Annotated in this window: 110 protein-coding genes and 1 pseudogene (1 of these 111 cut by a window edge); 83 read left to right on the plus strand and 28 right to left on the minus strand. The window is 39.0% G+C overall.

The window, feature by feature from the left end; all coding sequences use genetic code 11:
* Positions 1 to 3,607 precede the first annotated feature (3,607 nt).
* Positions 3,608 to 4,204: a hypothetical protein gene (locus NLF99_RS14980; protein ID WP_254529251.1), complete on the minus strand. Its 597-nt coding sequence runs from the start codon at positions 4,202 to 4,204 to the stop codon at positions 3,608 to 3,610.
* A 453-nt stretch (positions 4,205 to 4,657) separates the two neighbouring features.
* Positions 4,658 to 5,722: an NAD(P)/FAD-dependent oxidoreductase gene (locus tag NLF99_RS14985; RefSeq protein ID WP_254529254.1), complete on the minus strand. Its 1,065-nt coding sequence runs from the start codon at positions 5,720 to 5,722 to the stop codon at positions 4,658 to 4,660.
* Between the two features lie 212 nt (positions 5,723 to 5,934).
* On the opposite strand from NLF99_RS14985, the gene NLF99_RS14990 reads away from it, so the two are divergent.
* From NLF99_RS14990 to NLF99_RS15040, 11 genes are all read left to right on the plus strand, one after another.
* Positions 5,935 to 6,804: an AraC family transcriptional regulator gene (locus tag NLF99_RS14990; protein ID WP_197700994.1), complete on the plus strand. Its 870-nt coding sequence runs from the start codon at positions 5,935 to 5,937 to the stop codon at positions 6,802 to 6,804.
* Between the two features lie 79 nt (positions 6,805 to 6,883).
* Positions 6,884 to 7,171, plus strand: coding sequence for a hypothetical protein (locus tag NLF99_RS14995; RefSeq protein ID WP_093095676.1), 288 nt, complete (start codon positions 6,884 to 6,886; stop codon positions 7,169 to 7,171).
* A 1,886-nt stretch (positions 7,172 to 9,057) separates the two neighbouring features.
* On the plus strand, positions 9,058 to 10,206 hold the full coding sequence (locus NLF99_RS15000; RefSeq protein ID WP_254529257.1) for an Sb-PDE family phosphodiesterase: 1,149 nt from the start codon (positions 9,058 to 9,060) through the stop codon (positions 10,204 to 10,206).
* Between the two features lie 18 nt (positions 10,207 to 10,224).
* Positions 10,225 to 13,485, plus strand: a complete 3,261-nt coding sequence (locus NLF99_RS15005) for a TonB-dependent receptor (protein WP_254529258.1) — start codon at positions 10,225 to 10,227, stop codon at positions 13,483 to 13,485.
* A 10-nt stretch (positions 13,486 to 13,495) separates the two neighbouring features.
* Complete coding sequence (locus tag NLF99_RS15010; RefSeq protein WP_254529260.1) at positions 13,496 to 15,253, plus strand: RagB/SusD family nutrient uptake outer membrane protein; 1,758 nt, start codon at positions 13,496 to 13,498, stop codon at positions 15,251 to 15,253.
* A 984-nt stretch (positions 15,254 to 16,237) separates the two neighbouring features.
* A complete protein-coding gene (locus tag NLF99_RS15015; RefSeq protein WP_157739439.1) occupies positions 16,238 to 16,393 on the plus strand; it encodes a hypothetical protein in 156 nt (51 codons plus the stop codon).
* 518 nt (positions 16,394 to 16,911) lie between these two features.
* Entirely contained in the window at positions 16,912 to 17,451 is a 540-nt protein-coding gene (locus tag NLF99_RS15020; protein ID WP_093095687.1) for a ferritin-like domain-containing protein, read from the plus strand.
* A 1,368-nt stretch (positions 17,452 to 18,819) separates the two neighbouring features.
* Positions 18,820 to 18,975: a hypothetical protein gene (locus tag NLF99_RS15025; RefSeq protein WP_157739441.1), complete on the plus strand. Its 156-nt coding sequence runs from the start codon at positions 18,820 to 18,822 to the stop codon at positions 18,973 to 18,975.
* Between the two features lie 299 nt (positions 18,976 to 19,274).
* The gene (locus tag NLF99_RS15030) at positions 19,275 to 20,264 is read left to right on the plus strand and encodes an NAD(P)H-dependent glycerol-3-phosphate dehydrogenase (RefSeq protein ID WP_254529261.1); all 990 of its coding nucleotides are present in this window, start codon (positions 19,275 to 19,277) and stop codon (positions 20,262 to 20,264) included.
* Positions 20,261 to 22,537: a glucosylglycerol-phosphate synthase gene (gene ggpS, locus NLF99_RS15035; protein ID WP_254529262.1), complete on the plus strand. Its 2,277-nt coding sequence runs from the start codon at positions 20,261 to 20,263 to the stop codon at positions 22,535 to 22,537. The genes NLF99_RS15030 and ggpS overlap by 4 nt, the downstream gene beginning before the upstream one ends.
* 234 nt (positions 22,538 to 22,771) lie before the next feature.
* Positions 22,772 to 24,787, plus strand: coding sequence for a BCCT family transporter (locus NLF99_RS15040; protein WP_254529264.1), 2,016 nt, complete (start codon positions 22,772 to 22,774; stop codon positions 24,785 to 24,787).
* Between the two features lie 42 nt (positions 24,788 to 24,829).
* Here the strand turns inward: NLF99_RS15040 and NLF99_RS15045 are convergent, their stop codons facing one another.
* Positions 24,830 to 25,123 carry a hypothetical protein gene (locus NLF99_RS15045; RefSeq protein WP_185216963.1) on the minus strand — a complete coding sequence of 98 codons (294 nt, stop codon included), beginning with the start codon at positions 25,121 to 25,123 and terminating at the stop codon, positions 24,830 to 24,832.
* Between the two features lie 456 nt (positions 25,124 to 25,579).
* A complete protein-coding gene (locus tag NLF99_RS15050) occupies positions 25,580 to 25,777 on the minus strand; it encodes a CsbD family protein (RefSeq protein WP_093095696.1) in 198 nt (65 codons plus the stop codon).
* 425 nt (positions 25,778 to 26,202) lie between these two features.
* On the opposite strand from NLF99_RS15050, the gene NLF99_RS15055 reads away from it, so the two are divergent.
* Genes NLF99_RS15055 through NLF99_RS15090 form a run of 8 tightly spaced genes read left to right on the plus strand, consistent with a single transcriptional unit; the run spans position 26,203 to position 31,806 of the window.
* Positions 26,203 to 26,865 (plus strand): MarR family winged helix-turn-helix transcriptional regulator, encoded by a 663-nt coding sequence (locus tag NLF99_RS15055; protein ID WP_185216961.1) that lies wholly within the window; start codon positions 26,203 to 26,205, stop codon positions 26,863 to 26,865.
* Positions 26,862 to 28,334: an NAD(P)/FAD-dependent oxidoreductase gene (locus NLF99_RS15060; RefSeq protein WP_254529267.1), complete on the plus strand. Its 1,473-nt coding sequence runs from the start codon at positions 26,862 to 26,864 to the stop codon at positions 28,332 to 28,334. The genes NLF99_RS15055 and NLF99_RS15060 overlap by 4 nt, the downstream gene beginning before the upstream one ends.
* A 4-nt stretch (positions 28,335 to 28,338) precedes the next feature.
* Positions 28,339 to 29,175 (plus strand): phytoene/squalene synthase family protein, encoded by an 837-nt coding sequence (locus NLF99_RS15065; protein ID WP_093095702.1) that lies wholly within the window; start codon positions 28,339 to 28,341, stop codon positions 29,173 to 29,175.
* Positions 29,172 to 29,630 (plus strand): hypothetical protein, encoded by a 459-nt coding sequence (locus NLF99_RS15070; RefSeq protein WP_093095703.1) that lies wholly within the window; start codon positions 29,172 to 29,174, stop codon positions 29,628 to 29,630. Before NLF99_RS15065 ends, NLF99_RS15070 begins: the two co-directional genes overlap by 4 nt.
* A gap of 3 nt (positions 29,631 to 29,633) precedes the next feature.
* On the plus strand, positions 29,634 to 30,101 hold the full coding sequence (locus NLF99_RS15075; RefSeq protein ID WP_093095705.1) for an SRPBCC family protein: 468 nt from the start codon (positions 29,634 to 29,636) through the stop codon (positions 30,099 to 30,101).
* 1 nt (position 30,102) lies between these two features.
* Complete coding sequence (locus tag NLF99_RS15080) at positions 30,103 to 30,561, plus strand: sterol desaturase family protein (protein ID WP_185211797.1); 459 nt, start codon at positions 30,103 to 30,105, stop codon at positions 30,559 to 30,561.
* Positions 30,558 to 31,259 (plus strand): lycopene cyclase domain-containing protein, encoded by a 702-nt coding sequence (locus tag NLF99_RS15085; protein WP_093095708.1) that lies wholly within the window; start codon positions 30,558 to 30,560, stop codon positions 31,257 to 31,259. The genes NLF99_RS15080 and NLF99_RS15085 overlap by 4 nt, the downstream gene beginning before the upstream one ends.
* A complete protein-coding gene (locus NLF99_RS15090) occupies positions 31,243 to 31,806 on the plus strand; it encodes a lipocalin family protein (RefSeq protein WP_093097718.1) in 564 nt (187 codons plus the stop codon). The genes NLF99_RS15085 and NLF99_RS15090 overlap by 17 nt, the downstream gene beginning before the upstream one ends.
* Positions 31,807 to 32,162: 356 nt before the next feature.
* Here NLF99_RS15090 and NLF99_RS15095 read toward each other — a convergent pair whose 3' ends face one another.
* The 3 genes from NLF99_RS15095 to NLF99_RS15105 all read right to left on the minus strand — a co-directional run bounded on the left by NLF99_RS15095 (position 32,163) and on the right by NLF99_RS15105 (position 35,829).
* Positions 32,163 to 32,384 carry a hypothetical protein gene (locus NLF99_RS15095; protein ID WP_139185420.1) on the minus strand — a complete coding sequence of 74 codons (222 nt, stop codon included), beginning with the start codon at positions 32,382 to 32,384 and terminating at the stop codon, positions 32,163 to 32,165.
* A 188-nt stretch (positions 32,385 to 32,572) separates the two neighbouring features.
* On the minus strand, positions 32,573 to 34,765 hold the full coding sequence (locus tag NLF99_RS15100) for an ATP-binding protein (protein ID WP_093095709.1): 2,193 nt from the start codon (positions 34,763 to 34,765) through the stop codon (positions 32,573 to 32,575).
* A gap of 557 nt (positions 34,766 to 35,322) precedes the next feature.
* Positions 35,323 to 35,829, minus strand: a complete 507-nt coding sequence (locus NLF99_RS15105; RefSeq protein ID WP_185216949.1) for a pyridoxamine 5'-phosphate oxidase family protein — start codon at positions 35,827 to 35,829, stop codon at positions 35,323 to 35,325.
* Between the two features lie 130 nt (positions 35,830 to 35,959).
* Between NLF99_RS15105 and NLF99_RS19730 the strand changes: the two are divergent.
* The 5 genes and pseudogenes from NLF99_RS19730 to NLF99_RS15130 all read left to right on the plus strand — a co-directional run.
* Positions 35,960 to 36,169 (plus strand): annotated as a pseudogene (locus NLF99_RS19730) (catalase); the annotation flags it as partial.
* A 16-nt stretch (positions 36,170 to 36,185) separates the two neighbouring features.
* Positions 36,186 to 36,485, plus strand: coding sequence for a catalase-related domain-containing protein (locus NLF99_RS15115; RefSeq protein WP_236736444.1), 300 nt, complete (start codon positions 36,186 to 36,188; stop codon positions 36,483 to 36,485).
* 284 nt (positions 36,486 to 36,769) lie between these two features.
* Positions 36,770 to 37,072 carry a hypothetical protein gene (locus NLF99_RS15120; protein WP_254529447.1) on the plus strand — a complete coding sequence of 101 codons (303 nt, stop codon included), beginning with the start codon at positions 36,770 to 36,772 and terminating at the stop codon, positions 37,070 to 37,072.
* Positions 37,073 to 37,611: 539 nt separating this feature from the next.
* Positions 37,612 to 38,865, plus strand: a complete 1,254-nt coding sequence (locus NLF99_RS15125; RefSeq protein WP_093095713.1) for a putative DNA modification/repair radical SAM protein — start codon at positions 37,612 to 37,614, stop codon at positions 38,863 to 38,865.
* Entirely contained in the window at positions 38,865 to 39,623 is a 759-nt protein-coding gene (locus NLF99_RS15130; protein WP_254529270.1) for a TIGR03915 family putative DNA repair protein, read from the plus strand. The genes NLF99_RS15125 and NLF99_RS15130 overlap by 1 nt, the downstream gene beginning before the upstream one ends.
* 215 nt (positions 39,624 to 39,838) lie before the next feature.
* On the opposite strand, the gene NLF99_RS15135 is transcribed toward NLF99_RS15130, so the two are convergent.
* The gene (locus NLF99_RS15135) at positions 39,839 to 41,260 is read right to left on the minus strand and encodes a PLP-dependent aminotransferase family protein (protein ID WP_254529273.1); all 1,422 of its coding nucleotides are present in this window, start codon (positions 41,258 to 41,260) and stop codon (positions 39,839 to 39,841) included.
* Positions 41,261 to 41,359: 99 nt separating this feature from the next.
* On the opposite strand from NLF99_RS15135, the gene NLF99_RS15140 reads away from it, so the two are divergent.
* The 7 genes from NLF99_RS15140 (at position 41,360) to NLF99_RS15165 (ending at position 46,343) form a co-directional block, all read left to right on the plus strand.
* The gene (locus NLF99_RS15140; protein ID WP_254529275.1) at positions 41,360 to 41,860 is read left to right on the plus strand and encodes a cupin domain-containing protein; all 501 of its coding nucleotides are present in this window, start codon (positions 41,360 to 41,362) and stop codon (positions 41,858 to 41,860) included.
* Between the two features lie 19 nt (positions 41,861 to 41,879).
* Entirely contained in the window at positions 41,880 to 42,779 is a 900-nt protein-coding gene (locus NLF99_RS15145) for a dihydrodipicolinate synthase family protein (RefSeq protein ID WP_254529278.1), read from the plus strand.
* A 129-nt stretch (positions 42,780 to 42,908) separates the two neighbouring features.
* Positions 42,909 to 43,031 (plus strand): hypothetical protein, encoded by a 123-nt coding sequence (locus tag NLF99_RS19735; RefSeq protein ID WP_302328367.1) that lies wholly within the window; start codon positions 42,909 to 42,911, stop codon positions 43,029 to 43,031.
* A 73-nt stretch (positions 43,032 to 43,104) separates the two neighbouring features.
* Positions 43,105 to 43,431: a 2Fe-2S iron-sulfur cluster binding domain-containing protein gene (locus NLF99_RS15150; RefSeq protein ID WP_254529280.1), complete on the plus strand. Its 327-nt coding sequence runs from the start codon at positions 43,105 to 43,107 to the stop codon at positions 43,429 to 43,431.
* A 71-nt stretch (positions 43,432 to 43,502) separates the two neighbouring features.
* The gene (locus NLF99_RS15155; RefSeq protein WP_254529283.1) at positions 43,503 to 44,000 is read left to right on the plus strand and encodes a GNAT family N-acetyltransferase; all 498 of its coding nucleotides are present in this window, start codon (positions 43,503 to 43,505) and stop codon (positions 43,998 to 44,000) included.
* Between the two features lie 774 nt (positions 44,001 to 44,774).
* Positions 44,775 to 45,494: a ferritin-like domain-containing protein gene (locus NLF99_RS15160; RefSeq protein WP_254529286.1), complete on the plus strand. Its 720-nt coding sequence runs from the start codon at positions 44,775 to 44,777 to the stop codon at positions 45,492 to 45,494.
* A gap of 132 nt (positions 45,495 to 45,626) precedes the next feature.
* On the plus strand, positions 45,627 to 46,343 hold the full coding sequence (locus tag NLF99_RS15165; RefSeq protein ID WP_308214540.1) for a ferritin-like domain-containing protein: 717 nt from the start codon (positions 45,627 to 45,629) through the stop codon (positions 46,341 to 46,343).
* 548 nt (positions 46,344 to 46,891) lie between these two features.
* Here NLF99_RS15165 and NLF99_RS15170 read toward each other — a convergent pair.
* Together NLF99_RS15170 and NLF99_RS15175 are read right to left on the minus strand one after the other, a co-directional pair.
* The gene (locus tag NLF99_RS15170; protein ID WP_157739445.1) at positions 46,892 to 47,722 is read right to left on the minus strand and encodes an anti-sigma factor; all 831 of its coding nucleotides are present in this window, start codon (positions 47,720 to 47,722) and stop codon (positions 46,892 to 46,894) included.
* Positions 47,723 to 47,727: 5 nt separating this feature from the next.
* A complete protein-coding gene (locus NLF99_RS15175) occupies positions 47,728 to 48,291 on the minus strand; it encodes an RNA polymerase sigma factor (protein WP_093097722.1) in 564 nt (187 codons plus the stop codon).
* Between the two features lie 539 nt (positions 48,292 to 48,830).
* On the opposite strand from NLF99_RS15175, the gene NLF99_RS15180 reads away from it, so the two are divergent.
* The gene (locus tag NLF99_RS15180) at positions 48,831 to 49,046 is read left to right on the plus strand and encodes a hypothetical protein (protein WP_093095729.1); all 216 of its coding nucleotides are present in this window, start codon (positions 48,831 to 48,833) and stop codon (positions 49,044 to 49,046) included.
* A 24-nt stretch (positions 49,047 to 49,070) separates the two neighbouring features.
* Here the strand turns inward: NLF99_RS15180 and NLF99_RS15185 are convergent, their stop codons facing one another.
* Both NLF99_RS15185 and NLF99_RS15190 read right to left on the minus strand, forming a co-directional pair.
* On the minus strand, positions 49,071 to 49,730 hold the full coding sequence (locus NLF99_RS15185; protein WP_254529291.1) for a DUF6766 family protein: 660 nt from the start codon (positions 49,728 to 49,730) through the stop codon (positions 49,071 to 49,073).
* 144 nt (positions 49,731 to 49,874) lie between these two features.
* The gene (locus tag NLF99_RS15190; protein ID WP_254529294.1) at positions 49,875 to 50,501 is read right to left on the minus strand and encodes a hypothetical protein; all 627 of its coding nucleotides are present in this window, start codon (positions 50,499 to 50,501) and stop codon (positions 49,875 to 49,877) included.
* 480 nt (positions 50,502 to 50,981) lie between these two features.
* Between NLF99_RS15190 and NLF99_RS15195 the strand changes: the two genes are divergently transcribed.
* Both NLF99_RS15195 and NLF99_RS15200 read left to right on the plus strand, forming a co-directional pair.
* Positions 50,982 to 51,152, plus strand: coding sequence for a hypothetical protein (locus tag NLF99_RS15195; RefSeq protein WP_254529296.1), 171 nt, complete (start codon positions 50,982 to 50,984; stop codon positions 51,150 to 51,152).
* A 2,369-nt stretch (positions 51,153 to 53,521) separates the two neighbouring features.
* Positions 53,522 to 53,929 (plus strand): hypothetical protein, encoded by a 408-nt coding sequence (locus tag NLF99_RS15200; RefSeq protein ID WP_185211806.1) that lies wholly within the window; start codon positions 53,522 to 53,524, stop codon positions 53,927 to 53,929.
* Positions 53,930 to 54,678: 749 nt separating this feature from the next.
* Here the strand turns inward: NLF99_RS15200 and NLF99_RS15205 are convergent.
* On the minus strand, positions 54,679 to 54,975 hold the full coding sequence (locus NLF99_RS15205) for a hypothetical protein (protein WP_254529299.1): 297 nt from the start codon (positions 54,973 to 54,975) through the stop codon (positions 54,679 to 54,681).
* A 508-nt stretch (positions 54,976 to 55,483) separates the two neighbouring features.
* Here NLF99_RS15205 and NLF99_RS15210 point away from each other — a divergent pair.
* Both NLF99_RS15210 and NLF99_RS19740 read left to right on the plus strand, forming a co-directional pair.
* Entirely contained in the window at positions 55,484 to 55,798 is a 315-nt protein-coding gene (locus NLF99_RS15210; RefSeq protein WP_254529301.1) for a helix-hairpin-helix domain-containing protein, read from the plus strand.
* Between the two features lie 13 nt (positions 55,799 to 55,811).
* Entirely contained in the window at positions 55,812 to 55,943 is a 132-nt protein-coding gene (locus tag NLF99_RS19740) for a hypothetical protein (RefSeq protein ID WP_261771997.1), read from the plus strand.
* Positions 55,944 to 55,960: 17 nt separating this feature from the next.
* Here the strand turns inward: NLF99_RS19740 and mobC (NLF99_RS15215) are convergent, their stop codons facing one another.
* The 3 genes from mobC (NLF99_RS15215) to NLF99_RS15225 form a co-directional block, all read right to left on the minus strand.
* Complete coding sequence (mobC, locus tag NLF99_RS15215; protein WP_254529304.1) at positions 55,961 to 57,949, minus strand: conjugal transfer protein MobC; 1,989 nt, start codon at positions 57,947 to 57,949, stop codon at positions 55,961 to 55,963.
* 67 nt (positions 57,950 to 58,016) lie between these two features.
* Entirely contained in the window at positions 58,017 to 59,306 is a 1,290-nt protein-coding gene (locus tag NLF99_RS15220; RefSeq protein ID WP_254529306.1) for a relaxase/mobilization nuclease domain-containing protein, read from the minus strand.
* Positions 59,294 to 59,683 carry a plasmid mobilization relaxosome protein MobC gene (locus NLF99_RS15225; RefSeq protein WP_254529308.1) on the minus strand — a complete coding sequence of 130 codons (390 nt, stop codon included), beginning with the start codon at positions 59,681 to 59,683 and terminating at the stop codon, positions 59,294 to 59,296. The genes NLF99_RS15220 and NLF99_RS15225 overlap by 13 nt, the downstream gene beginning before the upstream one ends.
* A 608-nt stretch (positions 59,684 to 60,291) precedes the next feature.
* On the opposite strand from NLF99_RS15225, the gene NLF99_RS15230 reads away from it, so the two are divergent.
* The 13 genes from NLF99_RS15230 to NLF99_RS15285 all read left to right on the plus strand — a co-directional run bounded on the left by NLF99_RS15230 (position 60,292) and on the right by NLF99_RS15285 (position 74,469).
* A complete protein-coding gene (locus NLF99_RS15230) occupies positions 60,292 to 60,702 on the plus strand; it encodes a hypothetical protein (protein WP_254529310.1) in 411 nt (136 codons plus the stop codon).
* A 599-nt stretch (positions 60,703 to 61,301) separates the two neighbouring features.
* Positions 61,302 to 61,949 (plus strand): hypothetical protein, encoded by a 648-nt coding sequence (locus tag NLF99_RS15235; protein WP_185217788.1) that lies wholly within the window; start codon positions 61,302 to 61,304, stop codon positions 61,947 to 61,949.
* Positions 61,950 to 61,966: 17 nt separating this feature from the next.
* The gene (locus tag NLF99_RS19830) at positions 61,967 to 62,197 is read left to right on the plus strand and encodes an HNH endonuclease (protein ID WP_368041474.1); all 231 of its coding nucleotides are present in this window, start codon (positions 61,967 to 61,969) and stop codon (positions 62,195 to 62,197) included.
* A gap of 82 nt (positions 62,198 to 62,279) precedes the next feature.
* Positions 62,280 to 62,498: a hypothetical protein gene (locus NLF99_RS15240; protein WP_254529311.1), complete on the plus strand. Its 219-nt coding sequence runs from the start codon at positions 62,280 to 62,282 to the stop codon at positions 62,496 to 62,498.
* A 1,431-nt stretch (positions 62,499 to 63,929) separates the two neighbouring features.
* Positions 63,930 to 65,402 (plus strand): ATP-binding protein, encoded by a 1,473-nt coding sequence (locus NLF99_RS15245; protein ID WP_254529312.1) that lies wholly within the window; start codon positions 63,930 to 63,932, stop codon positions 65,400 to 65,402.
* Positions 65,402 to 68,977, plus strand: a complete 3,576-nt coding sequence (locus tag NLF99_RS15250) for a response regulator (RefSeq protein ID WP_254529314.1) — start codon at positions 65,402 to 65,404, stop codon at positions 68,975 to 68,977. Before NLF99_RS15245 ends, NLF99_RS15250 begins: the two co-directional genes overlap by 1 nt.
* A gap of 13 nt (positions 68,978 to 68,990) precedes the next feature.
* A complete protein-coding gene (locus NLF99_RS15255) occupies positions 68,991 to 69,356 on the plus strand; it encodes a response regulator (protein WP_254529315.1) in 366 nt (121 codons plus the stop codon).
* A gap of 27 nt (positions 69,357 to 69,383) precedes the next feature.
* Positions 69,384 to 70,169: a protein-glutamate O-methyltransferase CheR gene (locus tag NLF99_RS15260; RefSeq protein ID WP_368041477.1), complete on the plus strand. Its 786-nt coding sequence runs from the start codon at positions 69,384 to 69,386 to the stop codon at positions 70,167 to 70,169.
* 42 nt (positions 70,170 to 70,211) lie between these two features.
* Positions 70,212 to 70,577 carry a response regulator gene (locus tag NLF99_RS15265; protein ID WP_254529318.1) on the plus strand — a complete coding sequence of 122 codons (366 nt, stop codon included), beginning with the start codon at positions 70,212 to 70,214 and terminating at the stop codon, positions 70,575 to 70,577.
* 596 nt (positions 70,578 to 71,173) lie between these two features.
* Entirely contained in the window at positions 71,174 to 72,472 is a 1,299-nt protein-coding gene (locus NLF99_RS15270) for an FAD/NAD(P)-binding protein (RefSeq protein ID WP_254529320.1), read from the plus strand.
* Positions 72,473 to 72,539: 67 nt separating this feature from the next.
* Positions 72,540 to 72,899, plus strand: a complete 360-nt coding sequence (locus tag NLF99_RS15275) for a hypothetical protein (RefSeq protein ID WP_254529323.1) — start codon at positions 72,540 to 72,542, stop codon at positions 72,897 to 72,899.
* A gap of 231 nt (positions 72,900 to 73,130) precedes the next feature.
* Complete coding sequence (locus tag NLF99_RS15280; RefSeq protein WP_254529325.1) at positions 73,131 to 73,823, plus strand: hypothetical protein; 693 nt, start codon at positions 73,131 to 73,133, stop codon at positions 73,821 to 73,823.
* A 52-nt stretch (positions 73,824 to 73,875) separates the two neighbouring features.
* Positions 73,876 to 74,469: a DUF892 family protein gene (locus tag NLF99_RS15285; protein ID WP_254529328.1), complete on the plus strand. Its 594-nt coding sequence runs from the start codon at positions 73,876 to 73,878 to the stop codon at positions 74,467 to 74,469.
* Between the two features lie 172 nt (positions 74,470 to 74,641).
* Here the strand turns inward: NLF99_RS15285 and NLF99_RS19745 are convergent, their stop codons facing one another.
* Entirely contained in the window at positions 74,642 to 74,776 is a 135-nt protein-coding gene (locus tag NLF99_RS19745) for a hypothetical protein (RefSeq protein ID WP_302328338.1), read from the minus strand.
* Between the two features lie 286 nt (positions 74,777 to 75,062).
* Here NLF99_RS19745 and NLF99_RS15290 point away from each other — a divergent pair, with 286 nt between their 5' ends.
* On the plus strand, positions 75,063 to 75,341 hold the full coding sequence (locus tag NLF99_RS15290; protein WP_214648473.1) for a hypothetical protein: 279 nt from the start codon (positions 75,063 to 75,065) through the stop codon (positions 75,339 to 75,341).
* Positions 75,342 to 75,414: 73 nt separating this feature from the next.
* Here the strand turns inward: NLF99_RS15290 and NLF99_RS15295 are convergent, their stop codons facing one another.
* The 4 genes from NLF99_RS15295 to NLF99_RS15310 form a co-directional block, all read right to left on the minus strand.
* Entirely contained in the window at positions 75,415 to 76,422 is a 1,008-nt protein-coding gene (locus tag NLF99_RS15295) for a DNA topoisomerase IB (protein WP_254529330.1), read from the minus strand.
* A gap of 110 nt (positions 76,423 to 76,532) precedes the next feature.
* Entirely contained in the window at positions 76,533 to 76,712 is a 180-nt protein-coding gene (locus tag NLF99_RS15300) for a hypothetical protein (RefSeq protein WP_254529333.1), read from the minus strand.
* Positions 76,713 to 76,913: 201 nt separating this feature from the next.
* A complete protein-coding gene (locus NLF99_RS15305; protein WP_254529336.1) occupies positions 76,914 to 77,456 on the minus strand; it encodes a ferritin-like domain-containing protein in 543 nt (180 codons plus the stop codon).
* Positions 77,457 to 77,944: 488 nt separating this feature from the next.
* The gene (locus NLF99_RS15310; protein WP_254529338.1) at positions 77,945 to 78,448 is read right to left on the minus strand and encodes an RNA polymerase sigma factor; all 504 of its coding nucleotides are present in this window, start codon (positions 78,446 to 78,448) and stop codon (positions 77,945 to 77,947) included.
* Between the two features lie 433 nt (positions 78,449 to 78,881).
* On the opposite strand from NLF99_RS15310, the gene NLF99_RS15315 reads away from it, so the two are divergent.
* Positions 78,882 to 79,112, plus strand: a complete 231-nt coding sequence (locus NLF99_RS15315; RefSeq protein ID WP_254529339.1) for a hypothetical protein — start codon at positions 78,882 to 78,884, stop codon at positions 79,110 to 79,112.
* A 675-nt stretch (positions 79,113 to 79,787) separates the two neighbouring features.
* Here NLF99_RS15315 and NLF99_RS15320 read toward each other — a convergent pair.
* Positions 79,788 to 80,291, minus strand: a complete 504-nt coding sequence (locus NLF99_RS15320; RefSeq protein ID WP_254529340.1) for an RNA polymerase sigma factor — start codon at positions 80,289 to 80,291, stop codon at positions 79,788 to 79,790.
* Between the two features lie 317 nt (positions 80,292 to 80,608).
* Between NLF99_RS15320 and NLF99_RS19835 the strand changes: the two genes are divergently transcribed.
* Positions 80,609 to 80,875, plus strand: a complete 267-nt coding sequence (locus NLF99_RS19835) for a 3'-5' exonuclease (RefSeq protein ID WP_368041475.1) — start codon at positions 80,609 to 80,611, stop codon at positions 80,873 to 80,875.
* Between the two features lie 130 nt (positions 80,876 to 81,005).
* Here the strand turns inward: NLF99_RS19835 and NLF99_RS19840 are convergent, their stop codons facing one another.
* Positions 81,006 to 81,233 (minus strand): helix-turn-helix domain-containing protein, encoded by a 228-nt coding sequence (locus NLF99_RS19840; protein WP_368041476.1) that lies wholly within the window; start codon positions 81,231 to 81,233, stop codon positions 81,006 to 81,008.
* 475 nt (positions 81,234 to 81,708) lie between these two features.
* On the opposite strand from NLF99_RS19840, the gene NLF99_RS15325 reads away from it, so the two are divergent.
* Genes NLF99_RS15325 through NLF99_RS15335 form a run of 3 tightly spaced genes read left to right on the plus strand, consistent with a single transcriptional unit; the run spans position 81,709 to position 86,932 of the window.
* A complete protein-coding gene (locus NLF99_RS15325; RefSeq protein ID WP_254529341.1) occupies positions 81,709 to 82,374 on the plus strand; it encodes a TlpA disulfide reductase family protein in 666 nt (221 codons plus the stop codon).
* The gene (locus tag NLF99_RS15330; RefSeq protein WP_254529343.1) at positions 82,371 to 85,559 is read left to right on the plus strand and encodes a SusC/RagA family TonB-linked outer membrane protein; all 3,189 of its coding nucleotides are present in this window, start codon (positions 82,371 to 82,373) and stop codon (positions 85,557 to 85,559) included. The genes NLF99_RS15325 and NLF99_RS15330 overlap by 4 nt, the downstream gene beginning before the upstream one ends.
* Positions 85,556 to 86,932, plus strand: a complete 1,377-nt coding sequence (locus tag NLF99_RS15335; protein WP_254529344.1) for a RagB/SusD family nutrient uptake outer membrane protein — start codon at positions 85,556 to 85,558, stop codon at positions 86,930 to 86,932. The genes NLF99_RS15330 and NLF99_RS15335 overlap by 4 nt, the downstream gene beginning before the upstream one ends.
* A 57-nt stretch (positions 86,933 to 86,989) precedes the next feature.
* On the opposite strand, the gene NLF99_RS15340 is transcribed toward NLF99_RS15335, so the two are convergent.
* From NLF99_RS15340 to NLF99_RS15355, 4 genes are all read right to left on the minus strand, one after another.
* On the minus strand, positions 86,990 to 87,322 hold the full coding sequence (locus tag NLF99_RS15340) for a hypothetical protein (protein WP_254529346.1): 333 nt from the start codon (positions 87,320 to 87,322) through the stop codon (positions 86,990 to 86,992).
* 267 nt (positions 87,323 to 87,589) lie between these two features.
* Complete coding sequence (locus NLF99_RS15345; protein ID WP_254529347.1) at positions 87,590 to 88,594, minus strand: helix-turn-helix transcriptional regulator; 1,005 nt, start codon at positions 88,592 to 88,594, stop codon at positions 87,590 to 87,592.
* Positions 88,595 to 88,646: 52 nt separating this feature from the next.
* Positions 88,647 to 89,390 (minus strand): ATP-binding protein, encoded by a 744-nt coding sequence (locus tag NLF99_RS15350; protein ID WP_254534397.1) that lies wholly within the window; start codon positions 89,388 to 89,390, stop codon positions 88,647 to 88,649.
* Complete coding sequence (locus tag NLF99_RS15355) at positions 89,356 to 90,297, minus strand: AvrD family protein (protein ID WP_254529349.1); 942 nt, start codon at positions 90,295 to 90,297, stop codon at positions 89,356 to 89,358. Before NLF99_RS15355 ends, NLF99_RS15350 begins: the two co-directional genes overlap by 35 nt.
* Before the next feature lie 188 nt (positions 90,298 to 90,485).
* Here NLF99_RS15355 and NLF99_RS15360 point away from each other — a divergent pair, with 188 nt between their 5' ends.
* Positions 90,486 to 91,484, plus strand: coding sequence for a helix-turn-helix transcriptional regulator (locus NLF99_RS15360; protein ID WP_254529351.1), 999 nt, complete (start codon positions 90,486 to 90,488; stop codon positions 91,482 to 91,484).
* Positions 91,485 to 91,535: 51 nt separating this feature from the next.
* Positions 91,536 to 92,657, plus strand: a complete 1,122-nt coding sequence (locus tag NLF99_RS15365) for a hypothetical protein (RefSeq protein WP_254529353.1) — start codon at positions 91,536 to 91,538, stop codon at positions 92,655 to 92,657.
* Between the two features lie 344 nt (positions 92,658 to 93,001).
* Here NLF99_RS15365 and NLF99_RS15370 read toward each other — a convergent pair whose 3' ends face one another.
* Positions 93,002 to 93,472 carry a RadC family protein gene (locus NLF99_RS15370; RefSeq protein ID WP_254529355.1) on the minus strand — a complete coding sequence of 157 codons (471 nt, stop codon included), beginning with the start codon at positions 93,470 to 93,472 and terminating at the stop codon, positions 93,002 to 93,004.
* A gap of 349 nt (positions 93,473 to 93,821) precedes the next feature.
* On the opposite strand from NLF99_RS15370, the gene NLF99_RS15375 reads away from it, so the two are divergent.
* The 26 genes from NLF99_RS15375 to NLF99_RS15500 all read left to right on the plus strand — a co-directional run.
* Positions 93,822 to 94,262: a hypothetical protein gene (locus tag NLF99_RS15375; protein WP_254529358.1), complete on the plus strand. Its 441-nt coding sequence runs from the start codon at positions 93,822 to 93,824 to the stop codon at positions 94,260 to 94,262.
* A 124-nt stretch (positions 94,263 to 94,386) separates the two neighbouring features.
* Positions 94,387 to 94,719, plus strand: coding sequence for a DUF4134 domain-containing protein (locus tag NLF99_RS15380; protein WP_254529362.1), 333 nt, complete (start codon positions 94,387 to 94,389; stop codon positions 94,717 to 94,719).
* 4 nt (positions 94,720 to 94,723) lie between these two features.
* Entirely contained in the window at positions 94,724 to 95,053 is a 330-nt protein-coding gene (locus NLF99_RS15385) for a DUF4133 domain-containing protein (protein WP_254529365.1), read from the plus strand.
* A gap of 44 nt (positions 95,054 to 95,097) precedes the next feature.
* Positions 95,098 to 97,566, plus strand: coding sequence for a TraG family conjugative transposon ATPase (locus tag NLF99_RS15390; protein ID WP_254529367.1), 2,469 nt, complete (start codon positions 95,098 to 95,100; stop codon positions 97,564 to 97,566).
* 45 nt (positions 97,567 to 97,611) lie between these two features.
* Positions 97,612 to 98,313, plus strand: coding sequence for a conjugal transfer protein TraI (locus NLF99_RS15395; RefSeq protein ID WP_254529369.1), 702 nt, complete (start codon positions 97,612 to 97,614; stop codon positions 98,311 to 98,313).
* Positions 98,310 to 98,945, plus strand: coding sequence for a hypothetical protein (locus NLF99_RS15400; protein ID WP_254529371.1), 636 nt, complete (start codon positions 98,310 to 98,312; stop codon positions 98,943 to 98,945). Before NLF99_RS15395 ends, NLF99_RS15400 begins: the two co-directional genes overlap by 4 nt.
* Before the next feature lie 8 nt (positions 98,946 to 98,953).
* Positions 98,954 to 99,589: a TerB family tellurite resistance protein gene (locus NLF99_RS15405; RefSeq protein WP_254529374.1), complete on the plus strand. Its 636-nt coding sequence runs from the start codon at positions 98,954 to 98,956 to the stop codon at positions 99,587 to 99,589.
* A gap of 8 nt (positions 99,590 to 99,597) precedes the next feature.
* Positions 99,598 to 100,800: a conjugative transposon protein TraJ gene (gene traJ, locus NLF99_RS15410; protein WP_254529377.1), complete on the plus strand. Its 1,203-nt coding sequence runs from the start codon at positions 99,598 to 99,600 to the stop codon at positions 100,798 to 100,800.
* Between the two features lie 68 nt (positions 100,801 to 100,868).
* A complete protein-coding gene (traK, locus tag NLF99_RS15415; protein ID WP_254529379.1) occupies positions 100,869 to 101,492 on the plus strand; it encodes a conjugative transposon protein TraK in 624 nt (207 codons plus the stop codon).
* Between the two features lie 382 nt (positions 101,493 to 101,874).
* The gene (gene traM / locus NLF99_RS15420; RefSeq protein WP_254529381.1) at positions 101,875 to 103,107 is read left to right on the plus strand and encodes a conjugative transposon protein TraM; all 1,233 of its coding nucleotides are present in this window, start codon (positions 101,875 to 101,877) and stop codon (positions 103,105 to 103,107) included.
* A gap of 35 nt (positions 103,108 to 103,142) precedes the next feature.
* Entirely contained in the window at positions 103,143 to 103,949 is an 807-nt protein-coding gene (traN, locus tag NLF99_RS15425; RefSeq protein WP_254529384.1) for a conjugative transposon protein TraN, read from the plus strand.
* A gap of 11 nt (positions 103,950 to 103,960) precedes the next feature.
* Positions 103,961 to 104,488: a hypothetical protein gene (locus NLF99_RS15430; protein ID WP_254529387.1), complete on the plus strand. Its 528-nt coding sequence runs from the start codon at positions 103,961 to 103,963 to the stop codon at positions 104,486 to 104,488.
* A 26-nt stretch (positions 104,489 to 104,514) separates the two neighbouring features.
* Positions 104,515 to 104,748 (plus strand): hypothetical protein, encoded by a 234-nt coding sequence (locus NLF99_RS15435; RefSeq protein WP_254529390.1) that lies wholly within the window; start codon positions 104,515 to 104,517, stop codon positions 104,746 to 104,748.
* Positions 104,749 to 104,752: 4 nt separating this feature from the next.
* Positions 104,753 to 105,061, plus strand: a complete 309-nt coding sequence (locus tag NLF99_RS15440) for a hypothetical protein (RefSeq protein WP_254529392.1) — start codon at positions 104,753 to 104,755, stop codon at positions 105,059 to 105,061.
* Between the two features lie 74 nt (positions 105,062 to 105,135).
* The gene (locus tag NLF99_RS15445; RefSeq protein WP_254529395.1) at positions 105,136 to 105,324 is read left to right on the plus strand and encodes a hypothetical protein; all 189 of its coding nucleotides are present in this window, start codon (positions 105,136 to 105,138) and stop codon (positions 105,322 to 105,324) included.
* A gap of 57 nt (positions 105,325 to 105,381) precedes the next feature.
* Positions 105,382 to 106,020, plus strand: a complete 639-nt coding sequence (locus tag NLF99_RS15450; RefSeq protein ID WP_254529398.1) for a hypothetical protein — start codon at positions 105,382 to 105,384, stop codon at positions 106,018 to 106,020.
* A gap of 5 nt (positions 106,021 to 106,025) precedes the next feature.
* Positions 106,026 to 106,877 carry a nucleotidyl transferase AbiEii/AbiGii toxin family protein gene (locus tag NLF99_RS15455; protein ID WP_254529400.1) on the plus strand — a complete coding sequence of 284 codons (852 nt, stop codon included), beginning with the start codon at positions 106,026 to 106,028 and terminating at the stop codon, positions 106,875 to 106,877.
* Positions 106,878 to 106,973: 96 nt separating this feature from the next.
* Positions 106,974 to 108,530, plus strand: a complete 1,557-nt coding sequence (locus tag NLF99_RS15460) for a recombinase family protein (protein WP_254529403.1) — start codon at positions 106,974 to 106,976, stop codon at positions 108,528 to 108,530.
* A 138-nt stretch (positions 108,531 to 108,668) separates the two neighbouring features.
* On the plus strand, positions 108,669 to 109,955 hold the full coding sequence (locus NLF99_RS15465; RefSeq protein WP_254529406.1) for a site-specific integrase: 1,287 nt from the start codon (positions 108,669 to 108,671) through the stop codon (positions 109,953 to 109,955).
* 5 nt (positions 109,956 to 109,960) lie between these two features.
* Complete coding sequence (locus NLF99_RS15470; protein ID WP_254529409.1) at positions 109,961 to 110,947, plus strand: hypothetical protein; 987 nt, start codon at positions 109,961 to 109,963, stop codon at positions 110,945 to 110,947.
* A 226-nt stretch (positions 110,948 to 111,173) separates the two neighbouring features.
* Complete coding sequence (locus tag NLF99_RS15475; protein ID WP_254529412.1) at positions 111,174 to 111,485, plus strand: DUF3853 family protein; 312 nt, start codon at positions 111,174 to 111,176, stop codon at positions 111,483 to 111,485.
* Entirely contained in the window at positions 111,482 to 112,528 is a 1,047-nt protein-coding gene (locus NLF99_RS15480) for an AAA family ATPase (RefSeq protein ID WP_254529414.1), read from the plus strand. The genes NLF99_RS15475 and NLF99_RS15480 overlap by 4 nt, the downstream gene beginning before the upstream one ends.
* A 70-nt stretch (positions 112,529 to 112,598) precedes the next feature.
* Positions 112,599 to 113,552, plus strand: coding sequence for a toprim domain-containing protein (locus NLF99_RS15485; protein WP_254529417.1), 954 nt, complete (start codon positions 112,599 to 112,601; stop codon positions 113,550 to 113,552).
* A gap of 70 nt (positions 113,553 to 113,622) precedes the next feature.
* A complete protein-coding gene (mobC, locus tag NLF99_RS15490) occupies positions 113,623 to 113,985 on the plus strand; it encodes a plasmid mobilization relaxosome protein MobC (RefSeq protein ID WP_254529419.1) in 363 nt (120 codons plus the stop codon).
* Positions 113,966 to 114,880 carry a relaxase/mobilization nuclease domain-containing protein gene (locus NLF99_RS15495; protein WP_254529423.1) on the plus strand — a complete coding sequence of 305 codons (915 nt, stop codon included), beginning with the start codon at positions 113,966 to 113,968 and terminating at the stop codon, positions 114,878 to 114,880. The genes mobC (NLF99_RS15490) and NLF99_RS15495 overlap by 20 nt, the downstream gene beginning before the upstream one ends.
* 3 nt (positions 114,881 to 114,883) lie before the next feature.
* Positions 114,884 to 115,343 carry the 5' portion of a hypothetical protein gene (locus tag NLF99_RS15500; protein ID WP_254529425.1) on the plus strand. Its footprint extends 215 nt past the window's final position, so 460 of the gene's 675 nt are visible here — the first part of the coding sequence; it begins with the start codon at positions 114,884 to 114,886; its stop codon lies beyond the right edge, outside the window.

Genomic DNA, 115,343 nt, shown 5'->3' on the forward strand with positions numbered 1-115,343 from the left:
TATCCCATGCAATAACGTTTGTTCTAGTCAGGATTGTAAATAAACCGATATGTAATATAATAATTAGGCTTGATAAAGAGATTTTAATAATTCGGCTTTGCAGAAGTTGAATATTACGTAAGAATGGTCCGTATAGGTAATTATTCAGCTGGTTGAAATATAATAATAGACTAAAAGAAAGTAAATACCGATTGTCCAATCTGGAAAATAAAAAAGACAGCCTGTTTAAATCTAATTAACCTTTATCTAAATTAAAATGTGATGAATGGCATATAGAAATGTGAATTAATATTTGGACGAATACTTTGTTGTCATTATCGAATAGTATATAGAATACGAATTTTTCTCTTTCATTCCTTCTTGAAATTTTCGACGGAAATATTAAGAACAAAATGATAGAAGAGATTTGGAGTAAATAGAATTAAAAATAAAAAGTTACCGGAAATAATCATCCAATGAAAAAAACAACCGTATCCACGGCATTGAGCTTTTAGAATATAGTAGAGGGGTCTGTTGTAAGATTAAAAATAAAAGGGATCCCTGATCAGATGTACACATAAAAATCCCAATGGATTCATCCAATTCATTGGGAATGATTATCAACAAGCTATTTTTTGGAAGACAATTTAAGAGAAGCAAAAACAATAGAGATCAAAGAGTCCAATAATATATATTGTAAATTGTGGAGGCTTCTGGACAAAACCTTAATAGAGATCAAATTAGGCAATGAAACTAAAAAAGCCCATTGAAATTTTCCCAATGGGCCAAACTAAAAAACATACTACATTTTATGATACATTAAAAGTGCATAAATTATGGAATAAATTTAAAACCAGAACATTGCGGCGGAAGATCTGGACCTAATTTATTTTAATATTCGCTTTTTAAAGCATTTTTATAAATGTATCAAATAATATGGGAAATAAATCACGGTAATGTGAATGTTGCAAATAGAAAAATCTCAACAATTGAGGTCCATTGGGTGAATTATTCAGAAATTGACCTTGAAAAGAAAAAATAATAGAGATCCATTAAATTTTAGGAAAAGAATTTCGAAGGTAAAATTGAAATAAACTGATAGAATCCAAACGGAGCAGTTATTTATGGACGCTTTGGAAAGACCCGAAACTAACAGACGGTATACACACCTTCTATGCAATGTGACGAGGTTAATTTCTAAATTTTTATCAATTTTTACCAAGTTCTGTCCATTTGTCGACAGGTTTTATAAATTACAAGAAAATTGGTCACAAATTATGAGGATTAACATAGGATTTGATTTTAATGTCCATTGGGAAATTCCTTGAATGTCATTTTTTGGCTTTTAGTCGTTATGATTATTGTTAAATCCAATATTTCTTTTCTCACGTATTTCATCTTCGAGTGAAAATTTTTCTTTAAAATTTAGGGGATACTTATTATGGATTTAATCTTACAATTAAGCAAATATTAAGCGCGTAATTATCGTTTTTATTATTTAAAATTGAATTAAATTTCATCCAAATGTTTGTCAATGGAACAAAAAAAGATAAAATAGAATTCCTTACAGAATTCTACGAGAAGAGATATGCAGAAAGAAATTTCAGGTTCAGGTCAAATGAAATAAATAGCATTTTGGATCCTAATGTTCTTGAAAATATGATCATTGAAATTTCACGGCATACAGAATTCCGAGCAATGAAATTTCGTGATAAGGAAGGCGTTTATTTTGTTATCTGTAAATTATAAAGTTAGCAAATGTGGGAAAATCCTTCCTGAACAATTTTTCCAAATTACTGAATGAATTAGAATGACGTTTGTTTCCATATCCATTTAAACTTAATAAATTGTGGTAAAGTGGAGTCACCACCATTAGCCTTGAAAATAATTATTGTTTTTTCTAGCTTCTGTTGAAAAAATTTAATTCTTATGAGGACATGGAAAGGGAAGTTTTAACTTTTGTCTTTGATCAAGAAAGCCTATGTCGATAACTATTTTGGACAAGTAGTGAAAAAATATTAATTTGGTGGCATATTAGGATGAAACAAAACCTCATTTTTGCTGCCTTTGCACTATTACTCTTTCTACTGATTTCCATTGGACTAAATGTATTTTTGATAAAAAAAACAGATCAATTGAGAAAGGAAATTGATATGAGAGACTCTCTGATGGATCAAGCATTTGAAAAATCAAAAATAATATTAGAAAACCTTAATAATACCAATCCAATATATTGAACAAGCTGAATACTAGGATAAGTTGTTTTTAAAGGATAATTTCTCTCAGGTAAATATATCTCAAATACAATTCTGTGATTTTTGATAACTAATAGGAATAATCACAGGATTCTTATTGTATATGACTTGTGTTTTGGGATATTATGGTTTATTCATAATTAATGATTGTATAAAATCCTGCAATTCAATTCAAGAAAATTACGAGCGAACATCTATTGGATAACCTATTCCCAAAAAGGTATTGGGAATATTCAAAATTTCAATTTTGAGATTAAAAAAACAGGAAAATCGGGAATATTTTATATTTGATACGAAAAAAATCATTTTCAAATTACCCTAAAAAGGAAATAAAATTAAAACAATCTGAAGAGTAAGGAATAGAATTATTTGTGCATATCAAAAATTCGCTTTCAGCAAATCAATTCAAGAGGTAAATGATGATATTTTAGGAATTTTATTAGGATTACAATTCAAAACCAATATTTAATAATACAGTGTATAGATCGCGGTCGGATAAGCAAATCCTTGAAAAATACAAAACCATTTATTCCCACATCCGTTTAATATAAGTTTTAAAATGAAACAGTGGAATCATTTTTGGTAATTTAGATCGGAAAATAAAAAAACCTAACATGAGGCTAATCCGTTAGGTTTTTTTTGATTTTCCTTTAATGGTTGTACAAAGAGAACTTAAATATAAGTAAAAACCCTGAAAATTCAAATCAGGGCTTTTAATATTTGAACAATGTTACTTTATGAACATTTAAATATAAATAAGTTTTTTCTTATTTTTTTATCAAAGTGAAACTATTATAATATGTGAATATTATTAAGTTTTTGAAATCTGGAATCATCCACGGCCATGATCCATCAATAACTTTATTCATATTCGAATGTATTAATTGTATTAAAGAAATTTAAAGACTAAAGTTTCTGTACTATGTATGAAAAAAGTTCAAATTTTATTTTGTTTGGCATACTATTTTCCTTTGATTGATCTTTCTACAATCGCTTATCATTGGTTAAGGTCTAATAGATCAATCATTTGAAGGAGATTGGAAATGAATAGGGATTAGGACCATTCTTTGCGTGTCCATCAGGTTTAAAAGAGAAAAGTATTGATTGAAGCGATTTGTAAAATTACCACTGCCACCACGGTCTAAATAGAGTTCAAAATCGAACTGAAAAGGTTTACTCATAAAATCTAAGCATATGAACAGGAAAACAAGACCTTGGGTTGAGGAGATGTTTTATATCGTTAAATTTCACATGTTATTCCTTATGTAAGTAAGAATTCAGTTCAGTGGTAATACTGATAAATTGCGAAATAAACATTATTGAATTCTGTAGCTTGCTAGATCTTGCTAATGAGGTTATACTTTTTAGAAATTTTAATCAAATTTAATCTCAAAGATTATATAATGCTTAATACCAAATTTTGCTCCCCATGAGTTTATATCTTTTCCGTGTTTATCCACTTCACAGTACATCTTTTGGCCATTTCTTTCATAGGGTAAAATATATGCAAAAGCAGGGAATGGATCACCTACTTTTATTTTCCAATCCACGCCAATGTCACGCATAGAATAATCATCAGACTGAATAGCCTCAAAATACCTTTCATTTCCTTGGCCTTGGAATTTAAAAAATACCTTAAGCCTTCCCTCCATCTTCTTTCCGGTAACTGAAAAACTGAGACTATCAGAGGCGATCCTCGGATCTCTGGTCTGCTTAGAGTTCACGATCGTATCTATATTTGTGTTAACACCATCCAAATATGTTTTTGAAATCAAGGAAAAATTTCTTCCCTTTAGCTCCTTCCCAGAGAAAACCACATTATAATGGTCAATATTTTCAAAACGCAAGAGTTCTCTCAATTCTTTATTCTTTGAACCGTACTCCGTTTTCATAATAATGTTTGAGGTTTCGGATTGGCCCAAAACCACAAAGGGATATAGAATAAATAAATGAACTAATAGATGTTTCATATAATGATTTAAGTATGGTTCGAAAATATATAGTAATTTGGTTAAAGGCAAGTATGACTGTATAATTCTTTGGTTATATTTTTGTTTAATTGCTACTTAAAGCAAAAAATAGCAGAATGTTTTTTGGCTGGCGAACAACATTTCTGCTGTAACATTATTCATCCCTAGGATAAATTCTTTCAATACATAAAACATTTAGGAGTTTTTTTCTTTCATGACCAGATTTCTTCAAATAAAAATAAAACGATATGATTTTCGGACGACGATACTTGAAATAACCACCAATTAATTAACCAAGACATTTTTTGATAAGGATATTATTTTCTATAAAACTTTGCTGTGCGGATTCACATTAAATTTAATGGTGTAATTTGGTTGGTTACTGAAAAGAGTTCCCTATCAAACGTTCCACTGAAACTTTGAATAGATATTTTAATTAATGATCAAAAATCGCTAGGTTATAAATTCAATCAGTTTTTCGGATACTGATCGAGCCGCAATAACCGCCCCCTCCATATAACCAGGATATTGGGTTGCCATTTCACTTGCTGCGAGGTACAAATTACCCTTCATATAACTGTGATGTAACAGCGGATGCCCGTTATCTTGATGCGGACGTTGGATTGTCAGATTACCAGTCAATATAAATTCATCTGACCAGACCTTATCAAAATAAGCAGTTGGGGTGAGAGCCTTTTTCCCAATCAATTCGCCTAATTGTTGTAAAACAAGCCCTTTTCTCACTTTGGGCATGTAAGCTGAAGCCCCTGTGTTTAGAAAACCCGTAAAGCCAAATCTATCCTCTTCAAAATTGGTATGGTCGTACATTTCAGTAATGATACCTGCATGGCTGTACAGCATTCCTGAATATCCCTGGTTCCGCCAAAAAGGTTGGTCATATTCCAATGTGAACTTTATTGATCCTGCCATCCAGGTTTGTACGTTGGGAAGAAGGGCCGTGAGTTCTTCAGGTAACAATGGTGAAAACATTATATTAGATACTAACTGTGGAGGAATGCACAGGATGACTTTGTCAGCCTCTATTTCTTTGCCCATATCATTTTCAAGCATCATACCTTCTCCTGTTTGTTTTATCGATCTGATCTTACAATTCAAAAAAATACGGTCTTGGGGTAGCTTAGCTTCCAAAGTATCGATCAACATTTGCGTGCCCCCGGTTAAACGGTAAGATGGTTTTTCAGCCTCGGGGATATAGAATTTCTGTGGTTGTTCAAACGATTTGGTCTGAAACAATGTTAAACCTTTTGAGAACTGTGGGTATTTTCGGAGTCCCAATTCATTTATTAAAAACAGAAGATTCGAATGCAGGTCGGAGAACCAGGTTGCGCCCAATTCCAAAGGAGTCTGTAAGGTTCCTGTGACGGTCTGTATCCTTCCGCCAAGTCTGGAAGATGCTTCCAAAATAATGAAATCTATATTCCTTTTTGTTAGCAGGTAAGCCAAAGTTAACCCACTCAATCCACCTTCTATGATAACAATACGTTGCTTTTCATTCATCTTATGGAACCGTTTTTGATTTTAACCTTCAAATTTCCATTTTTATCCCTTTGATATCAGTGGACAAATCGGAAAAATAATGGAACATATAGGAAAAAAAAGCGAATCTATATACTGGTGGATTTGGAGTATACACCAAATTTGTAAATTAGCAAAAAGGTACAGTGTTCTCAGTTGAGTGTCTATGGCAAAAGAAAAGTCGAACATAATCAATGAATATCATCTATAGGCACAAGCCTGAATGTCCACAGTTTGCTTTATATGATCTGAAGGCACATTTAATGGAAAATCAATGCCAAGTAGTAAGACCGCACATTCACAGCTTTTATCAGGTCATATGGTTTAAAAAAGGAAAAGGGAAACATTCTGTCGATTTCAAGACCTACGATGTTTTTGATAATTCGATTTTTTTCGTTGGACCCAATCAGGTGCATCACTTTGATGAAAATTACGATTATGAAGGTGTGCTATTTCATTTTAACCGGTTATTCCTGTTACAGGAACAAAGCCCATTAGATTTTTTCCTGCATTTCAATTTATTTAATAATTCCCTCCATCAATCCTCTTTAAACGTCAGTACGGGGATCGTCGATACCTTGGATAGGTATGTTTCACAGATAAAGGATGAATTGAACAATGAAGAAACATTTGGCAAGGAATTGATTTTGGGCAGCTACCTCAAATCATTCCTTATTCAGGTACAGCGCAAGAAGAACATTTTTGAACAGGGCTCTGAGGTCTGGTCTCCAACTTTCAACGACAAAAGATTGGTGCTTATGAGGTTCATCAATCTGATAGACGAAAACTATAAAAAAGGATATACCATTGCCGAGTATGCCAGTTCATTGCATATCTCTTCGAGGAGTCTGTCCGACCTCACCCACCAACAGCTCCATAAAACTCCTTCCCAAATGGTTCAGGAGCGAATTATTTTGGAAGCTCAGCGTCTATTATTGTATTCCAACTCCAATGTCAATCAGGTGGCTTACCGTTTAGGCTTTGAAGATGCCTCTTATTTTGTAAAATATTTTAAAAAATATACAGGTGTTTCACCGAAAGATTTTAGAAAGTCCATTTCTTAAAATTACCATTTGTTTTTCTATTTGCTCATTGTTTAAAAGTAGTAAATCAAAGACTTTTGTTAACCAAAATTTTACACCTATGGCAACGGCATATTTAGTGATTACACTTACGATTGTCGGTATGGATTTAGCGGGTGCAGCGGCAGTTTATTGCCTGTATAAACATCCCTTTCTAGAGACAATAAAAGGTGCTCTGTCGAAAGAACTATTATACCATATCGACGATGTGCTGCTGTTGCACGGTTTTGAGTGTGTAGAAGACGCTCAGGAATACCTGATGAGCAACCTTTTTAAAAAAAATGTGGTTACCTCCCTGAAACCATACATAAAGGGCAAGCCGAACATTAAGATTTATAGTGTATCTTAATATTTAGTACTGGAAGGAATGGTCCTTCAGGCCCTTTCGATTGTTGATTATTCATAAAGTATATAATGATGAAGACAATTAAAATGAAATGTTGATTTTTGAGTTCGGCACACAAGGCTGAATTGCTGGGAAATTTTCCATTTCAAAAAAACTATATGTGTTATCTTCACGGAGCTAGGCATTAATCCAAGTAGGCGAGGAGAAGATAAAAATGTTTCTGGGCGGCGCATGACCAGGGACCAACCGTTATTTTTTACTATCGGATTTTTAATCTTGAATAAAGGTTGTCACTTTTTTATGTTAACCAATTCACTTTTTCCAATAAGCCTGAAGACTTTGTGTTTTTATCTTGAAGTTAAATTTGAATATCTTCTTTAAAACGTAAAAGGAACTATCATTGTATGCAGTAAGTTTTAGAGAAAGGTACCAAGTATTTGGCGTTAACTGGTGGAATCAAACAGTGATTTTTAGCATTTCATTAATGGGGGATTTTATTTGCAATCAAATGTGCTTTAAATTGTTAGCAATTTTAGGATTTCCAATTACTCATTGATAAAATATCATATTTATGATAATCAATCATATTCAGCTCTAAATACTACATTTAAATAGAAGAAAAAAGCAAGAAAACATCGCAAAAATGGTAACTATTTCAAAAAGGTAAAGTAATCTTCTAATAAACCTACTTTCTGGCTCTAAATTAGCTCCCTCTTTTAACAGTGTTTCCTTAATCTTTTTTAACATTTCCTTAACCCTGGTTAAGAAATCAATAGTTGGTTTGGTACTCATGCTTTATTCCTTCCTATGACAATAAAAATGCTAGAATCATCAACATAACCGTAAAGGATATTTTGAAAAAATCAAATATGATTGATGTGAGCGGATCTTTATAATCCCCCTCTTCAATTTCATCAATATAAACCCTTTCAAATTTCTTGTAGGAAGTTTTTAATTCCTCAATTATCTTTTTCCAGTAAGATGGTTCCACAATCTATATTTAACGCAAAATTTAATTATTTTTCAAACCAAGTTACTTTAACGTCATTAATACATCCCTTTATATAAGTATTATAGCTATTACAGTATCAATTAATCGATGTTGGTTAAATTACTGTATATCTTAAAGTTATTCGGTTTAACAAATCCTGAACAATATCGGATAAAATACTCTTTTTTTTAGAATAAATTTTTAAAAATATCCCCTCGTTGTGAAATAATATTTGCTTTAGCTCAGTTAAATAATTATTTAAAGTATTTTTTAAAGCTAATAAATTTGAAAATTTGAATGTACTGCATAAATCCGTTAGGAAAATCACCACTCCAGACTATATTGAAGATACCAATGAACTCTTGAACATAACTCTCGGAAATATGTTTAGTATTTTTCTTGAATATGACACAATGGTAGTTGTGGATTCAACCTATTTTGAACTATCTCAATACTACAAAAAAAAATAGCATAATTAAATAGATATTTTCAAGGAGTTGGCTTGCATTTACCAAGCTATATTGATATAAAATATTGGAAAGAGTATCTTTCTTTTATTTGGGTTAATAAATCCCTATGGATTGGTATTTATTAAAAACCATATTTAACTCCTCCTAAAATTCTAACAGATATAATTTATCTGTACGGAAAAATGTCCTAATTCTTTTTCTTCCTTAATGCTGATTATTTCGATTTATCGGTAATAGTTAAATTCAATTTATGATTGTAAATAAAAAACAATTAAGTTTTATTTTTATTTATTGATTAAATGCTTTAAAAATTCACTTTTTTGTTTAAAAAATCTTTTTTTATTAATCAATCGTAAACATGTTCTTAATATTGTATTAATAAACCGTAATTACTTTTGCCGTTATAAATCAACCTAATAGTGTGTACTATGAAAATGAAATTATCCTTAATTGGAATCTTCTTTTTTTCGGTTAGCTTATTACAAGCACAGACTGATGATGGCATTATGCGTTTAACAGAATTCGCATATCCAGTAAAACGGGAAAATCTAACTATTCCCGATGTCAATGGCTATCAAGTATTGAAATGTGATTTTCACATGCATACGGTATTTACCGATGGTCATGTATGGCCAAATGTGAGAATTCAAGAAGCCTGGCGTGAAGGGTTGGATGCTATTTCATATACCGAGCATATGGAATATAACCCCCACAGTGCGGATGTAAAGGTAGACCACAATCGTTCGCATGACTTAGCTGTTGAACTGGCTAAGGAGAATAATATTGTTTTGGTCAAAGGAACGGAAGTGACAAGACAAACGCCTCCAGGACATTTTAACGCTTTGTTTATTCAAGATGCAAACGAATTAGTATCAGATAACAATTCCAATTTAGATCAGGAAGCAATCTACAAGGCTTACGCCCAAAAAGCATTTATTTTCTGGAATCACCCTGGATGGAAAGCTACAGCAATTCCTGGATCCTATGAATGGATTGATTTTGTAGAAAAGATGTATCAGGAGAAAAAGCTGCATGGAATTGAGGTGGTGAATGGCTTAGGTTTTCATAAGAAAGCATTGGATTGGGCTTTGGACCGTAATTTAACCATTATTGGAAATACGGATATCCATAACCTGATTGCTCATGATTATAACATCGAGAAACAGGGGGTGCATAGAACGATGACACTGGTCATGGCGAAAGATCGTACAGCTGCCGGAATCCGCGAAGCATTGGAAGCTGGTAGGACGGTAGTCTGGTCAAGTAATTACCTGTTTGGAAAGGAAGAAAATGTTAGAGATCTAGTAAAAGCATCGATTTCAGTTTCTCCAGCCTACCATGAGAAAACCAATGTAAAAACCAAGGTAAGAACCAAATATTACGAAGTTAAGAACAATAGTGATCTATATTTTGAGTTGGAATTAAAAGGAGGGACTGGCACCAAGAGATTGGTTTTATATCCAGAATCCACTCAAATCTTGACTGCCGAAGCAGGGCAATCGAATTTAACCTATGAAATAATATCAACATTTATTCGGAGCGATAAGCATTTACAATTTGACATCAATTTAAAGTAAAAAGCGAATTCTAATTTTATGAAATCTTACATACCAATATTTCTATTGGCGGGGACTGTTTTGTCCTTACCAATCCAAAGCTCGGCTTCAAAATTGAGGAATGAGTTAATGAATTCAGTTGATTTTCAGCAAACTATTTCGGGGAGGGTAGTTGATGGGAGTGGAAATCCAATTGAAAGCGCGACGGTTGCTATTCAAGGCAGCAATCGTGCTACAGCGACGGATAAGAATGGTCAATTTACCTTGGAAAGTAGTAAATCCAATGTGACTTTGGTTGTCTCATTTGTCGGGTTTACCACCAAAACCCAACAGGTTTCTGGTGATTTGAACAATGTGGTTATACAGCTGGACAACAAGAACGATCTTGAAGAGATCGTAGTTGTCGGGTACGGAACCCAAAAGAAGATCAATTTGACCGGGGCCGTTTCACAGGTAACCTCAGAGGTCCTTGAAAACCGTCCTGCGGCAAGTTTAAGTAGGATGTTGCAAGGAGCACTTCCCAACTTAAACCTAAAGATGGTGGATGGAAGTCCGACGCGCGGAGCAACTTTCAATGTGCGTGGATCAACCTCGATTGGTGCTGGGGGAAGTGCATTGGTGTTGATTGATGGAGTAGAAGGAGACCCCAATATGATCAACCCGAATGATATCGAAAGTGTAACGGTATTGAAAGATGCCTCATCGGCAGCAATTTACGGATCTAGAGCCGCATTTGGGGTGGTATTGATTACCACGAAAAACCCGAAAGCCGGAAAAGCAACCGTAACCTTAAACTCTAACTTCTCCATGAATAACCGGGTGGTAGAACCAAAATTGGTGACCAATGGTTATGAATGGGCAAAGAATTTTAATGAAGCCTTCAATGCCTGGTATGATTATAAATCAACTCCAATTTCCGTAAATAACATATATCCATTTTCATTGGAATATTTGGAAGCTTTGAAAAAGCATTCCGAGAATCCAGGAGGCGAGGAAGTTGTTTTCAATAAGGCGACCAATCGTTATGAGTATTTTGGAAATACCGATTGGTACAATATGGTGTACAGGGAAAATATGCCGAGTACCGAACAGGCGCTGAGCGTATCCGGAGGGGGAGAGAAAGCTTCTTATTTTCTTTCAGGCCGATACTTTCATCAAGGAGGTTTGTTCAATTTTAATCCAGATAAGTTCAACAAGTACAATATTCGTGGAAAAGGAGATATCAAAGTTACCGATTGGTTGACTTTCCAGAACAATACAGAAATCAGCAGTTATGATTATCACTATCCTATGTTTGCTGATGGCGATGGCAATATCTGGAGGCAGTTTGAGCACCAAGGATATCCCATGGCGGTAATTTATAATCCAGATGGCACCTTTACGCATTCTGCTGCTTATACCGGAATAGCATCCTTTATTGAAGGGAACAATGCTTCAGACCTGAATAATACTGTATTGAGAAATACTGCAGGAGTGATAATCAAACCAGTTAACGGATTGACTCTTAAGGGCGATTTCACCTATTCCAGAACGTGGGAAGATGAGCAAAGAACCAATAATTATATCAACTATAGTAATTCACCGGGGGTAATAGATCGTTTTGGACGTAGCTTATTGAGACAATTGAGCGAGCGTAAAAAATATCTAGGTGGAAACTTAACGGCAAATTATACCAAGAAATTTGCAGATAAGCATGATATCAATGCCTTATTAGGTTACAACGTAGAAACTCAAACTTTAAAAAGCTTGAATTCACAACGTGATGGTATAATTTTATCGAACAAACCGGATTTCAATTTAATGGATGGCTTGAATTTTAATATTACAGGAGGTGGAAATGAATGGGCATATTTGGGTGTATTCTACCGTTTCAATTATGCCTACGATAGCAAATACCTGATTGAGTTGAACGGTCGTTATGATGGATCCTCGAAGTTCCCTGAAGACCAACGATTTGGTTTCTTCCCTTCGGTATCAGCGGGATGGGTTGTTTCCAATGAATCGTTTTTCCAAGATGCAAAACCATTGGTTAGTAATTTGAAGTTCAGAGCTTCCTATGGTTCATTAGGAAATGGAAACGTAGCACCATACCGTTATCTTGAACAGATGTCGGTGGCCAAAACCGGAGTAATCCTAGGGGGTGTTCAACCAAGTTATACTTCCATTCCAGGAGTTATTCCATCTGGATTAACCTGGGAGAGATCCACAACGTTTAATGTGGGTGCAGATTTAGGGTTCTTCGATAATGCCTTGAACTTTACTTTCGATTGGTATAACCGGATGACCTACGATATGTTTACCGTGGGTGAGCCATTGCCAAATGTTTTTGGTGCCGCTGTTCCTTATGGAAACTTTGCGGACTTATCGACAAAAGGATGGGAATTGACGGTGAATTACAATAATCAATTTGAATTGGCCGGAAAACCATTTAACTGGGGAATCAATGGATCTTTATGGGATAGCAGATCCCATATTACTCGCTTCAACAATCCAAAAAAATTATTGAACAACTACTATGTAGGTCAGGAGATTGGTGAGATTTGGGGTTATGAAACCTTAGGTTTCTTTACATCTGAGGAAGATGTTGCCAACCATGCGGATCAAAGTTTTATCCGTAACTCGAACAACAATGTTTGGTTACCTGGAGATTTGAAATTTGCAGATTTACCAAATCCGAACGGAGATGTGGATGGTGTCATAAACTCAGGCGATAATACAGTAGATAATCCAGGAGACCGTCGAATTATTGGTAATAATTCTCCGCGCTACCAATTTGGATTTACCTTATCAGGAAAATGGAATGGGATTGGATTATCGGCATTTTTCCAAGGGATTGCAAAGCGTGATTATTATTTCTCACCAGAAGCAGGATTGTTCTGGGGTCCTTACAATAGACCCTATGGATACCAGCCAACCAAAATGATGGAGGATATGTGGTCAGAAGAAAATCCAGATGCTTATTTCCCTAGATATAGAGGTTATACCGCTTTGGGTACTGACCGTTCATTGGGTGCACCTCAAACTCGTTATTTACAAGATGCTTCTTATTTACGATTAAAATCATTGACCATTGATTATAATGTGCCACAAAAATGGTTACAGAAAACTAAGTTAGCCAATGTACAAGTCTTTGCAAGTGCGCAAAACTTATTCACTTTCTCAGGATTGTTTAAACATACCGAGAATTTTGACCCAGAAGTTATAGAGAAGCCAATTGGTGAATTAACCAATGGTTCAGGGGAGGGATACGCCTATCCACAATTAAAAACAACAACTTTTGGTCTTAACTTAACATTCTAATTCTACCATCATGAACTCAAAAATTAAATATAGTATATTAGGATTGGCTGCGCTGGCATTTACTTCATGTAGCAAGGATTTCTTGGACCGTGAGCCATTTGATAAATTAGTTCCAAACACTTATTTCACAACAGAGGCTGATTTACAGCTTTATGCAAATTCCTTCTATCAACAATTTATCCCATCTGGTTTATCCATTGTACAGGCGGATGAAATGGGTGAATATACCTCCAAGAATAATTCTCCGAAATTTATCTCGGGAAATTTCTCAGCTGTTGATCAAGGGGCATGGAGTTGGACGAAACTTCGGAATATCAATTATTTCTTAAGTAAATACGATAACCCATCCATTCCAGAAGAAGCAAGGAAGCATTATTCAGGGGTTGCCCGGTTGTTCAGAGCCATGTTTTATTTTGATATGGTCAAAGACTATGGGGATGTGCCTTGGTATTCAAAGCCATTGGCAACAGAAGATAAAGAGTTATTATATAAGGGTCGCGATCCCAGACATGCGGTAATGGATTCTGTTCTTGCGGATTTGAATTATGCGGTAGCCAATATTCGTGATAAGAAAGACAATACCTCTTCCATGATGACAAAATGGGTAGCCTTGGGGATGAAATCCAGAATTTGTCTATTCGAAGGGACCTATCGCAAATATCATCCAGAGATCAAGTTGACCAATACGGCAGAAAAATGGTTGACAGAGTCCTTGAATGCTTCCAAGGAGCTTGTGGATTCAAAGCAATATACCTTATACAGTACCGGCAATCCAAGCAAGGATTACCGAACCCTATTTACGAGTGAGAATCCCGTTTCAGGAGAGGTCATGTGGTCCAATGTTTATAACAATGCTTTAAAGAGATGGCATGAAATTACCTGGAAATTTAATTCAGCGACATTTGGTGCGAGATGGGGATTGAACAAACAATTTGTCAACACCTATTTGAATGTGGATGGAAGCCGTTTTACAGATCAAGTAGGATATGACGAGCTATTATTCGTAGATGAGATGATGAATCGCGATCCACGATTATCACAGACGGTTCGCGGATTGGGTTATAAACGTTCAGATGGATCTGCAGCACCGGCGAATTTTGGGTATACCTTTACGGGTTACCATATTATGAAATTCAGTTTGGATGACAAGCGATTAGATGGTGTAACGGAGGGGTACAATTCCATTACGATGATGCGATATGCGGAGATCTTACTGAATTATGCGGAAGCATCAGCAGAATTGGGTAAATTATCGGGTGATGCTGCCCTGTGGAATGAGACCATTGGAGCGTTGCGGGTGCGTGCGGGAATCAGTTCAAAACCACCTGCTGATGTTGATCGTTATTTGCAACAGGTTTATTTTCCGGAAATTTCTGATAAATACTTGTTGGAGGTCCGTAGAGAAAGAGGGATTGAATTGGTTTATGAGGGTTTACGTTATGATGACCTGATGCGTTGGAAAAAAGGAACCTTATTAGAAATGCCATGGAAAGGTATTTATGTGCCGGGAATGGATCAAGAAATGGATCTAGATGGCAATGGAACGCCTGATGTATCCTTTGTGACCAAAACACCATCAAGTCCAAAACAAGGAGTGTCCTATTTTGTTGTTGATGGAAAAGCGGCGAAATTGACTGAAGGAACCAAAGGGCATATTATCTGGCGAGCAGACGAGAATCGGAGGTTTGATGATAAAAAATATTTGAAGCCAATATCAAATGCGGATTTAGTTGTAAATCCGGATCTTGGCCAAAATCCCGGATGGTAATCCACCTAACTGTACAATTGAAATTAAATCGTCCTTAGATTTTCTAAGGACGATTTAATTTAATAAGGCCATGGTAATCCATAGAAGTGCATTTTTGATATCGTTAATATACATTAGGATAAAGTGAGTTTTAACTTTCACGCATTACAACTTGAAATCTTTGTCAAACATAAGACCTTTTATGTGATTTAATGGTAGCATTGGTAATAATTGGGATGAAACTTGCTTTGGACAAAGCCCTAAAAAAACTATTATGAGATAAGGGAAAGGATCAGTGTTTCCCTAATTGTCCAAGTTTTGTTAAAGGATTTCAATCTACTATTTTCCTTGTAATATTTGATGAATAAATTTTATAAATTCATTCTACAGTAATTTCTCAAAAAAAAGCCTTTATGATGAGTTGTTGATGAATCTCATACAAATATGCATTAACTTTCTACTAAAGGGATTCCATGGCACTATGGGAAAGTTTCCTTAACAAAATCAAAAATTCAAGAATCATGTGGTGAAGATAAATTAATTTAGTCCTTAAACCCTTCCAATCAGGTGTTTTTTCGGAAAAAAAAGCCCCAATCGAATGCTGAAATACAATTGAGGCTCTAAACGATAATCATCATGCTAAAAGATGATTATCCAATATACAAAAAAATCCCCAAAACCTTGACGATCTGGGGAGCCTAATTAAACAAAAACATAATTTTCATATGTTTATATCTCTCTGTCAGTAACAAATGTCTTTAATAATGGTTTTAAAAAAGACCAGGAATTATAATTATATAGATTATGAATTAAAAAATCAAATATACCTTAAGACCTTTATCCGTCAATTATTTGGTTTTCCATTAATTTTAATAAAAGGGCTCCTTAGTACAGATTAAAAATTTCCTAGAATTCCAATTGGGAGGACTGCAGCTTGATAAGGTTTTTTGAAATTAGACAGAACCTATTCATCCTACCATTTGTCCAGTAAAAAAAGCAAATTTTATGGAAAAGCTCTTGAAATTGGACATTGAAAAATTCGTGCTGACACACGCTGAATGGATAAGAGATCATAAGTCATTGGAATTGGCCATTAAATATGTTGAAGAAGTCCTAAAGGATAACGATAGCCAATTAAAGAATGTAATAAAGAAACTATAGATAACTTCCGTGACGTTCAAAAATATAATCTTATAACTCAATTTTGGTTTCAGCCAAGTTTTTTTCTGTTATTTATTAATTCCTGGGGAAAATAGAAAACAGAGGTGTATCTAAATTGCCCAGTTAACAGCTAATGTTGGAGTTGGGAACAGTTGGTATCAAATGTTTATTTTTCTAAGGCTTTAAACTAATGAATGTTGCTATTGCCATTATCAAACGCGAAATTGAAAAAATGAATGAAAGGATTAAAATGGAAACAAAAATACAAGCGGGCAAAAGGCCAGAAATTGATAGTGAATAGGAGAACTTCGAAAGCGTTTCCCAAATTTAATAAACTGAACCAAGTCATAAAATATCTTAAAAATTTTAGAGTACGTGAACAACCATCACGCCAATTTCATCCTAAGATTAAGGTATTCGATTAGGGCTCGGATTTCTATTTGGAATGAAGATAAAAAAATATAGAACTATTATAAATAAGGGTTGTTCTTATTTAAAACAATCTAAAAATTTTCATTATGGCAACAACAAAATCAGCAAGTACAGAAACTAAAATTAAAGCAAAAAGTAATGCTGCTAAAGATTTAAAGGATCTATTTGAAGACGGTCTAAAAGATATTTACTGGGCCGAAAAGGAATTGGTAAAGGCGTTACCTAAAATGGAGAAAAATGCAACCTCGCAAAAACTAAAAACTGCCATTTCTTCACATTTGGAAGAAACCAAGGAACATGTTAGTAGGCTTGAAGAAGTATTTAAGTCAATCGGGGTTAAAGCTAAAGCAGAGAAATGTGATGCGATGGCAGGATTGTTAGAAGAAGGAAAAGGCATAATGGAAGAAACTGAGCCTGGTGCTGTCCGTGATGCAGGAATAATTGCCGCTTCGCAGAAGGTTGAGCATTACGAAATCGCTACTTACGGAACATTGGCAGCTTTCGCAAAGGTCCTTCAGCATAAGGATGCGTTAAAACTGCTTTTGGCAACCCTAAAGGAGGAAAAATCCTGTGATGAAAAATTAACCTCTATTGCCGATACCAACTTAAATTCCAAAGCCGAATAAAGAATATAGTATTAGAGTGCTTAACAAAATGCCAATCAAGAAAGATTGGCATTTTTTATTTATCATCCCTGCTTAAAAAATTAGATTCACTAAGAAGTGATTGCTTTTTCCTATTCTTTATATAAACTTTAGTTAATTTCAATAACTGATAAACCTTCTTTCAAATTATCTAATGGTAAAAACATCTCCAGAACCTAAAATTCTCCAAATATGAATTATCACAGGAATATTTGGCTAAAACCATCATTAACCCTACATCCTTTAAGATTCTTTAAAATTGCATTTCAAATTTTTCCATAGATATTATGGAGAATGATAAGGACAACTGTGACTAAAACAAAGACTTCTTGCTAGAAAAGCAAATTGGAGCAATTACTATAGAATTAAATCTAAGGATTTAAATAAAAACCCAATGGATTCACCCTATCCATTGGGAATTATTGAATAAACTCTCTATGATTGACTAGTAAAGTTAATGAAAAGATTCTTCACAAAAAAACCCAATAGCTACTATCCATTAGGCCCGTTAGTTAGAGTTCAAACGCTTTAGGGTCAAATATAGGAACGAGTGAGAAAAGATTGAAATTTCCCAAATGTTTTTTGCATTGATCCGGAAATTCCAGAAATAACATAACCGAATAATCTACTCTACGGGCAATGGAGTAAGTTGGCGAGAAAATGAACTATCGGATTTGTTTCTCTAACCTATGCTATATATGGTTATGATCGAAAAGATTCAAACCGTGGGCTTTTTTTGGTAATCTTTCCTTCTTACCCAGTTTCGATTTGGTTTTTAATATTCTTTCTCTGATCGAGAAATTCAACCCTAAGAATTGTGAAGATATCCGAAGGCGGTTCATTCCCTTGTTCGGGTAAAGATTAAAAGGGGAGGTCCATGCTGATGGTACCATATCAGTGAGGAGTTGGGAGTGTTGATAAAATCCCAATAAACTGATATTTATATAAATAATTTAATTCTGAGCAGAACTGGTCAATATGAACAGATATCTATATTGCAAACGGAATCTTTAGTTCCCTGAATTTTGTTCAGTGGGTTATCCTCGTGGATGGAGAAGATGAAGTCATTTGAAAACCCTGGATGTAAGAAATGTTCGATTGATTGAATTAAGACGTATCTACATTGTGAGGTCAATTGGCAAAAAAAACGCCTCGAGTGGCTGGAAGAGCTTGTTTTTTTATATATTTAGGAACTCCAAAATACTATAGTGGCAACCTCACGGCCAATAAATTTGTTAAGCGTATCCGGAGTAAGTCTACTCCGGATTTTTTTTATCATATCTATAATAGCAGCACTTGTTCTATCTTTATGGAATAATGGAAATCCAATATAAAATAATAGAATTCCTCATGCAAAGTATGAATCAGGGGGAAATCTCAACTGAACTCAAAGGTCAGGGCATCAGACCGAATAGCTTGAGTTTCATTGAAAAGTCCATCAATTCCATGAAGGCGAAGCATAATGCCAGAAGGATGTTCCAATTGGGGGTGATCTTATCCAGGTAAGAACGGTCAAGGAAAAAGCTTGTCCAAACTAGAAAGGTATCCAGCGGAAGTTATGAGGAAGTTTAAGCAATTCAGTTGGGATTGAATTTTAAACGCTTATTTTGAAGCCTCAACTAATTAGGGCAGTAAGTATCATTTTTAACTCCTCCAATTAACTTAAATTGGGTATAAATAACTATGTAATCCCAGTATTTTGCCAAAAAAATTGCTTATTAGTTTATTATTTCATACATTTGTTGCTCATTAATTATTTAACTGCAGAATTCTAAGCCAATATTCTGCAAATTAATCCCCAAAGTTTGATTGAAATAAGTGTTGTTGGTGGTGGAAGTTGGGCTACTGCTTTAGTAAAAATATTAACCGAAAACAAGATCCCAACATATTGGCACCTGCGAAGGAAAGAACAGGTAAACCATGTCAAGGAAAATGGAAACAATCCTAGTTACCTTCCGCAAGTTCAACTCAATCCTATATTTGTTTTTCCCAGTGGAAACCTGCGGCATGTGGTTGCTCAATCAAGGATTATCAATTTTGCCGTTCCAAGTGCCACCCTTAAGCAGGTCTGTTATGACCTAGATTGTTCACTTTTTGAAAACAAGATTGTACTAGCCGCAATGAAAGGTACTGTTGGAGCTAATTGTGAAGTCCCCAGCAGTTTTCTGAGCCAAACTTTGAAATTACCAGAGTCCCATATCGTGACCATTGCGGGACCTTGCCATTCAGAAGAAATTGCAGAAAACAAACAAACTTACCTGACCTTATCCTGCTCAAACCCAGATACGGCTGATAAGTTAGCTGTTTTGTTTAAAAGACCTTATGTTAAAGTGCGCAGCAACATTGATCCAATTGGAGTTGGTTATGGTTCTATCTATAAAAACGTATTAGGTATAGCTAGCGGTATGGCCAAAGGTTTAGGTTATGGCGATAATTTCCTGGCTGTTCTCGTTAGCAATGCTCTTTTCGAAATGCAATGTATCCTAGGGACTGAAAGGGATGCGCAAAGAGAGATCTTGAATTCTTCCTATGCTGGAGATTTGCTGGTGACGGCATACTCGAACAACAGCCGAAATCGTCGTTTTGGAGAATTTGTTGCCCAAGGGCATTCGGCAGAAGGAGCAATGGATAAATTAGGGATGGTAGCTGAGGGCTACTGGGCAACTAAAGGGCTTTTTTGCTATGCGAAAGAACAGGGATTGGGTTTACCCATCCTTGAATCTATTTATGAAATATTATACGGAAACCATTCCGTAAGATCAAAATTTAAGGAATTGGAAGGGAAATTAAAATGATGCTATTAGCGACTGACTTGGATGGAACATTTTTAGGGGGGTCAATGGAAGATCGCCTAAAACTCTATCAGATTATCAAGGGAAATAGGGATATTCAATTGGTCTTCGTTACGGGGCGAGGATTGGAATCTGTTATCCCTTTGTTGAACGATCCAACGATCCCAACACCACATTTTATAATTGCCGATGTGGGGGCTACTATTTGCGAGGGTGCTACACTCACTACGATAGACTCCATTCAACATGAAATCGAAAGTAATTGGCCTTCGGTATATGAACTTCAGGGGGATTTTTCAGAGATTCCCGGTTTGGTATATCAAAGAGTCCCCCAGCAGCGACGCTGCTCATATTATTACGATGCAAGTACGGATTTAGTTAAGGTTCGCGCTATTGCTGAAGGGAGAAATTGTGATGTGGTCACATCCTTGGGAAAATATTTGGATATTCTTCCTAAAGGCGTCAATAAAGGGAGTTCACTGAAAAAATTGGTGGCTCATTTGGGTGTGCCAGAAAACAAGGTTTTGGTTGCGGGTGATACATTGAACGACCTCTCCATGTTCCATACTGGATTTTTAGGTGTTGCTGTTGGGGAGTCTGAAACCGCACTTCTTGATGCTACTGAAGATCTGTTGAATGTATATCAGGCACGTCTTCCGGGAGCTGGGGGGATTCTTGAATGTATGGAAAAAATCGAATCTTTTGCCCCCTTCGTTGATAATTTCATTGAAGAACCCCTGCTTCGGCAATCTTCCAAAGATCGCCAGTTGGTAATGGTTTACCATCGACTGCCTTTCGAAAGGATCATGGTTGAAGGGAGCATGAAAAATGTTCCGCCGCAAAGCCCCAATGGAATAATTCCTTCTTTATTAGGACTCTTTGAAAAGGGAAGACCCGGCATTTGGATTGGTGAGGAAGTGGATCTTGGGGAAGGAAATCAGGATGTAAGGCAAAAGGTTGATATCGATAAATACCCTAACCTTGATGTCTCAGCTATCTCACTTTCCCAGAAAGACATTGATAAATTCTATAGGGTGTTTTCCAAGGAAGCATTTTGGCCAACAATTTTTTCTTTTGTCGATAAGGCTAAATTTAATCACCTGGACTGGGCTCATTATTTAAAAATAAATAAGCTTTTCGCCCAGCGGATAGCGAAAGAAGCCGAACCTGAAGCATTGGTATGGATTCACGAGTATAATCTTTGGATGGTCCCTTCATTCCTAAAAATGATGCGTCCAGATCTTAAAATTGGTTTTTTTCACCACACTGCTTTCCCCGCAGCAGATATTTTCAATACGATTCCATGGCGAAGGGAGATCATTGGGAGCTTGTTAATGTGTGATTTTATCAGTTTCCATATCCCCAGGTATGTGGAGAATTTTATTGATGTCCTGCGCAGTCACACTCCTTTTAAGCGGATGAGATCGGTGAATGTTTCCAAGCAGTTTCTTACCTATAGTATGGCGTTGGGTGTTGAAGAGATGACCAAAATAATCTCTGTTGATGGACGAACTATTCGATTAGGTGCACAACCGGTTGGAGTTAATTATGAGTTGATTGAGAGCTTGATAACTAAGGAAGGGATTGCGCAGCGGATCGAAAAATACAGAGCGGAGGCAGAAAATAAAGATATGAAACGAATTGTGTCAATTGAGCGGATGGATTATGTGAAGGGACCTTTGGAAAAGATATTGGCATTCGGGGAGTTTCTGAAGGAATATCCCGAAATTCGGGGAAAGGTCGAACTGATAAACGTCTGTACCCCACCATCGAAAGGCATGCGCATCTATGACAAGATCAGGGATCAGGTCAATCAGGCTGTGGGAGAAATCAATGGTAGGTACGCTACTCTGGACTGGACTCCAATTCAATATTTCTTCCAAGCGCTTCCATTCGAAGAAGTCCTTGTCCAATATGCTCTGGCAGATGTGGCTTGGATAACACCTTTGCGAGATGGTCTAAACCTTGTTTCCAAGGAATTTGTCGCAACGCAGGGGATCTTGAACCAATCGGGAGTTCTGGTACTTTCTGAATTTGCTGGTGCGTCTGTCGAACTCCCATATTGTGTCCCAACAAATCCCTATGATCGCCGAAGCATGATCGAGTCCTTACACCAAGCCCTTACCATGCCGGAAGAGGAAGCCCTTTTGCGGATCAAGAGGTCCTTACAACAAATTAAACATTATGATGTTCATTACTGGGGAGAGGATTTTGTCAGGGAACTTGAAACGAGCAATTACACTAACCAAGTAAAGGATCAAAACAAAAGAATGTAGATCAATTTGAAAATGTAATAAGGGAAATCGAGCAATTAATGATGGTGCAATTGCGAATGCTCCTATTGTTAACTTTTCATTGGTGTCAGAAGAATAGGTACTGTTTTTTGAAAAATGGTTGATTTGCATGTTTCAAAACCTTGTCAAAATACCAATGGTGTGATCTAGAAAAAAAACAGATAATATTGCCTGAAAAGGCATAAATTTAATTTGATTAAAAAATAGAACCAGTCTATGTCAAAAACGAAAAATTTCAGATCATCCCTCAGCATGGGAGTCACCATTCCAAGCTTGATATTTATTGTAGGGGTATGTTTGGCATCAGCTATTTTCCCTGAGGCAGTGAACAAGATCCTAAATGATATTAAGGCCTTTATTTTTGTAAACCTGAATTGGGTATACGTCTGGTCGGTAACCATTTTTGTACTTTTCCTTTTATTTTTGATGGTCAGTAAATTTGGCGACATCAAACTGGGCAGGAACGACAGCTCTCCGGATTATTCATTTTTTTCATGGATATCTATGCTCTTTGCTGCAGGCATGGGAATAGGCTTGATGTATTTTAGTGTTTCAGAACCCATGCAACATTATACCAATGAGATTTTTGCCAAGAAGAGTTATGTCAATGCGGCTAAAAATGCCCAACTTTATACATTTTTCCATTGGGGTATCCACGCCTGGGCAATATATGGGCTTGTCGGTCTAGCACTGTCCTATTTTGCCTATAGGTATAAACTCCCCCTATCGCTAAGAAGTTGTCTGTATCCATTATTGAAGGATAGGATCCAGGGTAATTGGGGCAATGCAATCGATGTTTTTGCCCTATGCAGTACTTTCTTTGGCATAACGACAACCCTAGGCTTTGGGGTGGTCCAGGTAAATTCAGGATTGGAGATCCTTGGTATCGTTCCTAGTACCGATTTCATCTACCAGGTTTTCATTGTCGTTATCCTGGTATCGATTTCAGTTTTTTCAGCTACTACAGGAGTTGATAAAGGGGTAAGGATCTTGAGTAACATCAATATAGGGGTGGTTATTTTGCTGATGGTTTTCGTGCTCTTTCTTGGTCCGACCGTCTATCTGATAGGGAGCTTCACGGAAGGGATTGGAAATTACATCAATAATTTCTTCAGCCTAACGTTCAATACCCATGTTTATGAAGAAGAATCCTTGCCATGGTTCTACAATTGGACAATCCTGTACTGGGCTTGGTGGATCTCATGGTCCCCTTTTGTCGGCCTATTCATCGCCAAGATATCAAAAGGAAGAACCATTCGCGAATTTATCGCTGCGGTGCTTATCCTTCCTTCTATCTTCAATTTTATGTGGATGTCAGTGTTCGGCAATAGTGCCATATGGCTGGACAGCCATGTTGCGGAAGGTGCATTGAGCGCACTGGCAACTGATCCAGATTCCCTTATGTTCAGGTTTTTGGAATACCTGCCATTAACCAAATTGATCAGCTTTATGGTGATAGGGATCATCATGATTTTTTTTGTAACCTCGGCAGATTCAGGAATGTTCGTGATGAACAGCATCGCAACCAAGAATGCAAAGATTTCCCCTAAATGGCAGATTGCAGGATGGGGCGGGCTGTTGGCCGTTTTGGCACTATTTTTATTGAATGCCGGAGGGTTGGAGGCACTGCAGAGCATGACCCTGATCACAGCACTTCCCTTTTCGTTAATCATACTGATGATGATAGTTTGCCTTGTTAAGGCCCTATCGATCGATAAGAAGTATTACGAACAAGAGTTCTCGGTATCGACTGTTCCGTGGTCGGGGAAATTCTGGAAAGAACGGCTAAAACAAATCGTAAATGCTGACGCCCGGAGCGATGTAGATGAATTTATCAACCAAATAGCTGCTGAAGCTATCCATGAGCTACAGCAAGAATTCATGAAGAATGGTGTCGAAGCTAAGGTTACCCAGGGTTCAGAACCAAAGTTCGTAGAGATCGAGATTCAGTATGACCTTGTCAACAATTTCCTCTACGGCATCAGGCGTGAATCCAGGGAAGTCCCTGAATATTTCCAGAGTGAAGAAAACCTTACGGATAGTGGGGAAGGGGAGGCCTACTTTCCTTTGGCATATTTTGGGGACGCCCGGCAGGGATATGATGTGAGATTTTTCACAAGGGAAGAACTGATCGCTGATATCCTTAAGCATTATGAAAGATTTGTGGCCATAATCTCTGAGGGAAAAAATGAAATGTTCATCAGCAGCAATGCCAATAGAAGGATCAGGTAGGAATTTCCTTTTCTTTGACCGGAAAAGGCAAACTTTTCCCAATTATCCTTGGGAGAGTTGATTATTTGACTTAGATATTTCTGTTTTCAATCGAACAGCTAGTTTTTCAATCTGCAATTTGATCATGTTTTCGGTTGCTTCTCTGACAATGTAGAGTCTTTGAACATAGATCTGCGAGGCATAAATTCCGCAAAGTACATAAACATCAGTTCCTATTGGCCAGCTCTCTTCAGCATGGAGTCTAGTATCTACTTTAGTTAGGCTGATGTCATAATAGTCAAAAATACCATCCAGCATTGACTTTAGGCAAACTAAGATAAATTGATTTCTCATCATAAACTGAATTGGTTCACTGGGCATTTTAAAAAACAAACCCAAAGCTAAAGCACTGGGCCTGATTGAAAAATGATCTTGATCAGGATAATTGATGAAATTTTACATCAAATTTCTATAATTAACAAGGGTGCCAGTAATTATTCTATTAGATGTACAATTATATCCTGTCACTAATACCACAAAATATTTTAATCGAAAAAATACGTTAGGAATGCTCTCAAATAATTTTCCATGATGTAGTTACCCTTTGCGTTTGACGATAGAATCTATTTTACTCTTGAAATTTTCAAGAAATCCAATTCTATGGAAAAAATGTATCCCTCGAGCATCTGTCATTAGTGGCAGGATATCGATTTAAGAAATCTAGGAATATTATTAAATCTTGAACCAAATCAAGTAGTGTTAATGAAGAGAGCCTAACTGATAAGGTTAGGCTCCCAGATTCTAAACTGTTATCTATGCTTCCTTATCCAAATCGTTTAACCATGATCTTACCTCTTCACGGGTCTTGCCCGTTTTTTCCTGCAGCCTTCCATAGAGTTCATCTTCTTTTCCTTCAACATAAAGAAGATCGTCATCCGTTAAATCTGCATACTTCTGTTTAACCTTACCTTTGAGGATGTTCCATTTTCCTTTTAAATCTAAAGAATCCATATATATTTAATTTAGTATAAACTAAATAACACATCCAATTAAATAAGGTTTTCGAAAATATTAAATTAGATAAAAAATAATGTTTATTCCACTTTGGATTACGAATAATAATAATTTTTTCAGTTTACGTTTATTCCATTTTGAAAGATGAGGGCCCTTATCATAATTTTTATAAGCACTGCAAAATCAAGAATATTATTTAAGGACAAAAAACGACGCCTGATTCGGTAACAGTGCCCAATTTTAAGGTGCAAAGCCGTATTTGGATGTGAAAGGCGAAGAGGTTTGATTGGGATGGGATTAATTAAGTTTGGTGAACAAGGATATGCAATATTGTTATTATCAAATTTAAAATCAAAATTTAAAAAAGTATAAAAAAATACTATTGTAAATAAAAATTAGTATAATTGTATAACAAAACAAAAATGAAGTACGATATTTTAAAAAGTGTTATCGATCTAGTTGAAGAATTTGAGATAGAAAATTCGTTAGAAAACATATATCCTGATGATATCGAAGGTTTTAAAAGATGGATAAACGTCAAATATAACAGCCAGGAGATGGAGACCGAGCCTTATTGGGAAGGAAAAGAAAGTGGGCGCAGTGCAGAAAGTGTAATTAGTACCTTAATTGTCCATATGAACAGATATGCTAAAAGTTATTCCAAATCAGCCATATACGGTTCTGATTTCTCTTCGCAGGAAGACTTTATTTACCTGATTAACCTAAAGGCATTTGGTGAAATGACCAAAATGGATTTGATAAAAAAGAACGTTCACGAGAAACCTGCTGGAATGCAAATTATCAATCGTCTGATTTCTCAAGGTTGGGTCAATCAAACTGATTCTGAAATTGACAAAAGAAGTAAAGTTTTAAAAATCAGCTTCAAAGGATTGAATGTTTTAGAAAACCAAATGGACAGAATCAGGAAAGCGACCGAAATAGTTACAGGAGACTTAAACCATCCCGAAAAAATGGAGCTGATCAAATTGCTCAATAAACTCAATAAGTTCCATCAACGGATATATTACAAGAATATTGAAACAGAATATTTATTGAATGAAGCTTTAAAGGATAAAAGGCGATGAAGAAGAAAATAGCCATTATAGGGTCAGGATTCTCGGGACTATCTGCAAGTGCCTACCTGGCAAAGGCAGGTAATGATGTTCACGTGTTTGAAAAACATGATCGGCCGGGAGGTAGAGCGCGGCAGTTTTCAACCAATGATGGATATGTTTTCGATATGGGTCCCAGCTGGTACTGGATGCCGGATATTATGGATAGTTTTTTTGCTGATTTCGGTTGTCAAACTTCTGATTTCTTTGAGTTGATATCGTTAAACCCACAGTTTGAAGTGGTTTTTTCAGAAGGAAAAATTAGTATTCCCGAATGTCTGGAAGAGCTTAAAGTCCTGTTTGAAGGAATCGAAAAAGGAGCTGGAATGCAAGTGGATAAATTCATGCAAGCGGCAAAGTTTAAGTATGAAGTAGGAATGCAGGATTTTATTAATAAACCTTGTCACAATTGGAGTGAATTCCTCTCTCTCAAGATAGTCAAAAGTGCGATTAAATTGGATTTGTTGACGGGTTTCAGGCCTTACGTTGCTAAATATTTTAAAAGTGAAAAGCTAAGGACCTTGATGGAATTTCCCGTAATTTTCCTGGGTGCTTCTCCAAAGGATATCCCTGCATTGTATAGTTTGATGAATTACGGTGGTTATGCTTTGGGGACCTATTATCCGATGGGCGGGTTTTATCAATTGGTTTTGGCGATGAAAAAAGTAGCCGAAAGTCAAGGTGCTAATTTCCATTTCAACAAAACCGTTGAAAGTATAAACACATGTAGCGGAAAGGTTACCTCGTTAACCATAAATGGCAAGATCCATGAATTTGATGCTGTCATTGCTTCTTCGGATTATCATCATACAGAAACCCTATTAAGTAAAGAGAACAGAAATTATTCAGAAGAATTCTGGCAAAACAGAACCTTTGCACCCTCCAGTCTGATTTATTATTTAGGGATCGATCAAAGCATTCCCAACCTCGAACATCATACGCTTTTTTTTGAGAATGATCTTGATGAACATGTCGATTCTATATATGAAGAAAAAAAATGGCCACAGAGGCCTCTCTTTTATTCCTGTTGCCCTTCCAAAACAGACAGTACTTTAGCTCCCCCGGGCAAAGAGAACTTATTCCTTCTAATGCCGTTGGCAATCGGGATTGACGATGCAGAAACTACACGTGAACTATATTTGAACAACATGCTTTCAAGGATAGAAAGGCATACAGGGATACAAGATCTACGGTCAAAGATCGAATACAAAAGAAGCTACTGTGTCAGCGATTTTATTTCGGATTATAATGCCTATGGTGGGAATGCCTATGGATTGGCTAATACGCTAGGTCAGACTGCAGTCCTAAAGCCCAAAATAAGAAACAAAAGATTGAAAAATTTATTCTACACAGGTCAATTGACGGTTCCCGGACCTGGGATCCCTCCATCCATAATTTCAGGTAGAATTGTTGCAAACGAAATAATCAAACTAAAAAAATAAAACCATGAAACAGCTGTTTGACGAACTTTCATACTCGGTTAGCAAGATAACAACCCAGAAATATAGCACTAGTTTTTCCTTGGGAATCCTGTCGCTGAAACCCTCAATTCGATCTGCAATATATGCCATATATGGGTACGTGAGATTAGCCGATGAAATCGTGGATAGTTTTCATGGATATGATAAAGAGAAGCTCTTGAGCCGGTTAAAAACAGAAACCTATGTTGCACTTCACGAGGGGATATCCCTTAATCCAATCCTTCAATCCTTTCAAGAAACGGTAAATCTTTTTAAAATAGACATAATACTAATTGAAAAGTTTTTGCATAGTATGGAAATGGATCTGCGGAAAATAGACTACAATTCAGCGCTATATGAAGAATATATTTTTGGTTCCGCGGAAGTAGTCGGGTTGATGTGCCTGCAAGTTTTTACGGATGGCGACGCCGAAAGGTATAAAGAACTGGAACCTTATGCAATGAAATTAGGCTCCGCTTTTCAAAAAGTTAATTTTTTAAGGGATTTGAGGGATGATTATCAGGTTTTGGGAAGGACCTATTTTCCAGATATCGATATGCGCATATTTGATAATTGCGTGAAATGTCGGATTGAAAAGGAAATAGAAGAAGAGTTTAGAATTGCTTTTGTTGGAATTAAGAAACTGCCCAGCTCCGCTAGGTTCGGTGTATATTTAGCTTATAGGTACTATTTGTCATTGTTCCAAAAAATAAAAAGAAGATCCTCCAAAGAGATATTGAATAATAGGATTCGGGTTCCCAATGCCGAAAAGGCATACGTGGCGTTCAAAAGTTATGTACGATATAAAACGGCTTTTTTATGATGAATATAACTGGTTTGCTCATTAGTTCAGTATTCTTTTTAAGGATTTTTAGTCCAATTGCTGTAGAAGATGTGAGGTCTAATTACAGCAAGTTGGTATCAAACCGGGCATTGTGCGAAAGAATGATTGGAGAATTGATGGAATCTAAAAACAATTCGGCTACTCATCTGGGATATTTAGGTGGATTGCAAACTATTTGGGCCAATCATGTTTTTAGTCCGATTAGCAAACTCAAAACATTCAGAGAAGGAAAGAAAAACATCGAGAAAGCGATCAAAAAAGAACCTGAGAATGTTGAATTGAGGTTTATCAGGCTTTCTGTCCAAAAAAATGCTCCATCCTTTTTAGGGTACAAATCAAACATAAATGAGGATTCCGCTTTTATTAAGGAAAACAGTCTCCAAATTAGGTCGGAGATTCTTCTTAAGATGATAGGGACACTTTTAAAAGATTAATTTATGAGAAATCGGCTATACAGAGAGCAACAATTGAATTGTGACGTCGAAGAAGCCTGGCGTTTTTTCTCTTCTCCCAAGAACCTTTCCAAGATTACGCCTAAAGGTATTGGTTTTACAGTGCTGTCGGAATATGTCGCTGAGGAGATTGCTGAGGGTACGATCATCGATTATATCGTTTCTCCGTTACTTACAATCCCTTTGAAGTGGAGGACAAGAATCACCCATGTTGAACACAATAAATGTTTTATTGATTTACAGGAGAAAGGACCTTATAAGTACTGGAGGCATCTTCATGAATTCTTCCCCAATAAAGATGGGGTCTTGATGAAGGATACGGTAGATTACGAACTGCCTTTCGGCCTGGTAGGACAGATTGCACATTTGCTGTTAGTGAAAAGGAAATTGACGGATATTTTCGATTTCCGGCGCGACACCATAGAAAAACTCTTTAACCCAATTAACAACTGATATGGCTTTTTTAATCGTAATGATCACATTTACATTGATGGAAGGGGCAACCTGGATTATCCACAAATATGTCATGCACGGTTTCCTTTGGTTCCTGCACAGAGACCATCACGACCACAGCAGTGAGGGCGCTTTTGAAAAGAACGACTACTTTTTCGTAATATTTTCCATACCAACGATTGCTTTGATGTATTTCGGGTCGGTAGAAAATTTCAATTACCTGTTCCATATCGGTTTAGGCATTTTGCTGTACGGAATGGCTTATTTTTTTGTGCACGATATTTTTATCCATCAAAGGGTAAAATTTCTGTCCCAGACCCAAAATCCCTATTTTTTGGCACTCCGCAGGGCACACAAGCAACATCACAGGCATATCGGGAAAGAAGACGGTGAATGTTTTGGATTTCTTTTCGTTCCATTCAAATATTTTAAAATGTACTTTAACTCTGGAAAAAAATGATGGCTTATACCTATTCCGCAATATTGTTCTTTACGGTCATCATATGTTTCATTGCCTCATACGATAAACGAATTTATTTTAATCGTCATTTTGGGGAGTTTTTAAAATCTGCAATTATTGTTGCCATTCCTTTCATCGCTTGGGATATATGGTTTACGGCAAAAGGTGTTTGGTGGTTCAATACCGATTATACGCTCGGAATAGTACTGGCTGGGTTACCGATCGAGGAATGGCTTTTTTTTATCTGTATTCCGTTTTCATGTATATTTACCTATTTCTGTTTCGAGAAGTTCTTTAGGTTGGGATGGCTATCTGGGTTTAATAACCTGATTGTTTTTATCAGTGTGGTAATCTGTTCGGTTATGGCATTGTTGCATTATGATAAAATATACACACTTATCACGGCAATCGCTACCCTAACAACCTTAATCTACCTGCATTTTATTGTTCGGGCAGAATGGATTGGAAAAGCATCGCTAGTATTTACGGTTTTGATGTTGGGTTTCCTTCCAGTAAACGGCGTACTGACAGGAACCGGATTGGAATCGCCCATAGTGAACTACAACCCCCGGGACTTTCTTGGGGTACGCATATTAACTATACCAATTGAGGATGCCGTCTATGGATATACGCAATTCCTTTTGGTTCTCTATTTTTTTAAATTATTTAAAAAAAGAAATGATGGTCATAAAAAATAGGATTTTGGTAATCGCATTTTCTGTGGTTCTGTTTACGTTTCTAAATTCGTGTTCATCCATTCCCAAAGGTGCTGAAGCGGTAAAAAACTTTGAAATGGGTCGATACCTGGGAACTTGGTATGAAATTGCCCGGTTTGATTTCAGTTTTGAAAAGGATCTGGACAATGTTTCCGCTCAATACAGCTTGAACGATGATGGCTCTGTTAAGGTATTGAACAGCGGTTACAACTACAAGAAGGGGAAATGGAAAAAAGCCATTGGTTTAGCAAAATTTAGCGATAATATGCATATTGCTGAATTAAAAGTAAGTTTCTTCGGCCCTTTTTATTCGGGATACAACGTCATTGCATTGGACGAAAATTATCGATATGCGCTGGTTGCTGGAAAAAGTCTGAAATATTTATGGATTTTATCAAGGACAAAAGATATACCCGATGGGATTAAAAAAAGCTTTCTAGACAGTGCGCAAAGGATTGGTTATGACACCTCTAAACTGATTTGGGTAAAGCACGATAGGACCGATAACCCATTCCTAAATGAGAAATAAATTTTATAGGGATGGCTATATTTCTGTAGGTCTAAATCTTTTGAACCTTAAGGACTTCATTTTTTAAAAAAAATGTTTCAATTGCAAAAATTATATAAAAATAATAGTTCTTGTACAAAGATCTAAAGTTTAATCATTTTCAAGTAATTAATAGTTACCATGATTTTTAGTTGTTCCTAAATAAGTCTATCAAAAATTTAAACGTCAAATTTGTCCAGTAAATAGCTTCATCGCTATTTGTTATTGGGATATTGGAATCTAATATTGATTTAAATCGGTCCCAATCCTTTGGGGCAATATCTGATGTCTCGTTAAAATAATGATCGGTTGAAACGAAATCAAGTTTGTTAAGGATTTTAGCAATATATGGTCTTCCCAATGATGATCCTTGGAGAACATAATGCCTGTTGTTCAGAATGTAGATTCGTGAGGATTTTCATTTCCTTCAACTCAGGTAAATCTAATTTTAAGGCGACAAAATCATTCTCAATTTGTTTTAAGCCTAAGAAGAAAGGATAGTGCTCCGTAAATTGTTGTACATGTGAATTCGTAAAGTGATGTATCTCTTTGTTAAACACATAGAACTTTTTTTATAGATCCGTGTAATCTTTTTCAGAATTCATATTTCGGATATAATTAATAACCAATGCTTCGGAAATTTGATGGAATTTTTTAGTTTCTTGCTTTAAATAATCGGTGATTTTCATTAAATAAATTTAATAATATATGACTTGTCTTTAATCAAAATAAGGTTGGAATTCAATAGTTATTTGGGAGGGAACATCAGTTTTACACAAGTTCCGGTTCCAATTTTACTTTTAATGGTGATATCAATTCCCAATTTATCAGCTATTCTTTTTACAATGGACATTCCAATTCCTGAGCCTTCATAGCCTGAAGAGTTAGACATGCGCTTAAACATTTCATAAATAGATGTTAGTTCTTCTTCTTCAATACCTATTCCATTGTCTGAAACAGTATAGATTATGCCATTATCGGTAGTAAAAGAATCTACAGTGACCAATGAAGAATCCACTTTCGATGAATATTTTATAGCATTGCCAATAATGTTCAAAAACAATTGATAAAGCAAAGTTTTCTCACCGAGTACAGGGTGTAAGTTATTAACGACCACATGAACATTATTGGACCCGAATCTATTTTTGCTCATATTGATAATTTCATACACAAAGTTTTCAGGTTCTACCACTTCTTTTTCAAAATTAAATGAGCTTGCTTTTGAGAATTGATGGATCTTATCAAGCATATTCATAATGATGTGTACGGAATCCAGAATATTTGAGGTCATTTTCTTTAAGAGCTGAGGATTGACATCCTGCCGATATTGAAGAAATTCAGTTGAAACTTTTATTGCAGAAAGAGGATTCTTTAAATCATGGCTAATGGTATAGGCATAGGTATCCAGTGCATTGTTCATTTCAATCAGCTGGGTATTCAGCGAATCAATTTCAGCGGCTTTATTTAACATCGAGTCTCTTAGGATTTCTCTGATACGTAAGATAAAATGAAGGTGTTTGGAACTCCATTTTCTGGAGGTTCCGTTCACTTGTTCGCGCCAAACATTGAAAGAGGAACGCGGTGAAGGTTTGAGGGTTCCCGTCAGCATATCCTCTTCATAAAATTTTTCAGGTTTTCCTGCCCATTCTCTATTTAACAGGATTTCTTTTCTAAACCAAATGATAAAGAAGTCTTTTTTATGGTCAATATTGGCAAAAGTTAGACCGGCAATTGTTTTTCCAAAGGCTTCATATATTTGATTCTGAGAATCTAGAGCGTGAGTTGTAAAGATGTGATCTTGGGCTAATTCTTTTAGTTGGGGGACTTGAGATCTCAACGTTTCCTTTTCCGGATGTAAACCTTCCAGGAAAACAGAGTCTTCAAATCCAATGGCGATTCCATCCGCTTCCAAGATATGTATAAGGGTTTTTGAGAATTCCCTTAATTCAGGGAAAATATTGGTCTTTAGTAAAACCTTTTCTTTCAGCTGAAGTTCAAGTTCCTGAACTTCTTTCAGATAAATAATTCTTTCTCTATCTTCCGACTGTTGAAATTTATTCGCTGCAAAATTAGTGGCCATTAAAGAGAAATTGCGAATACTAAGATCAATATGTTTGGGTGTTTCATGTTGGCAACATACAAGTCCCCAAAGTTCTCCCTTGATTATTATGGAAAAACTAATGCTGGATCGAAACCCCGCATTTTTTAGATATTGTAAATGCACAGGCGACAATCTCCTGATAGAAATATTTCGAAGGTCGATATCCCTATTATCAAGAGAACTGATCACTGACCCCTCTTCCTCCGTATCGACTATAAATCTGCAGTGTTTTGTTTTATAAAGTTCCCGTGCCTGTCTTGGAATATCAAATTCTGGATAATTCAACCCCAAATAAGAATGTAATTCTGGTCTATTTAAAGTTTCAGCGATGACGATTCCACTACTATCTTCATTGAATTGATAGACCATCACCCTATCTACCATTAGATTTTGTGAAAGTACTTCTGTTAAACCATCCCAGATGTCCTGCCCTTCATTTTGCAAGGCTATCAATTTATTGTTGATAATATTGCTAATGTTATTATTTTGAATGGTTGAGATCTCAAATTCCAAGTTTATAGCATCCAAGGAATTTGAGATGCTTAAATAGAATGGATTACCATCAATCGCTATTAAATTTGTGCATCTTTTGTGATCAGGGCGATTTTCAATTTCTTTAATGGTTTTGAGTATGAAATCCTTCTCTGCAATATTTAAAACAAATGCATCGGATAGGGATTTGCCTATAAGATCCTTTGAAGATATTTTTGGCAGGTACTTTTGGATATTTTCGCTAACTGCTTCAATATTTAAGGATTGATTAACAATTATTACAAATCCTAAATCTTGAATCTTACCTAGAAATTGGATCTTTTCATCCTCACAATTTATCTTTTCCATTTATGTTAATCTATTAGTTTGTAGAAATTCTTAAAAAGCAAATTAAGAAAATCAGTTCCTAACAAAGTAAGCAGAAAAATTTTAAAAATATGTTAAAACATATTGACAAATAATATAATATCAATCCCTGATCTTTCCTTTAACGTTTATGATATACGAAACGTGGTTTTATGGAGTGTATATATTTCTCAAATTAAAAAATATTATTGGTTTTAAGACGGGCAATTAATTTAATTTTTGCCCTAATAATTCTTATTGCCTTCGTTTGTGGGATTTCAGGAAAAAATAGTTGTTTCCATATTTTGTTATCAAATCTTATGTTAGGAATGGAACTAAAATTGAAAATATCATTTTCTAGCATTAATAAAACCGGTTTAGAAACTGCATTATTTATTTAAAATGGATATGTTGTGGGTACCATTTCAAAAATTTGTTATTCTCGTTAATCGGAAGGGAGAAGATGAAGATTAGTGAAATTTACTGGATGCGGTGCTAATAGGGAATAAAAGATTAATATTGAAAGCCAGAAAAATTGTCTTTCCTGGCTTTTTGGTTATTTAGAGTTTTAATTCTCCTTCTTCACCAATACCTTCCTTACTTCCTGTAATCGCATTTTTCAACATACCAAATAAAGTTGCGATTTTATTGGAGCCAGAATCCCAATAGTGCGCTTCATCGGGTGTAACCTTAATTAATCTAATATTTGGATCTTCCTTTCCTTTTTCAAACCAGCCTTGCATCATCTTATTCCAATATCTGTCAATTCTTGCTTGATCTCTACTTAGTGTTGCAGTGCCATTAATACTTAAAAAGCTATAATTTTTAGGATCGGCATAAAACACTGAAATTTTATCATTCTTTTCTAAATTTTTATGCGTTTCACTTTCTGCAGAACAGATATACCATATATTTCCATCTTCATCCACTTCTTGTCTGCTCATAGGGACACCATGAGGATAGGGTGAATTTGGAGTAAATGTACAAATTGTACCGATGTCAATTTGATCAACAATTGATTTTAATTTTTTATGAGCTTCTTGATCTCTAATAATTTTCTCTGCCATAGTATGTTCTTTTGGGTTCAACACTTAATAGTTCACAATTGTTTAGATAAAAATTACCAGAACTTTTATTCAATTTTTTGTTAATGATTTTAAGCATTCTTCATGCTATTTAAAATAACAGGCTGCCTTTGACCTTGGAAGAGTAGTTACAGAAATTGATTTCTCTGATGATCCGCTCTTGCAAGGAAGGAATTTTTCATATATAGATCCTCAGAACTATAGACTGGGTGGTCCAAATTTCCATGAATTGCCCATCAATAGGCCGATAAATGGCACACACAACAATCAAAAGGATGTGTTTGCAAGAATGGATATCTTAAAGGGTAATACAAATTATTTTCCAAATAGCCAAGGAAATGGATGTCCATACCAAGCTATGCTTAAAGGGGAAAAAGCTTACCAAACAGGAAAACGACAGGTTGATGGTAAAGAAAGTAAGAGCAAAGTCGAGTTCATTTGCAGAACACTTTACTCAAGCTAGATTATTTTTTAATTATTTAAGTCCTGAGGAGCAAAACCATGTTATCAATGCTTTTAGTTTTGAGCTCTCGACAGTAAATAATGAAGATATCAGAAAGCGTGAATTGGCCAATTTAAATCATGTTCATCCAACATTGGCAAAAGCTATTGGGAAAAACTTAGGATTGACACCATAGAATCCCTTGATCCGCTTACTTTACAATTTGCAAGGCAAAATCACCCAAATTATCCATTAAAGCTTAATAAACCTGAGATTGAAAAGTCTGAATTCTTAAGTATGAAGATTAAAGGTGAAGAGGGTAATATCCGTAGCCGGAAAATTGTATTTTAGTTGATGATAGTGTAAGTAAAGTATCGGTAGATTAAATGAAAAAATGACTTGAGAAAGATGGAGCTATTGCTGTGCTGATTTCTTCGCATGTTGGAAATTTGAAATATAAGGAAGGGGGGGGAAGAACCCATACAGCATAGTTATTTAACCGATGTATCAGTTTGTTTTGATGGTTTTTATACACCTAATGGCGACTCTGTATCCAAGTTCGCTCAAAATCCAGATTATCTTCAATTTATTAATAAAGGTTACCGTCACAGTAAAGTAATTGCATTTGCCAAAGGAACAGAGCAATTAGCAGCAAAATCTTTGATAGAAAAAGATCAAGGTGTAATATTTGAGTCAGATCCAAATTGGACAGATGCATTTGTTAATGCACTCAAAAAACATAGGGTATGGGAAAGAGAAAACCCTAGAAAAGTCCCTTCATAATAGATTACAATTATCTTTCCGCCATCTTAAAATCCGTTGAACTCTCAAAGCTTCTCCAGATTTGTGTCTGTTACTCAATATAATTACTTTAAAAGAAATTTCGAAAACCAATTCTGATTTTAAGGTTTGCAAAGATTCAATTTGTTTTTTTCTGGGCAATTGTTCTAACATCTCACTGATTTCCGTAATAGTAACATTACTGGTATCGGAATAAACTATTTTCAATAGTTGCCAATTCTTTATCAACTAAAACAACAAAACAATAGAAGGTAAATTGACCATTGCATCTCCCGGAACTAGATAGGTCATAAATCTAAATATGGATGATTTGTTACTTTTTTTCTACAGTTAACTAAGTTCTGATTTTAAATTATCCCTGTTGAAAGTAAAATTATTTTCTTGTAAATAATAATGTATAGTTTGTTCATTTGCTACCCAGAGAACATGAATATCTTGAAATTGAACAAAAATTTAAATTACCTTTAATTAACGCTAATAAAATTAGTAATTTTGTTTCAACTTACTAATATATATAGCGAATGTTTGGGTTTGATGATAAATTGGAAATATTAGCTGATGCGGCAAAATATGATGTTAGTTGCAGTTCCAGTGGAGGAAAGCGAAAAAATAATGGTGGGATCGGAGATGCCTCTACCAGTGGAATTTGCCATACCTATACTGAAGATGGAAGATGCGTTTCATTACTTAAGATTTTAATGACCAATTATTGTATTTATGATTGTTCATTTTGCGTTAGCCGTAGGAGCAATGATGTTCAAAGGGCAGCATTTTCGGTAAAAGAGGTTGTGGATCTTACCATGAACTTCTATAGGAGAAACTATATTGAGGGATTGTTTTTAAGTTCAGGAATTTTTAAATCTGCAGACTATACAATGGAACGAATGATGTTGGTGGTGAGGAAACTTCGAAGCGAAGAAAGGTTCAACGGCTATATCCATTTGAAAGCAATTCCCGGAGCAAGTGAGGCTCTATTAAAAGAAGCAGGGTTATATGTGGATCGTATGAGCGTAAACCTAGAGATACCCACGGAAAAAGGCCTGAAATTGGTCGCTCCTGAGAAAGACCATCAAACTGTAATCGAGCCATTATCCATCGTTCAGAATGAAATCGAAACCATTGAGCGAGATAAAAGGAAGTTCAAAAAGGTTCCTCATTTCGTTCCAGCAGGACAAAGTACACAAATGGTAATTGGCGCCACTCCAGAAAATGACCTTCAGGTCATGGAAACCGCCAGCAGGTTCTATAAAGAATTCAATCTCAAACGGGTTTATTACTCAGGATATATCCCAATAAATTCTAATGATAGCCTATTGCCTAAAATTGGCACAGCTCCGCCATTGGTGCGGGAAAATAGACTTTACCAAGCTGATTGGTTATTGAGGTTTTATGGATTTTCTCTTCATGAAATCTTAAACAATAGCCATCAACATCTGGAATTGGAAATTGACCCCAAACTTTCATGGGCATTGAGGAATCCACAATTCTTCCCAATTGATGTCAATACTGCGGAATATAAATGGATAATTAGAATTCCTGGGATTGGAAGGCAATCAGCCCATAAAATCGTTCAGGCCAGGAAATATGGAAAACTTCGGGAATATCAATTAAAGAAAATGGGAATAGCCTTTAACAGGGCCAAATATTTTATGGTTTGCCAAGATATGATTGTCAATACGGGATTTATTTATCCAGATGCTATTAAGAAGGCTTTATTGGATCACCATCCGGAGCCTAGGGTCTCGAATTCCGAATCACAGTTAAGCCTGTTCTGATGGATTACGTTTTTGATGGTAGTTTCAACGGTTACCTATGCTGTGTATTCGAGGCATTTGAGAGAAAAGAGTTTTATGTTACTCCTAAAGTGCTGGACATGATAGAACCAAATATTTTCAATCAACAGAGACAAGTTATGACCGTCCCTGAAAAATCTTCCCGTATTTTGAAAGGAATCGAAAAGATAATAGGAAAGAAGGACCTGAATATTTTCTATCATAATTTTCTTGCAGATCAAAAAGGAGCATGGGAAATAGGTTTTAGGACTATCATTCGTTTATTTAAGTATGGTAAAATTGACATTCGGGACTACGGAAACCCTGAAATTTTGCAGATACACAAAACCATTAAGCAAGTAAGTCGAGAAAGGCATAGGATGAAGGCATTTGTGAGATTCGTCAAATCTTCAGATGGTCTCTACACAGCGCTCATTGAGCCAGATTTCAATGTTTTACCTTTGGTAATCCCATTTTTTAAGAATCGGTTTTCTGATCAGGATTGGTTGATTTATGATATCCGAAGAAATTACGGATATCATTATGATGGACGGGAGATTCACGAAGTCCTTACCTCTGAAAACCAGGAAATCGAAAATCCATATGCCTTAGAATTGGATCTTGACTCAAGAGAAACGGAATTTCAACATTTATGGAAAACCTACTTTAAGAGTACGAATATTGAAGAAAGGAAAAACATCAAATTACACCTGAGACATGTACCCAAAAGATATTGGAAATATTTAGTGGAAAAGCAATAATTGCGCAATTCCATGCCTAGGTATTTCAACTTCTTTTCAGGTTACTTATCGAAAATTTGCCACCAAAAGCTTGTAATGAACAAAACCTAGATTTGTGGCTTGTATTGGTTCATTTTTCAAATATGTAAAGGTTAAAATATTTTTTGAAAACAAGCCTGGGCGTATATCAAGAAGTACCGTGAATTGGAGTTTTTTATGTCGACATCTTCCACTTGTTATAGGATTTCTTGTAGGGCAATTATGCCCTCTTCCAGCTCTTTTTCAGAAAGTGAACCATAGCCTAACCTGATACCATATATGGTCTCATTGAAGCTATAGGTATCGGGACTGATGATCTTGATTCCCTTGCTATTAAGTTTTTTGGGAATTTGGGACCAATCCATGGACTTATTGGGTACAATCCAGAAAGCCAAACCACCTTCGGGAACTGAATAAGTTGCTCTGTCCTCCATGTATTTTTTGAGCAAACCGGCCATAAAATCCCTTTTGGCTTTGTAGTGGTGAGACGCCTTTTTGATATGGCGTTTTATGGTGCCATCCTTGATAAGTTGCAGAACTGCCTGTTCCATAATACTGTCTCCTTGAACATCAATAATCTTTCGCAAACTACTTACCCTCTCCATCAGGGCTTCGTCATGGGTTACTAAATAACCTATGCGAAGGGCAGGCGCAACCACCTTGCTCATGCTGCCTATATATACATAATTTTTCAGTTCGCCGAAACTTGACAAAGGCAATACAGGGCGGTAACCAAAATGGAACTCGTTATCATAATCATCCTCGATAATCGTAAAACCGTATTCGTTGGAAAGCTGTATCAATTCCAACCTTCTCTTCAGACTCAATGTCACAGTGGTGGGATATTGATGGTGTGGGGTAACGTAAATTGCCCTTACCTTTTTACCCGATTTCAGATAGGCAATAACCTCCTCGATCAGCAAGCCGTCCTTGTCTACGCCTACCGGCAACAATGTTGCCCCTGCATTCTCAAAGGCGGACCAAGCAGGCTTATATCCTGGGTTTTCAACGATTACATAATCATTTTCTGTAAACAGATATTGAGCTGTCAGATACATCGCCATTTGACTGCCTCGGGTGATACAGATATTATGATGATTGACCTGCATGCCTCTCTGGTGATTGAGCATTTGCACTATGGATTTTCGAAATTCCAGATCACCTAATTCGTTGCCATATCCCATCATTTGCCAACGTGCTTTTTGGTTGAAGATCTGGCGGTAAGCCCTTGCCAATTCTGTGATGGGAGCAATTTTACTGTCTGGGCTTCCATCATCAAACTGCAAATGATAATGTTTGTTTATGGCATTTTTTGCATTAAGAGTGCCACGTTTGGTTTTTTTGCCTCCCATAAAATCGGGCAAGGTATCGGACACAAAGGTACCCTGTCTCTCTTTGGGAGTTAACCAGCCTTCCATGATCAGTACGTCCAATGCTTCTACAACGGTATTCCTATTGACCTTCAAGAGCTGTGCAAGTTTTCTGCTTCCGGGCAGCGCCTCGCTTGGCATTAACCTGCCGGATTGGATATCATTTATAATGGCATCGGCTATCTGCAGATAGATGGCTTTATCTGATTTTCCATCTAATAGTATTTCAAATTTCCAACCTCTCAGCATCTGGACTATCTAATTATATAAAAACTGTATCATTTTAATGGTCCAAATGTACGATACTTTTGTATAGCAATATTGCAATAAACAATAAATAATTTAATTATGTCAAAATTAGAAACTGCCACAGAAGTAAAAAAATCGATCCACGCAGAACAGAAACAGTTCAGCTCAAAGGATTTCCATCAGACCTTTGCAAGACCATCCTTTGTTAGAACCTCACACCTCATCCACAAAAATGTTGAAAATGCAGGTATCCACAATCAGTTTTCGGAAGAAAGAAAGCACCCAGTTTTCTTTGTGGACCTGCCAAGCAAAAACGTAAGCATGACCATAGGTGGCCTGTTGCCAGGACAAAAAACTCACAAACACCGCCATACATACGAAACCATTTTGTATGTGCTTGAGGGAAAAGGATCAACGCTTGTAGAAGATGAAATCGTAGAATGGCAAGCCGGGGATGCAGTTTACATTCCATCTTGGGCTTGGCACCAGCACCACAACCTAAGCGAAGTCGAGGCTGCAAAATACATCGCCTGTGAGAATGCCCCGCAACTTCAAAACCTAGGTGTGGCATTACGTGAAGAAGAGGGAAGAGATTTTTAACCTTAAATCGAGATAAGAAATGAATGAAGTACCATTTAAAGGTGTGATTGCATATCCGGTTACACCATTCGACAACAACGAGAATATTGATATCCCACTATTCAGAAAACAAGTGGAACGCTTGATTAGGGTAGGTTCTCACGGCATTGCGCCATTGGGAAGTACGGGTGTCATGCCTTACCTCAGCGATGATGAAAAAGAGTCTTTGACCGAAACCTGCTTACGACAGGTAGCCGGCAGAGTACCAACATTGGTCGGTGTTTCAAACCTTACCACGGAGAAAACTGTTTACCATGCGCAATTTGCCGAAAAAGCCGGTGCCACGGCCGTAATGGTTATCCCTATGAGTTATTGGAAATTGAGCGATGATGAAATTGCAAAACACTATGACACTGTTGCGTCTAAGATTTCCATTCCGATTATGGCCTATAATAACCCTGCCACCAGTGGCGTGGATATGTCCCCAGCACTTTTGAAGCGTTTGTTAGAAATCCCAAATGTTACGATGATTAAGGAAAGTTCGGGTGATATTCTACGTATGCATTCTTTAAGAAAAGAATTAGGCGATGGAGTGGCTTTTTTCAACGGTTCCAATCCCTTGGCATTATCCGCTTTTGCAGCAGGTGCAAGAGGATGGTGTACGGCTGCGCCGAATCTGATACCAGAACTCAATCTAGCTCTTTATGATGCCATACAGGAAAATGATCTTGAAAAAGGACAGCAGGTATTCTACAAACAGGTTGACCTGTTGAAATTCATTGTTGCCAAAGGTTTGCCCCGTTCCATCCAGGCAGGTCTAGATCTATTGGGAGTTGGCGGAGGGGGATTCAAAAGCCCATTGCAACCCCTTGATACAGATGAAGTAGCAGAACTCGACAGGATACTTTCAAAAATAGACAATGAAGTATACCAATATTAAATGTCATATAATCAAAGTAAAATGGAAAAAGCAATTTTTTATCACGCAGGTTGCCCTGTATGCATAAGCGCGGAACAGGACATTTTGACCCTCATACCCGAAGGTCAGATTATGGTAATCCATTTGGGTATGGAAAGATCTAAAGTAGACGAAGCGGCGGCATCAGGTGTAAAATCTGTTCCAGCCTTAGTTCTCCCCAATGGGAATGTATTACATATTAACTTTGGGGCTTTCATAGAAGAGCTAAGGTAATAACTATCTATAGCCCGAAGATGTGAATTTTTCGGGCCTATAGATCATTGTCCACAGCTAAATGATATACCATATGAATCCACATTCAAAAAACAATCATCCAGATGCTAAGGCATCGGACAAGGTTAAAGTAACCGTGACCATCAATGGCACCACATACCAAATCCCATGGAATAAGCAGATGCCTTTGCTGTCTGCCATGCTGCATGCTGGGATTGACGCACCGTATTCTTGTGGCAGTGGAAGATGTGGCAGCTGTACTTGTAAATTGGAGAAAGGGGAGGTACGTTTAAGGAGAAATTCTGTCCTGTCTGAAACCCACATACAGCAAGGCCTGATCTTGGCCTGTGTAGCAATGCCCATAAGTACGAGGATAAAGATAAATTATGACGAGTTCTAATCGTACTAAAACAACTGTACGGTTACCACTTTTTGGCCTGGACTACCTAATTATCCATAAACTGTACCGCCATGATAAAACGGATATCGGATACTTTTGAGCAAATATTTAATCTTAACAAAATGGAGATCAACATCAGGAAAGTAGGTCTGGAAGATTTGGACGCTACAGCAGAGTTATTCAATCGCTATCGGGTCTTCTACCGACAGCAAGACGATTATGAAAAGTGCAAAAAGTTCATTCAAGACCGGATGGAAAACGATCAATCCCACATTTTTGTGGTTTATGCCGATGGCACTGCAGTTGGGTTTGTCCAGTTGTACAAACTTTACCATTACATCAAATTGGCCAAGCAATGGCTATTGAGCGATTTGTTTGTTCATCCCGACTACAGAGGCAAGGGCTTTTCGGTAGCGCTGATAGATAAAGCTAAGCAATGGTGCGATGAAACCGGTGCTTGCGGATTGATGCTTGAAACCGAAAAGACAAATGATATAGGCAACAGATTATATCCACGTTGCGGATTTGAATATGATGCCAACCACAACTATTACTATTGGTGGAAATAAGAAAAGGGGCAAACTTGAGCGGTTTGCCCTATACAAAAAATGCTATTGCGGTTCGTGCAGCAAAATTCCAAAAAATACAAAAATTGAAATGGAAACAACGGATCAACATCAGAGAACTAGAACCTCAAGCAACCAGATCTTATTTGAAATGGAAAAATACCTTTCAAATTTCGATCTGAATATAACAAGCAAAGGGGTTGAAAAAATTCGTGCATCCCAAATAAATAAATGTCCCTAGTGCATTAAAGTCCATACCCAAGAGGCACGAATAACAAGGGAAACGGAACAGCCAATCTATGCACTGTCAGCATGGCAAGTGAGTTAACTTTTTACCGTAGCAGAGAAAGCCGTATTGGTGATGGTGGAAGAAGTTAACCATATCGCTGTCCATGGTTGGAGAGATAAAACCTTTCATAATTTGAATGGGTTTGATTCAGAAATCAGGTAGTACACCTCATCATCGCGATCAATCAGATCAACTTTTTAAACAGGATTGAAATACGTACCCGAAGGTTTACGTTCAACAGTATGCCCCATTCTGTAAAATGATTTAGAGGGAAAGAGAATGCTTGCCTTTTTTACATTATACCTTTTATTTATGATGATATTATCCACATTCAATGTAGTAACATAAACTTAGCAATTATTGAGTTACAAACAGAAGATTTAGTCATGATACAAGGGGGGTGATTAAAAATAGAAAAAATAAATCCGAAACCTAGGAGTTCTCGTATATAACCTAACGATACATTATAAACAAAAAACAAATAGGTTATGAAAGAAACAACCACTAAACAAGAGGGCTTTATTGAAGAGAATGATCGACAAATAAGCGAGCGATTAGGCAGAAGGAATTTTCTGAAGATTGCCGGAGCCGGTGCTGTTGGGATAGCAGCATTTGGATTGGTCGGGTGCCAGAAAGACGACCACGGACCGGATATGAGCGGTAATGGATTGTATTTCGGTAGCGGCGATATTGCTATATTGAACTATGCATATGCCCTGGAGCAATTAGAGGCAGCATTTTATATAGAGGTCATGAATAAACCCTATAGCGGAATCAGCGATTGGGAGACGATGTTATTTAGTGACATCCGTGACCATGAAATTGCCCATCGGGAGTTTTTCAAAACCGCATTAGGAAAGAGCGCTATTGCGAATTTGGAATTCAATTTTTCGGGCATCAATTTCTCCAATCGTGCAAACGTGTTGGCTACGGCCAAGGCTTTTGAAGATTTGGGCGTGTCGGCATATAACGGAGCAGGATGGTTAATCAAGAATGAAGCCTATCTGGTTTTGGCAGGCAAAATTGTCTCGGTGGAAGCTAGGCATGCAGCTTTAGTTCGCGATTTAATTGACAACGGTACTTTTGCCAACAGCGAGGTAATTGATAATCAGGGTTTGGACCTTGCCTATAGTCCGACGAAAGTATTGGAAATCGCAGCCCCATTTATTAAATCTAAGATAGATGTAAGAGATTTACCAACCTATTAATCCACTTTAAAATTTATTAAAATGAATTTATTTAACATCTTTGACCAGATTATGCAAGTCGATCCAGAGTTCGACGAGCGAGTGAGCCCTCGTCGCCGGGCGATCCGAAATATGATGTCCTTTGGCAAAAAGGTGAGCATTGCCGCGATGCCCTTTGTACTTAGCGATCTTTTTAAACGTGGCTATGGCCAGGCACCTACCGATGTGAACGGTGTTCTGAACTATGCGCTAACGCTTGAATACCTTGAAGCGGAGTATTATACAAAAGGTGCAGCAGCATCAAATTTAGTGCCCTCAGGCAAACCCGCGGGGGCTATTGCAACCATTCGCAACCATGAAGTTGCCCATGTGGCATTTTTAAAACAGGTACTTGGAGAGAAAGCGGTTTCCAAACCAATATTCGATTTTACAGCTGGAGGTGCTTTTCCCAATGTTTTCAGTAATTATGACACCTTTCTTGCGCTTGCCCAAGCCTTTGAGGACACCGGTGTACGTGCATACAAAGGACAGGCCGGCCTATTAAAGGGTAATCAAGTTGTGTTAACGGCAGCATTGCAGATCCATTCGGCAGAGGCTAGGCATGCCTCCCATATCCGACAGATGCGCAAGGCCAGAGGAGGAGCTGCAGCCGATCAGAAACCGTGGATAACAGGAGCAAACGATTCAGGCATAGGCGCTGCCGTAGATCCAGTTTATGCGGGGGAAGATAACAAAGTTCAGGCTGATGTGGATATAACAATGTTGCCAGGAATAGGTGGTAAAATTTCCACTGCCGCTGCGACACAATCGTTTGACGAACCGTTGTCTGCTTCAGCTGTTCTAGATATCGCGAAACTTTTCATAAAATAGTAGGGTTGATTTGATGTAACGGTAAGCCCGTATCGGAAGGTGCGGGCTTTAATTGGTAACATAATAGATTGTGTTATTCTTTGGGATTAAATACGTAATAACATGTACTAAAACATTCAATATGCTAATTTTCTATCATTTTAGCTACCATGGAAAAGTTGATGGGGATCTGCATAATATTTTTGCACTTTAATTTGTTAGTTGCAATAGCATAAAGAAAATATAACTCACCGCTTATTCCTATGATAATAAACTTTTTGGATTATCAATAGTTTGTGGTAAACTTAAACTTTATAATTTCCTCTCAAATAGAATTGGTTTTCTTTTTATCTACCATTAGTAAGTAGATGTCCTTCAGTTCTGTTGAGTTTTTCGAGAATATTCCATAAACATCAATATCTTCTAGGGCCAAATAAATCCTGATAAATTAAAAAAGCTTATGAATTTTTCTATAGACCTAAACGTTTTACAATTTTCTAAATTAACCATAATGTTTAAATTAATTTTCTCTGTGAACTGGTTATCATTTACCCGGTAATTTTTGCTGACTAAATATTTCCCATCACATACATTTCTGTAAGGGTCGGTACTAAACTGCCTCCTTCATTTTCCAATGTTATTGCAAAAGCCTCTGCCTTGTCAATATGGTGCATTTTCACCATGGAATGATCATTGGAAAGAGGGAGTAGTCCTGCATCAACTGGCTGACCATCAACAATAGCCCAAAGTTGGTACTGTTTTCCTGAAGGTACCAGGGGTAGGTTTGATACAGATAAAAAAACATCGGAAGTTTTAGTGTCCCAAAAGAGAACCGCTTTGGCCTCAGGATACTTTTCAATACCATGCAAGGTGATGGTCTCAACCGAAGGACGTTGTATTATTTGCCAACGTTCGTTTACATCTTTCAACTTGTCTAGGGATTCTTGATTTGAAGAAATTGCTTGTTGCATTTTTTCTAGATCTCTTTCCCTATAGTTCAAGAGTAGAATGTTCGAGGCTAAACTTAGGATTAATAGGACTGAAGCTGCTATGGTCAATGGCATCCATCTTTTTGTTCCCAAATTCGGAAGAGTATTTCTCTTTTCCATTTCTTTGCCTTCAATCTGAGTATTGCCGTTGACGGTAGCAGAGAGAGTGGCTTGCTCCTCCACTGTTAATGTGGACAATCGATCCCATATCGATGGTTTAATATCTTCATGGGGAGCAATGGCTTCATTGCTAGCCAGATCTTCCAGGAGTAATTGCACATCAAGAATCGCCTGTTGGACTTCTGGTGAATTTTTACGTATGCATTCCAGGATGCCCACTTCCTCCTCGGTGGCGAGCCCCAAAACGTATGATTCAATAATCCCAGACGATATGTATTCCTTAATGTTCAAATCTATTATTGTTCTTTCAAAATCTCACGTAACTGAATTAAAGCCGACCTTACCCTTGTTTTCACCGTACCTAGCGGGATATGAAGTTGGTCGGCGATTTCTTGCTGCGAATAACCGTGATAATATGCCATTTCAATGAGCTTTCTCCACTCAGGTTTTAATTTATCCAGCACGGTACCAAAACCAATATAATCAGACTTATCAGCTTGGTCAGTACTCGCAAAAATATGACTTTCTTTATTATTTACGATATCTGGAAATGATTGGTTTTTTTGTTCGTTCTGAACACCCTTTGATCTAAGGTAGTCCAGGGAAGCATTGCGTGCAATGTTTATCATCCAGGTGTACAGCCTGCCTTTGTCCTGATTAAATAAGTCGACGTGCTTCCATATTTTGACAAACACATCCTGTATTACCTCCTCTGCATATTCTTTATGTATTACAATGCGGATTATGATACCGTATAATGCGCCTGCATAATTATCGTATAGATAATTAAACGCACGCCGATCTCTTTTCTTCAATAAATCGATTAGTGTATCTTCAGATAAGTGCTGTATTGGACTCAAGTGGTATATTCTATACGCGAAATCGAATATACAAAAATATAATTGAATGTGATCCTTTTTCCAATAGAGTTTAATAATGGATTGTTCAATGGGCACAGGATTTGAGCCCCGGAGAAAAAAAAACACTACCCCGGCAGCAGTGAATAGATTGTGTTTAATTTAAAATGAACCTCAATAAAATTATTGCATAAAACAAGCTTTACTTCAGGAATGTCGAATATGGTTGCTCATTATCCACCAATGAAGTGGATTTGTAACTTGAGTTAACTAATTTCTACAATATATTTTTCCATAACTAAACCTTTGAAAAATCCCATAAATCCACAGGCAGAAAAGGAAGATTAAAGAGCCTAAAAGCACAACAATTGGTTCATTTTTCACGCTATACGTAAATATCCATTCATGCGAATGGATGTTTACCTTATATTAATATTTTGATTTATTAATTTTCTAAAAACAATTTCTCAACATAGTGGGTTAGGTTTATGACATTTTTATATTAATATAGATTCTTGTTGTTTTGTCAGATTCAATAATATATGATGGAAACTCCATTGCCTATAAAGGATTTAATATTATTCAGGTTATATACTGGTAAACCAATCTTTGAATTGGAAATTTTTGAAAATTTTACAGAGGATCTAACATTTCTTCTGGAGGAGAAAATGATCGTTCCATTAAATAAATATATACAATTTGATTATCCTTATGACTTTGAGCTTACCGAAAGGGGTTTAAAGCATCTTTTTAGGTAATCTATGTTTGAAACAGCATAAAGTCTATTTTCCTGTTTTCCAATGTGGACTGTCAACTGGTTTGGATTCTGGTGAGCCTTTTTGACGAAGAAAAATTGTTAATATAACTATTGAAGCAACCGATAGAAATTCGCTTTGCCAATTCTGAAAAGTTTCGAACCAAAAAGTGGGTTCAGTCAAATAATCACTTATCGATATGGAGGGCTTACCTTCAAGTGCATTCTCCTCCATTTTCCCCTTATAACTGCCGAATAAATGTAATCCCCAAGATGCTATAAAAAGAATCAAAAACGCAATAGAAAGTGAGTGTTTGTATATTAAGAGTCTCCATCCGCCACTTTTCACTGGCGCTGGAGCGCCTGGTCTGTAAATGGGTTCCCGATCTACCTCTTCTTTTTTGTCTATTTCCTTTGATTCAGCTGATCCAACTTGGCGAAGGAAAATAGTAAGTATAACATAAAGCGCCATCTGAAGGAATTCGCTTTGAAAATTTTCAAATGTCGCTGATATAAAATGGCCAGAAAATAAATAATCACCAAATAAAAGTTCCTTCCCATGTTTTTGATATTCACTAACACTTTCCTTCCAACCAAAGTAAATCTGACCAATCAGGGCCAACAAGAACAAAGAAATAAAAACGATTAATAATGAATTCCTGTAAAAAAAACTTCTATTTGCTTTCATTTACATTATTAGATATATATAAGGAACATTTAGATCAATAATTGGTTTAGGCAACTTTTATTTTTTGATAAGCTGGCTGGTTAATGGTATAAAAAAATCCCCTCGGATAGGGAGGGGATTAAAACTCAACAAATATATTCAACATTAGATTTTATTAAGATAAAGCTTGAATTTCCCTTTTACTACATCAAATCCCTCGTCTTCCGCAAACGATGGAATCGTGAATTCAAAAGTGCCTTCAATATCCTCAGCTCCATTTTCTTTCTTTGTTATTTTGGTAAAATAGACCTTACCATCACCAAAAATGTATTGAGAATAATCTAAGTATGGATTATATCTAATAAATGAAAGGTTCTCCCTTTCATTAATTGATATATAATCGTCCATTTTATTAATTATCTGTTTCCCTGGGAGTGATCTGATAACATACTCATGGTTCAGAAGGATCTCCTTACCGACAGGAATCTTTACAAAGATAGTATGTATGGGAGATTCTTTTGAACCTTTCTTTTTCAAGGAAGCATGTAATGTAATATACCTAACTCCATTTGCATATTGGGGCAGGTTATGATAATTATAATCAAATTTTGGCCCACTGCGATAGTTCAAGTCAAATGCCCTTCCTTGTTGAATAAAGGTTTCTCCATTATAAGCTATTTCGACATACCTATCATCTGGCAGGGGATTTCCTTCTTTGTCGCAGCTATTGAAAAAAATGGTTGATAGTAATAATAGAAAAAGTGTAAAGGTGGTGAATGCTTTATTTTTCATTTTAGATCTGGTTTCTGGATGAAACGAAACCTTTATCTTGAATGCTACATAGTAAAACTGTTTTTTTTTTAAATTACAATAAAAAAAAACTCTATTCCCATTAAAGAAAGGTGAGAAACAAAAAAAATTCGGCGTAGAGGGTTATATTGTAGAGGGTTATATTTCTGTATTGTCTTTGATTCAATGATTTTTTGTCATCCACTTTATCAACATAGACCGGAAGGCTAATTTTCTTAATTGATATTAGGAATCAATTTTATCTAAAGATTCAAACTGTAGGAAATAAAAACAGGCCCACCATGTCGAAGAAACGAAGGCTCCGGATAAAGGTGCGTTATTCGTCAACAAAATAGGTTGGCCTTTGGGATAGTCCTGATCGCTTGGTGGTCCCTTGGTATCGGAATGAAGGGGTCAAGGTCAGGGGGAAATGGTCTAAAGTGACGTTATCCACACACATGTTCATCAGAAGTCTCCAATCAGGTGGGCGCGACCGTCAAGGGAAGATTGGCAGAAAAGAGCTCTATGCGCCACGATTATGAGGATGAGATCTACACCGACCGAATATCGCAGATCTTACAACAGCTTGGACAGGTTGGATTAAATCTGGAAGAAATTGACCTATCAGTGGGAATACGGATTCTTGAACAATAATATCATACTTACAACACAAGGCTGATCAAAGGCATAAACGATGCATTTGTTTCCTAGGGATGGTTCAACGATTTTGTGCATTGGCACAGGTAGCTGACAGCTACGGCAGGCATCCAGATATTAGAGCATCTCTAGCCGCTAATTTTCGGTACTGTAGGAGGCAGCAAGGCTCGGTCTGCCGGATTATGGGTAGCTCTGGAATATGATTGGATCAGGAAGATTACCAGAACGGTGAGGGAGGGTGTCATAGATGGCAAATTATATCTAATGGCTTATTATGGCGATGTTTTCATAAATATTAGATTAGCTGGTGTTGGCAAAAATTCCTTTACTGCACGATCAAGCAACCATTGCCCTTAATATTGACCTGAGAGGTATTCCAGTGTATAAATTGCTCTGAATGAGGCCGATTTGATCCATCTAAGTAACAGTCAATTTATTGTTGACATGTCTTTCTTGGTAGGGTAAAATGGCTACAATCCCGTTGTCCTTTCTCTAGCCACATCTCCGGTTATAAAAATTTCAGCACGCCTGGCAAAGTCTCAAATGTTTTCCGGGTGGTCCCTTCAAACTTACCAACTAAAGCTTTCCTGTTCACCTGGTATTTTTCCGACAAATGACCGTGTATAAAGCGACCCATATTTTAAGGACGTCATTTGACTTCATCGGATTGATCGGGAAAAGAATTGGTTTGGTCATTAAATGGGGAGCAACTATTTTGATAAGGGTATAAAAAAGCCCCTCAACTATGAGTGGTTGAGGGGTGCACTTATTAACCGAGAAACGACATGCGTGGTGCCGTTAAAGCAATAAAGGTAATAAATTAAAATTACCAAGCACCTATTTTGGAAGGGGCTGATATAAAAATATGATGGTGCGGGAACATGAAACAAAAAGCCCAGCATCATAAGTCACTGGGCATATCGCTAATTGTTTAGATTCTTAAAAATCCGCCCCAAAATAATAAAATATTATAAAAAGTCCAACATATAGACTGCTGGGCTCGGAATACGAAATCCTTCTAATTGGGATAGATTGGTGTAATGAAGTTACAAATTAAAAACAAAAGTCCAGTAACAGGAATTACTGGGCTACCTAAATTAAACCTTATGAAGGGTTTGCATGCCTGAAGATTAAAGATAGGGATTAAATATAAGAAACCCAACGGCATCCTGCCGCTGGGTTAAAAATCACGCCCCGGGAAGTACCCTGAATGGGCAAAAATAACAAAAATAAATATGGTTCAGAGTATAGATAAAGACAAAAAACCCAATGGATTTCCCCTATCCATTGGGCATGTCTTATCAATAAACTATCTATGATTGATTTAAAGTTAAGCAAAAGATCTTAAAAATAATAAACCCAATAACGAATTCGTCATTGGGTATACTATCTATGAAAACATCCTACTTTGGGGAAGTAGAATATAAGTTCTTAAATATAGAGAATAAAAAATAAAAAGCCCAATAGCTACTATCTATTGGGCCAAATAGTTATAATTTATAAAGCTGAGGAAATAAATATAAAATTAATTAGTGGAAAAATGAAATCAGGTGAAAAGGAAATAAAATGGAAGGAGAGAATTAATGATCTGCTACGAATAATGGGAGCCAATCCAGATCTGATAGAAACATAAGAGTTCTATTTTCCAACTGCATTGAAAGACTTCAAAGTTCGCGGTTTCTGTGGATTGGCAAAGATTATTCACTAACCTTCCTCTTAGCAGTGAGGAAGCGTGTTAAATGCGGAACGAACGTACTACGGGACAGGTTCAATAAAACAGCTAATTACACAAGAATGGTGAATTAACGTTGCGAAATGACAATTGCCCAAATGGAGAAGGTCCGATTATGAATGGCAATAATTTAGGGTAAAATGTTTTACAAGTTTAACTACTAAAAATATATAGCAATTATAAACCATGATAGGAACAGCATGGATAAATAGAAGGGATAAAATCACTAGAAAAGTTTTTCTCACGAGGAACCAGTAATTTTAACCAGCTTTTTTTTAAGAAAATACCAATTGTAAAAAAAAGCAGCGAATGTTAGAAAACTACTGCAGCATTGAACGAGAATTACCACCCTAACCCTAATACATGAAATTCCAATACACACAAAATATCCCCGGACAAATGACCGGTCCGGGGAAAGATACTATCCCAATTAAAAACCGATTATTGGGATTATTTAGCTATTTATGCATTTTACTTAACAACCAATATAAGAAAAGGTTTTTAAATAGTTTACTTTTATGGTGGTTCTCTGGACTTAGGTGGAGGCCATGTAAATCTCAGGCATATAAAATACCTAAGATTGGGTATATCCCGATTTAGGAACTTTTTCTAAATTCGTCCCAAAACCAATTTTATGAAATTAATTAGAATCACCTGCATGGTTGTTTTTACAGTATTGATAGCCATGTTTTTCTCCTGTGAACCAGAGGACAATGAATCCGATATCGAGCCAGCTGCAAGAGCAAATGGAAGATATATCCATACCCAAACGGGACTTATTATAGATATGCATTATGATATTGGTTTAAAATGGGGCTATGTGGAAATAGACGAGGTCGGCACTGCATTTCCTCCTGGCGCAAAGGGATTTCATGTTGTAGCAGACGTCAAATATATGGGGGAGAATCTATGGCAAGGTGAAAACTTCATGTATGTTCCGGGAAGGAATCCCGAATGGAGTTCCAATGGATTTGTTAGAATTTGGAGAGAAAAAGGAAATGGTTTGAGGATCGGTACTCAATTTTATGATAAATTGGAATAAAAATTAGAAAGACGTGGTAAGCTATATCCTACAATAAAAAGTAGATTTTTTATTTTAATTAGTTGCAATAATATGAATGATTTTGAAAAATCGTAGTTATAGCATGCTTCAAAGGGCATAGAATACTCCCAGTGGAGTGTTCTCTAATTAAGACGGCTAAGTTCAATGTGTGCGGTATATGTTAAGGGATGCGGTACGGCTCTGTGCTAAATGGTTGGATATAGGCAATAAATGAAGCCAGTAAATACTTGCTTAGCTGAAAGGATACCAAGGGAACTCAAAACAAAAACCTAATATTAGATTAGGATACAAGAAATCTTTTATTAGATGCCTTAATTGAAAAGTCAATAAGAGACCAAATATGTAATTTTTCATTTTCTCTAATTCTGGGATCTCCAAATCTCTGCTGGATATTCTTTAGGGCTTAACACAAATTCCTGTTTGATTTTCTTTCGTTATTTCCTGTACGACAGGGCTTAATCTGTACTTAATCCAAATTAACTTGTTTTTTGCAAAAATATATTCTCCCCCACATTTAAGATCATCTAGATCAACATTGTATTTTAAATCTCCTTTATATTCCTGGATCAGTAAAGAAGGTTCATTTTCTTAACCTCCTCTACTATCATTCCCTATGAAGTTTTGCATAATTGAGAAAATAAGGAAAGGGAAAAGAGAAGTATCACAATATTGAAATCGATTTTCATTACTTCGAAAATTTGGTTTTACAAATCATTAAATAAAAAAGCCTAAGGATATGATTGACTTTTTGGTACCTTAACATTCTTAATCGACTCAATAATTGGTTCGATATATATAAGATCCTGATCATTACGGGTGTCCAATTTAAATGCAACCTTCTCCGGTATATAAGTTAATCTGTTCTCATCAATATCCAAAATAACTGCAAGCCTCATTCTAGTTTCACTTACACTAAATGTTTCACCATTGATGACAAATGTTTCCATTTCGTTAAATGTTTCATCTTTCTTACATGAACTTAAGCCTAGCAAAAGCAACATGAGTAAATACATGAGTTTTTTCATAAATTAAAACCAGTTAAGACCTTAAAATTAGAAATAAATACAACAGATTTAATTTAAACCTATTTTTTTTTTTTTTTTTCAAATGATACCAATATCGTAGGTGGTTGTCGTGTAATTTTTTAATGTAATTTTGTCCATTCACCTTGAAATGTTTGAATATTAGTCATGCAATTGCCCCAAAGCTTTCACAATTTCTTTAGATAGGCATTCTGGTGAATTTTAATATACCCAAAAGGGTTGCCAAGATCTAAACCGGAACCATGAACTAGGCATGATTTCGATATGCCATAATCCAAAACCTTCAAAAATCAGGTTTAAGTATTATGGAAGTAACAATTCTGATCAGGTTTTTCCCATCCTTTATTTTAAGTTTCTTTAAACCAAAAACATGGAAAACGTTTTCAGCGATTTTCAGCTCTTTGTCTCGCTTAATAATTATACTTCCATAAAAATATTCTATTTCTAAATAGATTCCTTAAATTTAAGTTCTCTACCTAAAGAATTGATTATGAATCCCTCAGAAATCATATCCAAATTGAAAGAACTTCAAGCAAGGGGAGAACACATGGTCTCCATATCGGAATTGTTGGACTTTATTCAGCGGCGAAATGAAGAGCTGCTGTATGGAGTAGACCTTTTTAATGAACAGTTTTCCTTAGACCCACAATTAGTAACCCTTTTAAATGACCATGGAATAAATACGGTAGGTGATTTATGCAGTAAATCCATAACCGATCTATTGAGAATAAAATCTTTTGGTAAAAGGAGGGGCTACCAAATCTATGATTTTCTGAGGCAGTTTAATCTAAAATTGGCTCCCTGAAAAAATCTTCATTATGGAAAAGAAATTAACATCATTATGTTCAAAAAAAGATCACGATTCAGGCGAGGATAAACAATTGAGAAGCTCATCTCAAATCCCGGTTTCCTATATCGCATTAAAATGGACTTTCTTCGGTCAATATTGACACATCTTTACATCCAATTATTTCTTAACCAATAAATAGGCCAGGGAAGGGCTATCGGAAATGCGCCTCATTTCATGGAATGCCAAATCTTCGATATCCTTCTTTATCTGATTGAAGTTTGTGATTACCTGCTCAGTGGTTAGCTGGCGAACGATTGGTATCTTTTTATAATCTTTAATCTCCTTTTCCAATAAATGATGATCATTGATTATGGAACAATGAAATGCTTTGAGCATTATCTTGCTTTTTGGATTGTCGGCAACCATGCCCACAAACTCACCGGAACTCAGCGAAGAGATTTTAGATGCCGGAATAGCATATTCGAGCTGCTTGGAACGACTGATCGAAGTGTCGGCACTGTTCAGCGAATAGCTTTCCCTGTCCTGCAATATCTTTCCGAAACGCTCGGAAAGCTGTTTTGCCGTATCTCCATTTACCTGCCCGGACAACACGTTTCCAGATATGTTCATGATCACGTCGGACTGCTCACGGCCATAATCCTTGCGCAGTTGACTTAGATCCTGAATGGCGATGCTGGTGGAGACTAAATTGTCGCGGGCCGTTGCGATCAGACTATCGATATTATTGAGGTATATTGTTGGAAACTCATCAAAGATCAAGCTTGACTTGATCTTTCCTTTCTGATTGACCAATTTGACCAATCGGTTGATGTACAGGGAAAGCACGGCTCCATAGATCTGAATTTTCTGGGGATTGTTACCCATGGTCACTAATTTAGGCTCCTGCGGGTTATTGATGTCCAAAGTAAAGTCATTTCCCGAAAGGATGTAATATAATTGGGGGGAGGAGAGCCTTGCCAAAGCAATCTTGGCCGATGCAATCTGTCCTTCGAGTTGTTCCATGGCATCATTAAGGTAAGCGTTGATGAAGGGATTGACGAGTACCTCGATTTCCCTATCGGCGCGCAGAAGTGAAAATAAGGAGTCGTAATCTAACTGCAACAGTTCAATGGCATGGGGAAGCGTACAAAATTCCCCCTGTCGATACCGCCGTAAATACCAAATGATGGCCGTCAGGAAATTGATGGGCGACTCGACAAAAAAATCTCCCTGGCGCTTTATCCATTCCCGGTTCAGTCCCAAAAGAATTGTCCGAGCACTTTCCGCTGCATCAGTAATGTCGATCATGGAGCTAGGATCAAGGGGATTGCAACGACTCGACCGGCTCAGGTCATCGAAATTGATGCTGTAAAATTTTAAGGGACTTGCGTTAGTTCTGCAATACTTCAAGTAATGATTATAGGCAATGGTCGTCAAATCATCAAACTTGAAATCATAAATGAACATCGAAAATCCTTTTTGAATATGCTGGCTGATAATATGCCGAATGATGAAATAGGACTTACCTGAACCTGGACTTCCCAGAACCAATATCCCTCGGAATGGATTAATGATGTTGACCCAACTTTTGCGCACCTTATTCTTTAATAGGTAGGTCGCCGGCAGGTTAATGGAATATTCATTTTCCAGGAGTTCTTCATGCTGTGGAAAGGTTTCATTTTCCCTGTTAAAAATGTCGGATTGGACTATTTTAGCAGAAATTACCCTAGTCATCCAAGTACCGCCCATTAGAAAGGTCAAAAAGCCGCAGCTTGCCAGCAACATATATCCATATAACCGAAGCTCATAAGTAAGCGGTATTTGGAAAGCTACATCGCTAAAGAAATATAATAATAACCCGATTAATATATAGGCAATGGGTTTTTGATATGTGATTTTTTCATCTTTTTTTCCTTTTGCACCCATCAAGGAAATCAATAAAAATCCCAGTGCGAGCATCTTCGAGGTCAGCATGCTGCTGAAAAGACCGGTCCTATGCAGCATCAGCATGATGCTATCGGTGAACGCATGTTGCCAACCTAACTCCCTAAACCAATTGTATCCTTTCGCATAGAAGTGAATCAGGAGCAGTCCGATTGCTATCCAACGTGTGAGGTCGACTATCTTTCGAAGTGCCTGTTCATTTTCTCCGGTCTGTAGTGCCATGCTCGGTCATTTAATTTATCTATTGCTCATTTATTATACAACTATTAAATCATCCCTTCTCAAACCATCAATACTGGATTTTTCGCTTCTTCTTTTTCCTACGTTTCTTAAAGGTATGGGGAATGTAATCTGCGGAATCTGGGAAATTGAAAAGTGTTTCAAAAGGGTTCTTAGCTATCGAAACAACCTTCATCGTAATTCCAGGCCTACCATTAACCTTATTTGGATCGGATCGAGCTGGGGCAATATTCAACCTAACGAAAGGACGGTCCTGGTGCTTTATGGAATTCTTCTCAAGGGCTGGATCAGCCAATCGTGCTAATATAGCCTTGGCACTGTATTGCTTGCCAAGCTCGCTTCCATTGAATACGCACTTGTTCTTGTGATCTACATAGGTAATGCCATAAACAACCCCACTGGCGTTTTCTCGGAGCACCACATGAATGGCCTGTCGTTTAAGTCTTTCCTTAAATTCCTCGATATCCTTAAATTGCCCCAGCATGGCCTTATCGATGGAGTATATTATCCGTTCCTTGTGCTGCTTTCGATATGATTGCTTTTGCTCAAAGCGACCCTGTAAATTCTTTAATGTGGGTCTGCTGAATAAATCACTAGCCTTGATTGGGACGCCAACCTTATTACCATGCTCATCCATTAGACGATACAGCAAACCCTTGTTGGTAAAGATCCTAGACCGTTCGCTTCCTCGGTCTGCTAGCACATTGAACTGTCGAAGAATGGCATTCAACTGATGGAGATTACTAAAGCTGTAGGAATTCAGTACCTCCTCCAATACATGCTGAATGGCTGCTCGGGTCTCACTCCGTCCATATTGCACCTTGGCGAGATCAATACCTTTGGGAATATGCGACAACTTCTGCGTACTTTGACCTGCTTTGACCAAATTGAATTCCCGCTCAATCAAAGACCTGATCTTTTCGGATTGGTTGCGGCCCATGTTGTGCATGTCGATGCGACTTCCATCTGAGCGTACCTTGATACTTACTATATGAATATGAGGATGTGCAGCATCAAAGTGCCGGTAAATGAGAAAGGGCTGATCCGAAAAACCGATCCCTTCCATATAACGTTTAGCGATCTCGATCAACCTATCATCAGATAGATCCTTTTCGGTCGGATCAAAGTTCAAGGAAATGTGAACGCTATTGCGCATAACCTTACTGTTTAAAGCAGCTTGTTGCAAGAGCCTATTCAACCGCATGGAGGCATTCATCTGGTGCGCCTCCATCGGATAATTTATAGCGGAGAGGCACCTTGCCACTCCAAGCTCAATTTTGTTTTCATTGTACAAAAATATCCGGCGGATGGAACTTCCAGTCTTGATCACTGCAACCATGTTTCCCCCATCTTTTGAATGAGCAATTTAATCTCCGCTAGTTTATTGGAAAGTAACCTAGCCTGGAGCTGATGATTCAGGATCCAAGGCTTCATATCTGATTGAGGAGAGAAGGTATGCAGCTTCTTTACCGACTGATTGAGATTGATTCCAATGGCATTGAGTTCATTACGAAGCTGAATGAGCAGGGTCATGCTCTCGTCCAAGGACTTATTGCGATAAGACCTTATAATTGGCTTGCCTAACAAAACCGAACGAGCATATTCACTCAGTTTTCTACAGGTTGAACCTCGCCACTGCTGCTCCAATTTATGGAATTCAGAAACTGTTAACCGAACACCAACGATTCTGCTTCTATTTTGATTTTTTCTATCCATTACATTCCCTTTCTGCACAATTCCATCAAAACACCTAAATCCACAAAACCACGAGTTTCGAGTCAAGTTTATTATTGCGGTTGTTTAACAACCGGACATCTTGCCGATTGCAAAAGATACAGCAATCTCTTTGAGTAAATCTAAAACATATATTTTAGAAAAGAATTACCTCAATAAAATTTGAAGATGATTATTCTGAAAAAATACCCTGACAGAGAATAGAAAAAAGTTAATATGATTATTTAATTCAGATTTTAGTTCGTAGGGGAATAGTACCTAATAGACAATAATCTCTTTATCAGTTTTTTACCAACATTCGCTTTCCAGACTCACCGAATCACTCACTGGTTTGATATATGTTTTAGCTGCAATTAATATTACATAAATATAGGAATTTTTCTTAATTCATTGATCCCATTTTCCGCAATAAAATCGGAATTGACATTTTTAAGAACGAATTACAGAAAAATCTACTATCTAAGCCAACACACTTTGTTTCAGCTATTATCCATCGAGCGATTAAATTAAATAAAGGTTTCGTAAATTTATCGAATGATAAAAATTGGATAACGGCTATCAATCTGATAAGAATTCAAGCAGATAACTGTATGAGACTAACTGCACTTAGTTTAGTTACCGATAGACTAGATCTATATAACCGAATTATTAATGGCGAATCTTCAAGAAATATAAAGGATAGCCACGGGAATAAAATGACAGACTACTACCTATCAACTGTTCTGGACAAAAGGTATCCAGGATTTAGATTAAAATATGAAAATTCAAGTGGGTTTATTCATTTTTCAAATGAACATATTGATTTCAATACAGATTTCACAAGATCTGATAATGAATTTGTTATGTCAGTTAGGTTTGCTGAGACTACAGAATTTTCAATTCAGAATAGGGTTGACTATGCTTATAACATGTTTTATTTAGGGAAAAATTTGTATTCAATTTTAAATGGTTATAAGCTTCACATGATCGAATTTATGTGCAATATCAAACACGATATATAAATTTTTAGTGTTAGCATTTGCGTTATAGGGCAATTATTTCCTTAATAATCATTGGAATTCTGCAGATTTAAAGCAGAAAATAGCTCAAAGTGAATAGTAAAGGCAATCTTTCTTAAAATATTGTAATCAGTGATCTAACTAGTATAGAATCTAAAAAAAAGATTTTTTTATTTTGCTGCTGAAAACCATTTTTTAAGTAGTTGTGAGGGATTTTTTAAATTGTATTCGTGAATAAGAGAATCGTAAAGTCCCATGTCCTCTTGCCACCCTTTTTTCAAAAGGTATTCAAAGTTTTCATTATAATCCACTGTGGATACGTTTAAATCAGCATTCCCATTATACCGATTAATCATGTTTACATTGTACGCAATAAGGTCCACGTTATCGTCATTCAGATCACGCATACAAACAAACCTTTTGTCGCTGATACGCTTAATTAAATTTGAGTACATTTTAATAGTTTCTTAAAAAAAATAAAAGCCATTGATAATAAAGTAGTTAAAAACATTCTTTATCACCATCTACTACAGGGTTTAAGATAATTAAAAATTACTTTCCCGTATTCCTTAATATAGATATATTTAACATAAAATGTTTTTATGAACTTTATAGCAGACGATCTAAAATGGACTAAGAACGTTACTAGAGATAAAGGAAAAGCACTAGCATATTCTGAATTTCAAGTTGGTGATACTTTCTACCTCAATTATCCTATTGAAAAAAATAGAATGGGCATATCAAGTGCTAAAAAACCAGTGGTTAATGATTTAATTCTATTAGTTCAAAGTATCAATAGTACGAGCATTGGTATGCCTGGAACATATCTTTCACATATTGTCGCACCTATTGACGACATTGTTATATTTGATGAAACAGATGGGCACCCTGTAAAAAGATTAGTAACCGTTGTTGCTTGTGATACACCATGGGTTTCGAAGCCGAAATACCTGAATTTCCAAGAACCAAATCGAGGATGGACCTGCGATATTGACCTTATCAAACCGAATAAAGGTACAGATATGGTATTACCAGTCAGAGAAAAACAAGAGTTATTATTAGGTTTATTTAAAGAGAAAGATTTAGGTTTAAAAAACATTACAACCATCATAGAACATCCTGGCTGGGATACTGAAAATACTGCGATAGAAGGTGAAGAAAGATATCTTTTAAAAAAACATAAGTACTACGAAAGGGATCAAAGAATAATCAGAAAGAAAAGGAAGAAGCAGAATCATTTGGAAAGCTAACATGTGATGTTTGTTCTGTGAATTTTAGCGATTTATACGGAATTCATGGAAAGGGTTTTATAGAGTGTCATCATATATTTCCAATCGCTAAACATGGAAAAAGAACAACTACCCTTGATGATTTGGCTTTAGTTTGTTCGAACTGTCATCGGATGTTGCATCGAAAAAATATAGATAGCGGATTTTACACAATAGAAGAATTGAAGTCATTGGTGGCTATTCGTCGTAACAATGTTGAAAATCTTTGAACAATCAATGAAATGATATTTATATAATCTTTCTCACAAAACAAAGAAAAACATTAACAATCTAACTGAAATTTACAGTTTTATGTACAAAAATACAGTCAAAAAGAATTACAAATTAGTAAGTGAGCTATCTGAAAGTCAAATTGAATCAGATGTTTCTAATTACCTTGGCTATATAACACCTCTCTGGTCAAAAAGATATCGTTTGAAAGCAGTTAGTGAGCAACAAACAGGTGCAGATAAATTATTTGATAGATTCGTTCCAATATATTTACAATTTAAAGTTTCAGAAGGTCTTTAACCATTAACTAAATCATTTTCATTACTTTCTCCAAACAGAGGCTTACAAAAAATATGAACGTTTCGAAAAAAGAACAATATAAATTCCGACCCGATCCTATATTTTAAGCTACGAAGAAAAGCAAAGGGTGCTACCGATTTTCAGCATAATATTCTGAGGAAATTACATAGCCCACCTATACAATACGCATTTTATGTAGCGCTGCTTACACTTTCTAATAAAGAATACAACGATTTATTAGATGTCAATATTTTGCATCGACTTTTCAATTTTTACCCATTTCATTATAACGATTTGGACATTAGGTCTGGTAATTTTAAGCATGAACTAGGTTTAATACCATATCTTAGATCTCATGTTTCTATACCTTCCCATGAAGAAGTGACAAGCTCGGATCACTATTACTCTTTTACCAAAGGAGGAACAAATATAGCGTGGCATAGTGGTACTATTATTCTAGATGACTATCGTTTATCCACTCAACTTGGTAACATTTTTGAACAAGCTTACAACGAGCGTTACATGGTAAGTCAATACCAATATGTAAATATGATTGACTCAATTAGTCAAGAAGTCCTTTTTAAGGATTTTGATAGACAAGATTCACAAAACAGAATAATACGATTCGCTAGATATTTAAAAGATGAATACAATGTATCTCTATTCTTTTTAGGTAATGTATAGATTAAATCAATTTTAATTATGTGCTACAATTGACAACTAGCAAGTAAATAGAGATTTTAGCATAATCGTCGAATCTGTCTCACAAAACGAACCTAATTTTTTAAAAATTTAAATTTTAAATGGCGTAGAATTATAGAAGTATTTTAGGAATAGTTCCTTTTTAAAATTTAACGAGTTTCATCCTCTTAAATCGATAGCACATCCTTTTTTATTTTCTCAACTAATTCTCCAATTTTATAATCAGTTGATAATTTACAATCTTCCCTTAAAATGTATAAATTGTAAATTTTTATCTCTAGTTTATTTATAAAACAAATGACAAAAATATCTGTATTTAAAGGTATGCCCATTTCCATTTGAATAGTATGATCGGATTTACGATGATGTATATTATATAAATTTGTCAAGTCTTTTAACGAATCCTCGAGTTTGCATTGTATATTAGATTTTATTGACATTGAAGAAAAGCTGATATGTGTTAACTGTGATTTAAAGCATAATTAATTTTTATATTTAAGATTAATTAAAGAAATCATGTCGTAATATTATTATAAATTTTTATCAAATATAATATTCCTGACCAAGTTTAAAATTATCGATTTATCTTACAAACACTAAATATTAAAGTTAAATAATCTGATTATTGAAATTGATGTTTTATCAAGTAAAATTTTGATAATTTCTTTTCTTGACCTATTTTCGGCAATGGTCCTGAGATAATGGGAACCATCGAAAAAAGATTAACAAATGATCCTAATAGTTGACGATAAACCCGAAAATATCTTTTCGCTGGAAAAAACCCTTCAAGCAAAAGGTTTTCGGACCGATTCTGCCCTTGCGGGAGAAGAGGCCCTGAAAAAATGCCTCAAGAACGAATATGCCCTGATCATCCTTGACGTACAGATGCCCGAAATGGACGGATATGAAGTTGCGGAGTTTCTTTCTTCGACAAAAAAAACCAAGGATATCCCGATAATTTTCCTGTCCGCTGTCAACCGTGAAAAGAAGTATATCACAAAGGGCTACGATTCCGGAGGCATCGATTACATTACCAAGCCGGTGGACCCGGACATCCTTTTGTTAAAGGTGAAGACCTTCTATCGGCTCTACGAACAGACGGCAGCCCTGCATAAAATTCAGAATGAGCTACAACGGGAGGTCGAATGGCGCAAATCAGCGCAAAAAGATCTCTCCTCAAAATTTGAGGAGCTGAAGGCCACCCTTGAGTCATTGCCCCAGGTCGCCTTCACCACTGATTCCAGGGGGAATGTTGATTTCGTTAATGAGCAGTGGCTACGGTATTCTCATGATAAGACGACATGGCCAGAGCTACATCCCGAAGACGGACACATATTTGAGAAATGGAGGCTTCAATTGGGTGACCTGTTGCCATTGGAGGCTGAAGTGAGGCTTCGCGAAAAACATTCTGAGAATTACCGGTACCATATCCTAAAGATTGTGCCCGTAGCTCAGGGGTCAGGTGGGCACAGATGGGTGGGTACCATGACCGATATAGATGAGCGAAAACAGTTAGAAAATAAAAAAGATGAATTCTTGAGTGTTGCGAGCCACGAACTCAAGACCCCTTTGACCAGTATCAAGGCCTTTGCAGAAATATCTTTGCGTTCAATGAAGGATATTCAAGAGCACCGTGCATACAGCTATCTATCCAAGGTTAAGAAACAGGCCGAAAAGCTCCATACTTTGGTTGAGGACCTACTGGACATATCCCGGTTGGAAAACGGGGGGATGAAACTCACACTCCAGGAAATTGATATCGAGACTGTCATCCAACAGGCTGTTGATTCGGCATTGGTAGAACATCAAGCGGCGGAAATGAGAATAGAGCGAACAGGTACAAAGATAGATAGGCGGATTTTGGCGGATCCCCTAAGATTGGAGCAGGTCCTTTCAAACTACCTCAGCAATGCCATAAAATATGCTCCCGGTTCCCAAGCGGTCCGCATCCACACCTATGTTGAGAAAAATTTCCTGTCCGTAGAGGTCTCCGATAATGGGATAGGGATCCCAGAACACAAAATTCCTTTCGTCTTTGATAAGTTCTATAGGGTGCAGGAAGCATCAGCAAAGTTCCAGGGCCTGGGCCTCGGACTGCACATATGCAAAGAGATCATTACCCTCCACGGTGGAACCTGCGGGGTCAGGAGCAAGCTTGGAGAAGGTTCGACATTTTATTTTACCCTACCATTCAATAAATAATGGCACAAAACGCATTAAGGAACCTTCAGATAGGCTTTGGTGTATCCATGGCCATCCTTTTGGCCTCATCGGCTGTCATGTTCTTTTCGTTCCGACACCAGCGGGAAAACAAGGTCCTTATGGATCAGTCCCAACGGACCATACTCAATTCACAGTTGATCCTGATCGACCTTCAGAATGCGGAAACGGGACAGAGAGGCTATCTCCTGACAGGGCAGGAAAAGTTCCTGGCTCCTTACAGGGACAGCCAGAGAGATCTCCCACAGCACCTCAGTGGTCTTGTAAATGGAAATCTGAGCTCTGAGCAGTTGGCCCGGACCCAGCAGCTAGGCCGTTTGGCCAGGGAAAGGATTGAAGTACTTGACGAACTCATAGGACAGCGACTGAGGTCGGCCGATCTTTCCCCCGGCCTGTTGGACAGGGGAAAATCGATCATGGATTCATGTAGGAACCTGATAAGCGAGATCCAGCATGAGGAAGAGACCCGGGCGGGAAAACGTTCCCAACAACTCGATAACTCCACCTTTAGAACAAATATCCTTTTTGCCTTTGCCTCCTTGATGTCCTTGATCATCACTGCCATCCTGTTCTGGAAACTTCGAGGAGACTACAAAAGGCGGGCAGAACTACAGCAGGAACTGCTAGAGAAGGACAGTGACATGAAGCATAGATTGAACCTTATCAGGGGGATCGCCCGACAGGTTAGCAAGGGGAACTATTCAGTGATCATAGATGACACGAAAAAGGACGACCTTGGAAACATTGCGGAGAGCCTACGCATAATGACCGAGTCACTGAAGAAGAACTTTGACCAGCTCCAATGGAACGAATGGCGAAAAAATGGCCTGGCCCAGTTGAACTCAGGTCTGATGGGAAACCCCGATCTTGAGGAAATTGCGAAGTACAGCATGGAATTCATCACCGACTACATGGATCTGGAGAACGGAGCAATTTTCATGGTCCAAGGGGGATCCTTCAAGGTCATGCATACCGTGGGGCTTCATAGCCTTCCTTTCTCAGAGCTTCCTCTAACGGAGGGGATCTTCGCAGAGGTACACAGGACCAAACGCCAAAGGGTCATCAGGGACCTATGTCCCGATGAATTCAAGCTCTCGTTTGCACAGGGGGAGATATCAATTAACCAGATAGCGTTGTTACCCATTGTCTACCAGCAGGAATGCATGGGAATCATCGAAGTCGGTTCTCGAGGAGAGCTTAGCCAAGAGAAGCTCGATGTTATTTCCGACTTCTGTGAAACCATCGGGATTTCCCTGGTCGCGGCACAGAGCCGGCGCAGGGTACAACAGCTATTGGAAGAAACGCAGACCCAGACCGAAGAGTTGCAGGTCCAGCATGCAGAACTGGAGACCCTCAATAGCGAGCTGGAAGCACAGGCTGGTAAGCTCAGGATCTCAGAAGAGGAGCTAAGGTCGCAACAGGATGAACTGCTTATCTCCAACGAGGAACTCGAGAAAAGGTCGCATCTTTTGGAAGAAACCAACCAGGTGATCGTCGCACGGAACAAGGAAATACAGGAAAAGGCGGAAGCCCTAGCGCTGAGCACCAAATACAAATCTGAGTTCCTTGCCAATATGTCACATGAACTGCGGACTCCCCTTAACTCTATCCTTTTGCTTTCACGTGTGCTCACTGAGAACATTGAAGGCAACCTTAACCATGAACAGGTGGAATCAGCCCAGGTCATCTGGTCATCCGGTACGGGACTGCTTAACCTGATAGACGAAATACTGGACCTTTCCAAGATCGAGGCAGGTAAGATGGACGTAGAGCTCGAGGAATTTAGGTTGGCCGACCTCATTTTGGAGCTTCAGCAGATGTTCCGCCCCCTAACCAGGGAAAAGGGCCTGGACCTCCGGATCGAGAACACCCTGCCGGAGGATTTTAAATTGAAAAGCGACCGCCTAAGGTTGGAACAGGTCCTAAGAAACCTGCTCTCCAACGCCACCAAGTTCACAGAAAAGGGATACATAACCCTCAGCGTAAAGCTTATCGATGGAAAGGAGCCTTCTGTCCTGTTCCATGTCAGAGATACCGGGATCGGGATTCCCCAGGAAAAACAGAAACTGATATTCGAGGCCTTCCAGCAGGCGGACGGATCTACCAGGAGGCAGTACGGTGGAACCGGCTTGGGACTTTCGATCAGCAGGGAAATCGCACGATTGCTGCACGGGGAACTTACCGTCGAAAGCACCCCGGGCAAGGGAAGCTGTTTTACACTCTCGCTGCCCATGGATTTTTTAGGCAGAGGCGATATCAGTGTCCATCAGGAGCAGCCCATCGGTCCCATAGTGCAGGCAGTTGGTGCACCGGTTGTTGGTCCAGAGATCTTTTTCCCGCAATTCATTGCCGATGACCGAGGGGACATTGTACCGGGGGACAGGACCCTATTGATCATAGAGGACGATGAAGCGTTCGCCAAGCTGATACTGCAATATGCAAGAAGGTCTGGCTACAAGGCAATAGCTGTCGGGAGGGGTGACCACGCCATTGAAGCAGCTCTGAGGTTTTCCCCCAATGCCATCCTCCTGGACATCGTCCTGCCCCATATGGACGGATGGCAGGTTCTCGAAGGGTTGAAGTCGAACCCGGATACCCGCCATATACCAGTCCACATGATGTCGGCCGAACAAGCCAAGAAAAGCGATAGCATACGCAGAGGTGCAATCGATTTTATCAGGAAACCTTTCCAAAAAAAGGGTTTCCAGGAGATTTTCTCCAAAATAGATGCTGCCCTCAGCAATGGTCCAAAAAAGGTATTGATCTTCGAAGAAAATCCCAAGCATGCCGAAGCCCTGTCCTCCTACCTTGAGAGCTTCGACATATCCACAGAGGTGAAGTCCTCCCTTGACCATGGCGTAAAGGCCCTTAAATCAGGAAACGTTGAATGTGTAATCCTGGATATGGGGATCCCGGGACAGGGGGCATATGAGATATTGGAAACCATAAAGGGGCAGGATGGACTAGAAGACCTTCCAATAATCGTCTTTACCGGAAAGAGCCTCTCTGGGCAGGAAGAGATGCGCATTAAGGAATATGCAGACTCGATCGTCCTGAAAACGGCCCATTCCTTCCAGAGAATCCTGGACGAGGTGAGCCTGTTCCTTCATTTGGTTGACCATAAGTCTTCAGGGACCCCTTCGCAATTGAATCCCAAAGGTAACCGACTGTCCGAAATCTTGGATGGGAGAAAGGTCCTGATTGCTGACGATGATATCCGAAACATCTTTTCGATATCTAGGGCACTTGAAAAATTCAACATGGAAATCTACTCTGCCATCGATGGTGTTGAAGCTTTCCAGATCCTGGAAGGACATCCCGATATAGACATCGTGCTGATGGACATAATGATGCCAAAGATGGATGGTTTCCAGGCCATCGAAAAGATACGTTCCGTGGAAATGTTCAGCAAACTTCCCATAATCGCAGTCACGGCAAAAGCGATGATGGGGGACCGAGACCGTTGCATGAAGGCAGGAGCCTCCGATTATATCTCCAAACCAGTGGATGTGGACCAGTTGGTCTCCTTGCTCCGGGTTTGGCTTTTTAACCGTTAAACCTTAAAAACAAATGAGCATATTGATTATTGATGATGACAGACGGAATATATTCGCCCTCAAGACCGCGCTCAGATCAAGGGGCTACGATGCCCTGGGCGTCATTACCGCCCAGGAAGGCCTTGATATCCTAGAGGTGGGAAATGGGATAAGCGTAGTGCTGCTGGACATGATGATGCCGGAATTTGATGGATTCCAGTTTTTGCAGCACATCATGGATTCCCCAGGAAAGGATTATCCGCCCGTTATTGCCGTGACCGCAAAGGCCATGAGCGGCGACAGGGAGAGATGCCTTAGCGCGGGAGCGGATGGGTATGTATCCAAGCCAGTTGATATCGATCTCCTGTTGACCGAGATCCGGGGATTAGTGAAAGGCTGAGAAATGGAAATCGAATCCCATTTAGATATGTTCCTTGCCACGTTACTCGAGGAATTCGGCTATGATTTCACCGGTTATAGCCGGGACTCCCTTCAGAGGAGGATTGTTCGGATAATGTCCCTATGGAAGGTTGCCGAACTGGGAGGGCTCCTGGACAAGATGCTCATGGATCCCTCGTTGGCAGGGAGCTTCGTGCAACAGGTCACCGTTCCCCTGACCTCCATGTTCCGAGATCCCTCATTTTTCCTCGACCTCCGCCAGAGTGTGATCCCTTACCTGAGTACATACCCCCTGATCCGGGTCTGGATAGCGGGTTGCTCCACGGGTGAAGAAGCATATTCAATGGCCATACTGCTAAAGGAGGCTGGACTGATTGAACGGTCCCTGATCTACGCAACCGACCTAAACCCCGCCTCTGTGGAGAGTGCCTCCAATGGCCTGTTTTCCTGGGAGAACCTTGGGGAATATACCAAAAATTATCTCAATTCGGGTGGTACGATGGAACTATCGGACTATTACTCACCAAAACAGAGCAGGTTTGGTTTCAATGATGAGCTTCGTTCCCGAATGGTGTTCTCGACGCATAACCTAGCCGGTGATTCCTCCTTCAATAGCTTTCAGCTGATCCTGTGCCGGAACGTACTGATCTATTTTAGGCGATCTCTTCAGGAATCGGTTCTAGAACTCTTCGACACGAGCTTGGAAAATGCCGGGTTCCTAGGCCTTGGGCCCAAGGAGACTCTCCGGTTTTCCTCTCTGAAGGGCAGGTTCCAACAGATTGGTGACCAAAAAATCTGGCAGAAAATAAATTAATGTTTCAAAATTTGGGGAGATTTGATATTTTCGCATAATACAATGGAAAACAAAAAGATACTTATTTTCGATGACGATAGGCACGTGCTTGAGATATTTACGATCGTATTGGAGGACATGGGGCATATAGTCGATCAATCGCGGACTTCGCACGACGTGTTGGAGAAAGTGAGCAGTTTTAAGCCTGACCTGATCTTTATGGACAACTGGATTCCGGATATCGGAGGGGTGGCGGCTACGCAGATGCTTAAATCCAGCCCACTTTATCGGGATATCCCGGTAATCTTGGTTTCAGCGAACAGTGATATAGAATTTTTAGCCGGTCAGGCCAAAGCAAATTGTTTCCTTTCCAAACCTTTTGACCTGGTCAGCCTGGAGGGCATAGTAAATAAGATCCTCCAGCCATAGGAAACAATCTCCACTATCAAAAACCATTAATTCAATCTCCACTAATATTTAACGGGTAATGGTGCTCTGAAATTTTTAGCATCTTTATAGGATAATAATTGTTTGGTTAATAAGGGCTTGGGTCGTCGATTCAAGCCTTCCTTCTTTTATAAGGACGTTTTAAGGAGGATATATATCATAATCAGTATGAAAAGAACCGTTAAAAAGATATAGGAATAGAAAAAATATCTCATTCCTCTATCTTCCTGGTCTATTTCATATCCCGCCTCCCACAGGTATTCCTTAAGTCTCCGGATGAAATCTCGCATATTTCGGTCCCCCACGTATTTTTTTATATATATAAAAAAGATTTGTTCATTGGTTATTGTTCATCTTGGGTCTAACATCTATATAAATATAGAAATCACAATCCGGTTTCGAAATATTTAACAGGACTATGGGTTTTTTAAAGCAGATATATTAAAAGAGGATTGGTAATTTAAAAAATGCATTTACATCTAACTTTTCCATGACGTTTATGTTTATGCTTAGTCCCACTAGCCCTGGGACGATAATGTTAGCACTTGGCTACTATCAAATTAATATATAACAATTCCATGGACAAAAATAACATACAGCAGAATATTGCGATTGTCGGAGGCGGGCCAGCAGCACTTTTTATGGTCAAGCACATTGTTGAACGCAAAATTACCCTTCAAAAGCTTACCATTTTCGAAAGGTTCGATAGATTGGGGGTGGGTATGCCTTACGGCAAAATGGGGGCAGGAAAGGAACACCTGGCCAATGTTTCTGCAAATGAACTTCCCTTACTTGCAGAAGATTTTGAATCATACGTTCAAAGATTTCCGCCAGAGGAATATGCGTCTTTCTGTCAAGGAAAAAAAATAAACCCCTACGAAGTAGTCCCTAGGGGGTTATTGGGTGATTATCTGGAACATTCCTTCCATAGCTATATCGGAATAGCTAGGTCCTTGGGGATTACCATAGATATACGTTTGGATACCTGTGTGGAGGACATTATTCCCGGCGATGGAGGAGAACCATTCAGGATACTGACATCCCAGGGCGCCACCCATGCGGACGTTGTGATCCTGTGCACCGGCCATGTATGGCCCCTTAAAAATGAAGGAAAGATCAATTCGTGTTACGATTCTCCCTATCCGCCCTCAAAGATATCTTTGAATGCAGATTTCCCGGTAGCGATCCGGGGGGCGTCGTTAACGGCAGTTGATGCCATAAAAACTTTGGCCAGGGCAAACGGAAAATTCAGGGAAAGACCTGAAGGCGGTTATGATTTCATATTGAACGAAGACAGCAGCGGTTTTCGGATCGACCTATTTTCCACCAGAGGGTTCCTTCCCGCCCTAAGGTTCCATTCGGAGGATAAGGCATTTTCCAGTGAGTGGACGATGGGTTTGGACGAAATCAATGAATATAAAGCGAAAAATGGGGGCTTCGTGGATCTCGACCACGTATTTGAGAGAAACTTCTTGATCCCTCTCAGTCAGAGGGACCCCGATTTTTACTCCAGGGTGAAAGATTTGGGAATTGAAGAATTTACCGAGAGAATGCTGCAAATCCGGGAAGAGATCGATGCCATAAAGCTATTTATGGCCGAATTCAGGGAAGCTGAAAAGTCAATAAAGCGGCAGCAGTCCATAAGTTGGAAGGAAGCTCTGTCTGCCTTTAGCTATGCCATCAACTACCCGGCAAAACATCTCAGCGCCGAAGATATGGTCCGGCACAAAAAAGTGCTTATGCCGCTCATTTCAATTGTTATTGCGTCCCTGCCCCAAGCTTCCTACCATGAGATGATTGCTCTATATGAACAGGATCTCCTTCGTAACTACGCCGTTGGTGAGGAAAGCGAGTTCGTTCCCAATGCAACAGGTTAAGGATGTAAAGTAACGTTCGTAGATGACGAAGGGGAAAGATTTGAAGAAAACTATGAGATTTTTGTAGATGCCATTGGGCAGAGGCCCATGCACTTCAACGACCTTCCCTTTGACGGGCTTAAGACGGGTTAAGGTCACTTCCGGATTCCTATTTTTCAAGGATGAGGAAAATGCAAAAAAACATGTTGAAAACGGTGCAGCCAATGTGTACAGAGATGACATGGGCAAATATTTCATGAAAGTGACGGGACTGGCCATAAATGATAACTTTCAGGCACTGGACACGTTCGGGGCAGTCAATCCCTCACTCTTCATTATGGCAGTGCCATTTATCAGTGGGTTAAACCCAGATTTTTCTGGCCTGGATTTCTGCGATACAGCGGCTGAGAGAATTGCCAATATGTTGGGGAATAATGATATGGATTGAATATTATAGGGCTGACCCATGCATTTCGGAGTTAAGGGACGTCTCCCTCTTTCAGGAAATCAAAGAGTGATAATAGATCAAGTCTAAAAGCCTATTGTAAAATTTACACTAATTGTGAACCTTTTATATTTTAAAGGGTTGAATTTTAAGAAACCGGTTCTAGAGAGTGTTTCGTTATTTTATTGTTATAAACCACTGTATCAAAAGAGTTTAACATTTAAGTAATTTATCATGAAAAGAAATAATTCAAGCAGCCGCTCAAGAGGAGGATCCTCTGACAATAACGAACATTCATTGGAAAACATTTACCAATTAGGGTACAGTCATGGATTCCGCGACGCATCAAATGATGAAGATTATGATGATGAGTTCGACGAAGAAGAATATGATGACTATGAGGACGAGGATTACGATAACGAGGATGAAGACTACGACTACGATGAGGATGATTATGACGAAGATGACCAGGATGATGAGGATGATGAGGACTCTTCGGACGGCAGATCATCAAACCGACGCCGCGATAGCGATGGAAGGTTTACTTCATCCAGCTCTGGTTCCAGAAAAGGTAGCACTTCGGGACGAAGTTCAAATGGTTCACGCCGCGGATCTACCAGCTCGGCACGCGGATCGAATAATTCCGGGGGTGGCTCAAATAGCTCAGGAAGGGGAAGATCAGGAAATTCAGGTAGAGGTGGATCAAACAGCTCCGGTAGAAGTTCTTCAGGCTCCAGGGGGAGATCAAGGAAATCCTCATCCAGCTCGGGTTCTTCCTCTAACAGCTCGGGTTCAGGTTCCAAACGCGGATTTGCCTCAATGAGCAAAGCTGAACGTACCCGTATCGCCCGCATGGGAGGCAAGGCATCCCAAGGTGGAGGACGCTCATCCGGCCGATCGGGAATTGGGGGCAGAAGGAATTCTTAATTTATATCATCACTTCAGTGCCCTTTCATAGGGTGCTGAAAAAAAAATACTTATGGCAAAAAAAGAATTGCTCAAAGAAGGGCAGACTGAAGGTACCGAGGATACCAATCAAATAAGCAGAACTAATAAAAAAGCGGACCAATCCGCTCAAAAAGGCCCCCAATTATATGTCTTTTTCCTTTCAGCCCTAAAGGATATACTTTATGCTGAAAACAAATTGGTTGAAGCTCTCCTAGAGATGGAAAGTGCAGCTTCTGCAGAGGAACTTAAGGATGCCTTTGAAGATCATCATCTGTTGACCAAGAAACACATCAGCAGGCTCAACAAGATATTTGGTATATTGGAAGAAAAGGCGGAAGCCAAGGAATGTAAGGCAATAGAAGGTATCTTAGAGGAGGCACGGGAGATTATCAAGAATACGCCTGAGGGCTCTGCCACTAGGGACGTGGGACTTATTATTGCTGCTCAGAAAGTTGAGCATTATGAGATAGCTACCTATGGAGGACTTGTCCAATTGGCAATCACCCTGGGATTTGAAAAGATTGCGGATCTTTTAGAGAGAACGCTCGAAGAAGAAGAAGAAGAAACGGATCAGGAACTCACGTTTATTGTAGAGAACCATATTAATCCAGAAGCTGAAAAATAGGATTAAACCTAATTTTAAAACATATCCAAAATCTCTAATATCTCAAAAACGTCCATTTTTATGGACGTTTTTTATTCTTTATCTATTTTTGAAATTTTGCTGTTGCACTCAGGTCAGAAATAAGAGCCACCTATTTTCTGCCATTCGAGAACAGCATTCTAAAAAACTGTATTCAATTGGGACTGTTTTGAATTCCACTATCTTCCTTATAACCATGTTCTTGGCCATTCTCTCCCAAAATGGCTAACAATAATAGATAATATCCCTTTTCCAGACCAAGTTCTTCTGCTGTTTTAAAATTTTCCATATATAGTTCCATTAGTTGATTTATTTTTAGATATTATTGCAAAGACCGTTCAACTTTATATTTTTTTAAGGAATTTTCTTGAAAATATTTTATCACTGATAATTTTCGTGAGAAATAGATCTAATCATTTTTGTGCTTCTTGTCCTCAACTAGTGGTTAAAATCAATAGGTTATAGCTGCTTATCTACAATTTTTAATCAAATCATTTAATTTCATTCAGAATTTTCACCGTAGAATGTTCTTTATCTATTTTAGTGGTAAGACACTAAACCTAGATCACCATCCTATGGTAAACGATAATATGACTATCCTTGAATATGCGAAAGAAAAAGGATTTGATGGATATCCTGACCCGACCAGTATACAAAGCTGGTTGAGAAATAAGGGAGTGATTGTATTGGTAACACTCCGAGAAGTTGATGAGGGGGACTTTAGGTTTTCCTATCAGGTCTTTGAACCTTCATCAATATATTATCACCATCCCCCCCTGAGCTCCACAGTTTATTGGAACATGTATGAAGAGGCTCTAGATCACGGGTTAAAACATGGTCTCAGCTATGTTTGATCGGTGCCGTGAGTTTACTCAGTTATAACAAATTATTCAGATTTTATACGGGATAAAAACAATAATGATCTATCTAACACCCTTTCAATAGCATCAAGAGCTTTTTTTGGACAATTTTAACCTTCTCCTTCTTTGCAATTTTTGCATACCTCCTCATCCAGCCGTCAAGACTGCCCTCTTCAAACCTTTTTAAGATAACGGGACAGATGTAGTTTTTGCGTGCCACCGATGGTGTGTTTCCCAAAATGTGCGCGACGGAACTGACAAGTTCTCTGCAGCTTTTGTTTCGGTTCTTAGTGTTGCCGGGATAGGTTTCCAAAAGATGACCCAAAGCCAAAAAGCATGCGTTCCACGTTCTTATGGTTTTACTGGTAACATTCCCACCATATATTTCAGAAAGATAGCTGTTCAGATGGCAAGGCTTTATGGCTCTTTTAACATTCTGTTCGTCCAAGTATTGGAGAAACTGTTTTCCCGAGAGTTGCAATATCTTCTCAATCTTATCATACAGCCTTTTCTTACTAATTGCTTTCTCCTGCTTTACACCTTTTTTTCCCCTATATCTTAATATTACCTTTCCTTGCTGTAATTTAACATGTTTATTCTGGAGCGTGGTGAGACCAAAGGAACCATTGGAATTTCTATATATGGTATTTCCTGGACGTATGGATGTGTGCTGGATGATCATGATTGCCAGAGCACAGACATATCTCTGGTCACACAGGTCCCTTTTGATATCCTTCTCCAACTGTTTTTTCAATACTGGCAGGCTCTTTCCAAAGTGATATAGTCTGCTGAACTTATCCTGGTCCTGGAAAGCTGTCCAGCGGGGATGGTAGATATATTGCTTACGTAGCCTAATATCCAAGCCCGTGGCCTGGATGTGCCCATTTCTATTCGGGCATATCCATACATTGGTCCAATTTGGCGGAATTACCAAGGAATGGATCCGAGATAGGACCGATGGATCTACAATCCTAACTTTTTTTTGGTCGTAGTATTCAAATACCTCACCGTTTTGTATCCTAGAGATGCCCTTTGAATTGCAGTTTACATATTTAAAAGGTTTCTTTGCTTCCATACCTTGTCATTGAATTATTCCTATACCCTTAATCTGTTTCGAATGTATTTTGTTTTAGCATATATAATTTAAAGATTAAATTATGCTAGAGCTGTGCTGTCGTCATTAATTTAGTACGTCCTGTTCCCTTCCAGTGGGTGAAGTGCAGCTTTATTTTTATTTTTGCCCATTCCTGGTGTATTTTCAGGTGTAAGGTTCATTGCTTGATTCGTGAATGTCGATCCACCTTTCAGCGGGTATTTTCTCTCTTTTTCCGTCAGATATGTTGCATAGAACAGTTCGGGAATCAATTCGCTTGATAATTTTAAGATTAAAAATGATATTTCAGAATGTTATAAATGGGGACATCGATCTAGGCGCTTATTTTCTTTTCTGCTTTGGCATTTTTTGGTTTAATGAAAATTGCGCGCAAGGCCTGTAAGATAGGATATTAAATTAAAATGCCAACCTTCTAGGATGGCATTTAAAAATACCTTTTTACTAGATATATATTACTCGGCTTTTGAATTTAAGTTCGTATCCGCAATGGCGGTTAATTTTTCATCGCACGACTTTTCTTCTTTTAATGTCTTCAAGAGCAACTTTACTGCATCCTTATGTTCAAGCGATTTTGCGAAAGCCGCCAGCGTGCCATAAGTTGCAATCTCATAATGCTCTACTTTTTGCGAAGCGGCGATTATTCCGGCATCCCGCACAGCCCCAGATTCTGTCTCTTCCATAATACCTTTAGCTTCTTCTAATAGCCCGGCCATAGCATCACATTTCTCTGCCTTCGCTTTAATTCCGATCGATTCAAAAACTTCTTCAAGTCTATTGACATGTTCCTTGGTCTCTTCAAGATGAGAAGATATTGCTGTTTTCAGTTCTTGAGACGTAGCATTTTTTTCCATTTTAGGTAATGCTTTTACCAATTCCCTCTCAGCCCAATAAATATCCTTTAGGCCGTCCTCAAACAGATCATTTAAATCTTTAGCCGCGCTTTGCTTTGCTTTAACTTTAGTTTCCTTAAGAGTAGATTTTGTTGTTGTTGCCATGATAATATTGTTAAGTTTGATTGGGGAAAAACAAACTAAGCTCATAATTGTTCTGAATGTCGATATTTGTCCAAGCTTCTGTAGGGTTTAGATAAAAGTAATGAAGATTTTATTCTGGAGATATAAATTTGGGCAGGAGATATTTTTATACAACATCAAACATATTTACCTCTAAACTGTTTATATTGGAAAGGTAAATTAATAGTCCAAAAAAACCCATGCCACCTATATCCCCACTATAGGTGGCATATTTTTTTTTAAATACGAGAAGGAGATAAAAAGAAGAGGATTGCGTAGAGTAGTCAGATCTGATTAGGTGTGTCTGACAGTCTCGAATGTGAACTGATTTTATAGTAATCAAAAGTAATTTGTATAGTGATCAATCAATAATTTTTTTTATTTTTAATAAAAAATCACCCCAAACATACGTAACATTTTTAGCGGAAAAAGGTCCTAAGTTTACTTTAGGACCTTTACTTTATATTAAGTTAAGAAACTTTATAGCTTTTAAGCTTTTCCTGCAACAGTTTTCTAGCTGTGTGTATTCGAGTTTTGACGGTACCTTCCGGAAGCCCTAAGTGTTCACCTATTTCGTAGTACTTATAACCTTCAAAGAACATCATGAACGGTGTATAATACTTTTCATGTATTGACATTAGAACAGAATCAATATCTTCACCCAAAAAATTGTCTATACTTTTGTTTTGGCTCTGCTGCTTTGTGGGGTCAAGGGCTGAGAAGACTGTTGATATGTAAGTCCTTTCCACTCCATTTTTCCGGCACCTATTAATGAAAATATTCTTCATGATTGTATACATCCAGCCCAAAATATTTGTGCTTCTTTCAAATTTTTCTTGGTATCGAATGAACTTCATGAGGGTATCTTGGAGGAGATCCTCCGCATCATCTTGGTCCTTGGTAAACTTGTTCGCATAGTGAAGCAATGTGTCCGAATGAACCAACACTTCATTTTTTATAAAATCATTGTTCATTTTAAAAAGAGATTTAGTAGAAAACGGGTTTTAATTCACCTTTGCGCAAAGATGGTTTAGATTGAAATTGGACCAGAAACAAACCTCGCGTTAAATCTCCGGTCCAATAAAAATCTTATGGTTGTATGTACATGGAATTGCAATGAGTGTGCCAAAGAAATTTCTGGGCAGTTTTTTTTATAGAACGGTGAAATCTCGCCATTGGGATTGAGACAATCACTAGCATATCAATATTAAAATAGGATATGCTCTTATATCTGCAGGAGGAATAAAAATTCATACTTCAGACCCAATAAATTTCTCTGAAAAATCTTTTAAATATTTTATGTAATTCAAGACAAAATATTCGTTTTAACCCTAGAGACTCAAAACACTGGATCTATTAAAAAAACGTAATATTGTATTATCTATCAATAATAAATGAAGCTTAACAATGGTAAGTGATAAACTCCAAAATCTCTTTAATCAGCTTGAAGTTCCTGCCAAAACCATTCTTTTACAGGAAGGGGAAATCTCCAAAAATATGTTCTTTGTTAAGAAAGGATGTTTGCGGACCTGGGTCAATAATGATGGTAAGGATATTACCACCCAGTTTTTTTTGAAGGCGATAAAGTTTCGTCCATTGAAAGCTTCCGTGCTGATCTACCGAGCCTCTATAGCATAGAAAGCCTAGAGTCCTGCATTCTGCTGACGCTTTCACAAAAGGATTTTTTGGATGGGTTAAAAAGTTTCACCGAAATCAAAGAAGAAATACAGGAGCATCTATTCAAACGACTTTTACAATCTCAAAAAACTTTCTATTCCTACCTTAAAAACGTCCTCAGCAGCGCTACAGAGAGTTGATCGAAGAATATCCCCATATTATCCAATGTGTTCCGCAGCATTACGTCGCATCTTATCTTGGAATTACTTCGGTTTCTTTAAGCAGAATACGAAACAGACGATGAACCATTTCTCCTTTTGAGTTTTTAAAGGATTGTTGGCAGCATGATGATAGAAAAACTCCTCCATGGAAAGGTCACTATACCTGATCACATATACCAGAGGATCATAAATTAAAATATTTTGATCAACAAGAATTTCATGGGTCAGCTATGTGCACATTGAATGTAATTGCTTAATGGAATTCATAGGTCCCCTCCTTTGCACGAGAAGTAAAGATACTATCATTGGGGGCTTTAATTTTAGGGGGAATTTAAGAACGATAAAAACGATTAATAATAATAATATGGCTTCGGGGTCAGCTTTGCTTGATTACCATTACCCGCACCATATAACAGAACAACAGAACCAGAGGGCCTGATTTAATTACCCCTGGTTCTGTTTTTATAGTTTTTCCCTAATCATGTCTATAGTTACGTAGCTTTTTCTGGAGGATTCTCCTGGCCGTATGAATTCGGGTCTTTACCGTTCCTTCAGGTACCCCTAGATATTCAGCTATTTCATAATATTTGAACCCTTCATAATACATCATGAATGCATTATAGTATATTTCAGGAATTGTTTTCATGACGGTGTTTATTTCTTCACTCATTAAATTGCCTTCCGCTCTATCTCTACTGATCCGACTTTCAATATCCTTGGAATCCGTAATCCCATTTATATACTTGAGCTGATGAACTCTTCTTCGGCAATCATTAATAAATGTATTTCTCATAATAATATAGATCCACCCCAATAGGTTGGTTCCAGTAACGTATTTCTTCTGATACTTCAGCACCTTGATCAATGTGTTCTGAAGAAGGTCTTCGGCATCATTATGATCCTGAATGAATTTATTGGCGTATTGCAAAAGTGTTGGTGTATGCACCAATACCTCTTCTTTTATAAATGTATAATTCATCTTTAATAGGGCTTTTGTGAATAAATATTACTATTTAATTAACCCTTTGCGCAAAGGAAGATGTTTGATATAGTCTATCTGTGCACCCCGCGTGTGGATAGGTTATATCTATATGTTAAGGTTGTATAATCGACAATATTCAATACCCGTGCCAATTAAATCCTCATCAATCTATCCCTGATAAAAAGTATTTTACAGTTACTGGTATGCAACTAACAGCTAAATTGTGTTTTTTTAAGAATTTCCAAAATAGCGGACTGTTTAATTTAATAGACACATAGTTTATTGATTTAATACATGTAGTGGTTTAGCTACAAATGGGTCTTCGTATAGATGATGAAAGGTCTCCGAGTAAAACAATTCATAAATCCAAAGGTGACGAATTCGATAATGTTCTGGTAGTACTGAGGACAGAAGAACACTGTGATTTTTTAGTTAATCAATCCTTAGCTACTGAGGAACATAGAATTTTCTACGTAGCAGTAAGTCGTGCGAGAGAAAGATTATTTATATCCGTTCCCACCTTGGCACCTGTAAAACTGCAAAGAATTGAACATCTTTTTGATGTGAACCATCTTAAATAAAAAAGAAAGGGAAACGCGTAAATAAATCAAAATAATGATTCTAGAAGTCAGTAAACCGAAGTTGGGCATACCCTACTTTTAATCAATATTTTGTTATCCTAGAAATCAATATTTTTGTGATTGATTTCTGCTAGAAGTCAAAAAAATAGCTAATTGGAAGGTTAAGTTTATCTGCTAAATTCTTTATTGTTAGAATTGTTGAATTGGATTCACCTCTCTCAATTCTCCCCAACTGTCTTGTATCGATATTACAAAAAGAAGCAAATTCCTCCTGAGACATTTCTTTCGATTCTCTTATGGACCTAATATTTAGCCCAAATTGTTTTAAAAAATTTATATCTCTAATTTTTTCCGACATTTAATACTAATGTCAAAAAATAAGTTAAAAATTATTAGGACATATATGTCCTTTTATTTATATTTGTATAATCACACCATTATTTGGTGTATGTGCATTAGACTAAAAGAGTCTCGACAGCAAATTCCGACAAATTGCAAACAGACGAGACGGTAGTGTAATGCCCAAGAATATTTTGTGTACCTTAGGTATTCACTATAGTTCTTGGGTTACTGCTGTAATTCCGCTCTGTTTGGCCGTCGGAAGCCTGCTGTACGGTTGGCAGTAACCCACACTATAGGTTCCTTTCATTTGAGACTCACTTTATAAACTAAAACAGTGAGTTATGAAAAAACAATTCTTAAAAAACCTTATCAAATCGCCCGTTTGATTTTTGATTGGATTGATGTATCTACCAATTGGTGTTGATACTAATTTCTTAATCTCCACTTATTCATAGATTTTCTAATTCCCAAAAAATTAATATTCCTAAAAAATGAAGAATTTTTATTGGGGCAGGAGAGAACTGTCCAAAAAAATCTATCGATTAGAGCCTACTGCTTTAAATTTTCAAATATGTTCACTAAGAACATTCATTACCTTGGTCTTGGCATTCCAATTGTTGTTGTTTAGTAAATCAGTTCTGGCGCAGTCTCCGAATCCAGAGGCTGTTGCTGGCTCTGGGAACCCGCCAAGTACCGTAATTGTAGGACAAAAAGTACCCACCGACTTTTGGAATCAAAAGCATACGATCTATGAAGATGGTAAAACACGGGTAATCACACTTAAAGAATTTAAAGGAAAAGTGTTGATATTGGACTTTTGGTCCGTGAGCTGTGGAAACTGCATTTTCCACCAAAAAGCGATTTCCTATTTTAAAGAAAAATTTCCAGAGCATCTCGAAGTAATCATGGTCAATCCGCTAAGAACGAAAGACAGTTTGAGCCATATCACCGCATTTGAAGATAAGTTTCGCCAAGAATATTTCCCTAATGGTTTTCGGAGCATTATCCTGGATAAGGAATTGACTAATCTATTTGCCGTTCGAGCTTTTCCTACCTATGTTTGGATTACGCCGGGAGGCATGGTGCAGACCATTACGTTCTGGAATTTTTTGAACAAGGATGCAGCAATGCCATTCCATAAAGGTAAGGGATTATGAAAGCAAGGAACTTAATCTTTATGATTGCAATCCTATGCAGTTATGGGAATCAGCTATTTGCACAGATATCGATTTCAGGAAAAGTTGTCCAAGAAGATGGATCACCAATCCCTGCAGTGAATATTTTCAGCCCGGTAAATCAAAAAAGCTACCGGACAGATTATGAAGGAAATTTTTCGATGCACTTAAAAGCAATGGACAAACTTGTTTTTACCCATCAGAATTATGACACGGTATTTGCCGATGTGGCTGACGATCAGAGCTATCTGCGGGTCACCATGAACCGAAGGACCATCGGTATAGAAGAGCTCCATATTATCGAAACGGGATACCAGAAAATTTCAAGGGAGCGGTCCACGGGAAGCTTCGAGCAGATGCGCCGCAGGGAAATTGCTCAGCGCCCTAGCAGCAATATCTTTCAGAATATGGAGGGATTTCTGCCGGGGGTGATGTTCGATAAACGAAGCGGAGATAACAAATTTCATGTCCGTGGTATCAATTCATTGACTGAATCGATGACCGCTCCTTTATTGATCGTGGACAACTTTCCTTATGCCGGAGACATCGATGCAATCAACCCGCAGGATATTGAATCTATCTCAGTCCTTAAGGATGCTGCTGCCGCATCGATCTGGGGATCCAGGGCTGGTAACGGTGTGATCGTAATAACCACCAGAAAATCGAAAGAAGGAAAGGTTCGGGTGGAGGGTGGACTGAATTATGTCACGATGGGAAAACCGAGTCTGCTCGATATTCCGACCTTGGATTCAAAGGCTTTCATGGAAATCGAAAAGGAGTTGTTTGATCAGGGAATCTACGATGCATCGCTGAATGAAACCTCTGTGACTCGAACCATGCTGAGCCCATATGTTGAATTGCTGGACAAGGTAAGGAAAGGGGAGATCTCCGAAATGGAATCAGCAGAATTAACTGAAGCTTTCGAGGGACAGGACTATCGAAAGGATCTATTGGAACATTATTATCGCCATACCTTCATGCAGAAATACAATATGTCTGCAACAGGGGGTACCCAAGATTTTAACAACCGAATTTCCCTGACCTATGATCGCGACCTTCAGGGTACAGTGACCAATAAATATGCGCGCGAAGGACTGATATGGTCCGGATTGTATAAACCGGGGAAAGCCATATCGATTGATTACCTGTTGGCATTGAATGGGCAGCAGTCGACGATGAGCCTGGAAGGCTTGAACTACCCGTTAAGTCCCGGGGGTGAAAGAAGCACGCTATATCCTTATGCGTCCTTGGTCAATGGGGAGGGGAGGCCAATACCTATGGAAAGGCAATTTTCAAATGAATATTTAGAAAAGTTCAGCGACCAGCTTCCATATGACTGGTCATATAATCCACTGGAAAATATATGGGAGTCTACTAGAAACCATCAAACGATGCAAGTGCGGGCGAACTTAGGTATCAGTTATAAGCTGTTCCCATTTTTGACCCTGAGCGGTAAATATGCACATACGATCCAATCTGAGAGCGACCAGGACCATTATGGCAGGAATTCCTATTACGTTCGTAACCTTCAGAATACATATTCCTCGATGGTCGATGGAAAGGTTTTTACACCTATTCCCGAAGGTGGTATATTTGATGAAGGGAGATCAGCACAGGTCGAAAGGCGTGGGAGAATCCAGGCAGATATTGACCTGCCTTTTTTTAGGCACCATCGATTTACATCACTGATCGGAGGAGAGGTTTCCGATCAACCCCGCGAGTCAGATTCCTATCGGTATTATGGGTATGATGAATCGATGAAAACCCATCAGTTTGTGGATTACCTGAGGACCTACAGTACCTTTCAAGGTATCTTGGGAAATACAACTATTCCAAGGTTCGGAGAACTATCATCGAAGAATACCCGGATGGCATCATTCTTCGGAAATGCAGCTTACGGCTATAAGGAAAAATATTTTTTGAATTTCTCGATGAGAAAAGATGCTTCAAACACCTTTGGCATCGGTACGAATTGGCGCTGGAACCCATTATGGTCATCTGGAATAGCGTGGAATGTCCATCGAGAAAAGTTCATGGAAAATGTACCGTTTATCAATCAGTTGAAGTTAAGGTCTACTTGGGGGCATAGTGGAAACTCTGGGGGGTTGGGCACCTCACTGCCTGTAATCCTTGAAATCAATAATTATACCCTGAACCCGGAGCGTCAGGCATATTTGTACAGCCTTCCTTATGTTGATCTGAAATGGGAGGACGTGCGCATGATGAACCTGGGCTTGGACTATAGCCTTTTTAATCGAAGAATTTGGGGAAGCCTGGAATATTTCAATAAAAAATCGACTGATATCCTTGCGCAGGATCTTTTGGAGCCCACTTTGGGCATGAACATCATGATGAAAAACGTTGCCAATATGAAAGGCGAGGGCATCGATGTGAGCATAAATACCCTCAACATCCAGCGGAGATTTTCATGGAACACACAAGCCTATTTCTCCATGGTAAAGGATAGGGTGACGGACTACTTTGGAGGGAATAGGGAATCCAGGGATTATCTTACGGCGAGAGGCCTGAGCCTTTACCCGACCGAGGAGTGGGGACTGTATCCAATTTTTGGGTTGCGGAGTTCTGGTTTGGACACTGAAGGGGACCCGGTCGGCATGTTGAACGGTGCACCCTCCAAAGATTACGTCAAGTTGAACGCAGATTCCCTTCAGAACCTGAAATATTTTGGATCGGGGATTCCGAGGTTCCATGGTTCCCTCCGGAATACATTTTCCTATAGAGGAATCACGCTGAATGTCAATATCATCTTTAAGGGGGGGAATTACTTTTCCAGAAATACAGTGAACTATTCTAGCTTAGTCAATGGATGGACTGGCCATACTGATGCACAATATCGATGGCGGAAACCGGGGGATGAAGCTAAAACCGATGTGCCGGCTTTAAAAATTCCATTGAACTCAAATCGGGACTTCTTTTATATGTATTCCCAGAGAAATGTGGAGCCAGGTGGATTCATCCGAATCCAGGATATCAACCTCAACATTCCAATCCCATTGGGAAGGACGTTGGATGCTTCGGTCAGCATCTATATGGGAAATGTGGGATTGCTATGGAGGGAGAATAGCACAGGATTGGATCCAGAGAATTTGTACATGCCGGCACCGCGAACCTATTCAATTGGATTGAACCTAAAACCTAGGAAATGATGAAAACTAAAATAATTGCATTATTGGGGCTTTGTATAACCATGGTATCCTGTAAGGATTTCTTGGCCCTGAAGCCAGAAACCTCCTACAGTCACCCCGAAAGCTTGGAGGATATCAACGCCCTATTGAACTATGAATCCAGGGTAAATGGAAATTACCTTGGAAATATCGAATCGGGGACGGATGATTTTGAGATTGATTTCTCCAGTTACAGCACCCGTTCGGCCTATTATCAAGAGTTATACCGATGGGACGAAGAACCATTTTCGGAGGACGGTGGGGCAGGTGAAAACTGGTTATTTCCCTATGAAACCATTCTATATGCCAATGTTGCACTTGAATCCCTGGAAAGGGTGAAAGGTGGGGAACCATCCTTGAGGAAGCGATTGGAAGGCGATGCGCTTTTTATACGTAGCTATCGGTTCTTCCAACTGTTGCAGGTCTATTCTCCACCATATCTGGTGGGAGACCAGGACAGCCCCTACGGAATTCCACTCCGCCTCAGTTCAAATGTCAATGAACCGTCGGTCAGAGCAACTGTGAAAGAGGGATATGGGCAGATCATTGATGACCTGAACAAGTCGATCCAATTGCTCCCGGAAGAGGTAAACTATAAAACTAGGCCCAATAAATCATCGGCATATGCGCTCTTGGCCAGGGTACAGTTGTCAATCGGTGATTACGAGAATGCACTTAAAAACGCACACCAGTCCCTGCAACGAAATTCAAAATTGTTGGACTACAATTCGATGGACCTTTCTGCAGCCTATCCCTTTATGCCCTTGAATCAAGAGGTCATTTACCATGGTAAAAGCAGTGCATCTGGTTCCTTGATGGCATCGTCGAGGTTGACGATCACACAGGATCTATTGAGTATGTATAGCGATGATGATCTACGTAAGACGGCATTTTTTGTTGCCAGAACACCTGATAGATTTCGGTTTAAGGGGTTTTATAACGGATCTGCTGCGAGCTACTTTGCGGGCATAGCAGTTGATGAAATGATGTTGATTGCAGCTGAATGCCATATTCGAACAGGAAAGGTTGGTGAAGGCATGGAGATGCTCAACAGCCTGCTTGCCAATCGGTACGACAGGATTACTTTTGTTCCACGCACAGCCAGCAACGAACTGGAAGCACTTCGGATTGTTTTGGACGAAAGAAGGAAGGAACTGCCTTTTCGGGGTATCCGCTGGACGGACCTACGACGGTTAAACCGGGATCCAAGGTTTGCTAAAACCATTCGAAGGAGCTTTCCTGTTGAGGATGACAAACCTATGGAAACCATATTGTTGCCTGAGGATCCAAGGTATTGTTATTATATCCCTCCTCAGGTCATTGAAAAGAGTGGGATGGTGCAGACCAAGCGATAAAATAAAAGAAGGCAGGCCTAAGCCTGCCTTGATTAAGGTTTAATTCACCTTCTTACTTTAATCTACCTTCTCTCTCAAAGCAGTTACTGTTTCGTTAGTTGAGGGTGTACTTGCAAAGGCATCGTTGATGCGATCTTTTACTTTGGAGGAACCCGTGGCGATTGCGCTCATATCAGGATATCCCGCTGTATTAGCTGGTGCGGATATGGTACATACTTCCTGTTGCTGACCTTCGCAGGGTTTGTTGGGATCGGGGCTCAAGGAATATTTGGTTGAATCGAGCCTGGAATCGGTCGAATTTCCATGGAAATACCAGGTAGCCGGTATTTGTTTATCCAAGTCCTGAATCTTTTCTGTAGCAAAGGAGTTGAGAAACATTGACACTGCCATTGAGCCAACAATCAGCAGGGAGGCAGTTGGAAGGGATTTTAAATTTAGGGTTTTCATGATTCATGAATTTAACTTTAATGGATTTGTTTAATCTTCAAGGCCATTCTGGTTCCTGGAACCATGGAATGGCCATTATCGTGAAGGTAGCGGACTTTTTAGGGAAATATTTTGGAAATTTCATAGATCTAATTTTAGTTTCGGAACCTAAAATTATGTGTATAAGCCTTATGACAGGTAGACCTTTTTGTGGAATAATCCAAATATGATTTATTTAGAAAAGGAAGATTCTCCATACTGTTTTCTGTAGGATCCCATCGTGATTCCAAAAGTCCTCTTGAAGATCCTGTTCAAGGTATTTGTATCTGCATACCCAAACAGGATTGACAGCTCTAGCAGGGGAATGTCGGTCTGGACCAGAATTTCTGAAATTCTGTGAAGGAGGGCTGATTTTATATGCCTACGAACAGTTTTGCCGGTAATTTCCTTGAACCCCAGTTCCAGACTGGAAACACTGATCCTATTCCTCTTTGCCAAGTCGTTCAGGTTTGGTCTTTCGTTTTTCTGCAAATCTTCATGGATCATTTGATTGGTACCTTCAACAATTGATCGGTAAAAGCTGGGCCTGGTCTGTGTATCCAATTGCTTAAAATATATGAGCAGAATTTCAGAAACGTGTTTTATCAAATCGACATTTAGCTCTGTCCTCTGGGTATAGGATCCTATCAAACCTTTTAATTTATTCAAAAATGATGTCTTGAATCCGACAGGATCCAGGTAAGTCAAAAGAAAACTTTTCTGTTGAAACATGAATTCGGTAGAGCGGAACTGATTGGGAGAGATGAAAGGCAATATTTTGGGATGTATACTGATGGTTAAAACTTCTGCAGGAAATCTTAAGGGCAAAGCAAGATAAGTTCCTTTCCTGGCAAAAAGGAAAATAGCCTCCCTCTCTAAAAGTTTTAAATTGGATGCCGCATCCTTTTTTGAAGAATAGGCTACCTGCCCCTGTAAACAGATAATGAGGACATAGGTATGCCTTTTGGCAATAATGGTTATGGATTGATGGGAAGCCGACCCACGTAGAAGGTGGTGTTCGACTAAGAGCAGATTTTTGGAGAAGCTTGCTGTCGCTACCTCCAGGCCATCGCTCCTTTTAACGATATAGGGGCTTGGTAGAAATGTTAAAATGGATTGTTGGGCAAATTGATTTGATTGGATCTCAATCGATTCTTGATCAGTTAATCGTAATTCAAAAGCAATGCTATTTTTCATGATACTAAATTTCTCTTTGAAGAGCTTTATGCAGTGGTCATCTTAATTTCGGCTAAACTCTACGTTCCAATTGAACCTGATCAAATTTTTTCAATTTTATATCGTTAGCAATGGAGACTGCTTGGGAAATCGGAATTTTTGGCTGCACATTTAAATGATCCAAAGCCTTTCCAAGGCGTTCGGGCAAATCTCCAGTTAAAGGAATAGTTTCTAATTGTAACTCATTGTAGCATGCCAACAGCCTTTCCTCGGAAACCTTTCGGAAACGCTCCGATGTAGGGCGATGTCCATCCTCCACAAACGGAAATTCGACTGGCAGATGAAAGAAGATGTCATACCTCTTCTTTGCATAGGTCTTGGCCATCTTTTCAAAACCGGCCAGCAACAGCTCAAAATCTTGATGTTGGCGATAATTCTTGATTTTCTTCCACAGCATGGTCCAACTATTCTCCTCGGGGTAAGCACCGGTGATCAGCCTGGTGCTGCCATAGAGCCATTCCTGAAGTGGACAGCCGTCGCTGATGAAGCCTGTGGACAAACTGGCTTCGGCATGCACGCGCCGCTCAAAGCGTTCCATCCCCAAACGAAGCAACTGTGCATAGGAACAGTCCTTGAGCGAGGTGCCCGGAAATAACCCGGGCAGGATCTCACGCATGGTTGGGGCATGGGTCGTTGGAATCCCGGTAGCCAGGGAAAGGGCGAGCGAGAGGCTGGTCTTTCCCGTGCAGTAGGTTCCGCTGATCACGATCCGGGGCTTATGTTCAGGGCATCTCATGGCAAATCTTAAATTTTGCATCCATGTTGCCCATCTGGCTCATGAGCGAAACGGTCTGCCAAGCTTTCCCGCGCAGCATGGTCTGCTGGCGGTGGGCGAACTGCAGATCAACGCGGTAACAATCGGATCGGTAGGGTCGCTTAAAGTCGATTTCCATGCTCCGTAGCCAAATATTGGGACAATCCATCCGATCTTTAGACAGAAGGGAATACAGCAGCACCTGCATCAGCTGTCCCGATATCCGAACGCTGTCCAAAGGGCTAAGGGGATTGTCATAGGCACTGAATCCCCAAACATCCGAAGGATATGGTAACGGTCCTGATAATTGGGCAGAAATGGATTCAGTCTGTAGGTCCATGTGGATTTGGTCCAATTCGAGGTTGCGCTGCCTGTAGAGGTCTCGGTGGAGGGAACCTTCTCCAAAAGGCCAGAGATCAAAATCCCGAAAATCGATCTGGGTTGGGCCGGGATGGTCGATAACGATACGCATCTGGGCATTCTGGATCTTTACTTCCAGGCTTGTCAAGCCAATGTTAATCGAATTGAGATCCTGATGGGATTCAGCAATGGATATTTCAAACGGAACGGTCATCCCGCTTGTGATGTCCATTGATTTTTTTATTTGGAGCGTAAGGTTCCGCAGGATGGAACGGTTAATTTCATGCCTGGTCAGCCGTTTCTGCTTGATGAGTATGCCCTCTGCCAAAAATAATCCCATGGCAACATATTCCATACTTCCCAAGTGTAGTGCCTGTTGGTTTGGCCTTTGCGGACCATCATAATGAACGGAAAATGATCCTCGGATCTGTTTTTGTCCACCCAGGCTGAAATTGGAAACCTGAACTTGGAACCTGCTGAATCCAAAGGAAAAATAACGGGTCTGGGAAGGACCCAATATGCTGTCTAAGCTATCAATTGGTTGTTTCATGGTTAGCTGTATTGCTTTTAGCTAAAAGTAGGGCAGGTAACAATGATAATTTTGGCGAATGCCGTAAGAAGTCCTGTGACATCCGCTGTTTCTGCAACTATTTAACTGATTCATATAATTGTTAACCAATGCAGCAAAAAGATTGTGATATTAATTATTAATTTATATTTTGCGAATTCGTCTAGTTTTTGAACCTAAATTTTCCAGTTATGGATATTCAAAAATTGTTATTTGAGGAAATTCGGTCAAGGATTTCCAATCCGGCCTCCTGGTCGAAGGAAATTTCCGAACTGCTGCACCTGGGCAGGGATGCGGTTTACCGCAGGGAGCGTGGTGATGTGCAGCTCACTGCCAGTGAACTAGGGAAGCTCTGCTGCCATTATGGCATTTCGCTGGACAGTTATCTGCTTAGTGACCGGCACAATGTAGTATTTAAGCACACGAGCCTCAACCATCAGGATAGCTATAACTATAGCCAATATATCCACCAGCTGCTTCTCCAACTTCAGCACATGGTTTCTTGCGAGCAAAAGGAGATTATCTTCTGTGCCGACGACGTCCCAATCTTCCATTTTATGGAATTTGCCGAGCTAACCTATTTTAAGCTCTACTCCTGGAACCAAGCCGTGCTGAACCTTGGGGTCAGTTATGAGGATTTTGTTTATGAACTCAAAAAGCAGCACCTGGAACCGGTGTTTAAAAACCTACATGAAACCTACTGCAGGATCCCATCCAGGGAAATCTGGTCAAGGGGTACGATCGGGCCAATCCTGGAACTCCTGGAATACCATTATGACATCGGTAGCTTTCGAAATCAGGATAGCATTGGCCTGCTACTGGAGCAGCTCGGCCATCTCATAACGAATCTAAAAAGATGGACCAAAAGGCAGGAAAAACACGAGGGTGTGCACTTTGACCTCTACCTATCGCCCGTGAACCTGGGCATAAGCCAGATGCTGTGCCGATTTGATGGCCAGCAGTCCGTATCGGTCAAGCTCTATACCATCAATAGCATCGCTACTTTGGACATGAGGTACGTTACCGAAACCATTGATTGGATCCGTGGTGTATTGAATAAGTCCAGCTGCCTGAGCAAACTTTCGGAAAAGGAGCGGATCCATTTCTTCAACCATTTGGATGGCTGTATTGATGGCCTGGCCGGTCGAATGAACCTTCCTCAGGCCTGAGCATAGGGATGATTGTCGATTGGAAAAAATTTTTCATGCAGTTCGGTGATTATGGGAAAGGATTTAACGGAAAAATTGATGGCACTGGTTGGGTGGTACGATTCCGCTTCAATGTGTGCGAATGGTGGTTTACTTGTGGATACATCTCTATCAGAACTACTGACCCAAACCGCAATATCAATCCAACGAATGTACTTCTTACGAAAAAAGGAATACCAATTTGAAAGGGAATTCAGGAAAGTACGGAATACAATCCTTTATATGTTGAAGAACCTTTCAAAGGAAATTGAACCTGATGGTTTACAAGGCAGGCCTTTCGAATGTGTCAATCTATTGGAGACATTTTTAGGGGAAATCGATGAACGGTTTTCCCAGCATTTGAACGGAAATGATCCCTTGAGCAAACGGATGGTAAAGGCATTCCAAAGGGAGCTTGACGAGTCTTTTGACCCCGCTCAGGTGCCCCTTCCAACCAATGTAGGAGATACTATCGATTTGCTCAAAAAGGTCCTCAGAGAACGGTTGGAACAGAATCCTAGCTATGGCGTATTGAAAAAACTGAGAGTCTTTATGGATAGATTTAAGCAGCATGTCCCTCAGAGTTTCCATCACCCTCCGTTAACCTGGGTCGATGCGAACCTAATCCTGTTGGATTATCGGGATGGGCTGTACATGAGCAGTTTACTCGAAAGGGTTAAAAGGGGAATCGAAAAATCGGACGCCAGTGAGCAGATTTCCTTTACGGAATCATTCGGGAAATACCTTCTGACACTAAAGAAAACCTCAAGGTTGAACGGTGTCAGAAAAAACCGAATGATAGGGTTGTTGGAACAGTTTATCGAAAGGTATTTGTCCTCTGAAGACAAAAAAGGGGTTCGACCTCCATTTCAGGATGGAGTCAAGGCCAAGCAAAGTGGTATGGAGAAAATTACCTGCAACCTTTCTGCTGACCAGCTTGCGCTCATCCTGCGTGCTATGGATGAAAGCCGATTGGTCGGAGCCAAATCCATGAACGCGGTCTTTCGGCAGATCATCCCATTCCTAAGTACCGACCGCAAGGTAAATCTTTCCTATGGAGCGGTCCGCAGCAAAGCGTACTCTCCAGAAGATAGGGACCGACAGGTTGCTGTTGGCCTTCTGGAGAAGATGATCGAAAAGATCCAAAGCTATTGAAATCTGCAATTATCCCTTACTTACTTACTTATTTACTAACTTCATCTCGTTTAAGGACCGAATCAAACGATTTTTCCTTTTGAATGTTCTCTGTTCTACCTAAAGATCGGTTCCTATTCCTAAACTTGCTGAAGAAGGGAAGTAATGAGCGGATCAAAGAACATAACTTTCAAACTGGTGGAATCAACATAAACCCCTCAACTGAACTATCATTAAGTTGAAAGCTAGCCTTATTTATCCATGCACAGCGGGTTTGCTTGTAAGTTGTGAATTTTCAAATTCCATAAAAAAAGGCTTATGGAACCCTATCCTATAAGCCTCAATAAGGAGGAGGAAGTCTGTAATTATAGCCTTCCGGAATCCTTGAAAGAATAATAACCATCTGGTGTTATGATCAGATGGTCAAGTACGCGGATGTCCAGCAACCGTGCTGCTTGGTCGATCTTCTTTGTGAGCAGGATATCAGGGTCACTGGGAACCAGGTTTCCCGAGGGGTGGTTGTGCACCAGGATCAAAGCTGAGGCATTCGCCTTGAGGGCTGCGGTAAATATCACTTTGGCATCCACTGGGGTGGCATCAATACCACCTGCGGAAACTTGATAGATTCCTAGCACCCTATTTCCCGTATTGAGCAATAGAATCTTAAATTCTTCTGCATACTCTATCCTTTCTGCATTCCAGCAGGTGAGCAGTAGGGAATAAACCTCTTTGGAAGATGTGAGCTTTGGTCTTTGGGAAGGTCGAAGTGGGTTTTGGTAAGATATGCGTACTTCGGCAACCTGTTGCCATTCCTGTTGATTTTGTTGAATTTCCATAGTTTTCAATTTTAAGTTTACGAATGGAATGAATTATGGCATCTGGTGCGGATGAATGGAAGCAAGGGCAAAAAGCAACGGAATAAAGGAAGGGAAGTTGGCTGGGACAGCGTTTATGCCGGAATTTTTTGTTCCGCCACCGACCCGAAGTCCGGACTTCATGGCAGAATTCTTTCCAGGGAGTAAATGATAAAATGGTCGCTCTGGAAACAATTTGGGACGGGAACAGGGAACAGCAGAGGAACAAGAAGAAAGTTGTTCTTTTTTGCCAAGGCATCAACCGCTTACTTTGATCTTAGGAACGGACAGGTGTCTGTTTATTAGAATGATAACCAATACGTAAAGCGTCATGAAAGAACTGAACTGGAATCACTTTATCTTGCTGGCCATGGCATCGACCATGCTCTATTATTTGATTTTGCTGGTCATTTTTTACCGCAGGAGGTTTTTGAGTTTTTTCGAAGGTTCAACTCAGCAATTTACACCTTTTCAAAATACTAGGAATGAACGAGCTGAAGATAGCCAAGAGGATCAAGACAAAGCTTTTCAGGTGGAAATGGAATTGGACCGGTTCTGCCAAAAACTCAGAACGATCTTTAAGCAATCGCGAATCGAGGGTAGTGCAGAAGATCTCCATATAAACATCTTAGGCCTGCTTATGCAATATCCCTTATTATGTCAAGTGGAATTAAGGCCTTCCATCGAGGAAATGATTCTTCAGGAATCCAAGGATATGCAAGGGGAGCTTAGCCAAAAACAGATGGATCGGATCTGGAAATCGATCGCATAAAAATATAGCGGATGTCCCCTCACAGCACCAGCAGCGTTGGGGCAATTGGAGAATAGGGAGAATGGTTGCCTGTTGACCGGGACATTCCGCTTACCAAAAAAAGTAAAACTTAACCCACATAGTGATGAAGAAAATTGAAGGGAATCCAAGGAGGTGGAAGCAGCAATTGTGCAAATTGATTTTTATTGCCTGCTTGCAGGTTCATGAAATTGCTTTTGCCCAAGATGGCCTGGCGGGCATCAATGAAGCCAATGAGAAGGTAAGGAGCTATTTTGATTCCGGCACCAAGTTGATGTATGCCGTAGGGGCAATACTAGGACTTATAGGAGCGGTCAAGGTATTCCAGAAATGGAACAATGGAGATCCTGATACAGGTAAGGTCGCGGCGGCATGGTTTGGAAGCTGTGTGTTTTTAGTGTTGGTAGCAACGGTAATCAAATCGTTTTTCAACGTATAGGAAAATGGCAAGTGCAGTTTTCCCGATCAATAAGGGCATCAATCAACCCCTAGAGTTCAAAGGACTCAAAGCGCAGTACATCTGGTATCTGGCTATCGGAATACTCCTGTTGCTGTTCCTGTTTGCGGGGCTTTATTATCTGGGAGTCCCAAGTATGCTATGCTTGGCAATCATTATAACCTTGGGATGCATTCTTTTTATCCAAATATTTCGCTTTAGTCGGAAGTATGGACAGTATGGCCTGATGAAAAAAATTACCAAGTCACAGTTACCTATAGCTATAAGGAGCAGAAATAGATCGGTCTTTCGTTTGGAAGCGAGATTTAAAAGATAATAATCAAATCACTTAAGTAAGTCCTTAAAATATAAGATACAGATATGGCAAAGGAGAGGTCGATGGAAGCGTTGTTTCCAATATTGGAAATTGAAGGAAATGCATTGGTAAGTAAAATGGGCGATCTGACGTTGGCCTATGAACTGGTGCTTCCTGAAATATTTACCTCAAGCGAACAGGATTTTGAGGGTTTTCATCAAGCTTGGGTGCGTGCTTTGCGGCTGCTACCAAAGCACAGCATCCTGCATAAGCAGGATTGGTTTCTAGAAAGTGTCTTTCGAGCAGAATTTCGACCCGATCCTAACAGTTTTATGAGCCAATCTTCAGACCGACATTTCCATGAACGTCCATTTCTTGACCATCGATGCTTTTTGCTACTCAGCAAATGTGTCGAACCTAAACGAATTGTCAATTCGCTTTTTTCGAACCTGATCAAGCCTAATCTTGTTCCACGAAATATTTTGGAGGATGACTATGCGGAACGTTTTCGGGAATGTTGCCAGCAATTCGTGAACATCCTTCAAGAAAGTGGACTTTGCCGAATTCGAGATATGAGGCATGACGAGCTAGAGAGTACATTGAACCAGGCAGGACTGCTGGAACGGTACTGTACACTTTCGTCAGGCAACGATCCACTCTTGCTACGTGACATTGATCTAAGCAATGACATTCGAATTGGCGGAAAAGAGGTAGGCTGTTATACCCTCGGTGATGCGGAATCCCTTCCATCGCTGTGCGCAAGCCGCATGAACTACGATAAATACAGCACAGACAGGAGCAAGTTCAGCGTGGGTTTTGCTTCGCATTTGGGACAACTGCTTCCCTGCAATCACCTGTATAACCAGTATATCTTTTTGGAAGATGCCGAGCAGACCTTAAAAAAAATGGAAGGAAAGCGTTTGCGTCTACAATCCCTTGCAGCTTACAGTCGGCAGAACCTTATTGCTAGGGATGCGACCAATGCTTTTTTAAACGAAGCTTTTGCGCTGCAGCATCAAGCTGTCAAAGCGCATTTTAATATCCTGATCTGGTCAGAAGAGGAACAACAACTTAAAAAAGCAAAGCAACTGCTTTCATCCTCCCTAGCGAGCATGGACTGCCGGATCAAAGAAGAAACGGTAGGAGCAGCTCAAATTTTCTGGGCAGGGATACCTGGAAACGCAGGTTCTTTTCCTATGAACGAATGCTTCGATACCTTTACCAACCAAGCCAGCTGTTTTTTGAATCTGGAAACAGGCTATCGAAGTTCGATTAGTCCTATTGGTATCCGACTTGGAGACAGACTTAGCGGAAAGCCACTCCATGTTGACATCAGTGATGAACCTATGGAAATGGGGATCTGTACGAATCGGAATAAATTTATTTTGGGACCTTCAGGAAGTGGAAAATCCTTCTTTACCAACCACATGGTCCGAACTTATTTTGAACAAGGCTGCCATGTGGTTTTGGTGGACGTTGGACATTCCTACCAAGGACTTTGCGAGCTGGTTGGAGGCTATTACTTTACCTATACCGAAGACAATCCAATCCGGTTCAATCCTTTTTACCTAGGACAGGGGGACCAGCTGGATACCGAAAAAAAAGAAAGTATTAAGACACTGCTGCTCGCGCTATGGAAAAAAGATGACGAAGCTTTTCGCCGTTCAGAATATGTTGCCTTATCCAACGCCATCAGCGGTTTCTATGAATATCTTGCCCTAAAGGACGGAATTTTCCCCTGTTTCGACAGTTTCTATGAGTACCTCCATGACACTTTTCGTCAAACGGTGGCTAGGGATCGGGTGAAGAGGCAGGATTTCGATATCGATAATTTTCTCTATGTGCTGCGTCCTTACTATGCAGGAGGTGAATTTGACTACCTTCTCAATGGCCAAGACAAGTTGGATATGCTCCACGAAAGGTTTATAGTCTTTGAGCTGGACAACATTAAAGACCACCCGATTCTATTTCCCGTTGTTACCATCATCATCATGGAAGTTTTCATCAGCAAGCTTCGAAAAATGAAAGGTGTGCGTAAGATGATCCTGATCGAAGAAGCGTGGAAAGCCCTGATGAAGGAAGGTTTTGCTGAATATATCAAATACCTTTTCAAGACGGTCAGAAAGTATTTCGGTGAGGCGGTCGTGGTTACCCAGGAAGTCGATGACATCATCTCTTCGCCTGTGGTCAAGCAAGCCATCATCAACAATAGCGATTGCAAGATTTTGCTCGACCAAAGTAAATATCAAAACAGATTTGATCAGATCCAAGAACTCCTTGGTCTGACCGAAAAAGAAAAGGCGCAAGTGCTCTCACTGAACCGAGCGAATGATCCTAATCTGAAATATAAGGAAGTCTTTATTAGCCTTGCAGGTGTCATTAGCAAAGTTTACCGTACGGAAGTGTCGATGGAGGAGTATCTGGTCTACACGACCGAGGAACGCGAAAAATTTCGCCTGCGAAATTACATGGATGCTCAGCATGGGGATGTTCAAAGTGCTGTAAAGGCTATGGTTAAAGATAACATCCAGTAAATAACTGATCAGTATATAAACTTTAATTAATCGATATATAGGGTTATGAAAAAGCATTTTATCGTAATTATGTTGCTTTTTTTGTTCATGCATATTGTGCCAAACCGGCCAACGGCCAGTGCACAATTGGTCCTTTCAGAAGTCATCAAGGCGGCGATAAAAAAAGTAGTCAAGGCCATGGATTTGAAAGTTCAGCGGCTGCAGAACAAAACAATCTGGCTTCAACAAACACAAAAAACAATAGAAAATCTACTCTCCAAAACTCGTTTGGACGAGATTGCTGCCTGGAGCTTCCGTCAAAAGGAAACATTTGCATCCTATTATGAATCGCTCATGAAGGTAAAGTCAGTCCTACTCCAATTTAATCAGGTGAAGGAGATTATTCAAAAGCAAGTCGCTATGGTAGGAATCTATCAGCGAACTTGGAACGACCTTAAAAAGAAAGACCATTTTACAGCAGAAGAACTGCACTATATGGCCAAAGTGTATGCCGGCATCTTAGCGGAAAGCCTAGGTAATGTCGAGGAGCTTACCAGTTTGGTGAGTTCCTATTCTTTTCAGATGAGTGATGGTGAACGCATGAAACTAATCAATGTCCTAAGCGATCGAGTCGAGGATAATTACCAGAGCCTTTTACGGTTCAACCGGCAGAATAGCTTGCTCAGCCTGCAACGGAGTAAATCCTTAAAAGAGGTTCTGCGAATCAAAAAACTCCATGGAATCCCTGATAAAAATTTAGAACGATGAGAAAATGGATGGCCTTGGCTTGTGCAATCCAGCTGACCATAAGCCTAGTTCAAGGGCAAACACTAAAAGAATGGATCCGGCAGAAGAAGACCCAGCAAGAATACCTGTTGACCCAGATTCTTGCCAACCAAATGTACCTGGATCTTTTGACTAAGGGTTACCGTGTATTTCGTACTGGAATGAGCATCGTAGCCGAATGGAAGCAAGATGAATTCAAGCTCCACAAGACTTTTTTTAGATCCCTTGGCCTAGTTCGACCTGCTGTACGTCGATTCGGAAAAATTGCTGAGAGTACGGCCATCCTGATGGAAATTGTCGCTATGCATCGCCGGCTGAGCAAACGCCTAACAGGAAGTGAACTTTCCCAAGAAGAAAAGCAATATATGCAATCTATGTTGGAAGTCATCTTAAAGAAAAGCTTTACGAGTTTTGATCAGGTTGTGGAATTACTTGAGGAATCCTTTGATCTAGAAGATCAGCAAAGATTGATTCGTTTGCAGCAAATTCATGAGCATTTGGAAGAGCATCTCCTGATGATCCGGGAAGTGGAGATAACGACGAATTACTTGGAAAGTAATAGGATTAAGGAGCTGAAGCAATCTTCTGATATGCAAAGGCTTCATCAACAATAGTAAAGAAAATGAAAGCGATAAAACCGATAATTTTTGCCTTCTTGATGATCTCGGTTCAGGCACTGCCGGCGAGATCACAATCCGCTGAGGTGGTTCAACTATTGCTCAATGTGGAGAAGCTGGCACAGTTCAAAACCATATTGAAGCAAATGAAACAGGGTTATAACATCCTTCAAGGCGGCTACCGTAATGTTAAGGATCTGAGTGCCGGTAATTTCAACCTTCACAAAACCTTTTTGGATGCACTGCTTCGCGTAAGTCCAACAGTGAGACGATACCATAAAGTTGCCGACATCATTCAAATGCAGCTGAATATCCTCGAAACTTGCCATACTTTCAACAGGCAACTAAATAAGAAAAAACTTTTTCAAGGCGGGGAACTGAGCTATCTGCTAAAGATTTATCAAGGCCTGTTAGACCGCTCGTTAAATAACTTGGAGGAGCTGGTGCTGGTCTTAAGCGATCGAGTGCTCAGCATGAATGACTCCGAACGGCTCCATGCGATTGATGGAATCTATGATGAAATGCAAGAGATGACGATCTTTCTGAGAAAATTTTCCAATGATTCCAAATTGCTGCTGCTTCAGCGCAAGAAGGAAGTGAATGATGTAAGATCCATCCGAAAGCAAATTGAACAACCTTAAAATTCTGAATGATGAAACCTTTACTAGTATACTTGGGCTTGATTCTATTTGCTTCTATGGTTCCCTTGGTATCCAAGGGGCAGGGAATTGCCCAGGAAATGCAGAGTATGCATGCAGTCTTGGAGCAGCTATACGCTGAGATGATGCCCCTTTGCAGCACACTGATCGGTGTAGCCCAAGGGATTGCCGGATTTGCTGCGACGTGGTATATCGGTTCTAGGGTCTGGCGGCATATTGCCAATGCGGAACCGGTGGATTTTTATCCCTTACTTCGACCATTTGTCATCGGCTTCTGCATTGCACTGTTTCCATCGGTCATTTCGCTGATCAATGGCGTGATGAATCCGGTCGTTTCAGCTAGTTCAGCAATGGTGAAAGATTCAAACCGCGCGATTGAAGTGCTGCTTGAAAAAAAGGAAGAAGCCATCAGGCAAACCGATTCCTGGCAAATGTATGTAGGGGATACCGGAGAAGGAAATCGTGATAAATGGTATAAATATACCCACGGCGAAGATCCTTCATCAGAGGGAATGCTGGATGAAATTGGCAATGATATCAAGTTTGCCATGGCCAAAGCATCCTATAATTTCCGCAATTCAGTCAAGGAATGGCTCAGTGAGGTCTTACAGATCCTGTTTGAGGCCGCAGCACTATGCATCAATACGCTGCGAACCTTTCAGTTGGTGGTGCTATCCATTTTAGGCCCCTTGGTGTTCGGCATTGCCGTGTTTGACGGCTTTCAGCATACCCTGACCGTTTGGATCGCCAGATACATCAATATTTTCCTTTGGCTTCCGGTTGCCAATATCTTTGGTGGTATTCTGGGCAAAATCCAGGAAAATATGCTCAAGCTTGACCTCTCACAACTCGCCGATCAAGGAGATACCTTCTTTAGCCGGACGGACTTGGCGTATTTGGTTTTCCTGATCATCGGTATCGTGGGCTATTTCAGCGTGCCTTCGGTAGCCAACTATATCGTGCATGCGGGAGGTGGTTCGGTGCTGGGTCAGAAAGTTGGAAGCCTGATATCCAAATCCAGTCAAGTGGTCCTCAGTGGGGGCGCTGCTGCAGGGGGAATGGTCATCGATGCCTTAGGTTCAGCCCATAATAAAATGACCCAAGATCTGTCGGGAAGCAGCCAGTCGGATCCTTATTTCCCCCATGAGAGAAAGGGGCATTCCTTTATGGACGATAAATTGAAAGGGCAGTAATCTATGGGTAAGAAGTATCCAAAATAAGTAAGGTGCTTGATTAAGGTTATGATTAAAAAAGAGGAGATATGTTTGGAAAATTAAGAAACTTGGATCGTGCATTTCAGCAAGTACGCCTATTCAGTATATTGACTGTATCTGGGAGCCTTATACTGAGCTTTTATGCACTGTATCAGAGTTTCAGGTCAGTACGCGGCATGCAGGACCGAATCTATGTCCTTGCACAGGGAAAAGCCATGGAGGCTTACGCCAGCAATCGCGGAGAAAATTTTAACGCAGAGGCAAAAAGTCATATCGCAAATTTTCACCAGCTGTTCTTCAATTTGGTACCCGACGAGCAGGCTAACCGCAAGAATATCCGAATGGCGCTGTACTTGGCGGACCAGCGTGCCCACCGCGTCTACTCGGATCTCGTGGAAAGCGGTTATTATATCAACTTGGTTTCGGGAAATGTCAGCCAGAAGATCGCAGTTGATAGTATCCAGCTTTTTGAGCGTCAGCTGGAGATGCATTTTCGCTTTTTTGGCAAGCAAACCATCACCAGAAGTAGCCAAATCGTTGTCCGCTCGCTCATTACGGAGGGGTCTCTAAGAGAAATCGCGCGATCGGACCATAATCCGCACGGGCTGTTGATTGAACAATGGAAGACACTGGAAAACAAGGATATTGAAGTCGCCCAAAGAAATCGATAAATCCATATTAAAAATGTAAGAATCTTGGAAGGAGGGGAAGATGGAAAGGTTAGATATGGTTCTTAAAGACCGGCATGCAATCGCACTAAAAAAGAGATCAGTGGCGTGGCCTTTGGATCCCGTGTTTTGCTTTATTACGTTCTCAAGCGTGCTGGTGCTGGTACACATCCATCTATTAATACGTTTAACAGAAATGGTTCGGGCAGTATATCGCGTGCCACATAAATTTCACCTGCATCAAAGCAAACAGCTGAATTTTCCTCCTCCTATACAGCCCATCATTCTAAAACACGATACTTTACAAATGGATCCCTGCTATTACCAAGGACTTCCAACGACTTTTTAAGTAAAAATAAACACCAAAATAAATCGCATGAATAAAATGAAACAATTCCGATGGAGCCGGCGCAAGCAGCAGCTGCTTTTTGCCGCCCCGCTATTGATCCTTCCTGTCGCCGCTCTGGGATTTTGGAGTATGGAAAACCTTGAGCAACATAAAAAGGAGACCTTAGACAGCTTAAAAAATGGAACCTTGTTGGATGTTCCACAGGCACAAGTTTCCAGTAAAGAAGAACCGGACAAAATGGATCTATATGCAAATAGCGTATTCCTTGAGGATGGCCAACCTATAACATCTGTCCCTCTGAACGAAAATTGGAACCAGCAGTCGGTCGACAGCATTCATGACGGAGCATTCTCTTCAACAGATGATGCCTTTATGAACCTCGAGGCATCAAATGAAGGTTCTCAACAAGTGGCAGTGCTGGAAAAACGCTTGCTTTCCCTGCAGGCCCAGCTGAACCAACAGAGACCTCCCTTGCAGGAAAATCAATACGAAAACATGGCAAGACCCTTAACCTCTCCAATTTCTTCAGATGTCCAAAGGCTTGAACTGTTGATGGAAAAGATGGAAACGGGGAATACGGAAGACCCAGAACTCGCTCAGCTTTCAAGCATGCTCGAGAAAATCATTTCGATTCAGCATCCCGAACGCCTGCAGCAGGAAATGCAGCAAGAAGCTCTGGCACTACAACCTGCTATTTATGAAGTGACTGGTGAACGGGATCTTGTACCACGCAGTTTGATGCTGGATAACGTTGTTGAAGGTGAAGTAGAAGGATTTTTTGGACTGGGTGATCCGGGGGAAATGCAGCTGCAAAAGGAAAATGCCATTCAGGCTGAAATCTACGGAGAACAAACGGTTGTCAATGGATCCACCTTAAGGATAAGCTTGAGAGAGGACGTTCAACTTGCTGGTTCAAAGCTAAAGAAAGGCAGCATGCTATTCGGTGTGGTCGGCCTGCAAGGCGATCGACTTCAGGTCAGGATCAGTGGAATTCGTATGGATCAGTCTTTACTGCCCGTGGAACTAGCGCTCTTTGACTTGGACGGGATTGCGGGCATCTATATTCCGGGATCCATCGCCCGGGAAGGTGCCAAGAACGCTTTAGATCAAGGCATACAAGCCATGCGATTCAGTGAATTGAATGAATCGCTGAGTGGAAAGGCGATCGATGTGGGAATCGATGCGGCAAAGGATCTGCTTGCCAGAAAAGCGAAGCTAATCAAGGTGACCATTAAGGACGGATACCGGGTCTTGCTTAAGCAGAAATAATAAAGAGTCAACAACATTTAATCAATAGATAGATCATGAAAAACATCATTATGTACTTGGCAATCCTTGGGATCTGGTATCCTTGGAATGCCGCGGCTCAGCAGAGGAAGCCGACGAAACTCGCCATAAGCCATAACAAAACCACCAATATTGTCTTTCCTTTTTCCATTGTCGGTGTTGATCGCGGAAGTCCGGATATTTTGGTGCAGAAAGCCCAAGGTGTCGCACACATCCTGCAGGTAAAATCTTCCATAGCCGATTTTGACACCACAAACCTCTCGGTTATTACCGGAGATGGACGTCTGCACAGCTTTATATTAAGCTATGCAAAATCACCAAAGGAGCTCGAGTATGTTGTTCCTAAAATCAGTAGCAGACAGATTCCGGGGCCAGATGCCAATGAGGAGTGCTTGGAATCAAATATCAGATTATTAAAACAGCTACCTACCGATAAGCTGATTAAAAGTAGCAAAGCATTCGGTATGGAATGTGCGCTTCAGGGATTATTCGTGCAAGATAACCTGTTTTATTTCGTATTCCAGATCAGCAATAAATCGGCTATCGATTATGACATGGAAAACCTGAGGTTCTTTGTCCGGGATAATAAACAGGTCAAAAGGACAGCATCCCAAGAACTTGAAATCAGCCCGATCCCTACACCTAAAAGCAACGTATCGGTGGCAGGTTCTGCAAAACAAAAAATCGTCTATGTGCTCCCCAAATTTACGCTGGCCGATCAAAAACACCTGCTGATAGAAATCAAGGAGAAAGATGGCGGAAGAAATTTTGAAATACGGCTGAAAAACAAAGACCTGATGAAGGCGAAATGGATAAACGATTAAATATACCAATCATGAACAGCAAAAATTTTGAATACCTACGTGAACAGGTCAAGTTCACCGGTTTCGGAGAAGGATTAGAAAATGAATTACGTGAAGCGCTGACTCAAGGAAAGCCAGCTTTCACATTAGACTTTCATGCCCAATACCAAGAGGATTACCTGCAGGCAAGTCTCAATTTCAGCAAATCCAAGGAAACGGATTTCTATTTTTTCAATTCGTACAAAATGGAACTTCAGAAGCAGGGTGCTAGCCAAGAGCTTAGCCAGCAATTCTATATCCATAAGGGAAAGAACATCACGATGAAGGAAGCCTATAACCTGCTCAGTGGCCGTTCGGTCTATAAAGAGTTAACCAACCAAAACGGGGAGGACTATAAAGCTTGGCTGCAATTGGATTTTAGGCAGACAGACTCGTTTGGGAATTACAAAATGAATCAATATCACGACAACTACGGATTTGATCTATCCAAAGAATTGGAAGGGATCGGTATTGAATCTTTCAAGAACAGCAATACCGAGATGAATTTCTTGATTCACTGAAAAAGGGAAACCTACAATCTGCGAACATGCTGCGAGGTGAAGAGACAATCAATATCTTTGTGGAGGCAAATCCGCAATACAAAACCATCAATATCTATGATACCAATAATAAGAAAATTAGCCAATCCATACCTCAACATCAACGAAAGGAACAAGCACAAGAAGAAAAAAAGTCTGCGAAGGTGAAAAAGGGAATAGCAGCTGATGGAGAATCCGCCGAAAAGCCTTCCAAGCGGAAAGTAAAACAATCCTTAGGATAATATCATGCATTCTGCAAATGGATTGGAGCTGATCAGCAAGTTTATGAAAGGAATTGCGAACGACGGTCGCATCGGTTCGACCCATATTGCGATATATACTGCCATTTGGATATATTGGATGGAATGTGATCGGCCAGCCTACATTCAGGCCTATTGTCGGCAGATCATGCCTATGGCTAAGATCCGGGCATCTAGTACCTATTATGGGTGTTTATCCGACTTGAATGATTTTGGTTACTTGCATTATGAACCCTCGTACAACCGAAATAAACCGAGTCGTATAAGCCTATATAGAATAGAGACAGGATTTTGAAATAATGGGAAATTAGAAAATGGTGCTGCCTTGTCGATTATGAAAAGGCAGCATTTTTTATGAGGAGATAGTTGATGAATGAACAAGGAAAAGGAACACCAATGAACATGGAGAAGAGCGATCAGTCAAAAAAGCCTTTGGAAATAGAACGTCAAAAGACCATTAAACTATTGACAGAAATCATCCTTCAGAACGTGCGGAGAAGGTACCTAGAAACTGATTTTGGAATTTGGGGATATAAAAGACCCTCTCGAAGAAAATAAATGTTAAATAATTTTGCTTAAACCGGATTAATTCCGATTTTTATGTAAATATTTAACATGAAAGTCGAAGATGCCTTATTGAATTACCGTGAGCAGGTGCTTACACGCCAAATTCTCCTGAGTTTGCTGAATGACTATCAACGTCCCAATGACAAGATCAGCGAAATGATCAAACAGGGGAAATTGATTCCATTAAAGAATGGCCTTTATATTCCGGGACCGAATTTGCGTATGGGTCCACCTAGTCATAAATTAATTGCCAACCATCTTTGGGGGCCAAGTTATGTATCTTTGGATTCTGCACTTTCATTTTGGGGGATGATTCCAGAAAAGGTTTTTGAAGTGTTATCCTGTACCACTAAATTGGCCAAGTATTATCAAACGCCTATCGGCCGTTTTCGGTATTACCATGTTGAAGAAAGCTACTACTCTTTGGGAATTAAAAGCGTCAAGGTAACTGAGAGGCAGAGCGTACTGATGGCGAGCCCCGAAAAAGCACTCTTTGACCGGATCATCCTCACTTCGGGCATTTTATTGAGAAGTAAATTACAAACTGAATCATTTTTATTTGAAGATCTACGAATGGATGGTGATCAACTGTCCATGTTGGATGTGCAAATGATGGAGGAATGGTTGAAGTTCTCACCTAAAAAGAAAAGCCTTGAATGGTTAATTAGGGTCATTAAAAACAATTGATTATTATGATAAAAGAATGGCTGGCATCCTATGGACCAAAGAATCAAGAACAGGCATTCTCTGCCCTTCGTGAGATTATGCAAGAAGTAGCCTTGGCTGGTCTTCAACGATCTGGATTTTTTGAGAAGGCGGCATTTTATGGAGGTACTGCCCTCCGTATATTCTACGGACTGGATCGTTTTTCAGAAGACTTGGATTTTTCATTGCTATCGAGTGATCCTGAGTTTTCGTTGGAACCTTATTTTAAAGGACTGGTGGAGGAGTTTGCTAATGTTGGGTTGCAAGTAAGTATCAAAGAAAAGAAAAAGACTAAAGGAACTTCGATCGATTCTGCCTTCTTAAAACCGGAAACAGTCTGGAGAGAACTGATCCTAGAAGGAATGGTGCTAGAGGCGGGCTTGGGTGCAATGGTTGGTCTCAAGATCAAATTGGAGGTGGATAGACAACCACCATTGCGTTTTGAAACCGAGGAGAAGCTTCTGATAAAACCTTTCTCTTTTTATGTAAAATGCTTTACCAAATCCAATCTATTTGCAGGAAAAATGCATGCCTTACTATTTCGTAAATGGAAAAATAGGGTGAAGGGTAGGGATTGGTATGACCTAGAGTGGTACATCAGAAAAGGAGTTCCATTGAATCTGGATCATTTCCTAGCCAGAGCGCAAGATACAGGAAACTGGACGAATTCAACCATCGAGAAAGAAGAATTATTGGATCTTTTGAAGAAACGTATCGACTCTGTATCCATGGAGGCAGTGAAGGAGGATATTGTCAAATTTATTCCAGATAACAAAAAACTTGATATCTGGTCAAAAAAATATTTCTTGGAACTCATCGAACAACTTAAGTTTGAATGATCTCCATCCTCGATAAAATATGTCAATAGAAGCATATAGAATCGGAATTTTTCCGATTTAATATTGTTTATTTAACAAATCCATCCTGTTAAAATTATGAAAAAAGGGATTCGATATTTAAGGTTCAGTAACTATGACCAAAGCCGTCACAGCATCGAACGACAAGATTTTATTACCTCGCAATGGACAACTAGTGCAGATGTTGAAATAATCGATACTTTCCGGGACGAAGGTTATAGTGCCAAAACATTCGATCGACCGGATGTAAAAGCACTATTTTCATTTATCAAAAAGAACCATCGGGAAATTGATTACCTCATTGTTTCTGAACTGACACGCTTCAGCCGAATTACAGGAGATGCGATCAACATGGTCATGAAAATCCAAAAGGAATACGGAATAAAAATCGTCAGTGCAGGTCGGGGAATGGTCTACGATGTTACCGATCACAGTTCTTACTTTATGATGGGACTGGAATTTCTTTTGGGTGATTCGGAAAACATCAAGCGGCAAAACGATATCAACTGGGGTATCTATTCCGCCAAGGCTATCAAAGGGAAATATATTCATGGTGGTGCAGCGCCTTACGGTTATGTAAAGGTGAGAAGCGAACGCGAAATGAAGTTGGTAATCGAGGAGGAGGAAGCGCAAATAATCCGGAACATCTATGATCTATTTTTAAAGGATGTCCCCATCTATAAGATTCAGGAAATTGCCATATCCCAAGGGTTCCCGCATACAGGAAATTCTAGCATCCATCGTATTTTAAAGAATCCGCTGTACAGTGGTTACCAAAAAGTAAAAGCATGGAAAACCAATCCTGGTGGTATGTTTCCAGTAAAAAATGCAGAACCTATTATCGATCAATATTCTTGGAGCCGAGCTCAAGAGAAGTTCCGGAAAGAAGAACGGACAGTTGTTACTTTGCATGAGGATATCCCACTTCGAGGATTGTTACAGTGTCACTGTGGACGTTATATGACTGGTGCCGCCTCCCGTGGAAAGACAGGACAATATTATTACTATTACCGCTGCAGGCTAACCTCGAAGCATAACAATATCAGTGCAATAAAGGCGCATGAAAAACTCCTCGATATCCTGAGGTTAATAAGTCTCCCTGAGGATCTCATTCAAGATGTTCGAACGCTGGCCACAGAGCTCTTGAACCATCAAGTTAAAGTAGAAAAACAGCGCAAAGAAAATAGAAACAAGGAACTTGCGGCAGCCGAAAAATCCTTGCGGTCGGTCGAGGAGAAATGGATCAACAATAGCATTAATCAGGAGACCTATTCCAGATGGCATAGCGATCTAACGCAAAAAATACAATCGCTAAAACTAAATGATTTTGATCTTGGAAAAGATAAAGAAAGGCTGAAAAAGATCCTGAATTCAGAGTTGAATAAGCTCTCGGATCTATCGAAGCTCTATGAATCATCAAATGTCATAGATAAGCGTACGCTACTTTCAAGGGTGTTCAATTTGGGGCTCATCATCGATAATGGGAGCTATCGAACTCTCGAAATCAATCCTTTGTTTAATCGTAACTTGCAGAAAATGAGTGAATTAAACTTGTTAAAAGTGACAAAAAAAGGGATTGAAATGTCTTCAATCCCCTCGGGTGGAGCCGGAGGCTCTTTTTTTATAGCCTTTTAAGGATTTTTACACACTTTACTAATGCCATAAGTATCTGTATTTCAGCAATAAAATATCACTTAAGACTTTTATAGATTTTTAGGTATTCTGAAAAATTGGGTGTAAATTTGGGTGTAGATATTTTACTTACACCCAAAAATGAACATCAAAAGGAATATTATTTTTTCACTTGAAAAACGTAAGAAGGACGGTATAGAGATCATAGAAAATGTTCCTATCAGAATCCGAATCAACTATGACGGTGACAGACTGGATTTATCCAGTGGTTTTCGGGTTGACGTTCCTAAATGGGATGATAAAAAGCAACGTGTAAAAAACGGCACAACAAATAAAATTAAACAGTCTGCAAGCGAAATAAATGCATCACTCCTAAAGATTGAAAGTATCATTCAGGATATCTTCAAAAGTTATGAGATTGAAGGATCAGTTCCTTCAAAATCGACACTGCGGAATGAAATAAATGATAAGATAAAACCAAAAAATGAAACTTCTTCGGAAGCACCAATACAAAGTAAATTCTTTGATTACTACGACCAATTTATTCAAGAGAACCGTAAACTCAATAATTGGACTGAAGGCACACTAAAAAAACTTCGAACGGTCAGAAATCATCTCCAAGAGTTTAAACCAAACATCGGCATTAACGATTTTGATAATGCCACGCTTGATAAGTATATGGATTTCCTTTTGAAGCGCCGAGGATTTAAAAACTCAACACTGGAAAAACATTTAAAGTTCTTAAAATGGTTTCTTCGCTGGGGAAATAGAAAGGGAATAGTAGCGAATTCAGCATTCCTATCGTACCGTCCGAAAATTAAGAAAATAGAAAAAAAAGTCATTTTTCTTACAGGGCAAGAGATTGACCATATTAAGGCTTTCGATATTCCGAAAGAAAAATCATACTTATACCGTGTTCGTGATATACTGATTTTCACGTGTTATTCAGGATTGAGACACTCAGATGTATATGCATTAACAAAAGATGCTGTGAAAGAGAAATTTATAGAAGTAGTGACGATCAAAACAGATGATAAACTCATCATCGATCTTAATAACCACACAAAAGAAATTTTAAATAAATATAAGGACGAAAGATTTCCGAACAACAAGGCTCTACCGGTAATTTCTAACCAGAAATATAATGAATACCTCAAGGAACTTGGCGAATTAGTTGGACTTAATGAATCGATTATGACAACTTATTATAAAGGAAACAAGCGTATAGAAGAGGTTGTCCCAAAGTACACGTTATTAACTTCTCACATTGGAAGACGTTCTTTTATATGCAACGGTTTGTTTCTTGGAATACCTGTCCATATTATGATGAAATGGACTGGACATTCAGATTATAAATCTATGCAACCCTATATCGATACCGTGGATGAAATGCGAAGCGAAGCTATGGAAATGTTTAACAAAATGTAAGGAATATGCAAAAAGAAGAAAATGAGTTAATATCTTTTCTAACATTATTACGTCGGTATGAAGAGGTTCTACACCAACAGATAAATAATCAGGATCTTGACTGGAATAAGTTAGCAGAAGTAAAGCGAACTTTATTAGAGCGTTTAGATTCCTCATCAGTTGAAGAAGTTATAAATTATCTTCTTGTCAATTCTAGTCGTGAAAAAATCATAGGACTAACGAGAAATTTTGACGCCGTTTATAATGGACTAGCTGAACTAGTTAATACTAGAAATTTTGAGATTGAGGCCAATTCATCCACAGAATCATTTCGTCGGGAACATGAACTTTTTGAACTTGAAATCAGAGAATATACAAAGAAATTTACAGAAGTTAGAAAGAAAAAAGAAGCACTTGAAAGGTCGTTGGATAGTTATTTCTTCGGCGGTGATGATACCCGTAGGATAAAGACCGAATTGGAAATTGACCGGATTGAACCAATCTTTCAATCTAAATTACAGGACTATGAAGCCAAAATCCTTGAATCGAAACAATTTTTTGAGAATGATTTTCAATTAACAAAATCTATCCTTGGAGAGGTAACTAATGTCTTGAAGGCTAGGATAAAGCCACTCTTTGATATATACAGAGAAAATTCCCAAAACGACGTATATCATGAATATTTTCCAATGTATTTGGTAGGTGCTGTTTATGAAGTTTTAATAGAGAATAAGATTATCGAAGTAGATGCTCAAACTTTTCACGGAGTAATCAACCTGAATAAAGAAACCAATCTGAAAATTTCACCAGATTTTATATTGTACTTTCTTGTAGATTCCTTTTCTAAACGTCTTGATGACAGTGCCAGAAATAAATGGGTAGAAAAAATCCATAATATGCAGAATATCAAACTATCATCGTATAAAGCACACTATCGACAAATCCAAAGTAGTAGAAAATGGAAGAAGCTATATAAACGCTTAAAAGACTTATTCAACCATTCAAACAAATAATAATCCGCTTAAATGAGTTTTTGAATACTTTTTAAGATTTAGTTTACAATCGTACCACAAAGAAAATCACCCATCCTTATTTAACCAACTGATAACAAGCTAAATAAATATCGTTGTATTTGATTCTACCACATATTTACCACGATATTAACCTCCTACCTTAGCTCATGTTCGAACATTAAATGCCGATGCGCACGGCAATGGTTTAATTTCAACTAATAAGAACATGGACATTCGTGAATTACTATCAAAGCCTGTCGCTATGATGACTGGCGAGGAATTACTGGCTATTCAACGAGAAGCAATCGCAGAAATACCTAAAGAAGAAGCAACAAGCACATTCCCTGAATTCGTATATGGTATTTCGGGTATTATGCAGTTGTTTAATTGTAGCAAATCGAAAGCACAGAAAATAAAAAACAGTGGTGTAATTACTGGTGCGATTCAACAGGATCAACGGACAATTATTGTTGATACTCGGCTTGCTTTAAAATTGTTTAAGGAGTATACCAATCAAAAGAAAAGGAGGTTCGTATGATTCCATTTAATCAGAATATTGTCGAAGCTCTTGAAAAATCTACAGTTAAAATAACAGATGAATTTAAAGAACCTCCTATCATGATAACAATCAGCAATTCGGATTCCGTCATTGGAACGCTTGGCAATTTTAGCGCATCTACAGGGAAAGCAAAGAGCCGGAAAACATTCAATGTGATTTCATTGGTTGCGGCGGCATTGAGCGGTAGGCAAATATTAGAGTACAAAGTTAAAGTTCCCGAAAACCGTCCCTTAGTATTGTATTTTGATACCGAGCAGAGTAAATACCATTGTCACAGGCTTCTTTCACGGGTATATAAGCTTATTGATTATCCACCGACAAAAGTACACGGGAACTTAAAATTGATTTCTCTAAGAGAGTATCCTACGAAAGAACGTCTTAATATCATCGAATATGCTTTGTTCAAATATGCAGACAGGGTCGGTCTGGTCATAATTGACGGAATCAGGGACCTAGTTTACGATATTAATAATGCTACAGAAGCAACGGAGATTACAGGTAAGTTGATGAAATGGTCACAGGAGCTGAATATCCATATCCACACCGTGCTACACCTGAACAAAGGAGATGACAACACACGGGGGCATTTGGGAACAGAGTTGAACAATAAGGCGGAATCTATCTTACAGGTTACTAAAAGCGATATGGATGCAAACTACAGCACTGTTGCCCCAAAGTTTATTAGAGATGTTGAATTCGAGCCATTTACCTTTTTTATTGATGATGGTTTACCAGTTTTGGACGAAAATTTTGATCTGTCAGGCACAGTATCCAGAAAAGGCTTTGATTATCAAGAACTTTCTAAAGAGAATCATCGAGAAGTGTTACAGGAAATGTTCAACGACAGTGAAATTACCTGTACATATGATGACTTTGTCCGAAGATTGAAGGAAGCTTATCTAGCAAAAGGTTTCAATTTCGGAACGAACAAAGCAAAACAGCTAAAGACGTTCCTTGAAAACAAAAGGATGATTATCAAGAACGATAAGACCTATCGGTTCAATCCAGAATTCTATTACTGAAAAACAGGTTTAGTTTAGTCTGCCCCTATATATAGATAGACTAAACTAAACCTCTCTAAAAATTAAGAATATGACATGTGAAGGCTTAAAGCGAATACCGCTCATATCCATTTTACAGCATTTACAGATTCCCTGTGCAAAGATGAACAGCAGGGAAGCATGGTTCAAGAACCCCTTTAACGGAGGAGATGAACGGACGGCATCGACAAAGGTGGATGTACATCAAAATATATGGTACTCCCATTCCGAGGGTATCGGAGGGAACAATATTGATTTCCTGATGAAATTCTTAGGCACATCCGAACTCGCAAAAGTCTTGGAGTGGGCTGATGAAAGAAAAAATATCTTTTCTTTTCAACAGCAGACCGTCTCGAATAGTCGGCACGCCGTACAGACACAAAAAGAGACAGGCTACACCATACTGTCCGTAAAACCACTTGAAAACAAAGCATTGCTCGGCTACCTGTCTAATGAGCGTAAGATTGACCCCGATATTGCCAAGGCTTTCTGCAAGGAAATCTACTACCAGACGGCAAACGGGCAGACATATTTTGCCGTATGCTCTGTCAATGATTCGGGGGGATTTGAACTGCGCAATCCCTATGATAAACGGTCGTTAATGACAAAGGACATCACGACCGTAGATAACGGAAGTGACAGGGTTATGTTGTTCGAGGGATTTATGGACTGGCTTTCTTTTTTGACACTAAGGAAGATCGCCGACCGACCGTTTCCAAGTACAGATTATTGTATACTGAACACTACCGCCCACCTGAAAAGGTCATTTCCTTTTTTGGAACGGCACAAAACTATTATCAGCTATTTGGACACGGACGAGTCGGGAACAAAGGCATACAGGGAATTAGAAATCCGTTTTGGAAAAACCCACGGTCTCAAAAACGGAATACAGGAACTACAGCGCAGGAACAGTCTGATAAAAGACGTGAATGATTATCTGGTGCATGGTCTATCCGGCACCAAAATCGAAAACCGTCCTACTGGCAGAAAACTATCGAATAGGTAGGGAGCAAGGTTGTGTTTTGGTGAACCCAAAACCGATAAGCTCCCGATGGTCACAGCGAAAAAAGAACATCATGAAAGACAGAAAGAACAAAGGCGGTAGACCCGCACTTGAAAATAAAAAACGATTCAGAATCAATGTCCGTTTCGATGAAACGGAACATAAAAAGGTTTTGCAGAATGCAGAAACCGCAGGGATGAGCAAATCGGAATGGGTACGCAGAAGTGCCGTTATGAGAAAAATCGTCCCGAGGTTTACCGAGGAACAGGTCAAAGCATTGAGGGCAATTACAGGAGCTTCGAACAACCTCAACCAATTGACAAAAAAAGCCCACCAGACAGGATTGATTGACGTGGCGACGGAGTGTCGGAATACGATTAGCCACATCAACTATTGTATTGATAAACTACTGCATCATGATAGCGAAGATAATTGAGGGGAAGTCATTCGGTGGGTGCGTGGGGTACGTACTGAAAAAAGACAGTGAGATTATCCACGCTAACGGACTGCGGACGGATTCGGCTAAGACTATTACACAGGATTTTAATTTTCAGCGGATGCTGAATCCCAGATTGGGTAAGGCAGTCGGGCATATTATCCTCTCGTGGAATACCGATGACAAGAACATGCTGAACAACGACATCATGGTATCATCCGCCAAGCGGTACCTCTCCAAAATGGGGATTAAAGACACCCAATGCCTGATGGTTCGACATTTCGACCGTCAGCACGACCATATCCACATCATTTACAACCGTGTGAACGATTATGGCAAAACTATCTCCAACAGCAATGGGCGGTACAAGAGCTTTAAAGCTTGTAAGGAACTCAACGCCATGTATGGCTTCAAGCAGTCCGAGGGCAAAAAGAATGTTAACAGAGGAAGGCTCAAAGGTAACGATAGGACACGATACCAGATTTACGATACTGTCAAGGCTGGTATACGCCACAGCAAAAACTGGGTTGAACTGGAGAACTATTTACGGTACAAGGGCGTGGAAATCCAGTTTAAATACAAATCGGGAACAGATGAAATACAGGGCATTTCTTTTTCCAAGAACGGACAAGTATTTCGGGGTTCTGCCATTGACCGTTCATTGAGCTTTGGACAGATACACAAGGAACTGAAGAACATTGACCAGTCACAAGCCATAAATCAACCTTCAGATAGTGATTCGTCAGTGAGCCAATCAATGGATAATAATATCGAAAATGTGATTGGAGAAATTGCATCAGCTTTATTTTCCTTTCCTGTCTCAATCTCACCCGATCAAGATGATGCACTCATCAGAAAAAGAAAGAAAAAAGAGAAATACAAATTAAAACGTTAAAACATGACCACTGAAATAGAGAACTTACAAGAACAAGTTAATGCGCTTCAAGAAAATACAGACCTTATCACGCAGGATATTGTACGCATTATGCCGACCATTGTATCGTTACTTTCGGCAAATGAAAAAGCGATGCAGGAATTTCATGATATGCGTGCAAAGGATCAGGAACATCTAAGCCATATAAAAGCATTTATTAAACAAGAGAACGTCATCTTATCCAAGATCATCAAAGACTATGGTTCACTGGAAGATGTCGCAAACAGGAGTTCTGAAACAACACGCAAACACCTTTCGATATTGACTAAAAAGGAAAATGAAATAGTTGCCAAAATTTCACAGATACCCGATAAGGTAAATATAAGACATTTGTACGGCGTTGACCTGAAATCAACGCCCGTGATCATTATCATAATATTGTTTTCGGTGGTAATTTCTTTGGGATTAGGCATGTTACTGGAAA

Source organism: Sphingobacterium sp. LZ11T8, assembly GCF_024261425.1.
In the GTDB taxonomy this organism is placed as follows: Bacteria; Bacteroidota; Bacteroidia; order Sphingobacteriales; family Sphingobacteriaceae; genus Sphingobacterium.

Excerpts from the sequence above, each read along its gene's own strand:
- NLF99_RS14980 (WP_254529251.1), bottom strand. The coding sequence starts at position 4,204 with ATGAAACATCTATTAGTTCATTTATTTATTCTATATCCCTTTGTGGTT.
- NLF99_RS14985 (WP_254529254.1), bottom strand. The coding sequence starts at position 5,722 with ATGAATGAAAAGCAACGTATTGTTATCATAGAAGGTGGATTGAGTGGG.
- NLF99_RS14990 (WP_197700994.1), top strand. The coding sequence starts at position 5,935 with ATGAATATCATCTATAGGCACAAGCCTGAATGTCCACAGTTTGCTTTA.
- NLF99_RS14995 (WP_093095676.1), top strand. The coding sequence starts at position 6,884 with ATGGCAACGGCATATTTAGTGATTACACTTACGATTGTCGGTATGGAT.
- NLF99_RS15000 (WP_254529257.1), top strand. The coding sequence starts at position 9,058 with ATGAAAATGAAATTATCCTTAATTGGAATCTTCTTTTTTTCGGTTAGC.
- NLF99_RS15005 (WP_254529258.1), top strand. The coding sequence starts at position 10,225 with ATGAAATCTTACATACCAATATTTCTATTGGCGGGGACTGTTTTGTCC.
- NLF99_RS15010 (WP_254529260.1), top strand. The coding sequence starts at position 13,496 with ATGAACTCAAAAATTAAATATAGTATATTAGGATTGGCTGCGCTGGCA.
- NLF99_RS15015 (WP_157739439.1), top strand. The coding sequence starts at position 16,238 with ATGGAAAAGCTCTTGAAATTGGACATTGAAAAATTCGTGCTGACACAC.
- NLF99_RS15020 (WP_093095687.1), top strand. The coding sequence starts at position 16,912 with ATGGCAACAACAAAATCAGCAAGTACAGAAACTAAAATTAAAGCAAAA.
- NLF99_RS15025 (WP_157739441.1), top strand. The coding sequence starts at position 18,820 with ATGCAAAGTATGAATCAGGGGGAAATCTCAACTGAACTCAAAGGTCAG.
- ggpS (WP_254529262.1), top strand. The coding sequence starts at position 20,261 with ATGATGCTATTAGCGACTGACTTGGATGGAACATTTTTAGGGGGGTCA.
- NLF99_RS15040 (WP_254529264.1), top strand. The coding sequence starts at position 22,772 with ATGTCAAAAACGAAAAATTTCAGATCATCCCTCAGCATGGGAGTCACC.
- NLF99_RS15045 (WP_185216963.1), bottom strand. The coding sequence starts at position 25,123 with ATGATGAGAAATCAATTTATCTTAGTTTGCCTAAAGTCAATGCTGGAT.
- NLF99_RS15050 (WP_093095696.1), bottom strand. The coding sequence starts at position 25,777 with ATGGATTCTTTAGATTTAAAAGGAAAATGGAACATCCTCAAAGGTAAG.
- NLF99_RS15055 (WP_185216961.1), top strand. The coding sequence starts at position 26,203 with ATGAAGTACGATATTTTAAAAAGTGTTATCGATCTAGTTGAAGAATTT.
- NLF99_RS15060 (WP_254529267.1), top strand. The coding sequence starts at position 26,862 with ATGAAGAAGAAAATAGCCATTATAGGGTCAGGATTCTCGGGACTATCT.
- NLF99_RS15065 (WP_093095702.1), top strand. The coding sequence starts at position 28,339 with ATGAAACAGCTGTTTGACGAACTTTCATACTCGGTTAGCAAGATAACA.
- NLF99_RS15070 (WP_093095703.1), top strand. The coding sequence starts at position 29,172 with ATGATGAATATAACTGGTTTGCTCATTAGTTCAGTATTCTTTTTAAGG.
- NLF99_RS15075 (WP_093095705.1), top strand. The coding sequence starts at position 29,634 with ATGAGAAATCGGCTATACAGAGAGCAACAATTGAATTGTGACGTCGAA.
- NLF99_RS15080 (WP_185211797.1), top strand. The coding sequence starts at position 30,103 with ATGGCTTTTTTAATCGTAATGATCACATTTACATTGATGGAAGGGGCA.
- NLF99_RS15085 (WP_093095708.1), top strand. The coding sequence starts at position 30,558 with ATGATGGCTTATACCTATTCCGCAATATTGTTCTTTACGGTCATCATA.
- NLF99_RS15090 (WP_093097718.1), top strand. The coding sequence starts at position 31,243 with ATGGTCATAAAAAATAGGATTTTGGTAATCGCATTTTCTGTGGTTCTG.
- NLF99_RS15100 (WP_093095709.1), bottom strand. The coding sequence starts at position 34,765 with ATGGAAAAGATAAATTGTGAGGATGAAAAGATCCAATTTCTAGGTAAG.
- NLF99_RS15105 (WP_185216949.1), bottom strand. The coding sequence starts at position 35,829 with ATGGCAGAGAAAATTATTAGAGATCAAGAAGCTCATAAAAAATTAAAA.
- NLF99_RS15115 (WP_236736444.1), top strand. The coding sequence starts at position 36,186 with ATGGATGTCCATACCAAGCTATGCTTAAAGGGGAAAAAGCTTACCAAA.
- NLF99_RS15125 (WP_093095713.1), top strand. The coding sequence starts at position 37,612 with ATGTTTGGGTTTGATGATAAATTGGAAATATTAGCTGATGCGGCAAAA.
- NLF99_RS15130 (WP_254529270.1), top strand. The coding sequence starts at position 38,865 with ATGGATTACGTTTTTGATGGTAGTTTCAACGGTTACCTATGCTGTGTA.
- NLF99_RS15135 (WP_254529273.1), bottom strand. The coding sequence starts at position 41,260 with ATGCTGAGAGGTTGGAAATTTGAAATACTATTAGATGGAAAATCAGAT.
- NLF99_RS15140 (WP_254529275.1), top strand. The coding sequence starts at position 41,360 with ATGTCAAAATTAGAAACTGCCACAGAAGTAAAAAAATCGATCCACGCA.
- NLF99_RS15145 (WP_254529278.1), top strand. The coding sequence starts at position 41,880 with ATGAATGAAGTACCATTTAAAGGTGTGATTGCATATCCGGTTACACCA.
- NLF99_RS19735 (WP_302328367.1), top strand. The coding sequence starts at position 42,909 with ATGGAAAGATCTAAAGTAGACGAAGCGGCGGCATCAGGTGTAAAATCT.
- NLF99_RS15150 (WP_254529280.1), top strand. The coding sequence starts at position 43,105 with ATGAATCCACATTCAAAAAACAATCATCCAGATGCTAAGGCATCGGAC.
- NLF99_RS15155 (WP_254529283.1), top strand. The coding sequence starts at position 43,503 with ATGATAAAACGGATATCGGATACTTTTGAGCAAATATTTAATCTTAAC.
- NLF99_RS15160 (WP_254529286.1), top strand. The coding sequence starts at position 44,775 with ATGAAAGAAACAACCACTAAACAAGAGGGCTTTATTGAAGAGAATGAT.
- NLF99_RS15180 (WP_093095729.1), top strand. The coding sequence starts at position 48,831 with ATGATGGAAACTCCATTGCCTATAAAGGATTTAATATTATTCAGGTTA.
- NLF99_RS15185 (WP_254529291.1), bottom strand. The coding sequence starts at position 49,730 with ATGAAAGCAAATAGAAGTTTTTTTTACAGGAATTCATTATTAATCGTT.
- NLF99_RS15190 (WP_254529294.1), bottom strand. The coding sequence starts at position 50,501 with ATGAAAAATAAAGCATTCACCACCTTTACACTTTTTCTATTATTACTA.
- NLF99_RS15200 (WP_185211806.1), top strand. The coding sequence starts at position 53,522 with ATGAAATTAATTAGAATCACCTGCATGGTTGTTTTTACAGTATTGATA.
- NLF99_RS15205 (WP_254529299.1), bottom strand. The coding sequence starts at position 54,975 with ATGAAAAAACTCATGTATTTACTCATGTTGCTTTTGCTAGGCTTAAGT.
- NLF99_RS15210 (WP_254529301.1), top strand. The coding sequence starts at position 55,484 with ATGAATCCCTCAGAAATCATATCCAAATTGAAAGAACTTCAAGCAAGG.
- NLF99_RS19740 (WP_261771997.1), top strand. The coding sequence starts at position 55,812 with ATGGAAAAGAAATTAACATCATTATGTTCAAAAAAAGATCACGATTCA.
- mobC (WP_254529304.1), bottom strand. The coding sequence starts at position 57,949 with ATGGCACTACAGACCGGAGAAAATGAACAGGCACTTCGAAAGATAGTC.
- NLF99_RS15220 (WP_254529306.1), bottom strand. The coding sequence starts at position 59,306 with ATGGTTGCAGTGATCAAGACTGGAAGTTCCATCCGCCGGATATTTTTG.
- NLF99_RS15225 (WP_254529308.1), bottom strand. The coding sequence starts at position 59,683 with ATGGATAGAAAAAATCAAAATAGAAGCAGAATCGTTGGTGTTCGGTTA.
- NLF99_RS15230 (WP_254529310.1), top strand. The coding sequence starts at position 60,292 with ATGAGACTAACTGCACTTAGTTTAGTTACCGATAGACTAGATCTATAT.
- NLF99_RS15235 (WP_185217788.1), top strand. The coding sequence starts at position 61,302 with ATGAACTTTATAGCAGACGATCTAAAATGGACTAAGAACGTTACTAGA.
- NLF99_RS15240 (WP_254529311.1), top strand. The coding sequence starts at position 62,280 with ATGTACAAAAATACAGTCAAAAAGAATTACAAATTAGTAAGTGAGCTA.
- NLF99_RS15245 (WP_254529312.1), top strand. The coding sequence starts at position 63,930 with ATGATCCTAATAGTTGACGATAAACCCGAAAATATCTTTTCGCTGGAA.
- NLF99_RS15250 (WP_254529314.1), top strand. The coding sequence starts at position 65,402 with ATGGCACAAAACGCATTAAGGAACCTTCAGATAGGCTTTGGTGTATCC.
- NLF99_RS15255 (WP_254529315.1), top strand. The coding sequence starts at position 68,991 with ATGAGCATATTGATTATTGATGATGACAGACGGAATATATTCGCCCTC.
- NLF99_RS15260 (WP_368041477.1), top strand. The coding sequence starts at position 69,384 with ATGTTCCTTGCCACGTTACTCGAGGAATTCGGCTATGATTTCACCGGT.
- NLF99_RS15265 (WP_254529318.1), top strand. The coding sequence starts at position 70,212 with ATGGAAAACAAAAAGATACTTATTTTCGATGACGATAGGCACGTGCTT.
- NLF99_RS15270 (WP_254529320.1), top strand. The coding sequence starts at position 71,174 with ATGGACAAAAATAACATACAGCAGAATATTGCGATTGTCGGAGGCGGG.
- NLF99_RS15275 (WP_254529323.1), top strand. The coding sequence starts at position 72,540 with ATGCCATTGGGCAGAGGCCCATGCACTTCAACGACCTTCCCTTTGACG.
- NLF99_RS15280 (WP_254529325.1), top strand. The coding sequence starts at position 73,131 with ATGAAAAGAAATAATTCAAGCAGCCGCTCAAGAGGAGGATCCTCTGAC.
- NLF99_RS15285 (WP_254529328.1), top strand. The coding sequence starts at position 73,876 with ATGGCAAAAAAAGAATTGCTCAAAGAAGGGCAGACTGAAGGTACCGAG.
- NLF99_RS19745 (WP_302328338.1), bottom strand. The coding sequence starts at position 74,776 with ATGGAAAATTTTAAAACAGCAGAAGAACTTGGTCTGGAAAAGGGATAT.
- NLF99_RS15290 (WP_214648473.1), top strand. The coding sequence starts at position 75,063 with ATGGTAAACGATAATATGACTATCCTTGAATATGCGAAAGAAAAAGGA.
- NLF99_RS15295 (WP_254529330.1), bottom strand. The coding sequence starts at position 76,422 with ATGGAAGCAAAGAAACCTTTTAAATATGTAAACTGCAATTCAAAGGGC.
- NLF99_RS15305 (WP_254529336.1), bottom strand. The coding sequence starts at position 77,456 with ATGGCAACAACAACAAAATCTACTCTTAAGGAAACTAAAGTTAAAGCA.
- NLF99_RS15310 (WP_254529338.1), bottom strand. The coding sequence starts at position 78,448 with ATGAACAATGATTTTATAAAAAATGAAGTGTTGGTTCATTCGGACACA.
- NLF99_RS15315 (WP_254529339.1), top strand. The coding sequence starts at position 78,882 with ATGGTAAGTGATAAACTCCAAAATCTCTTTAATCAGCTTGAAGTTCCT.
- NLF99_RS15320 (WP_254529340.1), bottom strand. The coding sequence starts at position 80,291 with ATGAATTATACATTTATAAAAGAAGAGGTATTGGTGCATACACCAACA.
- NLF99_RS19835 (WP_368041475.1), top strand. The coding sequence starts at position 80,609 with ATGGGTCTTCGTATAGATGATGAAAGGTCTCCGAGTAAAACAATTCAT.
- NLF99_RS19840 (WP_368041476.1), bottom strand. The coding sequence starts at position 81,233 with ATGTCGGAAAAAATTAGAGATATAAATTTTTTAAAACAATTTGGGCTA.
- NLF99_RS15325 (WP_254529341.1), top strand. The coding sequence starts at position 81,709 with ATGAAGAATTTTTATTGGGGCAGGAGAGAACTGTCCAAAAAAATCTAT.
- NLF99_RS15330 (WP_254529343.1), top strand. The coding sequence starts at position 82,371 with ATGAAAGCAAGGAACTTAATCTTTATGATTGCAATCCTATGCAGTTAT.
- NLF99_RS15335 (WP_254529344.1), top strand. The coding sequence starts at position 85,556 with ATGATGAAAACTAAAATAATTGCATTATTGGGGCTTTGTATAACCATG.
- NLF99_RS15340 (WP_254529346.1), bottom strand. The coding sequence starts at position 87,322 with ATGGCAGTGTCAATGTTTCTCAACTCCTTTGCTACAGAAAAGATTCAG.
- NLF99_RS15345 (WP_254529347.1), bottom strand. The coding sequence starts at position 88,594 with ATGAAAAATAGCATTGCTTTTGAATTACGATTAACTGATCAAGAATCG.
- NLF99_RS15350 (WP_254534397.1), bottom strand. The coding sequence starts at position 89,390 with ATGCAAAATTTAAGATTTGCCATGAGATGCCCTGAACATAAGCCCCGG.
- NLF99_RS15355 (WP_254529349.1), bottom strand. The coding sequence starts at position 90,297 with ATGAAACAACCAATTGATAGCTTAGACAGCATATTGGGTCCTTCCCAG.
- NLF99_RS15365 (WP_254529353.1), top strand. The coding sequence starts at position 91,536 with ATGGGAAAGGATTTAACGGAAAAATTGATGGCACTGGTTGGGTGGTAC.
- NLF99_RS15370 (WP_254529355.1), bottom strand. The coding sequence starts at position 93,472 with ATGGAAATTCAACAAAATCAACAGGAATGGCAACAGGTTGCCGAAGTA.
- NLF99_RS15375 (WP_254529358.1), top strand. The coding sequence starts at position 93,822 with ATGAAAGAACTGAACTGGAATCACTTTATCTTGCTGGCCATGGCATCG.
- NLF99_RS15380 (WP_254529362.1), top strand. The coding sequence starts at position 94,387 with ATGAAGAAAATTGAAGGGAATCCAAGGAGGTGGAAGCAGCAATTGTGC.
- NLF99_RS15385 (WP_254529365.1), top strand. The coding sequence starts at position 94,724 with ATGGCAAGTGCAGTTTTCCCGATCAATAAGGGCATCAATCAACCCCTA.
- NLF99_RS15390 (WP_254529367.1), top strand. The coding sequence starts at position 95,098 with ATGGCAAAGGAGAGGTCGATGGAAGCGTTGTTTCCAATATTGGAAATT.
- NLF99_RS15395 (WP_254529369.1), top strand. The coding sequence starts at position 97,612 with ATGAAAAAGCATTTTATCGTAATTATGTTGCTTTTTTTGTTCATGCAT.
- NLF99_RS15400 (WP_254529371.1), top strand. The coding sequence starts at position 98,310 with ATGAGAAAATGGATGGCCTTGGCTTGTGCAATCCAGCTGACCATAAGC.
- NLF99_RS15405 (WP_254529374.1), top strand. The coding sequence starts at position 98,954 with ATGAAAGCGATAAAACCGATAATTTTTGCCTTCTTGATGATCTCGGTT.
- traJ (WP_254529377.1), top strand. The coding sequence starts at position 99,598 with ATGATGAAACCTTTACTAGTATACTTGGGCTTGATTCTATTTGCTTCT.
- traK (WP_254529379.1), top strand. The coding sequence starts at position 100,869 with ATGTTTGGAAAATTAAGAAACTTGGATCGTGCATTTCAGCAAGTACGC.
- traM (WP_254529381.1), top strand. The coding sequence starts at position 101,875 with ATGAAACAATTCCGATGGAGCCGGCGCAAGCAGCAGCTGCTTTTTGCC.
- traN (WP_254529384.1), top strand. The coding sequence starts at position 103,143 with ATGAAAAACATCATTATGTACTTGGCAATCCTTGGGATCTGGTATCCT.
- NLF99_RS15430 (WP_254529387.1), top strand. The coding sequence starts at position 103,961 with ATGAACAGCAAAAATTTTGAATACCTACGTGAACAGGTCAAGTTCACC.
- NLF99_RS15435 (WP_254529390.1), top strand. The coding sequence starts at position 104,515 with ATGCTGCGAGGTGAAGAGACAATCAATATCTTTGTGGAGGCAAATCCG.
- NLF99_RS15440 (WP_254529392.1), top strand. The coding sequence starts at position 104,753 with ATGCATTCTGCAAATGGATTGGAGCTGATCAGCAAGTTTATGAAAGGA.
- NLF99_RS15445 (WP_254529395.1), top strand. The coding sequence starts at position 105,136 with ATGAATGAACAAGGAAAAGGAACACCAATGAACATGGAGAAGAGCGAT.
- NLF99_RS15450 (WP_254529398.1), top strand. The coding sequence starts at position 105,382 with ATGAAAGTCGAAGATGCCTTATTGAATTACCGTGAGCAGGTGCTTACA.
- NLF99_RS15455 (WP_254529400.1), top strand. The coding sequence starts at position 106,026 with ATGATAAAAGAATGGCTGGCATCCTATGGACCAAAGAATCAAGAACAG.
- NLF99_RS15460 (WP_254529403.1), top strand. The coding sequence starts at position 106,974 with ATGAAAAAAGGGATTCGATATTTAAGGTTCAGTAACTATGACCAAAGC.
- NLF99_RS15465 (WP_254529406.1), top strand. The coding sequence starts at position 108,669 with ATGAACATCAAAAGGAATATTATTTTTTCACTTGAAAAACGTAAGAAG.
- NLF99_RS15470 (WP_254529409.1), top strand. The coding sequence starts at position 109,961 with ATGCAAAAAGAAGAAAATGAGTTAATATCTTTTCTAACATTATTACGT.
- NLF99_RS15475 (WP_254529412.1), top strand. The coding sequence starts at position 111,174 with ATGGACATTCGTGAATTACTATCAAAGCCTGTCGCTATGATGACTGGC.
- NLF99_RS15480 (WP_254529414.1), top strand. The coding sequence starts at position 111,482 with ATGATTCCATTTAATCAGAATATTGTCGAAGCTCTTGAAAAATCTACA.
- NLF99_RS15485 (WP_254529417.1), top strand. The coding sequence starts at position 112,599 with ATGACATGTGAAGGCTTAAAGCGAATACCGCTCATATCCATTTTACAG.
- mobC (WP_254529419.1), top strand. The coding sequence starts at position 113,623 with ATGAAAGACAGAAAGAACAAAGGCGGTAGACCCGCACTTGAAAATAAA.
- NLF99_RS15495 (WP_254529423.1), top strand. The coding sequence starts at position 113,966 with ATGATAGCGAAGATAATTGAGGGGAAGTCATTCGGTGGGTGCGTGGGG.